Source organism: Nocardioides sp. Z30_9, assembly GCF_058215735.1.
Map to the genome: position 1 here is coordinate 950,730 of NZ_JBZAJF010000001.1, position 114,998 is coordinate 1,065,727.

The 114,998-nt window shown below is 68.0% G+C and carries 108 protein-coding genes, 3 tRNA genes and 1 pseudogene (2 of these 112 cut by a window edge); 50 read left to right on the top strand and 62 right to left on the bottom strand.

Features of this window, described 5'->3' with window-relative positions; genetic code table 11:
* Both AC4BGB_RS04715 and AC4BGB_RS04720 read right to left on the bottom strand, forming a co-directional pair.
* Window positions 1-344, bottom strand: the 5' portion of a protein-coding gene (locus AC4BGB_RS04715; protein WP_490546787.1) for a TetR family transcriptional regulator C-terminal domain-containing protein. Its footprint begins 88 nt before the window's first position; the window shows 344 of its 432 coding nt (coding positions 1-344); its start codon is at window positions 342-344; the stop codon falls past the left edge of the window.
* Window positions 345-374: 30 nt separating this feature from the next.
* A pseudogene (locus AC4BGB_RS04720) lies at window positions 375-533 on the bottom strand (TetR family transcriptional regulator); the annotation flags it as partial.
* Window positions 534-581: 48 nt separating this feature from the next.
* On the opposite strand from AC4BGB_RS04720, the gene AC4BGB_RS04725 reads away from it, so the two are divergent.
* Window positions 582-1,301: a GAP family protein gene (locus tag AC4BGB_RS04725; protein WP_490545175.1), complete on the top strand. Its 720-nt coding sequence runs from the start codon at window positions 582-584 to the stop codon at window positions 1,299-1,301.
* A gap of 735 nt (window positions 1,302-2,036) precedes the next feature.
* Complete coding sequence (locus tag AC4BGB_RS04730) at window positions 2,037-2,240, top strand: hypothetical protein (protein ID WP_490545177.1); 204 nt, start codon at window positions 2,037-2,039, stop codon at window positions 2,238-2,240.
* Between the two features lie 160 nt (window positions 2,241-2,400).
* Here AC4BGB_RS04730 and AC4BGB_RS04735 read toward each other — a convergent pair whose 3' ends face one another.
* From AC4BGB_RS04735 to AC4BGB_RS04760, 6 genes are all read right to left on the bottom strand, one after another.
* Window positions 2,401-2,604 carry a YdeI/OmpD-associated family protein gene (locus tag AC4BGB_RS04735; protein WP_490545179.1) on the bottom strand — a complete coding sequence of 68 codons (204 nt, stop codon included), beginning with the start codon at window positions 2,602-2,604 and terminating at the stop codon, window positions 2,401-2,403.
* Between the two features lie 707 nt (window positions 2,605-3,311).
* Window positions 3,312-4,076, bottom strand: a complete 765-nt coding sequence (locus AC4BGB_RS04740; protein WP_490545181.1) for an SAM-dependent methyltransferase — start codon at window positions 4,074-4,076, stop codon at window positions 3,312-3,314.
* A gap of 333 nt (window positions 4,077-4,409) precedes the next feature.
* Complete coding sequence (locus AC4BGB_RS04745; RefSeq protein WP_490545183.1) at window positions 4,410-4,901, bottom strand: cupin domain-containing protein; 492 nt, start codon at window positions 4,899-4,901, stop codon at window positions 4,410-4,412.
* Window positions 4,902-4,959: 58 nt separating this feature from the next.
* Window positions 4,960-6,345 carry an MFS transporter gene (locus AC4BGB_RS04750; RefSeq protein WP_490545185.1) on the bottom strand — a complete coding sequence of 462 codons (1,386 nt, stop codon included), beginning with the start codon at window positions 6,343-6,345 and terminating at the stop codon, window positions 4,960-4,962.
* Window positions 6,346-6,433: 88 nt separating this feature from the next.
* Window positions 6,434-6,922 (bottom strand): RrF2 family transcriptional regulator, encoded by a 489-nt coding sequence (locus tag AC4BGB_RS04755; RefSeq protein ID WP_490545187.1) that lies wholly within the window; start codon window positions 6,920-6,922, stop codon window positions 6,434-6,436.
* 456 nt (window positions 6,923-7,378) lie between these two features.
* Window positions 7,379-8,374 carry an IS481 family transposase gene (locus AC4BGB_RS04760; RefSeq protein ID WP_490545189.1) on the bottom strand — a complete coding sequence of 332 codons (996 nt, stop codon included), beginning with the start codon at window positions 8,372-8,374 and terminating at the stop codon, window positions 7,379-7,381.
* A gap of 420 nt (window positions 8,375-8,794) precedes the next feature.
* Here AC4BGB_RS04760 and AC4BGB_RS04765 point away from each other — a divergent pair, with 420 nt between their 5' ends.
* The 6 genes from AC4BGB_RS04765 (at window position 8,795) to AC4BGB_RS04790 (ending at window position 13,095) form a co-directional block, all read left to right on the top strand.
* Window positions 8,795-9,340, top strand: a complete 546-nt coding sequence (locus AC4BGB_RS04765) for a GNAT family N-acetyltransferase (RefSeq protein WP_490545191.1) — start codon at window positions 8,795-8,797, stop codon at window positions 9,338-9,340.
* A 341-nt stretch (window positions 9,341-9,681) separates the two neighbouring features.
* Complete coding sequence (locus tag AC4BGB_RS04770) at window positions 9,682-10,347, top strand: arsenate reductase/protein-tyrosine-phosphatase family protein (RefSeq protein WP_490545193.1); 666 nt, start codon at window positions 9,682-9,684, stop codon at window positions 10,345-10,347.
* A 24-nt stretch (window positions 10,348-10,371) separates the two neighbouring features.
* The gene (locus AC4BGB_RS04775) at window positions 10,372-11,079 is read left to right on the top strand and encodes an arsenate reductase ArsC (RefSeq protein ID WP_490545195.1); all 708 of its coding nucleotides are present in this window, start codon (window positions 10,372-10,374) and stop codon (window positions 11,077-11,079) included.
* A gap of 5 nt (window positions 11,080-11,084) precedes the next feature.
* Window positions 11,085-12,215 carry an ACR3 family arsenite efflux transporter gene (arsB, locus tag AC4BGB_RS04780; protein ID WP_490545197.1) on the top strand — a complete coding sequence of 377 codons (1,131 nt, stop codon included), beginning with the start codon at window positions 11,085-11,087 and terminating at the stop codon, window positions 12,213-12,215.
* On the top strand, window positions 12,212-12,664 hold the full coding sequence (locus AC4BGB_RS04785; protein WP_490545199.1) for an arsenate-mycothiol transferase ArsC: 453 nt from the start codon (window positions 12,212-12,214) through the stop codon (window positions 12,662-12,664). Before arsB ends, AC4BGB_RS04785 begins: the two co-directional genes overlap by 4 nt.
* 14 nt (window positions 12,665-12,678) lie before the next feature.
* Entirely contained in the window at window positions 12,679-13,095 is a 417-nt protein-coding gene (locus tag AC4BGB_RS04790; protein ID WP_490545200.1) for an arsenate-mycothiol transferase ArsC, read from the top strand.
* 43 nt (window positions 13,096-13,138) lie between these two features.
* On the opposite strand, the gene AC4BGB_RS04795 is transcribed toward AC4BGB_RS04790, so the two are convergent.
* Window positions 13,139-13,510: a MerR family transcriptional regulator gene (locus AC4BGB_RS04795; protein WP_490545201.1), complete on the bottom strand. Its 372-nt coding sequence runs from the start codon at window positions 13,508-13,510 to the stop codon at window positions 13,139-13,141.
* Window positions 13,511-13,748: 238 nt separating this feature from the next.
* On the opposite strand from AC4BGB_RS04795, the gene AC4BGB_RS04800 reads away from it, so the two are divergent.
* Complete coding sequence (locus AC4BGB_RS04800) at window positions 13,749-15,281, top strand: SulP family inorganic anion transporter (protein WP_490545203.1); 1,533 nt, start codon at window positions 13,749-13,751, stop codon at window positions 15,279-15,281.
* 92 nt (window positions 15,282-15,373) lie between these two features.
* A complete protein-coding gene (gene nhaA / locus AC4BGB_RS04805; protein WP_490545204.1) occupies window positions 15,374-16,723 on the top strand; it encodes a Na+/H+ antiporter NhaA in 1,350 nt (449 codons plus the stop codon).
* A 180-nt stretch (window positions 16,724-16,903) separates the two neighbouring features.
* On the opposite strand, the gene AC4BGB_RS04810 is transcribed toward nhaA, so the two are convergent.
* On the bottom strand, window positions 16,904-17,248 hold the full coding sequence (locus tag AC4BGB_RS04810; protein WP_490545206.1) for a hypothetical protein: 345 nt from the start codon (window positions 17,246-17,248) through the stop codon (window positions 16,904-16,906).
* A 114-nt stretch (window positions 17,249-17,362) separates the two neighbouring features.
* Window positions 17,363-20,908: a MobF family relaxase gene (gene mobF / locus AC4BGB_RS04815; RefSeq protein ID WP_490545208.1), complete on the bottom strand. Its 3,546-nt coding sequence runs from the start codon at window positions 20,906-20,908 to the stop codon at window positions 17,363-17,365.
* A 621-nt stretch (window positions 20,909-21,529) separates the two neighbouring features.
* Between mobF and AC4BGB_RS04820 the strand changes: the two genes are divergently transcribed.
* From AC4BGB_RS04820 to AC4BGB_RS04880, 13 genes are all read left to right on the top strand, one after another.
* Complete coding sequence (locus tag AC4BGB_RS04820) at window positions 21,530-21,868, top strand: hypothetical protein (protein WP_490545210.1); 339 nt, start codon at window positions 21,530-21,532, stop codon at window positions 21,866-21,868.
* On the top strand, window positions 21,853-22,809 hold the full coding sequence (locus AC4BGB_RS04825) for a hypothetical protein (protein WP_490545212.1): 957 nt from the start codon (window positions 21,853-21,855) through the stop codon (window positions 22,807-22,809). The genes AC4BGB_RS04820 and AC4BGB_RS04825 overlap by 16 nt, the downstream gene beginning before the upstream one ends.
* A 19-nt stretch (window positions 22,810-22,828) precedes the next feature.
* The gene (locus AC4BGB_RS04830) at window positions 22,829-23,503 is read left to right on the top strand and encodes an SAF domain-containing protein (protein WP_490545213.1); all 675 of its coding nucleotides are present in this window, start codon (window positions 22,829-22,831) and stop codon (window positions 23,501-23,503) included.
* 1 nt (window position 23,504) lies between these two features.
* Window positions 23,505-24,272 (top strand): CpaE/TadZ family protein, encoded by a 768-nt coding sequence (locus AC4BGB_RS04835; RefSeq protein WP_490545215.1) that lies wholly within the window; start codon window positions 23,505-23,507, stop codon window positions 24,270-24,272.
* Window positions 24,269-25,753: a TadA family conjugal transfer-associated ATPase gene (locus AC4BGB_RS04840; protein WP_490545216.1), complete on the top strand. Its 1,485-nt coding sequence runs from the start codon at window positions 24,269-24,271 to the stop codon at window positions 25,751-25,753. The genes AC4BGB_RS04835 and AC4BGB_RS04840 overlap by 4 nt, the downstream gene beginning before the upstream one ends.
* A 290-nt stretch (window positions 25,754-26,043) precedes the next feature.
* Window positions 26,044-26,610 carry a type II secretion system F family protein gene (locus tag AC4BGB_RS04845; protein WP_490545218.1) on the top strand — a complete coding sequence of 189 codons (567 nt, stop codon included), beginning with the start codon at window positions 26,044-26,046 and terminating at the stop codon, window positions 26,608-26,610.
* A gap of 185 nt (window positions 26,611-26,795) precedes the next feature.
* Window positions 26,796-27,512 carry a type II secretion system F family protein gene (locus AC4BGB_RS04850; RefSeq protein ID WP_490545220.1) on the top strand — a complete coding sequence of 239 codons (717 nt, stop codon included), beginning with the start codon at window positions 26,796-26,798 and terminating at the stop codon, window positions 27,510-27,512.
* Between the two features lie 44 nt (window positions 27,513-27,556).
* Window positions 27,557-27,739 (top strand): hypothetical protein, encoded by a 183-nt coding sequence (locus AC4BGB_RS04855; RefSeq protein ID WP_490545222.1) that lies wholly within the window; start codon window positions 27,557-27,559, stop codon window positions 27,737-27,739.
* Complete coding sequence (locus AC4BGB_RS04860; protein ID WP_490545224.1) at window positions 27,708-28,118, top strand: TadE family protein; 411 nt, start codon at window positions 27,708-27,710, stop codon at window positions 28,116-28,118. Before AC4BGB_RS04855 ends, AC4BGB_RS04860 begins: the two co-directional genes overlap by 32 nt.
* On the top strand, window positions 28,115-28,555 hold the full coding sequence (locus AC4BGB_RS04865; RefSeq protein ID WP_490545226.1) for a TadE/TadG family type IV pilus assembly protein: 441 nt from the start codon (window positions 28,115-28,117) through the stop codon (window positions 28,553-28,555). The genes AC4BGB_RS04860 and AC4BGB_RS04865 overlap by 4 nt, the downstream gene beginning before the upstream one ends.
* Window positions 28,552-28,977, top strand: a complete 426-nt coding sequence (locus AC4BGB_RS04870; protein ID WP_490545228.1) for a pilus assembly protein TadG-related protein — start codon at window positions 28,552-28,554, stop codon at window positions 28,975-28,977. Before AC4BGB_RS04865 ends, AC4BGB_RS04870 begins: the two co-directional genes overlap by 4 nt.
* 65 nt (window positions 28,978-29,042) lie before the next feature.
* Complete coding sequence (locus AC4BGB_RS04875; protein ID WP_490545230.1) at window positions 29,043-32,090, top strand: LysM peptidoglycan-binding domain-containing protein; 3,048 nt, start codon at window positions 29,043-29,045, stop codon at window positions 32,088-32,090.
* A gap of 128 nt (window positions 32,091-32,218) precedes the next feature.
* On the top strand, window positions 32,219-34,012 hold the full coding sequence (locus AC4BGB_RS04880; RefSeq protein ID WP_490545232.1) for a hypothetical protein: 1,794 nt from the start codon (window positions 32,219-32,221) through the stop codon (window positions 34,010-34,012).
* Window positions 34,013-34,680: 668 nt separating this feature from the next.
* Here the strand turns inward: AC4BGB_RS04880 and AC4BGB_RS04885 are convergent.
* The 5 genes from AC4BGB_RS04885 to AC4BGB_RS04905 form a co-directional block, all read right to left on the bottom strand.
* Window positions 34,681-34,962, bottom strand: coding sequence for a DUF4287 domain-containing protein (locus AC4BGB_RS04885; protein ID WP_490545234.1), 282 nt, complete (start codon window positions 34,960-34,962; stop codon window positions 34,681-34,683).
* A gap of 266 nt (window positions 34,963-35,228) precedes the next feature.
* Entirely contained in the window at window positions 35,229-35,843 is a 615-nt protein-coding gene (locus tag AC4BGB_RS04890) for a M23 family metallopeptidase (protein WP_490545236.1), read from the bottom strand.
* Window positions 35,844-36,126: 283 nt separating this feature from the next.
* Window positions 36,127-36,603, bottom strand: coding sequence for a VOC family protein (locus tag AC4BGB_RS04895; RefSeq protein WP_490545237.1), 477 nt, complete (start codon window positions 36,601-36,603; stop codon window positions 36,127-36,129).
* A 249-nt stretch (window positions 36,604-36,852) separates the two neighbouring features.
* Complete coding sequence (locus AC4BGB_RS04900) at window positions 36,853-37,479, bottom strand: 3'-5' exonuclease family protein (RefSeq protein WP_490545239.1); 627 nt, start codon at window positions 37,477-37,479, stop codon at window positions 36,853-36,855.
* Window positions 37,476-38,279, bottom strand: coding sequence for a hypothetical protein (locus AC4BGB_RS04905; protein ID WP_490545241.1), 804 nt, complete (start codon window positions 38,277-38,279; stop codon window positions 37,476-37,478). Before AC4BGB_RS04905 ends, AC4BGB_RS04900 begins: the two co-directional genes overlap by 4 nt.
* A 489-nt stretch (window positions 38,280-38,768) precedes the next feature.
* On the opposite strand from AC4BGB_RS04905, the gene AC4BGB_RS04910 reads away from it, so the two are divergent.
* The 11 genes from AC4BGB_RS04910 (at window position 38,769) to AC4BGB_RS04960 (ending at window position 48,190) form a co-directional block, all read left to right on the top strand.
* Window positions 38,769-39,686, top strand: coding sequence for a bifunctional DNA primase/polymerase (locus AC4BGB_RS04910; protein WP_490545243.1), 918 nt, complete (start codon window positions 38,769-38,771; stop codon window positions 39,684-39,686).
* On the top strand, window positions 39,683-40,057 hold the full coding sequence (locus AC4BGB_RS04915; RefSeq protein WP_490545245.1) for a hypothetical protein: 375 nt from the start codon (window positions 39,683-39,685) through the stop codon (window positions 40,055-40,057). Before AC4BGB_RS04910 ends, AC4BGB_RS04915 begins: the two co-directional genes overlap by 4 nt.
* Window positions 40,054-40,893: a serine/arginine repetitive matrix protein 2 gene (locus tag AC4BGB_RS04920; RefSeq protein WP_490545247.1), complete on the top strand. Its 840-nt coding sequence runs from the start codon at window positions 40,054-40,056 to the stop codon at window positions 40,891-40,893. Before AC4BGB_RS04915 ends, AC4BGB_RS04920 begins: the two co-directional genes overlap by 4 nt.
* Window positions 40,886-41,869, top strand: coding sequence for a ParB N-terminal domain-containing protein (locus tag AC4BGB_RS04925; RefSeq protein ID WP_490545249.1), 984 nt, complete (start codon window positions 40,886-40,888; stop codon window positions 41,867-41,869). The genes AC4BGB_RS04920 and AC4BGB_RS04925 overlap by 8 nt, the downstream gene beginning before the upstream one ends.
* A 33-nt stretch (window positions 41,870-41,902) precedes the next feature.
* Window positions 41,903-42,595, top strand: coding sequence for a hypothetical protein (locus AC4BGB_RS04930; protein WP_490545250.1), 693 nt, complete (start codon window positions 41,903-41,905; stop codon window positions 42,593-42,595).
* 8 nt (window positions 42,596-42,603) lie between these two features.
* On the top strand, window positions 42,604-44,205 hold the full coding sequence (locus AC4BGB_RS04935; RefSeq protein WP_490545252.1) for a M23 family metallopeptidase: 1,602 nt from the start codon (window positions 42,604-42,606) through the stop codon (window positions 44,203-44,205).
* A gap of 39 nt (window positions 44,206-44,244) precedes the next feature.
* Window positions 44,245-44,508, top strand: a complete 264-nt coding sequence (locus AC4BGB_RS04940; protein WP_490545254.1) for a DUF6112 family protein — start codon at window positions 44,245-44,247, stop codon at window positions 44,506-44,508.
* 102 nt (window positions 44,509-44,610) lie between these two features.
* Window positions 44,611-44,928: a DUF6112 family protein gene (locus AC4BGB_RS04945; protein ID WP_490545256.1), complete on the top strand. Its 318-nt coding sequence runs from the start codon at window positions 44,611-44,613 to the stop codon at window positions 44,926-44,928.
* Window positions 44,929-44,957: 29 nt separating this feature from the next.
* Window positions 44,958-46,253, top strand: a complete 1,296-nt coding sequence (locus tag AC4BGB_RS04950) for a TrbL/VirB6 family protein (RefSeq protein ID WP_490545258.1) — start codon at window positions 44,958-44,960, stop codon at window positions 46,251-46,253.
* A 2-nt stretch (window positions 46,254-46,255) separates the two neighbouring features.
* Window positions 46,256-47,725, top strand: a complete 1,470-nt coding sequence (locus AC4BGB_RS04955; protein WP_490545260.1) for an SCO6880 family protein — start codon at window positions 46,256-46,258, stop codon at window positions 47,723-47,725.
* A 60-nt stretch (window positions 47,726-47,785) separates the two neighbouring features.
* A complete protein-coding gene (locus tag AC4BGB_RS04960) occupies window positions 47,786-48,190 on the top strand; it encodes a hypothetical protein (protein WP_490545261.1) in 405 nt (134 codons plus the stop codon).
* On the opposite strand, the gene AC4BGB_RS04965 is transcribed toward AC4BGB_RS04960, so the two are convergent.
* Window positions 48,172-48,444 (bottom strand): hypothetical protein, encoded by a 273-nt coding sequence (locus AC4BGB_RS04965; protein WP_490545263.1) that lies wholly within the window; start codon window positions 48,442-48,444, stop codon window positions 48,172-48,174. The two genes, AC4BGB_RS04960 and AC4BGB_RS04965, sit on opposite strands and share 19 nt — an antisense overlap.
* Between AC4BGB_RS04965 and AC4BGB_RS04970 the strand changes: the two genes are divergently transcribed.
* The 8 genes from AC4BGB_RS04970 to AC4BGB_RS05005 all read left to right on the top strand — a co-directional run bounded on the left by AC4BGB_RS04970 (window position 48,433) and on the right by AC4BGB_RS05005 (window position 58,236).
* On the top strand, window positions 48,433-49,704 hold the full coding sequence (locus AC4BGB_RS04970) for an ATP-binding protein (protein ID WP_490545265.1): 1,272 nt from the start codon (window positions 48,433-48,435) through the stop codon (window positions 49,702-49,704). The genes AC4BGB_RS04965 and AC4BGB_RS04970 overlap by 12 nt on opposite strands.
* Before the next feature lie 6 nt (window positions 49,705-49,710).
* Complete coding sequence (locus AC4BGB_RS04975; protein ID WP_490545267.1) at window positions 49,711-50,766, top strand: ArdC-like ssDNA-binding domain-containing protein; 1,056 nt, start codon at window positions 49,711-49,713, stop codon at window positions 50,764-50,766.
* Window positions 50,763-51,281: a hypothetical protein gene (locus AC4BGB_RS04980; protein ID WP_490545269.1), complete on the top strand. Its 519-nt coding sequence runs from the start codon at window positions 50,763-50,765 to the stop codon at window positions 51,279-51,281. The genes AC4BGB_RS04975 and AC4BGB_RS04980 overlap by 4 nt, the downstream gene beginning before the upstream one ends.
* Window positions 51,278-53,041, top strand: coding sequence for a type IV secretory system conjugative DNA transfer family protein (locus AC4BGB_RS04985; protein WP_490545271.1), 1,764 nt, complete (start codon window positions 51,278-51,280; stop codon window positions 53,039-53,041). Before AC4BGB_RS04980 ends, AC4BGB_RS04985 begins: the two co-directional genes overlap by 4 nt.
* Before the next feature lie 441 nt (window positions 53,042-53,482).
* On the top strand, window positions 53,483-54,466 hold the full coding sequence (locus tag AC4BGB_RS04990) for an AAA family ATPase (RefSeq protein ID WP_490545275.1): 984 nt from the start codon (window positions 53,483-53,485) through the stop codon (window positions 54,464-54,466).
* A gap of 37 nt (window positions 54,467-54,503) precedes the next feature.
* Window positions 54,504-56,945 (top strand): S8 family peptidase, encoded by a 2,442-nt coding sequence (locus AC4BGB_RS04995; RefSeq protein ID WP_490545277.1) that lies wholly within the window; start codon window positions 54,504-54,506, stop codon window positions 56,943-56,945.
* Between the two features lie 352 nt (window positions 56,946-57,297).
* The gene (locus AC4BGB_RS05000; protein ID WP_490545279.1) at window positions 57,298-57,765 is read left to right on the top strand and encodes a hypothetical protein; all 468 of its coding nucleotides are present in this window, start codon (window positions 57,298-57,300) and stop codon (window positions 57,763-57,765) included.
* A 63-nt stretch (window positions 57,766-57,828) separates the two neighbouring features.
* Complete coding sequence (locus AC4BGB_RS05005; RefSeq protein WP_490545281.1) at window positions 57,829-58,236, top strand: hypothetical protein; 408 nt, start codon at window positions 57,829-57,831, stop codon at window positions 58,234-58,236.
* A 237-nt stretch (window positions 58,237-58,473) separates the two neighbouring features.
* On the opposite strand, the gene AC4BGB_RS05010 is transcribed toward AC4BGB_RS05005, so the two are convergent.
* The 3 genes from AC4BGB_RS05010 to AC4BGB_RS05020 are packed head-to-tail and all read right to left on the bottom strand — an operon-like array spanning window position 58,474 to window position 64,558.
* Window positions 58,474-61,602: a type I restriction endonuclease subunit R gene (locus AC4BGB_RS05010; protein ID WP_490545283.1), complete on the bottom strand. Its 3,129-nt coding sequence runs from the start codon at window positions 61,600-61,602 to the stop codon at window positions 58,474-58,476.
* Window positions 61,602-62,762, bottom strand: a complete 1,161-nt coding sequence (locus AC4BGB_RS05015; protein ID WP_490545285.1) for a restriction endonuclease subunit S — start codon at window positions 62,760-62,762, stop codon at window positions 61,602-61,604. Before AC4BGB_RS05015 ends, AC4BGB_RS05010 begins: the two co-directional genes overlap by 1 nt.
* Window positions 62,763-62,812: 50 nt before the next feature.
* Complete coding sequence (locus AC4BGB_RS05020; RefSeq protein ID WP_490545287.1) at window positions 62,813-64,558, bottom strand: type I restriction-modification system subunit M; 1,746 nt, start codon at window positions 64,556-64,558, stop codon at window positions 62,813-62,815.
* A 218-nt stretch (window positions 64,559-64,776) separates the two neighbouring features.
* Here AC4BGB_RS05020 and AC4BGB_RS05025 point away from each other — a divergent pair, with 218 nt between their 5' ends.
* From AC4BGB_RS05025 to AC4BGB_RS05040, 4 genes are all read left to right on the top strand, one after another.
* Entirely contained in the window at window positions 64,777-65,205 is a 429-nt protein-coding gene (locus AC4BGB_RS05025; protein WP_490545289.1) for a single-stranded DNA-binding protein, read from the top strand.
* Between the two features lie 12 nt (window positions 65,206-65,217).
* Window positions 65,218-65,796, top strand: coding sequence for a hypothetical protein (locus AC4BGB_RS05030; protein WP_490545291.1), 579 nt, complete (start codon window positions 65,218-65,220; stop codon window positions 65,794-65,796).
* Between the two features lie 126 nt (window positions 65,797-65,922).
* Window positions 65,923-66,219 (top strand): hypothetical protein, encoded by a 297-nt coding sequence (locus AC4BGB_RS05035; RefSeq protein ID WP_490545292.1) that lies wholly within the window; start codon window positions 65,923-65,925, stop codon window positions 66,217-66,219.
* On the top strand, window positions 66,219-67,535 hold the full coding sequence (locus AC4BGB_RS05040; RefSeq protein ID WP_490545294.1) for a hypothetical protein: 1,317 nt from the start codon (window positions 66,219-66,221) through the stop codon (window positions 67,533-67,535). Before AC4BGB_RS05035 ends, AC4BGB_RS05040 begins: the two co-directional genes overlap by 1 nt.
* A 71-nt stretch (window positions 67,536-67,606) precedes the next feature.
* Here AC4BGB_RS05040 and AC4BGB_RS05045 read toward each other — a convergent pair whose 3' ends face one another.
* From AC4BGB_RS05045 to AC4BGB_RS05125, 17 genes are all read right to left on the bottom strand, one after another.
* Window positions 67,607-68,890, bottom strand: coding sequence for a tyrosine-type recombinase/integrase (locus tag AC4BGB_RS05045; RefSeq protein WP_490545295.1), 1,284 nt, complete (start codon window positions 68,888-68,890; stop codon window positions 67,607-67,609).
* Complete coding sequence (locus tag AC4BGB_RS05050; protein WP_490545297.1) at window positions 68,887-69,231, bottom strand: helix-turn-helix transcriptional regulator; 345 nt, start codon at window positions 69,229-69,231, stop codon at window positions 68,887-68,889. Before AC4BGB_RS05050 ends, AC4BGB_RS05045 begins: the two co-directional genes overlap by 4 nt.
* 53 nt (window positions 69,232-69,284) lie before the next feature.
* Window positions 69,285-69,357: transfer RNA gene (locus AC4BGB_RS05055), tRNA-Ala, on the bottom strand.
* Between the two features lie 55 nt (window positions 69,358-69,412).
* Window positions 69,413-70,081: a histidine phosphatase family protein gene (locus tag AC4BGB_RS05060; protein ID WP_490545299.1), complete on the bottom strand. Its 669-nt coding sequence runs from the start codon at window positions 70,079-70,081 to the stop codon at window positions 69,413-69,415.
* Window positions 70,071-70,451, bottom strand: a complete 381-nt coding sequence (gene rsfS / locus AC4BGB_RS05065) for a ribosome silencing factor (protein ID WP_490545300.1) — start codon at window positions 70,449-70,451, stop codon at window positions 70,071-70,073. Before rsfS ends, AC4BGB_RS05060 begins: the two co-directional genes overlap by 11 nt.
* A complete protein-coding gene (gene nadD / locus AC4BGB_RS05070) occupies window positions 70,451-71,080 on the bottom strand; it encodes a nicotinate-nucleotide adenylyltransferase (RefSeq protein ID WP_490545302.1) in 630 nt (209 codons plus the stop codon). The genes rsfS and nadD overlap by 1 nt, the downstream gene beginning before the upstream one ends.
* Before the next feature lie 35 nt (window positions 71,081-71,115).
* Complete coding sequence (locus AC4BGB_RS05075) at window positions 71,116-71,259, bottom strand: hypothetical protein (RefSeq protein WP_490545303.1); 144 nt, start codon at window positions 71,257-71,259, stop codon at window positions 71,116-71,118.
* 118 nt (window positions 71,260-71,377) lie between these two features.
* Window positions 71,378-71,836, bottom strand: coding sequence for a hypothetical protein (locus AC4BGB_RS05080; RefSeq protein WP_490545305.1), 459 nt, complete (start codon window positions 71,834-71,836; stop codon window positions 71,378-71,380).
* A complete protein-coding gene (locus AC4BGB_RS05085; protein WP_490545308.1) occupies window positions 71,833-73,080 on the bottom strand; it encodes a glutamate-5-semialdehyde dehydrogenase in 1,248 nt (415 codons plus the stop codon). The genes AC4BGB_RS05080 and AC4BGB_RS05085 overlap by 4 nt, the downstream gene beginning before the upstream one ends.
* A gap of 33 nt (window positions 73,081-73,113) precedes the next feature.
* Window positions 73,114-73,431: a DUF8830 family protein gene (locus tag AC4BGB_RS05090; RefSeq protein ID WP_490545310.1), complete on the bottom strand. Its 318-nt coding sequence runs from the start codon at window positions 73,429-73,431 to the stop codon at window positions 73,114-73,116.
* A 94-nt stretch (window positions 73,432-73,525) separates the two neighbouring features.
* Window positions 73,526-74,635, bottom strand: coding sequence for a glutamate 5-kinase (gene proB / locus AC4BGB_RS05095; protein ID WP_490545313.1), 1,110 nt, complete (start codon window positions 74,633-74,635; stop codon window positions 73,526-73,528).
* Window positions 74,632-76,146, bottom strand: coding sequence for a GTPase ObgE (gene obgE, locus AC4BGB_RS05100; RefSeq protein ID WP_490545317.1), 1,515 nt, complete (start codon window positions 76,144-76,146; stop codon window positions 74,632-74,634). Before obgE ends, proB begins: the two co-directional genes overlap by 4 nt.
* Before the next feature lie 146 nt (window positions 76,147-76,292).
* A complete protein-coding gene (rpmA, locus tag AC4BGB_RS05105; protein WP_490545319.1) occupies window positions 76,293-76,550 on the bottom strand; it encodes a 50S ribosomal protein L27 in 258 nt (85 codons plus the stop codon).
* A 35-nt stretch (window positions 76,551-76,585) separates the two neighbouring features.
* The gene (rplU, locus tag AC4BGB_RS05110) at window positions 76,586-76,888 is read right to left on the bottom strand and encodes a 50S ribosomal protein L21 (protein ID WP_490545321.1); all 303 of its coding nucleotides are present in this window, start codon (window positions 76,886-76,888) and stop codon (window positions 76,586-76,588) included.
* Between the two features lie 224 nt (window positions 76,889-77,112).
* Window positions 77,113-80,637, bottom strand: a complete 3,525-nt coding sequence (locus AC4BGB_RS05115) for an Rne/Rng family ribonuclease (protein ID WP_490545323.1) — start codon at window positions 80,635-80,637, stop codon at window positions 77,113-77,115.
* A 200-nt stretch (window positions 80,638-80,837) separates the two neighbouring features.
* Entirely contained in the window at window positions 80,838-81,581 is a 744-nt protein-coding gene (locus tag AC4BGB_RS05120; RefSeq protein ID WP_490545325.1) for a TIGR03936 family radical SAM-associated protein, read from the bottom strand.
* Window positions 81,582-81,591: 10 nt separating this feature from the next.
* Window positions 81,592-82,764, bottom strand: a complete 1,173-nt coding sequence (locus AC4BGB_RS05125; protein ID WP_490545327.1) for a winged helix DNA-binding domain-containing protein — start codon at window positions 82,762-82,764, stop codon at window positions 81,592-81,594.
* Between the two features lie 77 nt (window positions 82,765-82,841).
* Here AC4BGB_RS05125 and AC4BGB_RS05130 point away from each other — a divergent pair, with 77 nt between their 5' ends.
* Window positions 82,842-84,053, top strand: coding sequence for an MFS transporter (locus tag AC4BGB_RS05130; RefSeq protein WP_490545329.1), 1,212 nt, complete (start codon window positions 82,842-82,844; stop codon window positions 84,051-84,053).
* A 9-nt stretch (window positions 84,054-84,062) separates the two neighbouring features.
* Here the strand turns inward: AC4BGB_RS05130 and AC4BGB_RS05135 are convergent, their stop codons facing one another.
* Together AC4BGB_RS05135 and AC4BGB_RS05140 are read right to left on the bottom strand one after the other, a co-directional pair.
* The gene (locus AC4BGB_RS05135) at window positions 84,063-85,142 is read right to left on the bottom strand and encodes a ScyD/ScyE family protein (RefSeq protein ID WP_490545331.1); all 1,080 of its coding nucleotides are present in this window, start codon (window positions 85,140-85,142) and stop codon (window positions 84,063-84,065) included.
* Window positions 85,143-85,340: 198 nt separating this feature from the next.
* A complete protein-coding gene (locus AC4BGB_RS05140) occupies window positions 85,341-87,278 on the bottom strand; it encodes a TIGR03960 family B12-binding radical SAM protein (RefSeq protein WP_490545332.1) in 1,938 nt (645 codons plus the stop codon).
* Between the two features lie 140 nt (window positions 87,279-87,418).
* On the opposite strand from AC4BGB_RS05140, the gene AC4BGB_RS05145 reads away from it, so the two are divergent.
* Together AC4BGB_RS05145 and AC4BGB_RS05150 are read left to right on the top strand one after the other, a co-directional pair.
* Entirely contained in the window at window positions 87,419-89,296 is a 1,878-nt protein-coding gene (locus AC4BGB_RS05145) for a sensor histidine kinase (protein ID WP_490545334.1), read from the top strand.
* Between the two features lie 218 nt (window positions 89,297-89,514).
* On the top strand, window positions 89,515-91,485 hold the full coding sequence (locus AC4BGB_RS05150; RefSeq protein ID WP_490545336.1) for a sensor histidine kinase: 1,971 nt from the start codon (window positions 89,515-89,517) through the stop codon (window positions 91,483-91,485).
* Window positions 91,486-91,536: 51 nt separating this feature from the next.
* Here AC4BGB_RS05150 and rodA read toward each other — a convergent pair whose 3' ends face one another.
* The 8 genes from rodA to AC4BGB_RS05190 form a co-directional block, all read right to left on the bottom strand.
* Window positions 91,537-92,709 carry a rod shape-determining protein RodA gene (gene rodA, locus AC4BGB_RS05155; protein ID WP_490545338.1) on the bottom strand — a complete coding sequence of 391 codons (1,173 nt, stop codon included), beginning with the start codon at window positions 92,707-92,709 and terminating at the stop codon, window positions 91,537-91,539.
* A complete protein-coding gene (gene mrdA / locus AC4BGB_RS05160) occupies window positions 92,706-94,844 on the bottom strand; it encodes a penicillin-binding protein 2 (protein WP_490545339.1) in 2,139 nt (712 codons plus the stop codon). Before mrdA ends, rodA begins: the two co-directional genes overlap by 4 nt.
* Window positions 94,841-95,359 carry a rod shape-determining protein MreD gene (mreD, locus tag AC4BGB_RS05165; RefSeq protein WP_490545341.1) on the bottom strand — a complete coding sequence of 173 codons (519 nt, stop codon included), beginning with the start codon at window positions 95,357-95,359 and terminating at the stop codon, window positions 94,841-94,843. Before mreD ends, mrdA begins: the two co-directional genes overlap by 4 nt.
* On the bottom strand, window positions 95,356-96,351 hold the full coding sequence (gene mreC, locus AC4BGB_RS05170; protein ID WP_490545343.1) for a rod shape-determining protein MreC: 996 nt from the start codon (window positions 96,349-96,351) through the stop codon (window positions 95,356-95,358). The genes mreD and mreC overlap by 4 nt, the downstream gene beginning before the upstream one ends.
* A gap of 3 nt (window positions 96,352-96,354) precedes the next feature.
* On the bottom strand, window positions 96,355-97,380 hold the full coding sequence (locus tag AC4BGB_RS05175; protein WP_490545345.1) for a rod shape-determining protein: 1,026 nt from the start codon (window positions 97,378-97,380) through the stop codon (window positions 96,355-96,357).
* A gap of 164 nt (window positions 97,381-97,544) precedes the next feature.
* Window positions 97,545-97,967, bottom strand: coding sequence for a nucleoside-diphosphate kinase (ndk, locus tag AC4BGB_RS05180; RefSeq protein ID WP_490545346.1), 423 nt, complete (start codon window positions 97,965-97,967; stop codon window positions 97,545-97,547).
* 10 nt (window positions 97,968-97,977) lie between these two features.
* The gene (locus AC4BGB_RS05185; RefSeq protein WP_490545348.1) at window positions 97,978-98,370 is read right to left on the bottom strand and encodes a DUF4233 domain-containing protein; all 393 of its coding nucleotides are present in this window, start codon (window positions 98,368-98,370) and stop codon (window positions 97,978-97,980) included.
* Window positions 98,370-99,800: a bifunctional folylpolyglutamate synthase/dihydrofolate synthase gene (locus AC4BGB_RS05190; protein ID WP_490545350.1), complete on the bottom strand. Its 1,431-nt coding sequence runs from the start codon at window positions 99,798-99,800 to the stop codon at window positions 98,370-98,372. Before AC4BGB_RS05190 ends, AC4BGB_RS05185 begins: the two co-directional genes overlap by 1 nt.
* Window positions 99,801-99,857: 57 nt before the next feature.
* Between AC4BGB_RS05190 and valS the strand changes: the two genes are divergently transcribed.
* Complete coding sequence (gene valS / locus AC4BGB_RS05195; protein WP_490545352.1) at window positions 99,858-102,476, top strand: valine--tRNA ligase; 2,619 nt, start codon at window positions 99,858-99,860, stop codon at window positions 102,474-102,476.
* A gap of 34 nt (window positions 102,477-102,510) precedes the next feature.
* Here the strand turns inward: valS and AC4BGB_RS05200 are convergent, their stop codons facing one another.
* The 15 genes from AC4BGB_RS05200 to metG form a co-directional block, all read right to left on the bottom strand.
* Entirely contained in the window at window positions 102,511-103,428 is a 918-nt protein-coding gene (locus tag AC4BGB_RS05200) for a hypothetical protein (protein ID WP_490545354.1), read from the bottom strand.
* 134 nt (window positions 103,429-103,562) lie between these two features.
* On the bottom strand, window positions 103,563-104,846 hold the full coding sequence (gene clpX / locus AC4BGB_RS05205; protein WP_490545356.1) for an ATP-dependent Clp protease ATP-binding subunit ClpX: 1,284 nt from the start codon (window positions 104,844-104,846) through the stop codon (window positions 103,563-103,565).
* Between the two features lie 141 nt (window positions 104,847-104,987).
* The gene (locus AC4BGB_RS05210; RefSeq protein WP_490545358.1) at window positions 104,988-105,605 is read right to left on the bottom strand and encodes an ATP-dependent Clp protease proteolytic subunit; all 618 of its coding nucleotides are present in this window, start codon (window positions 105,603-105,605) and stop codon (window positions 104,988-104,990) included.
* A 31-nt stretch (window positions 105,606-105,636) separates the two neighbouring features.
* Window positions 105,637-106,263: an ATP-dependent Clp protease proteolytic subunit gene (locus tag AC4BGB_RS05215; protein ID WP_490546788.1), complete on the bottom strand. Its 627-nt coding sequence runs from the start codon at window positions 106,261-106,263 to the stop codon at window positions 105,637-105,639.
* A gap of 102 nt (window positions 106,264-106,365) precedes the next feature.
* On the bottom strand, window positions 106,366-107,595 hold the full coding sequence (locus AC4BGB_RS05220; protein ID WP_490545360.1) for an alpha/beta fold hydrolase: 1,230 nt from the start codon (window positions 107,593-107,595) through the stop codon (window positions 106,366-106,368).
* A 54-nt stretch (window positions 107,596-107,649) separates the two neighbouring features.
* A complete protein-coding gene (gene tig / locus AC4BGB_RS05225; protein WP_490545362.1) occupies window positions 107,650-109,077 on the bottom strand; it encodes a trigger factor in 1,428 nt (475 codons plus the stop codon).
* Window positions 109,078-109,142: 65 nt separating this feature from the next.
* Window positions 109,143-109,215 (bottom strand) — tRNA-Pro (locus tag AC4BGB_RS05230).
* Between the two features lie 48 nt (window positions 109,216-109,263).
* Window positions 109,264-109,334: transfer RNA gene (locus AC4BGB_RS05235), tRNA-Gly, on the bottom strand.
* Between the two features lie 142 nt (window positions 109,335-109,476).
* Window positions 109,477-110,568, bottom strand: a complete 1,092-nt coding sequence (locus AC4BGB_RS05240; RefSeq protein ID WP_490545364.1) for a PP2C family protein-serine/threonine phosphatase — start codon at window positions 110,566-110,568, stop codon at window positions 109,477-109,479.
* A 120-nt stretch (window positions 110,569-110,688) separates the two neighbouring features.
* The gene (locus AC4BGB_RS05245; protein WP_490545367.1) at window positions 110,689-111,531 is read right to left on the bottom strand and encodes an Fpg/Nei family DNA glycosylase; all 843 of its coding nucleotides are present in this window, start codon (window positions 111,529-111,531) and stop codon (window positions 110,689-110,691) included.
* Window positions 111,524-112,021, bottom strand: coding sequence for a ribose-5-phosphate isomerase (locus AC4BGB_RS05250; protein WP_490545371.1), 498 nt, complete (start codon window positions 112,019-112,021; stop codon window positions 111,524-111,526). The genes AC4BGB_RS05245 and AC4BGB_RS05250 overlap by 8 nt, the downstream gene beginning before the upstream one ends.
* A gap of 27 nt (window positions 112,022-112,048) precedes the next feature.
* Window positions 112,049-112,768 carry a M50 family metallopeptidase gene (locus AC4BGB_RS05255; protein ID WP_490545373.1) on the bottom strand — a complete coding sequence of 240 codons (720 nt, stop codon included), beginning with the start codon at window positions 112,766-112,768 and terminating at the stop codon, window positions 112,049-112,051.
* A 7-nt stretch (window positions 112,769-112,775) separates the two neighbouring features.
* The gene (locus AC4BGB_RS05260; protein ID WP_490545375.1) at window positions 112,776-113,675 is read right to left on the bottom strand and encodes an alpha/beta hydrolase; all 900 of its coding nucleotides are present in this window, start codon (window positions 113,673-113,675) and stop codon (window positions 112,776-112,778) included.
* 3 nt (window positions 113,676-113,678) lie between these two features.
* The gene (locus tag AC4BGB_RS05265; RefSeq protein ID WP_490545378.1) at window positions 113,679-114,248 is read right to left on the bottom strand and encodes an LURP-one-related family protein; all 570 of its coding nucleotides are present in this window, start codon (window positions 114,246-114,248) and stop codon (window positions 113,679-113,681) included.
* Window positions 114,245-114,998, bottom strand: partial view of a methionine--tRNA ligase gene (gene metG / locus AC4BGB_RS05270; RefSeq protein WP_490545380.1) — the 3' portion only. The gene runs 1,055 nt beyond the window's last position; the window shows 754 of its 1,809 coding nt (coding positions 1,056-1,809); its start codon lies beyond the right edge, outside the window; its stop codon occupies window positions 114,245-114,247. The genes AC4BGB_RS05265 and metG overlap by 4 nt, the downstream gene beginning before the upstream one ends.

Genomic DNA, 114,998 nt, shown 5'->3' on the forward strand with positions numbered 1-114,998 from the left:
GCCTGAAGGGTGAGGCCGTCAACGAAGGTGTGGAGGAGATCTACCGCCTCTTCATCGGCGGGGTCCTCGAGCTCGTCGCTTGTCTGTTGCGGGATCGGTAGCCCTCTGGCGCTGGCCCAGGCTAGCCGACACACGTACCGCTCCCCGATCCATCCTGCGGCTTTCAGTTCGGCTAGCGCTGGGTCTCGGCGAGCCTGCGCCAAGCCCTCGAGCCATACGGTGCCCTCGATCCGTCGATTCGCATCCAACGGGAGCAACTCCTCAAGCAGGCTTCGCGTGAGGCTCCGTCCGCTTCGCCCACTGCTGAGATGATCTTGCAGCCGTTCTGAGACGCGCTGGGTCATCAACTCCACTGCGAAGCGGAGCAATCCAACCTGATCAGCGAAGTAGTGGCGAAGAGCCCCTGGCGATACGCCAGCCTCAGCGGCAACCGCGCGGACGGTTGCGCCATGCATTCCCTCACGGCCAACGACCTGCCACACGGCGGCGGCAAGTTCAGCGCGACGCGCTTCGCGGTCTACAACTTTAGGCACCCTCTCTTTTTAGCATGGGTGTATTGTCATCGGTGTTACAGTACAACTGTGTTGCTTAAGGTAGTTGAGATGAGCGTTCCAGACTCAGGTGTCTTCGTGGGTCTTGCGATGGCGGATAGCACAAGCGTTGGAACACTCGCCATTCCGATCTGGCTCCTGATCCGTGGCTCCCTCGAGGTGCGTCAAATCGTGCTGTATCTCGTGGTGATCGCCCTCTTCTATTGGACCGTGAGCCTCCTGCTGCTCGCACTCATGACACCGGTAGTCGCATGGGCCGAGAGCATCCGCCTGGACCGCTCGTGGGTGTGGGGTCAGCTCGCAGTCGGAGTGACGGTGCTCGCCCTGGGCGTGCGCATCGATCGGAGCGGTGGGAAAGCTCCGGAGCAGACATCTCGTTCGCGACGCTGGCGGGACCGAACTCTTCAACTCGAGGGGAATCGGGGAGTGGTCGGCCTGGCACTGGCGGCGGGAGTCTTGGAGGTTGCCACGATGCTGCCGCTGCTCGCGGCCTTGGGCATGGTCGAGAGGTCGGACCTCACACCGTTCGAGTCCGGACTGGCGGTTTCGGGCTACGTCGTAATCATGATGCTCCCCGCGTTCGTGCTCCTGGCGGTTCGTCTCGCGATCGGGGAGCGCGGATCGCGGCTTTTCACTTCCGCTGGTCGCTGGCTCGAACGGCATACCAACGCTCTGGCGGCCACCGTCCTAATCGCGGTCGGTGGCCTCGTCTCGGCCGACGCCGCAATACGTCTCGACCTCATCTCGTAGTTCCACACATCAGAAGGGTGTCACCTCATGAATAGTTTCTCGTTGTCGCCGAGAGCCATCCTCGGCTTCGTGTCTATCGCGGCGGGCGCTGTACTCGCGATCTTCTTCTGGGAGCTTCGGGTTTTCTGGTTCCAGGGAGGACCGCTCGGCATCGCACTGATAGGCCTCGGCGGACTCGATCTGTGGGATTCATCGCGGGGCAAGAGACGCGGGGCTCCTCGCGGCCTGCTACAGAAGGTGCGCGATGAACTCGTCGGACCGCCTCGCCGCGAGGCCCCACCGTCGGAGCCGACGGTAGGGACATCTGCGGAGCCTGAGCCCCCGGCCGGCGAGGAGCCGGGCCGCCGCCACTGATCGGCTGGTGAACCTTGGTACGGGAATGCACGTCTTCCCGGGCCATCGGTGACTCGTTCGCCGGCCGACTCCCACGACCGCGCACCCGCCGTACTCACGAGACGTTCACCTCCTCGCCTCTGAGGTTGATGTCGAGTTCGACCCAGTCGGGGGCGCCAGCGACCTAAGCCCCATCGTCGGCGCCATTGCGTTCGGCGCTCACGTCATCGCCGCCGTACCGCAGGCCAGCGCATCAGACGGCGCAATGCTTCGAGGTGGTCTTCAACCGCAGCGATTCGGATGGGTTCGACTGGCGTCCGGTGGACGCCCGACACGGCTGCGCAGCCGTGGAGATCCGGCTTCAACAGGCCTTCCTCCCGCACCTCGACCCCGGAGGCCTCCTTGGCCTTCTACCGCGACGGCCTCGGAATGGAGGTTCGCGAGGACGTCGGCGCGCGCCCGGTGCGCTGGATCACCCTCGCCGCCCCGGGCCAACACGGCGGTGAACTCGTGCTCGAGCCACCGGCGTCCGCACCGGGCGTCACCGACCAGGAGCGCCACAGGATCCGCGAGCTCATGACCAAGGGCGTGTACGCACAGATCTGACTGTCCACACCCGACCTGATCGCGGCCTTCGAAGTTTGGAGGCATGTCCGGCCGCGGAGGTCGTCCAGGAGCCGATGGAGCGGCCGTTCGGCGGACGTTCCTGCTCCTTCCTGGACCCCGCCGGGACCCTGGTCCGCATCGTCGAGGAGCTGAAGGCGTCCTACCGGAGACGCAGGTCGGCGACCGCCTTCGCGATGCGCGCGGCCCGCGTCTCCGGCTTCTTCGCCGCCTCGATCACGCGGACGTGCTGACGCTGCTGACTCACGGTGAGCCGTTCGAAGGCCGTCCGGGCTGCGAGGTCGCCGTCGAGGGCCGACGCGAAGTCCGCCGGCACATCGACGGTGACCGGCTCGACCTCCAACACGACTTCAACCTCGACCTCCTCAAAGGTGCCACGTAGTTCAGCACGTGCGGCCCCAGTGCGGCCCCGAAGCCCGGAATTGCGGCTCAACCGTCCGCTCCTGCCGGGAGCGGCCGTCTGATCATGCCGCGGAAGCGTGCTCCTCCGCTGGCGCCCGACTAGCGTTTGCCGAGTGTCTGGGAAGTCAGAGCGTCGGATCGCCTGGGCCGCTGTCGCGGAGTATCACGAGGCCAAGTTGGCCCGCTCATCGAGCGCATGGGCGACGCGATGGACCGTTACCGCGCAGGCGCGCTCGATGCCTTCGAGATGAACCAGGTGATCCTCCAGTAAAGCCGCGCTGCAAAGGACTTGTGGAAGTTCTGCAACATGGCCCACGCGGAGTTCACCGCAAGCCTGATTGCTGAGCACCCTCTGGCGGACTGGTGGGAGCGCGCGGCGCCACGTGAGCGGTAGGCGCTGCGTCGATCGCACCGCGGTCGCGCGAACTGCCGCTGGTGCAGGCAGTCAGCGCAGCGGCGAACTTCTGGCTAGGTGCCCGAGGCCAAGAACGCGGCCAGGATGTAGTTGGAGCGGTCGCGCCAAAGAGGGTCGTGCAAGTGATGTGGGACTGATGGCCCGCGTGGTGTGTTCGTAGCCTGCCTGGGCACTGTCTTTCGAACTCGCGCTATGTGGTCGCTCCCCATCTTGGAGCTTTTGGCGCTCGGCGTACGTCACCGTCGCTTCCTGGCTGTCGCCAGCACGAATCCGAGTTGTTCGCCTCGGTCCGCTTCAAGCATGTCCAGTACGGACCGATCGCTCGGGCCAAGGTCGGTCTGGCGCGCTAAGCGAGCCCGTTCCCATGTCAGCCAGTCATCGCGCCCGTGCACCTGCCACCTCGCCTCGACCTGCTCTAACGCCGCGGTGAGTTCCCAGTGCTTCTGCCACCATCCCGGTGAATGCCAAGCAGCAGCTTCAGCTCCCACGACGTCGGTTACGTAGGACGGCGGCGCAACCTCGTATGGATCATCACGAAGACCAGGCGTGGACATGGCCACCAGGCCCCCCGGCTTGACGTGCCTCAAAAGGCGAGGCAAGAAGTGGACGTCGGTTCCGAAGTACTCGAAGGCATCGACCGACACGACCGCGTCGAAGACCGCGTCACCCAAATCAAGCGTCCGAATGTCACCCTCGATGGTCGACACCTGGTCAGAGACGTTCGCCTCGACGAGGACTCCACGACGCTCGTCGCTAGCGACCCAGAGGTCCAGTGAAACCACAGAGCAGCCGTATTCACGAGCCAAGTACACCGAGGTGGCTCCTCGACCAGCTCCGAGATCGAGCACTGTGGCCGAAGCATCTACAGGGATGTCTCCGAGTAGGTCCTCCAGCTGCCACAGTGGGTGGGGCCCCATGTCCAACCCCAACACCCAGGTGGGGTCATACGCCGCCGATCGCGGGTACCGAGATGGCTTCATAACTAGGTCGAGATCATGCATGCGATTAGTATTCAGTTCCTTTCGCGGCGGTGCTTAGGCGGGGGTCTGCACCGTGGTCGAGCAGCCAGTCCGAGCTGATCTACGACATATAAGCACTTGTGCACGTAGTACTCGAAGTCAGCGTTCGAGACCGAGGGCCCCGGCGTTGCCGGGGCCTCTTTGGTATTCAGGTGGCGGTTGATGTCGATCCGCCCAGATCGAAATTTCTGCCTACTTCTAGAGATCCGGCTCGCGGAAAGGAAATCGTGCCGACCGTAGAAAAGAACGACGCCGTCAAGCCGGGTCGATACCTGACGGCATCGCTCGTCCCAAGGCACGGATTCCCGGCACGGCCTACCAGGGATGGACCGCCTGCCACGCGGGGCTCGCGACGTAGTGGTTGTCGTAGAGGTCGGAAGTGGCCTGCAGCTCCTCGAGCGTGACCTCTCCGCGGTAGAGACGCTCGAGCAGCCGGTAGTACTCGAACCGGTGCTGGCCCGGGGTGTAGACCGCGAGCATGTCGGCAGAGCCGCCGCTCGTAGGGGCGAACGCGTGCGCCGTGCCCGGAGTCAGGACGACCATGTCGCCCGACCCGAGCACCGACACCTTCTCCCCCACCAAGACGTCCAACGACCCGGCGATCACGAAGATCGTCTCCGTCGCGTGCAGGTGGCGGTGGGAGGGGGCGCCGGGCGACCCCGGTTCGAGTCGCGCGCGATTGACGGTGAGGGCGCCGCCCGTGTGGTCACCGTCAGCGAGCAGCGTCAGCCGGCTGAACTCGCCGTCCTGGACCTGCTCGGCCTCGGCGTCGCGGACGATCCAGGGCGTGGTGTCGATCGTGGTCATCTGTCTTCCTTCTTCTGGTGTGGGTCAGTGTTGGTTTGGTGCGCTTGCTGGGTCGCGATCAGCCGGCCACGAGCACGTCAATCGGCTCGGACGGCTGGGCCGCCTCTGGATCCCGCCGGAACGCCAACGCCAGGAGCGCCGTGCCGGCGATCATCGCGGCGGCGACCCACAGGGCCGCCTGGATGTCGGAGACGACTGTCGACGAGGATGCTCCGACGGGTGAGCTGCCCACAGCCACCAGCACGGCGAGGCCGACGGCACCACCGATCTGCTGGGTGGTGGACACGAGACCGGATCCGACGCCCTGGTCGCTGGCGGGAAGGTCCTGAGTCGCGGCGCTGAACATGATCGTGTAGCCAGCGCCCTGGCCCAGCCCGAGAACGACCAGACCGGGGACCAGCGAGAGATAGCTGCCCGCCGGCGACAGTGACGACGCCAGGACGACGGTCCCGAGACCGCCGACCACCAGGCTCGCAAGCAGCGCCGTCTTGGTGCCGAAGCGGGTGGCTGCCCGACCCGCGGTCTGGGCACCGGCCACGATCGCGACCATCGGCACCAGGAATGCGAGTCCGGTCTCGAGGGGGCTGAGCTCCTGAACCCGCTGGAAGAACAGGGTGAGGAAGTAGAGCAGGGAGCCGAACGACGCCATGTAGCCGAAGGTCACGAGCGAGCCCACCGACAGGTTGCGGTCGCAAAGAAGGCGTGCCGGGATCAGCGGGTCGGCACTGCGCCGTTCGATCAGGACGAACGCGGCCAGCAGACCGGCGCCGAGCACCACCGAGGTCAGCACCCGGCCGGACCAGCCTGACTCCGGACCGTCGACGACGGCGAGCACCAGCGCACTGACGCCGACGGTCACCATGGTCGAGGCGGCCAGCTTGAACCGGCGCGATCCGGGCGCGACCGGTGTGTGCGGGATCGCGAAGAGAGCGACCGCCGCCACCGCGACGGCGATCGGCACGATGACGAAGAAGACCGCTGCCCAACCCCATGACTGGGTGAGCACGCCGCCCAGCAGCGATCCGAGGATCATGCCGCTCCCGCCCGCGGTGCCCCAGACTGCAAATGCACGGTTGCGGTCGCGTCCGGCAGCGAAGCTCACGCTGACCAGGGTCAGCGTCGCGGGGAAGAGCATGGCTCCTCCGACGCCCTGGACCGCGCGGGCGCCGACCAGCAACTCCGGCGAGGCCGCGAGGCCACCGACCATCGAGGCGACCGCGTAGATCCCCAGCCCCAGGATGAAGATCCGCTTGGCGCCGAACAGGTCGCACGCCCTGCCACCGAGGAGCAGGAAGCCGCCGAAGGCGACCGCATAGGCGCTGACCACCCACTGCAGGCTGTGGTCGGAGAACCCGAGATCGTCGCCGATCTCTGGCAGCGCTACGTACACGATGTTGTAGTCGACGGAGATGACCAGCTGCGCCGTCGCCAGCAGAGCCAGCACGAGCTTCGGTCGAATCTGATTATTTTGACTAGAAAACATCCAGAATCCTTAAATGGACGAAGAGTCCGAGCCTCCAGGGAGAGGAAGCTCAGGCCTTGAGGTGGTCGAACCAGGCTCGGGTGGCTGCCGGCGTCTCGGGATACGCCGCCTCGACCTGCGCCTTGATGTCGGCGAGGGTCCGGCTGGCCAGCACCGTGCGCCAGGCGAGGTCCGCCTCGGTCATGGCGTGGGACACCAGGCAGCTGACCCGGTAGTCGGTTGCCGGGTCACCGTTCGGCCCGTCGCGCAGGATCTGGGCACACTCAAACACCTCACTCCGGCCCTCAATGGCCACCACGATGTCGAGCAGCGATATCTCCTCCAGCCTGCGCGCGAGCCGGAACCCTCCCCTCGGCCCGGAGAGCGAGGTCAGGATGGAAGCCCGGGCGAGCGCCTGCAGCTGCTTGTTGAGGTACGCCGGCGGCAGGTCGTAGAACGCCGCGAGGCGGGCCGCCGTCTGCGCCGGAGCGCCGGCCGGCAGCCAGCCGAGATTGAGGCACGAGTGCAGCGCCCATTCGACGCCTTGGTTCAGTTTCATATTCCAGATATTACATGTCTAGAATAGCGCGGTCAATCCGCCGTCCTCGTCTCGCCGGGTCGCGAGCGTCGCAAGGATCGGAAGCTGCGCAAGGCCGCAGCCCGGGCGAGGGGCTCCGAGGACCGCGAAGCTCGTCGTACCGAAGCGAACCGCAAGGCAGACGACCTGGCCCGCGAGAAGCGGTCGACCGCTGCTGCCCCGATCCGGCGAACCGGGTCCTGCGGCTCTTCGAACACCGGGGCGCTTCCGGGTCCCGCGGCACCAGGACACATCGGCCACCCTGGCCGGTGAATACCTGTTGGCTGTTCATGCTCCCTAGGTGGGGAGCATGCGCCGAACCGACCGAGTTGGTCGTGAGCGACCCGCCGGAACCGGCCCCAGCCGCACGAGGATCTCGTCGCTACCGCGCAGGAGGCGGCAAAGTGGAGGGTAAATGGAGGGGTGTCGAATCCACGACTAGCTGTGATGTCCAGGCAGGTTGTTGAGCCTGCTGATGGGGGTTCCGCCGATCGCTGAGTGGATCCGGTGGTGATTGTAGAAGTGCAGCCAGCCTGGGAGCGCTGCTCGGCGCTCGACTTCTGATGCGTAGAAGCGGGTGTAAGCCCAGCCCTCAGCGAGGGTGCGGTGGAAGCGTTCGCTCTTGCCGTTGGTCTGGGGCCGGTAGGGCCGGGTGCGTCTGTGACTGATCGCGAGGTCGGCGCAAGCATCGCGCCAGGCGAAGGACCGGTAGCAGCTGCCGTTGTCGGAAAGGACTCGCTCGACGATGACGCCCCGTTCTGCGAACCAGGCGACGGCTCGGCGCAGGACCGCGACAGCGGTCTCCGCTTTCTCGTCGGCACAGATCTCGACGTAGGCGACCCGGGAGTGGTCATCGATCACGGTGTGCAGGAACGCGGTCCCGATGTTGGGGTGGCGGGTGATGGTGTAGCCGGTGCGGTTGCGCGCCGTCGCGGTGCTGTTCCGGGAGCCTTGGACCCGGCCGAGGAACCGATGGCCGCCACCATCGGGGATGTTTCCGAACTTGGTGACATCGACATGGATCATTGCGCCGGGATGCGGATGCTCGTATCGGCGGATCGGCTCGCCGGTGACCCGGTCGATGCGCGAGAGCCGGTTCACCCCGGCTCGGACCAGAACCGCATGGACCGTCGAGGCCGGGACACCCAAGCGACCACCGATCTGTGCTGGCCCAAGTCGTTGGCGCCACCGCAGCTCGAGAATCTTCCGTCTCACCGGCGCCGGTGTCAGGTGCGGACAGCTCCGCGGGCGACTGGACCGGTCCGTCATCCCGGCCGGCCCTTCGGCTCGCAGCCGAGCCGCCCACTTGCGGGCAGTCACGGTCGAGACCATGAACATCTTGGCCGCATCAGCGGGCTTCCAGCCGTCCTCGACTATCAGCCGTGCGAGTCGTAGTCGAGCTTTCGGGGTCAGCGCAGCGTTAGCGTGGGACACGAAGGCCTCCTGTTGTTGGAGCGGTTCCTAGACAGCTCCACTCCACAACCGGAGGCCTTCGCCTTCCAGCAACTCAGGGCCGTGTCACGCAACAACGTCCCTGGACATCACAACTAGCCATGAATCTCGGCATCGTGAGCTGACCGAGCTCTGACTGCGAGGCGCGCATGGCGCCTACTGCTCCATTGGAGCTCACTCCCCCACTTGGATGAAGAGTTCACGTCCTCCTTCAGAACGCACTGACGCACCGACGCACCGACGCACCGACGCACCGACGATCGGACGTCGCTGTCAGAAGACTGAGACGGCCCCGAAGGCCAAGAACACGATGAAGGCACTAACTGGGTGTGTCCCTATTGGCGGGCCGCGAGCCGGATCCGACTACAGGACGTATCCGGCTCGCCTGGGACGATACCGCCCGTGAACGAACGAGTCGATTCAGTCGACGGCGAGGATCGCGGATCCGTGCCGCCCGCGGTGCGGGCCAGTCCTTGGCCTGTGCGGATGGGCACCTTGCTGTTCCGAGAGGCCACGGAGGCAGACATCGAGGTGTTGCAGTCCTTCCGCAATGACCCTGACGTCAACCGGTTCATGGTGCGCACCTTCGTCGATCCAGACGATCTCAAGCACGAATGGCTAGGGGTGCCCGACAGCGCGACGGACTATTCCTGTGTCGTGGAGCGACATAGACAGGTCGTGGCCATGGGGTTCCTCGACATTGTCGATGGCGCCGGTCAGCCGGGCCACCCCATGGGCACCGACGGTGTGATCGGCTACATCGTGAATCCCGAAGCCGCTGGTCAGGGTGTCGGCCGTGCCACTGCTCGTGCCCTGCTGCAGGCGGCCTTCGACGGGCTCGGCCTGCGCCGGGTGACCGCCGGTGCGAATCTCGACAACGTGGCGTCTGTGCGTGATTCGGGCCGACGGGGATCACGTAGGCCTCGGTCGCCTTGCAGCTTTCGCTAGGGAAGTGGTAGTGGGCGACGGTGACCAATCCAAGCCCGGTTTCAGGTTCGCAGAGAACCGTCGCGGTCTGGCATGGAGGCCGCTTCAAGGAGCCCGCCCAGGCCGAGCAGACCTCTACCTGGTCGCCCTGAAGTTCTGTCGGGCCCCCTCGTTCCTCGCGATGACCGGCTACGAGCAGGTGCGCCCGGTGGTCTTAGCACTGGCCGGCGACCTATGGACGCTGACCCTTGACTACGGCATATATCTCAACAATAGTTGCCTCAATGGATACTGAGTCATCTCCGAGATCACCGCTGGCTGTCGAGCGCAGGGCGCGAGTGCTTGCGGCGGTTGCCGATCCGGTGCGCCTGCAGGTCGTGGACGCCCTCGTGCTCGGTGACACCTCCCCCGGCGAACTCGGCACCCAACTGGGTCTCACCTCGAACCTCCTGGCCCACCACCTCGGCGTGCTCGAGCGCGAGGGACTCGTCGCACGGCACCGCTCGCAGGCCGACCGACGCCGCAGCTATGTGCGACTGGTCCCCGGCGCCCTCGACGACCTGCTGCCCGGACTTAGCGCAGGAGCCCCGACCAGCACACCGGCAGTGACGCGCGTGGTGTTTGTGTGCACCGCGAACTCCGCCCGCTCTGTGCTGGCGACGTCGCTGTGGTCGCAGAACAGCTCCCTCCCGGCGACCGGTGGCGGCACCCACCCGGCGTCCGCCATCGCCCCCGGGGCGGCCGCAGCAGCCAAGCGTCACCGGCTGCCGCTGACCCAGTCGACACCTCAGCTGCTGCCCGACCTCACCGAGGACGACTTCCTGGTCACCGTGTGCGACAACGCCTACGAGGACCTGGCCCACACCGGGGCGCTGGACGCGCCCGTTCACCGCCTGCACTGGTCGGTGCCCGACCCGGTGCCGGTCGGCGGCAAGGAGGCGTTCGAGAACGCCTACGCCGACCTCGAGGGGCGAGTCATCACCCTGGCCCGCCACCTCACCCCCGCACCTGGCCGCGAACCTGTCTAGCGCCACACACCACTGGAGAACTCCATGACCGACTCACCCACACCTCGCCTGGACCCGCGCCCCGAGCACGACATCACCCTCGACCAGAGGGTCGCCCTGCGCTCCGCAGCCGTACGACTGGCCGAGGAGTTCACCGGCACTTTCAACGCCGAGACCATCGAGAAGTTCCTGGCCTCCTCCTACGACCAGTTCGCCGGCCGGTCGACCATCGTGAACTTCCTCCCACTCCTCGCGGAGCGGTTCGCCCGGGAACGACTGCACGCCCTGTCCCGAGTCGAGGGACTGGCAGCCGACGGACGCGCCGCCGTGCTGTTCCTGTGCACCCACAACGCCGGCCGGTCCCAGATGGCCATGGGGTTCTTCACCCACCACGCAGGCGACGCCGGGATCGCCTGGTCCGGCGGCACCGAGCCCGGCATCGAGGTCAACCCGGCAGCAGTGGCCGCCATGGCCGAGCGCGGCATCGACATCTCCGGTGAGTACCCCAAACCATGGACCGACGAAGTGGTCCGCGCAGCCGACGCTGTCATCTCCATGGGCTGCGGAGACGCCTGCCCCATCTTCCCGGGCAAGCGCTACGAGGACTGGGACCTGCCCGACCCGGACGGCCTCGACGTCACCGACGTCCGCTCCATCCGCGACGACATCGAACGCCGCGTCCTGACGCTCCTGGACGAGCTCGACATCAAGCCCGCCCAGCACACCAACCATCACGCCACCGCAGGAGCCTGACACACGTGAGCGACACCGTGCACGAGACCCGCGACCCGAGCGCCCCCGATGGCGACGTCTTGGGTCAGCTCTCCACCCTGGACCGGTTCCTGCCCGTGTGGATCGGCGTGGCCATGGTCGCCGGCCTTGTCCTCGGACGATTCGTTCCAGGCCTGGACGACGCGCTCGCCGCCGTCGAGATCGGGTCGGTGTCGCTGCCCATCGCCATCGGCCTGCTGATCATGATGTACCCGGTGCTGGCCAAGGTCCGCTACAACGAGCTCGGCCACGTCACCCGCGACGGACGGATGCTCGGCACCTCGATCTTCCTGAACTGGGTGCTCGGGCCAGCGCTCATGTTCGCGCTCGCGTGGCTGCTGCTGCCCGACCTGCCGGAGTACCGCACCGGTCTGATCATCGTCGGTCTCGCCCGCTGCATCGCGATGGTCCTGATCTGGAACGACCTGGCCTGCGGGGACCGTGAGGCCGCCGCGATCCTGGTCGCGATCAACGCCGTCTTCCAGATCCTCGCCTTCGCGCTCCTCGGCTACTTCTACCTCCAGGTTCTCCCCGGCTGGCTCGGCCTCGGACAGACCCAGCTCGACGTCTCGATCTGGGGCATCGCCAAGTCCGTCCTGGTCTTCCTCGGCATCCCACTGCTGGCCGGATTCCTGTCCCGCACCTTCGGAGAGAGGGCCAAGGGCCGCGAGTGGTACGAGTCGACGTTCCTGCCGAAGATCGGCCCCGCCGCTCTGTACGGGCTGCTGTTCACCATCGTCATCCTGTTCGCGCTCCAGGGCGAGACGATCACCAACCAGCCCCTCGACGTCGCCCGCATCGCGCTGCCGCTGCTCGTCTACTTCGCGCTTATGTGGGGCGGCTCGATGCTGCTGACCAGAGCACTCGGGTTCGACTATCAGCGCGCCACGGCCGTCTCCTTCACCGCAGCAGGCAACAACTTCGAGCTCGCCATCGCCGTGGCCATCGGCGTCTTCGGCGTCACGTCCGGCCAGGCTCTCGCCGGAGTCGTCGGCCCCCTGATCGAGGTCCCGGCCCTGGTCGCCCTGGTCTACGTGAGCCTGTGGGCGCGCAAGTTCTACCGGGAGCGCTCCACCCCAACGGGCGCCACCACCAGCAGCACCGGAGGGACCCGATGAACCAAGGCACCGCCAGCACCACACCACAGGTCGTGTTCGCGTGTGTGCGCAACGGCGGACGCTCAGTCATCAGCCGCGTCCTCACCGAGCACTACGCCGAAGGCCGGGTCACCGCGCTGTCGGCCGGCACCCAACCAGGCGACCACATCCACACCGAGGTCGCCGCGGTCCTCGAGAAGCTCGGTCTCGACACGTCCAAGGAACAGCCCAAGCTGCTGACCCGCGAGACCATCGCTGCGAGCACCATGGCCATCACTCTCGGGTGCGGCGAAGAGTGCCCCTACGTCCCAGGCGTGAAGTACGTCGACTGGCCGGTCGCCGACCCCGGTGGCCAGGACGAGGGCACCGTGCGCGAGATCATCGCCGACCTCGACGACCGGGTGCGGACCCTCCTGGTCGACCTGGTCCCCGACATCGAGCTGCGGCCCTCCGTCCTCGACGAGAACTGAAGGCGAGGGCACTCATGAGCAACCGGCCCAGCGTCCTGTTCGTCTGCGTCAAGAACAGCGGCAAGTCCCAGATGGCCGCCGGCCTCATGCGCCAGCTCGCCGGCGAGCACGTGCACGTGGAGTCCGCCGGCACCCGGCCGGGCACGTCCCTCAACGACCTGTCCGTCAGCACGCTCGCCGAGGTCGGCATCGACATCAGCACCGAGGTTCCCAGAGGGATCACCCCAGAGCTGGTGCGTGCCTCCGATCTGGTCATCACCTTGGGTCGCGAAGCGCACGTCGACCCCGTCGAAGGAACCAGGGTTGAGAACTGGGACACCGACGAGCCCTCCGAGCGCGGCATCGTGGGCGTTGAGCGCATGCGTCTGCTGCGCGACGACATTTCCGCACGCGTACGCCGCCTGGTCGTCAGCTTGGGTGTCCCCACCTAGCGAAGCCGGCCGCGGCCATGCACTCCGAGCAGGTCAGGCCGTCTCAGCTCAGCTCGCGGCCGAGCACGTCGATGAACTCGTCTGCCATCGCCAGCTGGCGCACGAGCTTGCTCCTCCGCTCGCCGGCCTCATCGAGAACCTCCCTCAGCCTCTGGCTCGCCGCGCCCCTGTCGGTGGCGGAGCTGGCGGGGTCTCGTAGCGTCTCGATGTTGCCCATTGCCTCGCGCATCGCATCGAGAGTGAACCCGAGGGGCTTCATCCGGCGGATGAGCAGGATCTTCTCCACGTCGGCTTCTGTGTAGAGCCGGAAGCCGCCGACGGTCCGCCCCGATGGCTTCAGTAGGCCGACCTCGTCCCAGTGGTGCAGGCTGCGCAGCGACAGCTCGGTGCGTGCAGCAACCTCCCCGATTCGCATGGCCCGTCTCGCCGGCACGGCCTCCTCAGGAGCGCTCGCGGACGCCGTCCTACTGCTCACAGTGGTCCCCTCACTACTCATCGGTTTCAACCCTCACGTTACGTGAGGTTATGCTGTTCTCAGACTTCTCCACTGGCGACGATGCCAGCGCACGGCCACCCGCGCACCACCGCCTCTCATTTCTCCCCGCTCCGTCCTGCATGCGCGGTGCACAGCGGGCCACCCCGATCGGAGCCTCATGAGCACTCCCACCCCGCCGGCACCAGCCGAAACACCAGGCCCGCCCGGCACCCTGGAGCCGACCGTGCGCAACGCGTTGCGGTCCCCAAGGATGCTGCGCACCGAGGTCCTCGCTGGCCTCGTCGTCGCGCTCGCCCTCATCCCCGAGGCGATCTCGTTCTCCATCATCGCCGGCGTCGACCCGCGCGTGGGACTGTTCGCCTCGTTCACGATGGCGGTCTCGATCTCCTTCCTCGGCGGCCGGCCGGCGATGATCTCGGCCGCGACCGGCGCCATCGCCCTGGTCATCGCACCTGTCATGCGCGAGCACGGCTACGACTACTTCATCGCCACCGTCCTGCTCGCCGGCCTCATCCAGATCGTCCTCGGCGTCGCCGGCGTGGCCAGGCTGATGAGGTTCATCCCCCGCTCGGTCATGGTCGGGTTCGTCAATGCCCTCGCCATCCTGATCTTCATGGCCCAGATCCCGCACATGGTCGACGTGCCCTGGCTGGTCTACCCGATGATCGCCGTCGGCATCGCCGTCATGGTCGGCCTCCCCAAAGTCACCCAAGTCATCCCCGCACCCCTGGTCGCCATCGTTGCGCTCACCGCGTTCACCGTCCTGGCCGCACTGACGGTCCCCAACGTGGGCGACGAGGGCGAGCTCCCAGACAGCCTGCCCGCACTGTTCACCCCGGACGTGCCCCTGAACCTGGAGACGCTGAAGATCATCGCGCCGTACGCGCTGGCGATGGCGCTGGTCGGGCTGCTGGAGTCGCTGCTGACCGCGAAACTCGTCGACGACATCACCGACACACACTCAGAGAAGACCCGCGAGGCATGGGGCCAGGGCGCCGCCAACGTCATCACCGGGTTCTTCGGCGGCATGGGCGGCTGCGCCATGATCGGCCAGACCCTCATCAACGTGAAGGCCTCCGGCGCCCGGACGCGGATCTCCACGTTCCTCGCCGGGGTGTTCCTGCTCATCCTCGTCGTCGGGTTCGGCGACGTCGTCGCCATCATCCCGATGGCAGCGCTGGTCGCGGTGATGATCATGGTCGCCGTCGGCACTTTCGACTGGCACAGCATCCAGCCGGCCACCCTGCGCCGGATGCCGAAGTCGGAGACCACCGTGATGCTCTCCACCGTCGTGGTCACCGTGGCCACCCACAACCTCGCCATCGGCGTGGTCGTCGGCGTCCTGGTCGCCATGACCCTGTTCGCCCGCCGGGTCGCCCACCTCACCGAGACCCACCGCGAGGTCGTCGAGAACCCCGACGGCACCACCACTGCGGTGTACACCGTGACCGGAGAGCTGTTCTTCGCCTCCAGCAACGACCTCTACACCCAGTTCGAGTACGCCGCGGACCCCAACCGCGTCGTCATCGACCTCTCGCGGTCCCACATCTGGGACGCCTCCACGGTCGCCGCGCTGGACGCCATCACCACCAAGTACGAACGCAGGGGAACCAGCGTCGAGATCGTCGGTCTCGACGACAACAGCGCCGAGCGTCACGAGCGGCTCTCTGGAGAGCTCCCCTCCCACTGACCGAGTGACGGACACACGACTGGGTACGTCGCCGGTGGTGCGCCGGGAAGTCTGGTCGGCAACAAAGACCCCGACCCCGAAAGAAGACTCACGTGACCACCCCCCAGCCTGACCGCTCCGGCCCCGCGCCGATCAACCGGATCCTGTCCCGCGGTTCGTTCGCCGAGGCCACCCGGATCGCCGAGATCTTGCGCAAGGAGACCGTCGGCGGCGCCCTGCTGCTGGCTGGCACCCTGGTCGCGCTCGTGTGGATCAACTCCCCAGCCGGGGGCTCCTACAACGCGCTGCGCGACTTCACCCTCGGTCCCGCCTCCCTGCACCTGGACCTCTCCCTGGGCACATGGGCCGCAGACGGACTTCTGGCGATCTTCTTCTTCGTCGTGGGCCTCGAGCTCAAACGCGAGTTCGTCGCCGGCGACCTGCGCGACCCTGCCCGGGCAGCGCTACCCATCCTCGCCGCCCTCGGCGGCGTCGTGGTGCCCGCCGCGATCTACCTCCTGATCAACCTGAACACCGGCGGCAACGCCTTGAGCGGGTGGGCCATCCCAACCGCGACCGACATCGCGTTCGCACTGGCCGTCCTGGCGATCATCAGCACCCACCTGCCCACCGGGCTGAGGACCTTCCTGCTAACGCTCGCCGTGGTCGACGACCTGGTCGCGGTCACCATCATCGCCGTCTTCTACACCAGCGACCTCGCCCTGCTCCCCCTTGCCGGCGCCCTGATCCCGCTCGGGCTGTTCGCCCTGGCCGTCCAGCGCCGCATCCGGTCCTGGTGGCTGCTCATCCCCCTCGCAGCAGCCACCTGGGTGCTGGTTCACGAGTCCGGGGTCCACGCCACCGTCGCCGGAGTCCTGCTCGGGTTCACCGTACCCGTCATCCGCTCCGCAGCCGCCGGCGGACCCGAGGCCGGTCCAGGTTTGGCCGAGCACTTCGAGCACCGCATCCGCCCCATCTCCGCCGGCATCGCTGTACCCGTCTTCGCGTTCTTCGCCGCAGGCGTCGAAATCGGCGGCCTCACCGGCCTCACCGAATCCCTGACCGACCCCATCGCACTCGGCATCATCGCCGGCCTGGTGCTCGGCAAACCGATCGGGATCCTCGGCACCGCCTGGCTCACCGCCCGCTTCACCCACGCCAGCCTCGACGACGAACTCAGCTGGATCGACGTCCTCGGCGTCTCCCTGCTCGGCGGCATCGGCTTCACCGTCTCCCTGCTCATCGGCGACCTCGCCTTCGGCGCCGGATCCACCGCCGACGACCACGTCAAGGTCGGCATCCTCACCGGCTCCCTGGCAGCCGGCCTGCTTGCCGCGGTGCTCGTGAAGTCACGCGACCGCGACTACGAACGCATGGCCACAGCCGAAGCGCTCGACTCCGATGCCGACGGCATCCCAGACGTCTACCAGCAGCCAGGCCAACCGAGGCATACGGATACCTGAAGGGCAACCTTCTGCCAGTCGGCGCGCCGCAGTGGTGATCCTGCTCGGCGGAAGACAAACCTTCGGCTGGCGAGCCCGCCCGGGTGGGTCTGCTGCACGGATAGGTGACACCTGACCTGTCACCCGCCCATACAGCGGTCCCGACCGCGCGGTCATGGGCCCCTGGCGGCGTCGACGCTCTCAACAATCACGCTGAACAACTGGGGTCGGCCTCACCTGGCCCCGTCGCTTCCAAAGGTCACCCACACAGACAATCAGGCCCACTGCCGCCATCCACGCGAACTTCGTCGCATTCCAGAAGAACAAGATCACCAGCAGGTTGACCCAGCCCGGGCCTCCGTTCGCGACGATGGTGGCGCAGATGCTCATGGCGTACAGGTAGATGAACAGTGCTACCAGGGCAGCGGGCAGGGCCCACTTGAGCCCGCGGGGGCCGCGGAGCAGGTCGATGGCGATGTTGGTGGGCATGTAAGAACGCAGGTAGCCACGGATAGCTGTGCTGATATTCCAGATCAGAGTCAGCATGGCGTCTCCTTAAGTCGACTCACTCGACGAATACGCTCCACCTGACGAAGGCGCGCCTCCCCTGCCTCGGGTTGTGGCTAACTCCCCGAGGCAGCAGAGCTGTGAACTCGATCCCTACCGGGTCGCCAGTCCCCTCGCTTCCATGGCCAGGACAGGGGCTGACTGCGCCGTTGCCTCGTCAGCGATCGCCCGCGCACGTCGGACTGCCTGCTGGGCACGGACGGCGTCGAGTTTCTGGGCGGCGGTGCGCGGCCCTTCCTCGAACGCGGTGCGTGAGTCAATTAGGTAGCAGTCTCGATATGCAGCGACCGTCCTGACTTCATGGATCCACCGCGTTCGCAGATGTTGACTGGTAGGCGGTTTGCCGAGTCTCCTGAGCCACGGATCATCGTGCTCGATGGCTACCTCCGCCAGAGCCAGCGCCCGCGCTTCGATGAGGCACCCACGCTGCGCGAGTGCCGCGGCCATCTCCTGGCTCATTGGGCCGGCTGCCACCGGGAGCAGACCAGCTATCAGCTTGGCCTCGACTCGACCGGTGCCGCGCTTTGGTCGTCCCGTCTCATGACAAAGACGACTGATCAGCACCGCGCCGACATCCTCGGCGTCGTCCAAAGAGCGGCGCGCAACGAGCCTGGGCAACAGAGAGTCCACGTCGTAATGGTTGGCCTCCGCTCGGCGAAGCTCGGCGCTCAAGGGTCCGAACGAGTCAGAGGCGAGCACTTGCTCGAGCTGCTCCGCCGCCAAGCCGCAGGTCTCCAGGAGCCCGGTCCAGCGGTCGCGCTGTGCGACGGCGGCGATGGTCTCGTACTCGGCTGCGACTTGCGCGATCGATGACCAGCGGTCCTGCTCGGCTTGGATCATCTGGTGGGCCGACATTTCTGCGCCGGAGTGCTGGAGCACCCCGAAGAGGACCGTTTGCGCGTTCACCTCTTCCGGTTCGGGGGCGGCGTGGCTGTCGTCTGGTTTGTCGAGGGCAACGTAGGCAATGTTGGAGTCGCGCCCACGGGTCATCGAGACGTAGAAGTTCTCGCGTGTCGTGCTCCCCGAGGCGACGACGTGGGAGGTGTCGACGGTGATGCCCTGGGCGCGGTGAGCTGTGACGGCGTAGCCGAGATCGACGTGCTCGGCGACATAGGTCGCTGGAAGAGTGACCGCTCCCCCGTTGCCCGGACCCAGCGGTCCGGCGCGCACCGAGCCGTCCCGGTTAACCGCGACAACTCGCCATCGGTCGCCGTTGCGGACCCAGCTGCCACGCAAAGTGTGAAGCCGGCGGTCATTGCTGCGGGTGATGATGATGTCGCCCTCGGATGCCTTTGTGCCGTCAGCCAGGTGCACTTCCCGACCGGCAATCGTGTCGCCGTCGAGGAGTCGCTCGGCGCGAGCCCGATGGTTCAGCTCGATCACTGACTGGGTCGCTTCGGTAACGAGAACGCTCGCCCGTCCGTCGCGGATATCGGAGCGCCACGCGGCGTACGCGGCGTCGATCATTTCAGTGGTGCTCCCCTCCCTGACTCGTTCGTGCTGGATGTACTCACCGATCGCTTCCGGGCGGCCGAAGCGTAGGTCGAGGGAGGCGCTCTTCTCCCACTCGTTGGTGAAGCGGTGGATGTCGGTCAGCTCCGGGGTGTCAGAACGGGCGGAGGCCAGGAGCGCGAACGCGCCGCCCGCTTCGACGGACTGGAGTTGGGCCCAGTCGCCTACGAGCAGCACCTTCGCCCCAGCTCCGGCGGCCAAGGCAGTGAGTCGGTCAAGTGTCAGTGTCCCGGCGAGGGTCGCTTCGTCGATGATCACCAGTTGACCCGCGCGGAAGGTCGCCCGCCCGTGGTCGAACTCGTGGAGCCACTTGGCTGTGTTCTCGCATTCGATGCCGAGGTCGTCGGCGAGCACCTGGGCGGCGGCGGCACTCGGTGCGAGGCCCACAACGCTGCCCTCTCCATGTTCCCGTGCCCACGCGTGGTGCAGTGCGCGCATCGCTGTGGTCTTGCCTGCGCCTGCCGGGCCGACGAGGAGGTCGACCTGACGTCCGGACTCCGCGATCTGGACGAGGGTGGCGGCTTGCTCGCTGCTGAGGAGGCCCCCGCGCTCTTCCAGTCGAGCGACGCGATCGATGACCCGGTAGTCCACGACGGGGGCGCTGGTGTCCGCGGATCTTTGAAGAAGGCGATCCTCGGCCGCCAGGAGTTCCTCCGAGCTGAAGACCACTGAGTGACGCGGCCGGAAGACGGTAGTGCCGTCCACGCACTGGAAGACCTCGGGGCTGAACGCCAGTTCCGGCGGTGTCAGCCTGAGCGATCCTTCCTCGGCTGCCCTGACGATCATGCCAACGACCGCCTCGCGATCCTGAACGGTCGCAAATCGCCACCCCATCGTCTGCCGGCACGCTTCAGCCCACAGGTTCCAGTGCCGCCACGTCGCCCGCTTCTCGCTGACAGCTCCGACGACCGTCGATGCGACGGCGCCGACCACGTCGAGTGGGATGTCGTCGGCACGGAGCGTGGGGCGAGCAGCGCCCCTCGTGACCAGCCGCCGCGTCCACGAGGCCGCGTCCTTGCCAAGGATCTTGTCCGCGCGACCTCGCCACTCGGCAGTCAGGTCAGCCAGCGAACGGATCTGCTTCTCCGGCCGAGTCGTCAGCGTGGCCATGGCACGCAGACGGATCACCTCGGCAGCGGACGGGCGCCGCCCGCGCTGGTCGACGTACGCCGCGATCAAGCGGTCCGTCTCCCCATCGATCTCACGTGATCGGCTGGAGAACTCCTGGATGAGTCCCTCACTCACCGGGGCCAGCTCCCAGGCCGTGTTGTGGTTCTTGCCGCGGTTTCGCTGTTCCCACTCGATTCCGAAGGTTCGGGTGATGCGGTCGGCGAGGACAGCGTTGTAGTGCTCTGAGATCGCAACGACGGCGGCGTGCAGAGGTCGTCCATCCAGGCTTCGCCAATGCCCGTCCTTCACGGTGAGGACCTTGTTGGAAACCACAACGTGGGTGTGGAGCTGCGGGTCCCCCATCCTCGAATCCCAGTGGTCGAAGGCCGTCGCGATGATGCCGACGATGTCGGCTTGCGCGACGGCACCATCACCGGCATCGACACCGCGCCGCGTCGTTGCGACTTCGCGCTCGAGAAAGGCGACCACTTCGTTGACTGCCTGATGGTGGGCATCGAGGATGCCCGCCTGGGTGCCGGCGTCAGCGACGCCCCACAGCGCGGAGACCGACTTCGGGACGCTGAAGGTGAAGTCGTAGCCGGCCACAGCGTGCCTACTGCCGGCTAGGACTTCTTGGGCGTCGATCTGTGCGATCGCCGCGGCTCGCTGCTCGTCAGTCAGGTTGGCGCTCAGGTCCTTGATGCGCGAATCGATCCGGGCTCTGACGGGTGCGTACTCCGGGAAGGCACGGCCAAGCGGATCCCCCGAGACTGGGTCTCGACCTAATCCGAGCAGGAGCGCAAGTTGCTGCTCCGTGACGGGATCATTCCTCCTGATGGCTCCGGCTCCCACGGCATGCAGCCCAGAGCCCAGCCATCGGCCTGGTGGAGTCCCTGCCTCGGTGTAGTACCTCGTGAGCGGAGTCGACGGGCTGCGATGGCCATCACCGACAGCGACGCTCTTGAGCAGGTACTGGTAACCCTTCCCCGCCGACATCACGCGCATCGAGACCGTCACCGCAGCCCACCTCTCTGGCATGAAGGTGTTCCGTACTTACACAGCTCCACTTCCGGCGTGTTCATCCACAGGTGACACCCCACAGAGCCCTCCTCGATCTGCAAGAGGTGTAGGGCAGAGAAGGGATGAGAACTCGATCAGGACGGGCGGACGCCGGGAGGCCTCGAGCACCTACGACATGCAGGCGGCCAGTCGGCAATTGGGAGATGGAAGTGAAGGGTGAGCGACCTTGCGCTCGTGGTCACGCAGTGGCTCAATGAGATGCGACGCAGTCCAGCCGGTCCGTCGGCAGGGCGTCGTCTGCTTCTTTCACGAGGTAACTCGCGGATGAAGGAACGGACTCGGACCATGACGTACGCACGAGGGGCCAGGACACTAGCGACTGCGGTACTGCTGCTGGTCGCGGTCACGTCTTGCGCCGACGATCCCGCTGCGAGCAAGAGCCCGACTCCCAACTCACCGCCCCCGACCCGAACGACCTCAGCGCCGCCCTCTGAATCCCAGATGGTTTCAGCGACAGCGTCGTCACTTCTTCGCCAGTTCTACGCGGTCCGCAACAGATTGCGCCGAGATCCGAGGCAACCCCTGCGTCTCCTCGCGACCGTAGCGACCAGCACTGAATTGTCCGCCCAGACGAACCTCGTCAGAAAAGAGCGGAAGCAAGGGCTGCGTCAAACGGGCGAGTCCAAGGTCGCCCAGCTGGTCGTCCAGTCGGTCAACCTTGACAACTCGGACCCCGATGTCGGCAAGGTTCCAACTGTCCAGATCGACCTCTGCTTCGATGTCAGCGACGTCGATGTGATCGATGGCAATGGCAAGTCGGTGGTCGCCCCTGACCGACCCGACACCGGCTGGATCCGGTATTTGGTGGCCAACTACGAATGGGACTCCGATCCCGAAGGCGCCTGGCGCGTCGCATCAAGCCAGGATCTCGAGCGACCGCCATGCGCAGCCTCGTAACCCGCCTACTCGTCACCTCGCTCGCTGCGGCGGGACTCTTCGCCCATGCCCAGCTGCCCGCTTACGCGGCCCCCCAGTGCCAAGTCACTGATCCAGAGACCGGCGTCTGCCTGATCATGGTTGAGGTTCGCGACCGGGACGATCGCGACAAGCCTGATGCCGTAGCACCCAAGGAAACCGGAGCAGGCGCCTCTTGCTACTGGGACGGCTCAGATCAGGGAATCTCCAAGCCACCCCCAGGCCCAGTGCCGTGCACGAGTGGCGCTGGCTACTGGTCGAACAACTACGGCTGCTACATCGGTGCGGTCAATCCGCAGCCCCCGGCAGGCGATCCGAGCTGGCAGGGACATGAGCCCGGAGACGGCGCCGTCTACAACTGCTATCAACCCCAGACAGATCTGCTGATCGCGATCTGGTCCGCGGACACGCCACCCAACTCCGGCTCCGGACCGAGCCCACGCGAGGTAGCGCAGCTCGCGATCGACCAGATGGACCTGCAAGCGATCAACGTGGGCATCACACCCGAGCCGGGCAACGGCAGCATCGGCATTGTCGGGATGCCCGTGTGGATGTGGGCTGCTAACCCCGACAGCCACACCGTTGGGCCCATCACGGCGTCAGCCTCAGCTGGCGGGATCACTGCGACCGCAACCGCTCGCCTGGACAGGCTCACCTGGGACATGGGCGACGGCACATCGGTCACCTGTCACGGGGCTGGTACCCCGTACAAGGCGTCGTACGGCAACCAGAAGTCGCCCGACTGCGGGCACGTTTACCAGAACTCCAGCTCGAAGAGGTCCGGTGGCCAGTTCAGGGTCACGGCGACGTCGGACTGGGTGATCACGTGGCAGGGAGCAGGGCAGGCCGGGACGATCCGGTTGAACGGCTTGGCGCGTTCGGTCCAGATCTCGGTTGGAGAAGCGCAGGTGCTGGTGCAGTAGCAGCGGAGAGGCAGAGGGTATGAGTACTACAGCCACTCGAGACGACAGGACGCTCCATCAGGAGTCAGGTCCCGCCGCCAGCCAGCTAGCGCCTCCACCGAGGCTGCGGCGACGCCCTGCCCTGGTTGCGGGAGCCATCGCGGCCATCTGCATTGGAGCATTACTCGCCGCCTGGGCGTGGACAGCGACGACCAATACTCAAGAGGTTCTGGTCGCTCGCGACAGTATCGAACGTGGATCCGTCATCGAAGCCGGAGACCTCGCGCGGGTCAGGGTCAGTGCTGACCCTGCCTTGAAGCCGGTGCGAGCAGGTGAGTTCGATCGCGTTGTCGGTCAACGAGCCGCGCTCGACATCGCCGAGGGCGGGATGCTGACCACCGGCTCTCTCGCCCCGGCGGTGATTCCGGTGGAAGGAGAATCCGTGGTGGGGGTCGCCTTGACACCGGCTCAGGCTCCGGGCCTGGCGCTCCAAAGCGGTGACCATGTTCGGGTCGTTGTGACACCGGCCCAGGGCGAAGTGCTCCCCGCCGGTGCTCCTCTGGTCAATGACGCGGAGGTCCTGGGGGTCCGCGTGGACGACGAGTCCGGTCTGAATGTGGTCGACCTGCTGGTCCCGCGCGCTGACGCGGCTGTCCTGGCCACGAGGGTCGCGACGGGGAACATCGCCATCGTGTTGGACTCGCGGGAGCGCTGACATGGCTGTCATCGCGATCACCTCCGCCTCTGGATCACCCGGTGTCACGACAGCTGCGCTTGGGATGGCCCTGTTGTGGCCGCGCCCGGTCCTGCTCGTCGAGGCCGATCCCACCGGTGGCTCGGCATTGTTGGCCGGCTACTTCCGAGGGACCACGGAGTACGCCGCCGGCATGATCGAGCTGGCGCTGGCCCCAGCCGACATCGGCGATGCCCTGGCAGAGGTCGCCCGTCCTATTCCGGGGACTCAGGTTTCTTACGTGGCCGGAACGCGGTCGCACAGCCAAGCCGGTGCTCTCAGAGACCTGTGGCCCGCGTTGGCTGAAGCGCTCGCGGACCTGGAGTCGACAGGACAGGATGTGATCGTCGACGTCGGGAGACTTGGACTCGTCGGATCACCCGAACCGTTGCTCGACGCTGCGGATCTTGCGCTACTGGTTGGCCGGACGAACCTGCCGGCGCTCTCGGCCTTGCGCTCGTGGGCGGAGTCAATGCAGCGTCCCGCTTTGGACTGGCATCAGGCCGGCATGCTGCTGGTCGGTGAGGGGCAGCCCTATAGCGCTGGCGAGGTCTCGAGGGTCGTCAGCCTGCCCGTCATCGCCTCGGTGGCCGATGATCCGGAGTCTGCGGCGGTGTTCTCCCGAGGGGCCACACCGCATCGGAAGTTCAAGACAGGCGCTCTGACTCGGAGCCTCACCGCCGCGATCGCGGCTATTCACTCGACGATCGGGCGACGCCGCACCGAGCTTCTCGAAGGGGCCCAGTCATGACGACCGAGCGCAGTGACGACCTCGACGTGAGACTGGCCGGGCTACCTCTGTTCAAGCAGCCGCTACCAACCAATGGAACTGATCATGCGCCAGGTCACTTTCGCGCGCTCCCGCATCTGCCCACAGCTGCCGGCCACCGCGTCAGCAGCGAGGTCGACTGGGCGGTGGTCGCTGCAGTGCGTTCGCAAGCCTCCGAGCAGCTCAGTCAGGCCGTGGCAGCCGATCGGGGAAGGCTCGACAAGGCGGACCAGGAGGAGCTCGGCCGTGCCATCGTGCTGGACCTCATTGAGTCGACCGTTGCCGATCGGGTGAACGCCGGCGGCGGCACGCTCTCTGCGACCGAGCAGGACGGCCTGGCGCGGGCCGTGTTCGACTCCCTGTTTCGCCTGGGCAGGCTCCAGCCGCTCGTCGACGACGACCGGGTGGAGAACATCATCATCACCGGGCACGACAACGTCCTGCTCGAGCTCATCGACGGGTCGCTGGTCGAGGGACCCGAGGTGGCCGACTCCGACGAGGAGTTGATCGACTTCCTCGTCTTCCTGGCCTCACGTAGCGAGGTCAACGCGCGCAGCTTCTCCGAGGCGCAGCCGCGCCTTCACCTGCGTCTTGACGGAGGCTCTCGCCTCGCGGCGGCAGCGTGGGTGACTCCACGGCCGTCCGTCGTGATCCGGCGCCATCGGCTGATGGAGGTAACCCTCGATGACCTCCTCGCGCGGCAGATGCTCACGCCGGTGGCCGCCTCGTTCCTCGCTGCGGCGGTCCGAGCACGGAAGAGCATCGTCGTCTCTGGCAGCCAAGGTGCAGGTAAGACAACGCTCGTGCGGGCGTTGTGCGCTGAGATCGGCCCGCTGGAGGCGATCGGCACCTTCGAGACCGAGTACGAGCTGCACCTTCACGAGCTGCGTGACCGGCATCGAATCGTGCATCCGTGGGAGGCACGCCCCGGCTCTGGTGAACGCGGCGCGGACGGCCGACAAGCCGGCGAGTTCACCCTCGATGAGGCGCTGGTCGACTCCTTCCGGTTCAACCTCTCGCGCCAGATCGTCGGTGAGGTCCGCGGCAAGGAGATCTGGGCAATGATCAAGGCCATGGAGTCCGGCACTGGCTCCCTCTCCACGACACATGCTTCCGATGCTGTGGCGGCTCTGCAGAAGTTGGTCACCTGCGCGATGGAGGCCGGCCCGCACATCACCCACGCCCTGGCCACCAGCAAGCTCGCCTCGACAATCGACCTGATCGTGCACCTCGAGATGCGCGCCGTGAACGACGACGGCACCTTGACGCGTCAACGCCGGGTCGCCGAGATCATCGCGCTGGATCCCGGCGAGAGGGAGACGGGGTACGCCACCACCCACATTTTCGCGCCCGACCTCGACGGCACCGCCGTCCCGGCGGTGCTGCCTGATCAGTACCGGGCACTCGCTGCCCACGGCTTCGACCTGGCTGGGTATCTCGCGCAGCAGGAGGTGCGGTCGTGATCGTTCTTGTCCCCGCGCTGGGCGGCGCCTTCCTCGTCGGCGGCGTGCTGGCACTCATCGCGGGCTTGCGCCCCTCCCCCGCCCGTCCCCGTCGAAGGCGACCGCCGCTCCTGCGGTCAATGACCACGCGGACCAGGCTGCTCCTCTTCGCGGGCGCTACTGGCGGAGTCCTCACCTTGCTCCTTACCGGTTGGGTCCTTGCCCTGGTTGTCGTTCCGCTCGCCTTCGTCGGGCTGCCGATACTCCTGTCCTCAGGATCAGCCGCTGCCCGCATCGAGCGTCTCGAAGCGATGGAGGAATGGACCCGCTCACTGTCCGGCGTACTGACCGTGGGTGTGGGGTTGGAGCAAGCGCTCGTCGCGACCCTGCGTTCGACGCCGGGGGCCATCGCTCCGGAGGTGACTCGACTCGTCGCCCGTCTCCGCGCCCGCTGGGTCACTGAGGACGCGCTGCGGGCCTTCGCCGATGAGGTCGATGATGCGACCGGGGATCTCGTCGCAGCCAACCTGATCCTCGGCGCCCGACGTCGGGGAGCCGGCCTGGCGAGCGTGCTCGAAGGGCTCGCCGAGTCAGTAGCCGCCGACGTCCGCGCCAGGCGTGAGGTCGAAGCCGACCGCGCCAAGCCCCGCGCCACGGCCCGATGGGTGACGCTGATCAGCGTCGGCGTACTCGTGGTGCTCGCCATCTCAGGGACCTACGTGGAGCCGTACAAGAGCCCCCTGGGGCAGGTGATCCTGGTAGCGCTGCTCGCGGCGTACGTCGCGACCCTCGTCTGGATGAAGCACATGGCCATCGGCCGCGACCTCCCCCGGTTTCTCTCGACAGCCCCGCGCGCTGCCCAGGGCGGTGCCGCGTGACCACCGGACTTCAGCTCGCCCTAACCAGCGGAGCCTTGCTCGGGCTCGGACTGGTCCTGCTCGTTGCACGCCTCATGCCCGCCGAGCCCGACCTTGCCGAGTCGCTGCGCCGACTCACGCCCGCCCGGGGAGGCGCGAACGCCGTCGGCCCAGTGATGAACGCCCGAGGGAAGGAGCGAATCGGCGTGTGGGCCATCAGAGCACTGCCTCCGGCGCTGTGGGTGCGGACACCCACCCGCGAGCTGGCGCTGCTGCGCATCCCCCTCGCACGCTTCTACGGCGACAAGATCGTGTTCGCGTTCATGGGCCTACTGATCGCACCGCTGCTGGCGTACTTCTTCGACCTGATCGGTCTCGGACTTCCGGTGGCTGTGCCCGCCGCAGCCTCGCTGGGGCTGGCAGGGGTGATGTTCTTCCTGCCGAACTACAACGCGGTCGACGACGCCAAGAAGGCGCGGCTCGAGTTCTCTCGTGCGTTGGGTGCCTACATCGACCTGGTCGCGCTGGAACGCAACAACGGTTCTGGTGTGCGTCAAGCGATGGAGTCCGCAGCCGAGGTCGGCGACTCCTGGGTTTTCACCCGGCTCAGCGAGGAGCTCACCCGCTCGCGGTGGTCAGGCCAACCACCCTGGGACGCCCTGCACGCCCTTGCCGAAGAACTTGGCCTGTCTGAGCTGGACGACTTCGCCGACATCATGCGTCTGTCCGGAGAGGAGGGGGCCAGGGTCTACACCAACCTCCGAGCCCGGTCAGCAGCCATGCGGACAGCCATGCTCAACGACGAGATCGCGGAAGCAAACGCCGTCGGCGAACGCATGACCATCCCCGGCTCACTGCTGGGCGTCATCTTCATGGCACTGCTCGTCGCCCCGTCGCTGCTGCGGATGTTCAGCAACACCTGACAACCATTCCCCCACGGAAGGCCAACGAAGGAAGGAACAACACCATGAATCAAATACTCACGATGCTTGTCGCGGTCAGGATCGCAGTCCGGCTCCGCGGCCGCGACGAGCGCGGCTCCGTCACCACCGAGCATGTGCTCTGGGCGGTGGCGGTCATCGGCATCGTCGCCATCGTCGTGGCAGCGGTGAAGGCATATGTCACCAGTCAAGCCGGCAACATCAACTGACCGGCGGACCGATGAGCGCGGCTCGGCCTCGGTCGAGCTCGTGATCCTCCTGCCCGCCCTGTTCGCGGTGATGTTCCTCGGAATGCAGGCCGCGCTCTTCTATCACGCCCGCACCGTGGCGATCGCCGCCGCACAGGAGGGCGCGCGCGCCGCGGGAGCCGAGAACGGCCACAGCTCCGATGGCATCAGTGCGGCGCGACTGTTCATCTCTGAGGCCGGGGGCGACGACGTACTCGCTGGCACCACAACGACGGCCAACCGAACATCGACGACAGTCACGGTGACCGTCACGGGGCGCAGTCTCAGCGTCATCCCCGGCTGGGATCCGGTGATCAAACAGTCTGCGTCCCTGCCCGTAGAGAGACTCACCGCACCATGAGGAAGTGGCTACCTCACGTCCGCGACGACACAGGGTCGGCCGCCATCGAGGCCGCCGTCGGGTTGCCCACCTTCATGCTCTTCGTCGGACTCATCATTTTCGGCGGACGCACCGCCACCAGCCACCAGGCCGTCGAGTCTGCCGCGACGGATGCTGCCCGCTCTGCCTCGATCGCCCGCACGAGCCCCGAGGCACAGAAGGATGCCAAGAGCGCCGCGCAAGCCAGTCTCTCGAACCAGCAGATCCGCTGCCTGAGCATCAAGGTCAGCGTCGACACCTCGGAGTTCCGCAAGGGGGTTGGCGATCCTGGAGAGATCGCTGCAACCGTTCAGTGCCGCCTCGACCTGTCCGACCTGTCCGTTCCGGGCGTCCCAGGCAATCGCGTCATCGAGGCGACCATGACCAGCCCGCTCGACACCTGGAGGGAGCGGGGATGAACAACCGCGTCCGCGACGAGCAGGGATCGATCAGCATCTGGCTGGTCACCTCCAGCTTCGTGATGATGATGCTCGTCGGCCTGGCCGTCGACCTTGGTGGACAAGTGCACGCCAAGCAACGGGCCCACAACGTCGCGGCCCAGGCAGCCCGGGCCGGTGGCCAGCAAGTGCAAGCGGCGCCGGCCATCGAGGGTCACTTCCTCGCCGTCGACACAGTTGCCGCCAGGAGGGCAGCTGCGCAGTACCTCGCAGCTGCCCACGTGACCGGGACCGTGCGGATCACTGGTGGCGACACGATCACGGTCCACGTCACCGACACCTACAACCCTGAGTTCCTGAGTGTCATCGGCATCGATGACCTGCCAGTCACTGGCGAGGCCTCTGCGCGCCTGATCCGCAGCCTGGGAGGAACCGAGCGATGAGCCAACCCCAACGATTCAGGCAACGACTCCAGGGGCTTGGGGCCGCCCTCCTTCTACTCCTGGTTGTGATCGCCCTCCCCGCTGCGCTCGTCGCCATCGGCGCCACCCCGTGGGACACAAACCTCGACGACCTGGGAACCCTGCTGAGCAATCCCGACGACGGCACGCTCGCGCTTGTCATTTTCGCCGTCGTTGCCTGGGTCGCCTGGGCGGTCATCGCCGTGTCCGTCGTCCTCGAGGCCGTGGCTCAGCTATGGGGACTCGCCGCTCCGGCGATCCCTGGCCTTGCAGTCCCCCAGCGCGCCGCAGGCCACCTCGTCGCCGCAGCTGCGCTGCTCTTCGTCGCAGCACCGACCATCGCTCCGGCGTTTCCTGCACCGCCCGCCCACGCCGCGCTGGCTCCGCCCGTCCCGGACGCACCACCGCTGCAGGTCGCGCCGATCGCGCCCGTCCTCCCCTCGGCACCTTCGCCCGTCCCCGCAGCGGCACCCACAGAACGCCCTCTGGCCACCGACGACTACACGGTCAAACGAGGCGACAGCCTGTGGAAGATCGCCGATCAGCTCCTCGGCGACGGCGCACGTTACAAGGAGATCGTCGAGCTCAACCGCGAGGTACTCAAGGGGCGCCCGGACTTCATCCTGGCTGGGACCGTCCTCAAAGTTCCACAAGAAGTTGCCTTCATGGACGAGGACGGGCGGCCAGCTGAGGAGTACGCCGTGAGGCCGGGCGACACTCTTTCCGGCGTTGCCAAAGCCGAGCTGGGCGACCCGACCCGCTACCGCGAGATCTTCACCGCATCTCGCTCGACGGCCCAGCCGGACGGCGCGCGCCTGGTCGATCCGGACCTCATCCGGCCCGGCTGGAAGCTCACCATCCCGAGCACACATTCCGTCGACAACGACCCGGCCGAGCCCAAAGAGGCCGACAAGCCACCCCGTGCCGCCGGGCCCCCCGACGAACCAACCCTCACGCCGCCCCCATCGGAACCCGCTACCTCGGTCGCCCCTCCCTCCGTAGGCCCTGCCGAGAGCGCGGAAAGCGCCCCGGACGAGTCAATGCCGGGCTGGCTCATGCCGGGTCTCAGCGGCGCCGGCGCCGTCCTTGCCGGCGCCGTTCTGCTCGCCGTGCGAGCGCATCGTCGCACCCAACTCCGCTACAGACGACCTGGGCAGATCATCGCCCCGCCACCTCCTGAGCTGGTCAACGCGGAGAAGACCACGCTCGTGACAGGAGCTCCCCTCGTTGACCACATCGAGCAACTCGACCGTGTGCTCCGCCACCTCGCCGGGACACTGCTGGACAAGGGGCAATCGCTTCCCCTGCTGGCGAGAGCCACCCTCGAGCGCGGAACTCTCACGCTCCACCTCGCAGAAGCAGCCGAGCTCTTGTCTCCGTGGGAGGGCGAGGGACGGGTGTGGACAACGCGGCTTGAGGACTCGGCCCCGGACCCAAACGAGCTCCCGCCATACCCCCTGCTCGTGACGATTGGGCAGCACGACACCAACCGGCTGCACCTCCTCAACCTCGAGCACTTCCGCTCGATCACGCTCATGGGCGAGCCCGAGAAGGCAACGGCACTCGCTCGCCACATCGCGGCTGAACTCGCCCTCAACCCGTGGTCCACCCTCGTTGAGGTCGACGCCGTCGGTGTAGGTGAGGAACTGGCCGATCTGGACCCGGTGCGACTTCGACACCACGCACCAAACACATCAGCTCTCGAGCAACTCCTGGGAGACCTACGCCGTGCGGGGCAAGCAGGCCACGGGGACCCCGACCCTTTCCGGGTCGCGATCGTCATCTCAGCCGACGAGGCAGCCCAACTCACCGACGTCCTCATGTCATCGGGCTCTCGTATTGGTGCAGCAGTCGTCGCCCTCAGCGCATCGCCCGTCCCTGGCTCGACCGTGATCGACTTGACCAACGACGGGCACCTCCGCGTAGCCGACCTCAACCTCGATCTGGTGGCCGCTGGGCTAACAAGCGCCGAGGCAAGCGCCACCGCGGCCATCGTCGACCTCACCCGCGAGAGCCCCACCGTCGACATGCCGAGCTTCACCCAGGCCGCCGATGGATGGCGATCCCTCACCGATCAAGCCGGAGCGCTTCGCGAGGAACTGACCCGCATCCGCGCAGATGGGCCGGCAGGAGAAGACTCGCTGCTCCCGAAATCAGCGGATGAATACACGGGGGTGGCAGCTGCGACCAGCGAGGATGTCCAGACCCTGGCACCGGTCGTCCCCAAACAGATCCGCCGAACCGTCGAGGACGCCGATCCGATGCTGGACGACGACGTGGCCACATGGTTCAGCGAGGGGTGCCCGCTCCCCCGCTTGACCCTGCTCGGCCCGGTCACAGCCGGCGCGCACGGCACGCCCGTGCCAGCCGTCGCGAAGCGCAAGCCCTACTTCGTGGAGCTGCTTGCGTTCATCTCTCTGCAGCCCGAAGGCAGGACCGGCAACGCGGTCGCGGCCGCCTTCTCAATCGGCCCCTCCCGCGCCCGCACAGACCTCGGACACCTGCGAGCCTGGCTTGGAACCAACCCGCGGAGCGGGCGCCTGCACCTGCCACCGGCAGCGGCCTCGCGCACCTACGAGCAGACCGGCGTGAAGACCTACCAAGTCGAGGACGTACTCGTCGACGTCGACCTCTTCCGCCGCCTCCGCGCACGCGGCGAGGCACGAGGAGCGCAAGGCATCAGCTATCTGATCACGGCTCTCCAATTGGTCGGCGGGCTGCCCTTTGACAAGCTGCGAGAACGAGGCTGGAGCTGGCTGCTCGACGAAGACCGCCTCCACGAGACGATCGGTAACGCCATCGTCGACACAGCCCACATCGTGGTGACCGACGCGCTGGCCAAGGGCGATCTGGCGACGGCCCGCAACGCAGCGGAGATCGCGTGCCGTGCCGCGCCGTACGACGACATCTGCCGCCTCGACCTCGTCAAGGTGGCAGCCGCCGAGGGCCACGACGGCGAGGCGGCCCACCTGCTGACCGAAGACATTTTCAACCGAACTGACGACGGTTTGCCGCCGATCGACCTCCCCGAGAGGACGGACGAAATCGTAGTGAAGCAGGGGTGGAGCAAGCCCCGTCGCACCGGGCGTCCGTGAGGGCCCTTGGGCGGCTTCGGCACCAAACGGAGCCGTCCCGACATCGACGCGACACAACTCCCTTTGGTCCGCGACGATGGTCGCAGCCCATCAACATCCCGCTGGTGCAACTCAAAGGACGGCAAGGCGTGAGCGCAATCTCGTGGTCCACAACAGACCCAGACACGATCGAGCGGATCATCGCCGTCGGGCTGTGCCGACGCCACAAGCGAGCCCGGCGCATTAAGCCGTCCCAGGGCGACGGCGGTCTCGACGTACTCGTCCCGGTAGCTGGAGGAACCCAGCTACAGGTCGAGGACTACCAGGTCAAGAAGTTCGCCGACGAGATCGACGACTCACGAAAGCGCCAGATCAAGGACTCCCTCGAACGCGCAATCAGGACGCACAACGAGCAAACGTTCGGCTACGAGATCGCCAAGTGGCACCTGGCCCTGCCGATGGATCTCACGCGCGAGCAGGAGAAGTGGCTCTTTGACCTTGCCGGCGAGCTCGACTGCCCGTTCCCCGTCGAGGTGTTCGGACTGACCGAGGTCGAGGCGCTACTCCTCGATTCCCCCGACATTCGCGAGTACTACGTCGGGGACGGTATGGACCGGCTCCGAGACCTGTTCGCACAGATGAGTAACCTCAACGGGCTCACCGATCTGCGGAACCTGGCATCAGATCCGCTGGCCATCACCCCAGCCGACGTCTCGCGCGCACTCGTCGACCTCCACAGCAACCTGACCACGGCCGACCCGCACTTTGACTACGACTTCGAGGTCACCCGGGAGCATCCCGTGCTGACCTCAGTCCTCGGACGGATCGCCACTGTCGTGGGACGAGAGAACGCCGACGACCCGTACATCACGTGGCACGTCAGCACCAAGTACGACACTGCCCTCGAGGACCGCAGCATCCCGGGGGGCTACACCGTCTACCCCGACCGGATGACGCCTGAGCAACGCGTCGCATGGGAGCGGTGGCACATGTACGGCACACCAGTCGAGTTACACGGCGACGTCGTCGGCAACGTCCACGTCGACCTTCCCGGTGGCCTCGGCGGGTCACTGCCCGAAGGAGACCAGGTGCTGCGGATCGGCCCTGCCCTCGGCGATCTCGAGAGCGAACCCGTCGGCCAGGCACTGTGGGTCCTCGAGAACGAGGAGGGGACGTCGCTCGCGGAGCGGCTCTTCAAGTTCCGGCTCAAGGGCCGCGGGGTCGGAGGCGGAGAACACCGCCACGGTGTCGACGCCGACGGATACCTCTCCGCTGACCTCTACGCGCGGCCCGGCGAGGCCGCCGACCGCAATTTGCAGATTCAGCTCCACCTCGACATCGAGCGCTGGGTCAGCGCACCGGTGCAACGTGTAGGCCCTGCCATACGTTTCGCAGCGGCCTGGACGCAAGGCAACCTGCTTCGCCCTCAAGACGAGTTCAGCCTCAATATCAGCACCGAGGCGTTCCCGCTACGAGGCAAATCTCCCATTCCAATGGCGGTGGTCGAGGCCGTCGACGATCTCATCCGCATCAGCACCGCGACCAGACGCCCGATCGGGCTTCCCGCCAACATCATCGCACTGACCCAGCACAGGGGCGAGGCGCTCCGCCTCATCGCCGACACCGTCTCCGGTCTGGAACCACTGGTGGGCATCCCCGAACTGTTCGTCTTCCATGGGGACCACGAGGCAGCAGTTCAGGACCTCGCCGCCCACGCTGAGAACGGAACGCTGGTCGTCCCGTGGGAGATCCCGTTCGACCTGATCGGTGACGACTTCGTGTTCACCTTCGGTCTGGAGGTCATCGGGCCGATCGGGCTCGAGCCCGCGGAGCCAAGTCCGACGGCCACGGAGCGGGGTCTGAAGGCAGTCAGACTCATCCCGACCGAGACCACCCGCGGTCGGTTGCGTTGGACACCGAACCAGACGGTGGCCAACGGGTAGAGGGCGATGCCCGGTCGCCTGCGCGGTTGTCGGGTCCCCCGGCGGTGAGCCGAGAGATGAGCGGCCTCTTCCACCTTCGGCGAGGGCTGGGAATGGTCGCATTCGTCGGGGCGGGGATTGGGCGCCTCGGGGCTCACGTTCACACGCAGGCACCGCCACGGCGAAGGTGTCGGACTCTCCGCATGGGCGGACGCATCGACCTGTCCCAGAGGCGGTGGAAAGACGCAACAAGGTCGGAGTTGGGATGACCGCTTCAGCCACTACTCGTAGCGTGGGCCTCATGTCTACGACTCAGGAATCAGAACAGTCCTTGGTTGGCTGGTGCCACGCTTGCGGGACCGTCCAGCTGCAGGCTGAAATGCCTCAGGAAGCGTTCGAGTACACCGATGGTCCGGAGCCCTGCTGCGTTGAGTGCCTTGACGAGCCCTGGGGGATCGGCGTCTGGAACAAAGGAGCTCATGAGTTGGAGTGCCCATGGGTTGTGGCTGCGCGGAATCGTGTAGTCGAGTGGACGCCTGCCTACACGTGCGTCTGCGACGTGTGAGGGCGAGCAAGAGCGGCGCAATGACGCGCCCCGACGGCGCCGGGACGACATCGATTGTGAATGACGTCAATGCCCAGCATCAAGGTAGTTCCTAACGAGGGCGTCCGCCGGGCCGACGACTCCGTCAACGGCGGTCGACGCCGTCCAAACGCAACTGGGTGGAGGCATCGGAGTGGGTGGTGCCGCTGTTGACGTGCTTGTCACTGATCGTCGCCCCATTCTTGAGAACGCCAAACAGCGCCATCGCATGTCCCCGGCCGACGTCGTAGTCGTCCTTGAGCCACGCCGCGAAATCGCTCGCCTTGCTCTGCGGAGTGAACCCGCGCGCAGCGGCCTCCCTCAACAGCTCCTCGGGGGTCTTGCTGGTCTTCTTCTCGATAGCGTCGAGGTAAGCCTGGTAACTCATCGTGATTCCCTTTATTCGTGTGCCTTAGTTGTGTGCCATTGATGCTAGTCAAGCTGGCGCGGCACCGCTTCTCCAAACCGCTGCCGCCCCGTAGCCCAGTGGAAGCTCGCAGGTCGGCAGCGTCGAGTCCACTCGCTCTTGAACGTCGACCGGTTCATCAGATCCGCACACAGCCACCACACTTTTGGCCTCCAGGCCGTGGGGCGCTCGCGGCGCACTGACGCACGTTCTGGCGAGCGCGTCGACTTGGGCGCGGAGCGTTGCTGCTATCCCGCGTCGATTATTTGGCCGTTGCGGGGCAGGTGGTCACCGAAGGTGATGGGCCTCGCAGAGGCGTTCGCCACGTCCATTTGGTCCATGGCCTGAATGTGAACATGGGGTTCGGTGGTGTTGCCTGAGTTGCCGCAGCGCCCCAGGGTCTCGCCCACCCGAACGCTTTGACCACGTTGCACCTGGACGCTGCCGCGTTGCAGGTGGCACACCGCAACCACCGGGCCTTCGCGCGTTTCGATCATCACGTGGTTGCCGGCCAGCTCCACCCAACCCGCTGCCATCCTGCGGCGCTGAGTGATGGCATAACCCACGGACGGCAGGCCACGGAACGCCCTGTGATCGGGCGCCGTGTCATGCACGCGGACGACCACGCCCTGGACGGGCGCGAGGATGGGGCGCCCGAAGCCCGGAAACCGCTCTGCTGGCTCCGGGCGCAGAAGCGACTCCAGCGTGATTGGTGCCGTTCGCCCAGCCTCGCTGACCGGGACGAAGTCGATCGCGAAGGCCGTAGCCAACAGGGTGGTGCCATGACTGGGCACTCGATTCGCGGGGCTGTTCTGGGTCAGCCAGCGGCCCTCGAACGGGTATGCCAGGTCGACTGTCAGCAACTCTCGGCCCCCCAACTCTCCTCCATGACGACCCATTCTGCTCCTGCCGGGTACGACGCAGGTGGTCTGGAGTAGTAGTCGACTCGCGGTGGATGACGCATCCGCCGATCGGGTGGAACCCCCGACGATCCTCGCGAGCGACGGCCAGGCTCGATGGCTGGCGCGCGACATCAAGTCAGCGCGATGGGCCGCCCCGGTACCCCGGGACCGTGACACCGGGCGCGCTTGGTCGTCATGCCTCGAGAAGCAGTGGGCACGCGTCAGAGGCGAAGCACGATCACCCTTAGCCCTCAGGGGCCCGCGCGGTTCCGAACCACATGTCCGCTGCCGCTTGTAAGCCGTCATCGGGCGGATCAAGCAGCACACGGAAGAACTTCCAGGAGTACCCGTACGGGTCCTCGACCTCCACGTAACGCTCGCCCCAGGGAGCAGATTCAGGTCCCGCCGTGATCACGCATCCTGCGACCTCGCAGCGTCGGGCCATCTCATCGACGTCAGCCACCTCGACGCCGATGACGACGCCGAGACCCCGAGGGCCGGCCTTGGTGAGCCGCTCGCGCTCAGTTTCGGGGAACGGGATCCCCTCCAACGCGTCGACGAGCAGCTGCAACGGTCCCCGTCGCAGGATCGCCATCAGCACGAGACCGCTTGGATCCGGGACTGTCCCTGCCTGAACGAAGCCAAGCTCTTCGTACAAGGCTGCAGCGCCGGACACATCATGGACCCTTAGCGCCACGCGCACCGGAGGTTCGTCGCTCACCCACCGACCGTAGCGTGGTCGTCGTGACGCACGGTTGGTCTTCGACCGCTTGCGCTGGTGCGGCCAGTGTCCTCGTTGAACGGCAGCCAGGCGCAAACGAGAGCTCGAGGACGTGGATCAACAAGAGCGGCGAGGTCACCGTCCGCTGCGCAAATCCACGCCAGGCAGAGACCAGGAAGCACCTCCGCCATGCCGGGCGCCGCACGGTTGAACGACCCACACGGCGCACCACTACGCCTCGGCGTGGGCTCAGTAGTCGAAGACGTCTCCACAGCCGCGGATGTCCGTTTCGACGCGCACCGGGATGTACTCGAAGGTCTTGTCAACGATGTCTGCGACCCCACTCCCGCGGGCTTCCTCGGAGAGCGCGTGGAGGAGCGGAATCAGAAACTGAACATCACGCGCGGCGTACGCCTTCTGAGCCTCAGTCAGGTCGGTCCGCAGCCAGTCGGACTGTTGCTCGCCCTTGTCGATGTCCACTCCGAGGTACCGCGCCAATGCGGGCTTGAGGCTGTGCTCAGCCTTGTCCACGTCAGGGCGGACGACCTTCGAGAGGATCTTGGTGCAGGCCACGTTCCGGGCGACAACCTTCCACTGGAAACTCATGAACCGCAGGTCGAACGGTGCGTGGTGGAACACCTTGGTCACCTGACTCGATCCCAGAAGATCCCGAAGACGATCAGGCACGTGACCGTTGATTTGGACGATGAGAGTGCCGGCGCTCACGGCGTGCAGTTGGCAGGTGCCAATGCGGTCGAGCCTCCAGTCAAGCCCGCTGGTCTCGATGTCCCAGGCGACCAGCCCGTCCTTGCGGACAGCGCGCTCGAAATAATCCGGCACATCCCCAGCGACAATATCTACGGCGTAGTTGTTCACGGTGTCGCCCCTTCGACGAGAAGGTCCTGCTGCGCCACTTCGACGCTCTGCTCCCTGATCGCGGCCAGGTCCGCCACGAAGAATTCGTGGAACGTGCCGTCGTTGAACACCATCACCGGAATCTTCCCGCGTTCCCGACGGTTGGCGTACATCGAGATGATGACCTTCGAGTCGAACCTATAGCAGGTGTAGGTCGGGTCCCCGTCGCGGTAGTAGATCCGGATGTCTGCAGCCGCGCCCTTGGCCAACTTCGCCATCTCACGGGCGGTGTCGAGGATCTCTTCTCGCTCCTTCTCGGGCTGGCTTGAGTACCTCATGGCCAGGATGTTGAGCGTGGCGTCGTGATCCGGGTTCGGCAGATAGAGCTTCAGCTTCCGACTGCTGTCCGTCGCGAATGTCTGAAGCTCGGTCCAGTTGTTGGTGCGCCAGCTACGGCCGCGCGATATGAATATCTCGACCTCCTTACCAGAGCGCAGGAGGTCAGCCCACGGGACGTCCATCCACTCCATGGTTGCTCGGTTGAACCCCGCCGTTGTGAGGTCGGACGAAATCTTCACCTTCTCCAGGATTTCGTCCAACATGTCCCGACGACCACGGAGGTCCCAGAGCACCCCCAAGCCGCCGGTCGTCACCAATAGTCCGCCCAGCTGGTTGAGAGTCGCCTCTCGCACCGGTCGGGAATCGAACCAGTCAGCGTTCGATCCCCACAGACAGACGATGCCTGCGACGGCGACCAGCAGAGCCCATCCGGCAGTCTTGTAGGTGACCAGCTTCTCGATAAGCGATGGCTCGCTAGCCATGGTCAGCCCGTCATCCGTAACATGCCCGCCACCCTAGGGCCGAGAACCGACAACGCACTGGCCCCGAGGGGACCACAGCCTGGCGTGTCGGACCATCGCGCAGGCATAGCCCCGCCGAAACGACCGCACACGGCAAGGCTCGAAGGGGCGCCTTGGGCTCGATCGCCGTCGCGATGAGTGCCCGTCCGATGACCCGCGTCATTCTGGGTGTAATGGGCGCAGCCAAGCTTGCGTCCATGGACGAGGCCGACACCGCGATCGCAGCCCTGCTAGGGGAGCCGCTAGGTCCACCTCTACTGCACTGAGCGAGTAGGCGAGTCGCTCGCCGTCGCGATTTGCCTATCGCGGTTTGCGGGGCCTTGCAGACTTTCGAACTTTGGACGGGCGGCGTTGACCTGCGAGAACGCCCCCCGAGCCCTGCGCCCGGCCAAGGGCGGGCGCTCCAAGGACGGGCGTTTCTTGGTGCGCATGCTGCGGACAGTTGTGGCTATGGAGCACTCGCACTCACAGCAGGCCTCGGCAGATCGATGGAGTCCGCGGCTGCTGGATGACCTCACGACCGCACCGGATCTGTTCACTGCCGCCGGCTATCTCGTCCAAGGCGACATCCCCGTCTTCCCCTGCAGCCCGGCGGGCAAGCGGCCCCTCACGATCCACGGATTCAAGGAAGCCAGCACCAATCCCAAGGTCATCCGGACGTGGTGGAAGCGCTGGCCTGATGCCAACATCGGCGTCCCCACAGGCACGGCCTCAGGCGTCGACGTCGTCGATGTGGATCTTCACTCGACCGGGACCGGGTTCCCCGCCTTCGAGCAGGCCCGCCATGCCGGATTCGTCGATCGCTGGGCATGGCTCGTCGGAACGCCGTCCGGCGGCGTACACGCCTATTTCCTGCGAGATGCTGCTCCAGAGCAGCGCTCCTGGCAGGTCCCCAAAAGGCACATCGACTTCCGCGGCGATGGAGGTTACATCATCGTCCCGCCATCCCGGGTCGCCAATGACGACGGGGTAAGCCGGCCCTACCGGGAGATCGCGACCGCTGAGCATCACCAGCCCGGGCCCGTGGACGCCGTCGGACTGCGGAGGTTTCTCGATCCTTCTCACCCCCTGCGTCGACCAGCGGACGTTCCTGCAATCGGGTCTCGTCTGGACAAGCTCGCCGCGTGGGTTGCCGGTCGACCCGAGGGCGGGCGGAACGGGGGGCTGTATTGGGCGGCGTGCCGGATGGCGGAGGCGGGGCACGACTTCGGACTGGCCTCCTCGCTGCTCGGGGAAGCCGCCCACGCGGCCGGGCTCCCCGAGCGCGAAGCATTGACGACCATCCGGTCGGCGTACCGGATCTCTGCGCGGCCCGGACTGGTGGACCCGCCACGCCCTACGAACACGATTGAGGCGGTGGGACTGTGAACACGCCCGAGCCCTACGAGCGCGACCTCGACCGCGCCCTTCCCGAGACGTCGGCGGCGCCCGAGGCGGACAAGGCCATTGACTCTCTCGCGGTTCACCGTGACCCCTCGCTTCCCGAGACGACTGCCCACCTGGCTCCCGAGCACACGCGTCCGACGGTCGCCTGGGTCCGCCCGAGCGAACTGCCGACCCTGGTTGGTGTCCCGTGGATCCGCCGCGGCATCGACCTCCAGACCGAACTGACCCGCCGAGCACGACACACGCCCAGGACCGCCGCCACGAAGGCAGCACGGCGGATCTCGCGCACAGCAATCGCGCGCCCCGAGTCGGCATCACCGTCCGCTCCCCTGATCGAGGGGTTGGGAAGATGAGCACCCCTCCCCCATTCACCACGCCCGAGGGCTTGCGTCTACTACTCGTCCGCCTGCACTACTCCGGGCCGCGAGCATGGGAGAACGATTCGGAGGCCTCCGAGCTGGCTACGTTCGCCATGGAGAAGTACGGCGCGCTCGCTCACAAGCATGGACTCGAACCATCGGACGCAGCTGTGGCGGCCTTCGATGTCATGCGGACCCGGGCGGCCCGTGTTGCGCAGGACCCGTGGGCGGTCGTCACCCGTGCCGTGCAACTCAGCCTGATCTACGAGGCACGCGCCCAGGGTTTGCTCTGCTCACCCCACCAGGCCCGCCGAGCGGGACTGGCTCGGTGCCACGACGCGGAGCGATTCAGCGACCGGGAGACCGAGCTGGCCGACTATCACCCGTCGCTGCAGGTGCAGGACGACCTAGAGCAGATCGATCCCTCCAAGCCGCTCGACGAGGAGGATCCGACCAACGCCTACGTGGCGCTCGACGCCGCGGTTGCCTTGTTCGTGGAGCTTGGCTGGCCCGAGCGCGCCGCTCGGATCGGGCTGGAGTACATCTGCTCGAGGATCATCGGGAGTGGCGACCGGGTCGCCGCTTACGAGTCACTTCGGCGAGACCAGCACGCCAGAGCTCTGCTGGAGCTCGACCAGGAGTCCTGGCTTGACGTACTGCGTGCTGTGCTGGGCAACCCCAATCCCGATTACGTTGCCACGGCTGCTGGCCGTGGAGTTCTCCTGCGACTGCTCATCGGGCATCAAGTCGATGAGTTGGTCGGCGACGTCGATGTGGCCGACGCGATCGAGAAGGCGGCCTCCACCGCAGCTGGAGGCAGCCATGTCTGACAGTGGCCACATCGAACTGGAGCGTCAGGTCGATTCGCTCCGCATCGGCGTGCGCCATCGGACCGAACTGGGCGATCTGAAGCCCTTGATGGACTCCATCCAGCGACTGGGCCTGCTGCAACCGGTCACGATCGCCCCGGACGGCGTTCTCATCTGCGGACGGCGCCGACTCGAGGCCGTAAAGAGGTTGGGGTGGAACAGCCTGCGTGTCTGGGTGCGGACGGGCCTCTCGGACGACCTCAACCAGCTCCTCGCTCAGCAGGACGAGAACGTCACGCACAAGCCGCTCACCCCGCTGGAGGCGGCCGCTCTGTTCAGGGAGATGAAGGGGCTCCTCCAGGAAGATGCCGCCCGGCGTCAGCAGGCGACCCAGTTCGGGGGTAATATCGACATACGCGCAGGTCAGCCCGGTGGTGCTGAATCAGCACCACCGCAGCCGACTCCCGGGAAGACCCGGGTCCAGGCCGCGCGCTTGATCACCCAACGGGACTCTCACCAGCTGCTCGAACGGATCTCGGAGATCGAACGGGTAGCGGCAGACGCCAGCCAGTCGACCTACCTCCGCCACGTCGCCGAAGAGGAGCTGAAGGCCATCCGCAACGGAGGCGGTGTCGACCCGAGCTATCAGCGTCTCAGAGCAGCGGTGAGGATCGCGAAGCTGAGCACCCCACCAGCGGTCGGCGAGGACGTCGTTGCTCAGGCAGTCGAGACGCTCGCCCGGGCGAAGGATGACCACACTCGTCGGGTCAAGGAGAACCGGGCCAAGCGGGCTGCGGCTGCCGCCAACGCGAAACGTTCGGTGCGCTCCTTCGCCTTGATGTGGGCTGAGTTGGATGGATGGTCGAAGCATTACGACGCCGGTGCGATCGCCCGAGAGGTCAAGCCCGATGACTGGGCGCTCTTCTTGCGGGTTCTCGACGAGACCCAGGCCTTCGCTGAATCGGTCGGCCTTGCCCGGGAGCAGGCACACACCTAAGTCGCGTCAGCTTCCGACCAACAGGAAATACCCATGCGCTACGCCACCGCTTCTACGGCCGGCACTCGCTGGCGCCGCGTGGTCGTTGCCGTCGGATCAGCACTTCTGATCCTCGGAGGCGTGGCCTCGTACGCGCTGATAGAGGGCGGGCGTGACGTCGGCCGGTCTGGCTCTGCGACTGGACCGATCTCAGACCGGATCAAGACCGATTCCGAGGTGCTCGTGCCGGATCGATCGGCCCCTCTCCCCCTCTCTGTGCCCGAGTCCGACCCGGAGGCGTTTGTACGACGCGTGGCGCAGGCGCTCTTCGCCTGGGACACCGGCGCCATGATCGCGCCAACCGAGCTCATCGAACGACTGGTGGCAGTCGCCGACCCGACCGGAGAGTCGTCGGCCGGTCTTGTGGGTGACGTCGCGAACTACCTTCCGAGCAGGGAGGCGTGGGCAGAGCTGCGCCACTACGAGACCCGGCAGCGGATCGAGATCACGTCCACAGAGGCCCCCAGGCTCTGGCGCACCGCACTCCAACAGGCGGGCCCGGATGGGCTGCTGCCAGGCACCACGGCCTACACGGTCCACGGTGTTCGGCACCGTTCGGGCGTCTGGGAGGGTCAACCAGTCAGCACCGCACACGACGTGACCTTCACGGTCTTCATCGTGTGTGCACCGTCGTACCCCGAGTGCCACCTGCTCCGGTTGTCGGGACTCGACGAACCACTGGACTGACCCCGCCAATGCGCAAGGCAATCGTCCTCGGAGTGGTGCTCCTCGCCTTCGGCCCAGCAAGCTGCCTGCTCGCCTTGGGCGTGCTGCTGAACCCGGCCGCACAGGCATCGTGTCTCCCGCATGGTTCTGCCGACCTCGCAGTCGGCACCGTCCCAGACGAGCTCGTAGCGACCACGAGCGACGGAGTCCATGTTCGACTCGACCGGCGTCAGCTGACTCATGCGGCCACGATCGTTCGCAGTGGCGGCGACACCGACGGCGTGGGCCGCGAAGGAGTCAGCGTCGCTTTGATGGCCGCCCTGACGGAGTCCACCCTGAGGCAGCTCGCCAACACCAGCACCTTGCCAGGCTCAGCGTCGCTCCCCCACGACGGCGACGGCGCCGACCACGACAGTCTTGGGCTGTTCCAGATGCGGCCGAGCGCCGGTTGGGGAAGCGTCGGACAGCTGATGGATCCCACCTACCAGGCCCGGGCATTCTTCGGCGGCCCTTCGGGACCCAACCACGGTTCGCCGCGCGGACTCTTGGACATCCCCGGTTGGCGTTCCCTCCCGAAGGGCGCGGCGGCCCAAGCGGTGGAGGTGTCGGCCCACCCCGACCGCTACACCCGATGGGAACCAGTGGCGTCCGCGATCATCGGCGCTCTCACGCGCGCGGCCACCGAGACGTCGCGGGTGCCGGAGACCTCTCGAGTCACCTTCCCACTGCCTGCCAGCACTCGGGTCAAGACGAGCGGGTTTGGCATGCGCGTCCACCCGATCACCGGAGTCCGCAAGCTGCATACCGGAGTCGACTTCGCAGCCCCGAGCGGCACACACATCCTGGCCGCGGCAGATGGACGCGTCGCCTTCGCCGGACCTTCTTCCGGCTACGGGATCCTGATCCTGATCGAACACACCATCAATGGCCAACGGCTGACCTCCGGATATGCGCACATGCACGCCGAGGGCATGCGCGTCCGCGCCGGTGAAACCGTCACCGCCGGTCAGTACATCGCCGACGTGGGCATGGCGGGATACACCACCGGCCCCCACCTCCACTTCGAGATCCGTCCTGGCGGAGCCGACGCTTCCCCTGTCGACCCCGAGCCATGGCTCGGTTCGCACGGCGCGGCCGATCCCGGCGGCGAAGCTCCCGCCACCCCTGGTTGCCACGACGAGGTAGCCGCTGGTCCAGCAGCGTCGTACGCCGGGAGCCAGCCCAGTTACCTGGTCGACGACCCCACCACGGGCGGAAAGATCACCGAGCGCACCGCCCACGTTCTCTCCCGCCTCCGGGCGAGTTTCCGGTCAACAGCGTGGTCATGTTGGTCACCACGGGTAGGCACCAAGTCGGAACACCCCCTCGGTCGAGCGTGCGACGGCACCTTCGGCAACTCCATCGGCACTGCCGCGGCTGGGGACTCACTTGACCTGGGGTGGAAGGTCACCAACTGGCTCAAGGCGAACGCCCGGGCCCTCGGCGTCGAGTACCTGATCTGGCAGGGGCGCATTTGGTCGGTTGCCCGCAGCTCCGAGGGATGGCGCCCGTACGGCGGCGGCGGGATGCACGACCCCGACAACGTCACCGGGGGCCACTACGACCACCTGCACGTCACGGTCGCCGAGTAGCACCTGAGTCCCATGGACCCCGTCCCCACCCTCCTTCCTGTGGTCGGCCCCGACTTCGGCGCCGTCGGCGGCTCAAACCAGCTCCGTCAGATCGTCGGGGCTCTGCTCACCTACGGGCTCATCGTGGCCGTGCTCATGGTCGTGGTGTGCGCCGCGACCTGGGCCATCGCCTCCTCAAGTGGGAGTTGGCATGCCGCCAGCAAGGCCAAGACCGGGCTGGTCGCCGCGCTCTGCGGAGCGGTGCTGACCGGAGGTGCACTCGCCTGGGCGAACTGGCTGCTCGACGTCGGCGGGTCGCTGTAGCCACGGCCGCCGGCTTCGAGACACCTAGCGAACCACGAAGGACGAGTCCAGGGATTCGGTGAGCACCTGAGCCATAGGAACCCCATTCACTCAGGAGTAGCCGTGATCCAGCGTGGCGTACCGCATCCGTTCGTCCACCTGCTGCCGCAGGACATCAGCATCGACCCGAACTCCGACGGTCTGCCCGGGATCGGTCAGCTCCGCAGCATCGTCGGCGCCTCCATGACGGTAGGCCTCATTCTCGCCGTGCTCGCCCTGATCATCTCCGCGGTCGTGTGGGCGCTCGGTGCCAACTCGTCCAACCCGCATCTGGCGGGTCGGGGGAAGTTGGGTGTTCTGGTCGGGCTCGGTGCGGCGATTGTCACCGGCGCCTCGGTGGCGCTGGTCAACTTCTTCTGGAACGTCGGTCAGAGCGTCTGAGGACAACGTCCGACAGAGGAAGGTCCCCGATGGGCGACGTGTGCGATGTTCCGGTCATCTCCAGTGTCTGCGACACGGCCGGCGAGGCTGCTGGCAGCTTGGTCACCGCTCCGTTCGACTGGCTCGCGGAGGCGATGGGCAACGCGGCGGCATGGATGTTCGAGTCCGTGTGGACCGTGTTCGACTCGACCACGATGGTCGACGTCACCGGCCCCCAGTACACGAAGGTCTACAACATCCTCTTCGGTGTCGCCGCCTTCGTCATGCTCGGCTTCTTCCTGCTGCAGGTGATGGGAGGCATGGTCCGACGAGAGCCAGCGGCGTTGTCCCGAGCGGCCCTGGGACTGGCGAAGTCGATCCTCGGCTCCTTCGTCGCCTTGGCCCTGCTGGCGACTGCCCTGGAGGTCACCGACCAGCTGTGCATCGGCATCGTGCACGCCGCTGGGACCAACATGGATCAGATGGGCGACCGGATCGCCTTGCTTGCCGCCGGGATCGGTGGCCTCAACATCGCCGCACCGGGTGCGGGCGCGATCGTCACCATCTTCATCGCCGGCTTGGCGATCGGTGCCGCCGTGATCGTCTGGATCAGCTTGCTCATCCGCAAGGCGCTTCTGTTGGTGGCGATCGTGTTCGCTCCCGTGGCGCTGGCCGGGGCGAGCTGGGACCAGACCCGCGGTTGGGTGGGCAAGTGGGCACAGTTCGTGATCGCGCTGATCCTCTCCAAGGTCGTCCTGGTCGTGATGTTCCTTCTTGCCACGGCACAGGTCTCCGCGCCCATCGACAGCGATCTCCAGTCGGTCAGTGATCCGATCGCCGGTGTGGTGCTGATGCTGATGGCTGGGTTCGCGCCGTACCTGACCTACAAGGCGATCAGCTTCATGGGCTTCGACATGTACCACGCGATGTCAGCCGAGCAGGAGGCCAAGTCCGCGCTGAACCGTCCGTTGCCGATCCCGATGAGTCCACGGTCCGGCTCTGAGCCAAGCAAGGTTCTCGACGGTACCGGAGGCTCAGGGTCTGGCGGCGCCCCTCCCCCGGTCACTGCCCCTTCGGGGACGGGCGGAGGCGCCACGCCAGTGGCTTCCAGCGCGGGCGCTTCGGCGGGTGGGGGCGGCGGCGCCGCTGGTGCAGGCGGAGCCGTGGCCGCGGGTGCGCTGCTCGCCAAGGAGGCCGCCGATGCCGGCGTTCGCACCGGCCGCACCGTGGGCGCTGAAGCGTCACAGCAGAGCGATGCCGCCAACCATGCTCCGGCTGCGTCGGACACCCCGATGCCGCCGCATGTGGCCGACTCCGTTCCGGCTTCGAGCAACGGAAGGGGCTGACCATGGTGAGCGCCCAGGCGGGCGGTTCGCGCGACCACGAGCTGTCGGCGGTGAAGTTCTCCCGGCTCGCCCAGCGCGGGGTGCTCCTGGGTCTGGCCGGCTCGCAACTGGTGGTGGTCGGGACCGGCGCCATCGCGCTCGTCTTCGCGCTGTACTTCGGCGGTGGCATGTCGTTGGTGTACGTCGCGCCGCTGCTCCTGGTCAGCGCGGCACTGGCCTGGGTGAGCGTGGGCGGCAGGAAACTCGTCGCGTGGTTCCCGATCGTCGGGCACTGGATCTGGCGCGCAACTGGAGGTCAGCTCATGTTCCGTCGCCGGATCGTGAAACCTCGTCCCGCGGGCACCCTGTCCTTGCCTGGTGACGCCGCACGATTGCGGCAGTGGCTCGACCCCGAGAGCGGCGCGGTCATGGTGCACGACCCGCACCAGGCCACGCTGACCGCGATCGTGGGCGTCACGCACCCTGCATTCGTCCTGCTCGACCCCATCGAACAGCAGCGCCGCGTCTCGAGCTGGGGTCGCGTGCTCGCTACCGCCTGCCGCTCGGGTCGCATCGCCTCGGTGCAGGTGATGGAAAGAACGCTGCCCGACTCGGGCAAGGGGCTCGCTGAGTGGTGGTCACAGCATGGGCGGCACAACGGGTCGTGGACGTCGGTGACCTATGGCGAGCTGATCGACCGGGCTGGGCCCGCCGGCGAGCGTCACACCAGCACGGTCTCCATCGCGCTCGACATGAAGGCAGCGGGACGGGCGATCCGTGCAGCTGGTGGTGGCAACCGTGGTGCCGCCGCCGTACTGCGACAGGAGATGTCGACAATGACGGCAGCGTTACGGGCCGCCGACCTCGCGCCGTCGGGCTGGTTGGAACCCGGAGACCTTGCCGTCATCCTTCGATCGGCCTACGACCCCGTGGTGGCAGGTGCCCTGGAGCGGCACGGCGAGCTCGGCCGTGATCTCGCGACCGCCGGACCCGTCGCAGTGAGTGAGAACTGGTCCAGTGTGCGCAGCGACTCGGCGCACCACTGCGTGCTGTGGGTCAGCGAGTGGCCGCGCTCCCTCGTCTACCCCGGGTTCCTCGCGCCCGTCCTGCTCAGCTCCGGGGTACGCCGTACCTTCACCCTGCTCTACACGCCGATGCGCACTGACCAGGCCGCGCGCGACATCCGCCGAAAGAAGACCGAGTACATCTCCGATGCCGCCCAGCGCCAGCGCATCGGTCAGATCGAGGACGCCCAGCAGAGTGCCGAGTACAGCGACGTGCTTCAGCAGGAGGCGGACCTCACCGCCGGCCACGGCATCCTGCGCACCACCGGACTGATCGCTGTCAGCGCCCAGGACCCCGAGGAGCTCGAGCGAGCCGTCGCCGAGATCGAGCAAGCCGCTATCCAGGCCTCGTGCGAGACCCGGCGCCTGTGGGGGCAGCAGGCCCAAGCGTTCTCCGCCGCCGCACTGCCTCTGTGCCGGACAGTCTGAGCAGCGACGACGGTCGCCCACCTCCTCTACGACCCCGCAGTCGAGGAGCAGGAGGCTCCGATGCCCACATTCGAGGACCCGGCCGTTGACGCCGACGAAGTGCAGCAGGCGTTACGCGGACTGGCGCACGCCACTCGTTCCATCGACGATCCGCGCCAGATCTACCCTGTGCTCGGGTCGCTGACGGCGGCAGTCACCTCTCTCGGCCAGGTCCTCCACCAGATCGCTTCGGTCCACGATGGTCCAGCATCCAGAGCATGGTCTTCAGGTGACACTGGTGCAGGGCGGGCTGCGGCGTACCAGGTGTCATGGGAACTCCACCGCTCTGGCGAGGTCCTGCGGCAGGTCACTGAGTCGATCGGTCATGCGCACCAGGCTGAGGCGACGCTCGTCTACGACCGCCATCACGCCCAGGGCATGCGTGAAACGCCGCACCCCTCCCTCGATCACGGGCTCGGACTGTGACCGGCTTCCAGGAAGGCCGGCTGCACAGCGCAGTCCTCGTCGCGCCTCGCCGCGAACGGCACCGGGATCGCCGCCTCCGACGTGCTGCGGCCAACGCACTTCAGCGTGCCGACCGCGAAGGCCGAAAGAACACGGCCAAGGCGAAAACCGATCAGCTCCTGGCCGAGCGACGGTCGACGGTGGTTCTCCCCCGTGCCGGCGAGGCTGGTCCGGCCGCGCTCCGCACTCCGGGGCGCCTTCGCTTGCCGCGCCACCAGGACACCTCGGCGACCCTGGCGGGCGCCTACCCCTTCCTTGCCGAGGGTGGCCTCGGCAGTGATGGAGTCTTCGTCGGGCAGGACCTCTACAGCGGCAGCTCGTTCGTCTACGACCCGTGGGTTCTCTACTCCCGAGGTCTGATCACCGCACCCAACCTGGTGCTCGCAGGCATCGTCGGCGCCGGGAAGTCGGCACTGGCCAAGAGCCTCTACACCCGGTCAATCCCCTTCGGTCGACGTGTCTACGTCCCGGGCGATCCGAAGGGCGAGCACACCGCCGTTGCTGAGGCCGTCGGCGGCAGAGCCATCGCGCTTGGGCACGGCATGACCAACCGACTCAACCCGCTCGACCATGGGCACCGGCCTAGCGGGGTCGATGACGCTCAGTGGACGGCGCAAGTGACCGCGAGGCGTCGCGACCTGGTGGGCGCGCTGGCTGAGACGGTCCTTGCTCGACCTCTGACCCCACTGGAGCACACCGCTATCGATGTTGCCCTCGTGGACACGGTCCGCACTGCGGAGGTCCCGGTGCTGCCGATGGTGGTCGAACGGCTGCTCGCCCCCGACAAGTCGACTGACGATGGTCGCCTGGCCGAGGACGGGCGCCTGGTCGGTCACGCGCTGCGACGACTCGTCGCGGGCGACCTGGCCGGGCTCTTCGACGGGCCCAGCACCGTGCGGTTCGATCCGACACTGCCGATGATCTCCCTCGACCTGTCGAGGGTGACCGAGAACGCCACCCTCATTTCCGTCCTGATGACCTGTTCCTCCGCCTGGATGGAGTCAGCTCTCCTCGACCCGGCCGGCGGGCAACGGTGGGTGATCTACGACGAGGCGTGGCGGCTGATGTCGCATCCAGCTCTGCTGCGCCGGATGGATGCTCACTGGCGTCTCGCTCGGCACTACGGGATCGCGAACATGCTGATCTTCCACAAGCTCTCCGACCTCGACAACGTCGGCGACTCCGGATCCGCGATGCGCGCCCTCGCCTCATCACTGCTGGCCAACGCCCAAACTCGGGTGGTCTACCGCCAGGAGTCCGACCAGCTTGGCGCGACCGCGGCCGCCCTCGGTCTGACAGGGACCGAGCAGTCGTTGCTCCCCACCTTTGGCACCGGGCAGGGGTTGTGGCGGATCAAGCACCGCTCCTTCGTGGTGCAGCATCAGCTGCACCCGGCCGAGCTCGAGCTCTTCGACACCTCCGCCCGCGCGTCGGGCCGCGAGGCCCACCTCCCCAGCAAGCAACGAAGGGGGTGAGGTGCGGTGAGAGCACAGGGCCGGGATCTGGCCGCGCGAGAGGCGAAGCTCGAGGCGGTCCAGCAGCAGCTCACCGAGTCGGTCAGTGCCCTGGTGACGGGCGAGGACTGGAAGCGTGCCTTGGAGTTCGCAGCCAGGTTTCGCTCGCGGTCGTTCAACAACACCATGCTGATCTACGTCCAGCACCAGGCCGCCTACCAGCGCGGTCGCGTGCCCGATCCGGCTCCGACGTACGTGGCCGGGTTCAAGCAGTGGCTCAGCCTCAACCGTCACGTCCTGAAAGGCCAGGGTGGCTACGCCATCCTGGCGCCGGTCACCGCCCGGTTCGCCTCATCGACTCCGGACGATGCGAGCTCCTGGCATCGCCTCGGAAGTGGCGAGAGGCCCCGGCAGGGAGAGGTGGTCCGGTCGCGCCTCATCGGGCTCAGACCCGCCTATGTCTGGGACGTCTCCCAGACCGAAGGCGATCCCATCGCCGAGACGCCGCGAGCCTCGTTGCTGAAAGGGCAGGCGCCCGAGGGCCTGTGGGACGGGCTGGCCGACCAGATCGAGGCACACGGCTTCGGCCTGCGCCTGGTCTCCAACGCACATGCCATCGGCGGCGCGAACGGTCTGACCGACTACCTCACCCGGGAGGTCTCAGTGCGGATGGACATGGATGAGGCCGCCCAGGTGAAGACACTCGCCCACGAGTTGGGCCACGTGATGCTCCACGACCCGGACAGCGCCGACGCGGCCATGCACCGCGGCATCGCCGAAGTCGAAGCCGAATCGATTGCGCTGATGATCGGCGCTGCTCACGGGCTCGACACCACGTCGTACACCGTCCCGTATGTCGCGTCATGGGCGAGCAGCGTCCCGGGCAAGCCTTCGGTCGAGGTCGTGCAGGCGACCGCTGAACGAGTTCGCGGCGCAGCGCTCAGGGTGCTCGACAACCTCGGATCCCGGCAGGTGGGTGACGGAGACCCGCCGGGGCTCGACCGCCAGGCCCTGGTGAGGTCACACAAAGCACCTCTCGCGGAGAACGGTCCGAGCCGACAGGTGGAGGTGTTGCGACGATGAGCATGCTGCACACGTCCGCGCCGTACCGCCGCGATAACCGTGCCTCGCTTCGCGTCCCGGTCCTGATGCCGTTGGTGGAGGTCACCGTCGACGAGGACGGGTGTCTTGACATCAAGCTGGACCACGAGCCGTACACCGCTAACGACGCGCTGCACCGCGAAGACCTTCAACGAGTGCTTGAGGACATCGGCGCCGACCTTGCCGCGCCGGTGCGCGTGGAGGTCAAGGAGGCCGACGGTACGAGCTTCACCGACATCATCACCCCATCATTGGCGACGCCACGTCCAGTCGACCGGGTCCAGATTGCCAGATCGGAGATAGGCGAAGTGGCTGGCGACGGGTTCCTACCGAACGAAGACGTCGCAGTCGCAGTCGTCGTCGCCCACCAGGTTGCGAGCGCCGCCGGAGCTGCCCGGCTGCGGTTGCCACCAGCATTGCTCGCAGCGCACCCCGGACTCATCGTGCTCCTTGGGCAGACATCTGGCACCGTCATGGTCAGCGGAGGTTCGGCGTGAATCCACGCGGCCGCTCCGTCGACGATGGCCTCGTCAATATTGGCCTGATCCTCGTCAGTGCAGCAGGCTTGTTCGCAGCCGTACTCCGGCTTGCCGGAAGCGCCGCTGCCTGGCTCTCAGGAACCGCCCAACCCAGCGGCGGATGGGGAGTCGGCTTCACCGTCATTACGCAGCCCGCCGACCCCGCCGCAGCGCTCGGCTCGTCGGGACTTTCCCCCTGGATCTACTGGCTCGTCGTCACACTCATGATTGCGTCCCTGACCGCCAGCGCGCTGGTGCTGATGCGGCGCATCGGAACCATCAGCCACAAGACCTCGCGTGATCCGCGCCGGCTCGCAGGCATCGCGACAGCTCGGGACGTCCGAGCCGTCGGCTCCCAGAAGGCACTCATTTCTCGGGGGCGAACGCTGCGGCCGTCCCTGACGAAGCCGACAGCTTCAGACATCGGCTACCTGCTCGGGCGATCCCTTGGCCGAGAAGTCTGGGCCTCCGTCGAAGACTCGATCCTGCTGCTCGGCCCACCCAGATCAGGCAAGGGCCTGCACGTCGTGATCAACACGATCCTCGACGCTCCCGGAGCGGTCATCACCACAGCAACCCGGCCCGACAACATCGCTGCAACGCTCACCGCGCGGCAGAAGCTTGGACCAGTCGCGGTCTTTGACCCTCAACGTCTCGCCAACGGATTGCCCGCCGGGCTGCGGTGGTCCCCCGTACGCGGCTGCGAGGACCCGCTCACCGCGATGATCCGAGCCACCGGGCTCGCCTCAGCTACCGGCCTCTCGACCGGCGGAGTCGAGTCCGGGGGCTTCTGGGAGGGCAAGACCCGCACCGCCCTCCAGTCGCTGCTACACGCTGCAGCGCTCGACCAGCGCACCCCCAGCGACCTGTTCGCCTGGACCCTCTCACCTTCAGCGGCCGCCGACGCCGTTGCGATCCTGGCCAGCCACCCTGCCGCAGCGCCTGGCTGGTCGGACTCACTGGAGTCGATGATCCACTCCGACCCCCGGACCCGCGACTCCATCTGGATGGGCGTCTCCCTGGCACTCTCATGCCTGGCCGACCCTCGTGTTCTGGATGCGGTGTCACCGCGGCCCGGGGAGCACTTCGACCCGGTCGAGTTCCTCACCCACAACGGCACCCTCTACTTGCTGGCCACCGGCTCCGGCTCCGGAGCCTCATGGTCACTCGTCGCCGCGCTGATCGAGGATCTCGTCGAGACCGCCCGCCATCTCGCTGCAGCATCACCGGGCGCGCGCCTCGACCCACCACTACTCCTCGCACTCGACGAGATCGGCAACCTCTCCCCCCTCCCGTCACTGCCAATGCTCATGGCTGAAGGCGGCGGCACCGGCATCACCCCCATGCCGGTCCTCCAGTCCCTTTCGCAGGCCCGAGACAAGTGGGGCGACCACGCCGCCGGAGCCATCTGGGACGCCTCCATCGTCAAAGTCATCCTTGGCGGCACGTCCTCAGCACGCGACCTTCAGGATCTCTCAGCACTGATCGGCGAACGCGACGAGGAGACTGACACGGTCTCGGTCGGTGACTACGGCTCCCGGTCCCTGCAGCGCGCAACGCGCCGCGTTCCCGTCCTGCCACCCGAGGTCATCCGGACGCTGCCGTTCGGCACAGCGCTGGTGCTCCTGCGGAGCGCGCCCCCGCTGGTGACCGATCTGCGGCCGTGGACGGATCGCCGTGATGCCGACGACATCCGATCCCAGCGCGACGGGGTGGAGCTCCAGCTCAGACGGAAATAGGCGCGGTGTCCGGTCGGCCTTTGGGAGACATGGGCCGGCGGAGTCCCAAACCGGAAGCGCTGCACATCACCTAGATTGACGCGCGTGGCTGGCCCGTTGTGCGCGCCGGCACGCGACCAACTGGCTCAGAGATGCGGGTTTCAAGTCCCGCCCCAACTACAAAGCGCCTGGTCAGACCGGTGAAGGACAGCGAGGGGGTCAGCCGATTCGGCTGGCTCGCCAAGCGGCTCCCCGCTTTGGGATCATCCCGCGGGAACGGATTGGTCGTCTTTGAGACGTTCAGATGCTCGGCGCGTATGTGTCGGTGTCCCCGGCCACACTTGAGGCAAAGACTGCGGCACGCGGTGCGGCGGGGTGAAGTGGGCCTGACTAAGGTCGCAATACACTTCGGAGCTAGACCCTTAGGAGTGGCTAGGTCGAAGTACGACTGAGGAGGCGCGGATGGCACGAAGCGATCTACTCAAGCGTCTTTTCGCTGCGTACTCTCGATCGGATGATGCAGCGTTCCTGGAGGCTGCTGAGAGGATCATCGCTGACGAACAGCGGTTGGGCCACCGGCTGCTTGCGACGGACTTGGAACATGCACTGATGAGGGACGCAGGTCCAGCGACAGATGCCTCATTGTCCCTGCGGCCGGTGCCCAAGGGCCGCGACGAACGGCCCTTGCTGACACTCACCAAGCCACTGCACGAGATTGAAGACTTGGTCTTCGATGCAACAAACGGCGCCGTGGTGAACGAGGTCGTTGAAGAGAACCGAAGTCGCTCCTTGCTTGCTGGCTATCGGCTCTCGCCCCGGCGCCGGCTGCTGCTTGTCGGTGAGCCCGGCACGGGAAAATCTGCGACAGCCCATGCGATCGCATCGGAGTTGAGTCTGCCTGTGGCGACCGTCTCTCTTGCTGCATTGACCTCTTCGTACCTCGGCGAGACAGCCAGGAACGTAGAATCTGTCATCCGCTTCGCAGAGCGAACTCCTTGCGTGTTGGTATTCGATGAGTTCGATGCGATCGCGACTGAGCGGGCAGCTGGATCCGATCACGCTGAGATTCGCAGAGTTCTCGCAACAATTCTGCAGCTCATTGAGTCGGTGCAGGGTGAGTCGCTGGTGGTTGCTACTTCAAACCACCCGCAGATGCTCGACAGCGCGCTTTGGCGTCGATTCGACGAGGTCATCCACTTCCGTAACCTCGATAGTTCGAACACGGAGCGGCTACTTGAGATGCGGCTCCGCGGTGTGCCGCATCGCATTGGTTTGCGCGCGCTGGCTCAACGTCTAATCAACGTCGCACCCGCAGAGATCGAGCTCATCTGCTTGGACGCTCAGCGGCGATGGGTCCTCTCTGGGCGCAAGACTCTTACCAATGAGGATCTCCGCATGGCAATCGCAAGGCACGCCGTTCGAGGCGCCGCGCTTCGCGGCAAATGAGACGCTAGTTGCCTGCACGAAGGTCTAGCCTCGGGGGATGTCCGAACAGACAAGCTTGTTTGAACCGCGGTGGCACGGTCATTTGCGCCTCGCTGCGGCAACCGAGCCTGGGCCGAGGCAGCCAAGGTCCGCCGGATTCGGTGGATCGACAAAGTTTGGGGACCGCGGAGCGCATGGACGTGATATCAAAACACAAGTCAGTGCGATTAAGGCGAGTCATCGGCGGCGCTCCGGCAGCCTTGGCATCGACCCCGAGTTAGTCCTTGTCTTGGAGACCAACGGACCCCTAGACCCTTATAGAGTCGAAGCCGCGGGTCTGGTCTTACTTGAGATCCGCTCTGATGTCGCCCTAGTCGCATTCGCGGCCGATCCAGACATGACTGAGTTCCTCTCTCGCAACGATAGCTACTCCGCAGGCACGAGGGGCCTGACGGAGAAGGGAAATGTTAGGCGTGCTGCCTACGAGGACCTGTTCGACAAGATTGATGCGGTCCGAACCATTCGTGACGAAGACCTTATCGGTGGCGAACTCGCGGCGCTCGTCGCGCAAGGACGCGCAAACGGCGACCAGCGACTCGAGGTTCACTGTTGGTGTCCAGAAAGTCAGCCTGAGGCAGTTCGCCGAAATGATGAGGTCCAAGAGGCGATCAAAGCGGCAGGCGGGCGCGTAGTTGGTAAGTCCGTGCGGGCTATCGCCGGCTGGTCGGCGATCTGTTGCGATCTGCCCTTGAACGAGATCGGAGCAATTCTTGCGACTGATCGCGTTAGCTGGATCAACGTGATGCCCCGGCCCCTGTTGGGTGCCCCGCAACTTTTCGACGCAACGCCTGACTCGTTGCCGTTGGTGCTTGCGCCTCCGGCGACGGCGCCGATCGTCGCAGTCATTGACAGTGGCATTCGGTCGGCGCACCCACTGCTCGCCCCGGCCACCGTTGGGGTTGAAGTCGTGGGAGAAGGCCTTGCAGATGGCGGTGATGAGAGCGGACACGGCACGCTGGTTGCCAGCCTCGCCCTATACGGATCGCTTGAAGAACCGATTGCTCTGCGGGCGAACCTCACCCCTGCAGGCCGTCTTCTGAGTGTCAGGGTTCTCGATCGAGATGATCGGTTTGTCGACGACGTTGCTTGGCCCGACACGCTCTTGGCGGCGATGAACGTCGCAGTTGAGGCCGGTGCTCGTGTCGTCAACCTCTCAATCGGAGACAATCGCCGGCCGTATCGCGCATCGCGGCCTACTGCGGTCTCCGCTCTGGTGGATCAGTTTGTACGTGATCACCCCGAGGTGGTGGTTGTCACCTGCGTAGGCAACTTTTCGTTAGATGGCTACGAACCCGCGCGACTTGGATCCAATGAATACATTCAGGATCTCTTGGCATCCTCAATCGGCGGAATCTTGGATCCTGGCACCGCGGCACTCTCGATCACGGCCGGGGGCTTGGGCGCCGGAAGTTTGCAGGGTGTTGCAGTTAAGGCATCGGCCGAGAAGTTTCCTATCGGCGGCTCAAGATTGCCTAGCCCGTTCACGCGGGTCGGGCCGGGGCCGATGGGCGCGATCAAGCCGGAGGTTGCCGCGCCGTCGGGCAGCGCCCTGTTCGACAGCCTGCTTGGTCGCGCCGTCCGCGATGCATCGGTGGAAGTAGTTGGAGCCGGCGGAGCGCATCCTGATCAACTTCTAGCGAAGGACAGAGGAACCAGTTTCGCAGCGCCGCTTGTTGCCAATGCAGCGCTTCGAGTTCTTGGCCGCTACCCAGACTTGAACGGAAATAGCGTGCGCGCCCTGCTACTTGTTGGGTCAGAACCCTTGCCGCATATGTTCGAAGTAGACACTGCACCATCACGGACCAATCAAAGGCGACTGGTTGGCTACGGTCAGGTCTCCAGCGCTCGCTCAGAGGCGTCGGATGACCACCGTGCCGTCCTTCTCAGCGAAAACTCGATAACGGTTGATCAGGTTCATTTTTACAGCGTCCCTGTCCCAACTAGCTTTCGGGAATCGGGAGGACTGCGAGTGATCTCCTTGGCACTTGCGTTCGACCCACCTGTCCGGGTGACCAGGATGGATTACCTGGCGAACAAGATGGGGTTCCAGATTTTTCACGGGCCATCCGTTGCTCAAGTGCGAGCCGCTTATGTGAAGGCTGAATCTGACGAAGCGATGCAAGAGGATGTCGAGGCGCTACCGAAGGAACTCGAGAAGTATCGCCTCGATCTTCAGCCGGCCAACACTGAGCGAAGCCGAGGAACTAATCAACTGGGTCGGTACACACGATCGGTGAAGGTTGCCGATGGCACGCCTCACGAGTACGTCGTCGCAGTTCGAAACTTGAACCGTTGGGACGTTGAAGGAGTGTCCCAGAGCTACTCACTCGCGATCGCCCTTGAACGAGACGAGACGCATAACGAGTTGTACGCCGAACTTCGAGCTGAACTACAGCCGCTGGTCGAAGTCGAAATTGAGGCCGAACTTGAGATCGAGTAACCGGCGCCGGGTGGCGCGCTGATCGGCGTGCTGCGTCATTCCACCGCCTGTCGAACGCGATGGGTTAGCAGTCGGCGATGAGTAGAAGTGTTCGAAGACCTAAGTCGCCATTCACGAGTTCAGACGCTGAGCACCGTGACCGCTAACTGGGCGAGTCTGATCGAGCAAAGACGGCACAGGCACCTGGTGGCGCCGCGCGTACGACGTCCCCCCGCTGCGCACCTCGACGGGGGTTCCCACGCAGTAGGCCGACGTGAGCTCGCGGACCATGTCGCCCAGCTCCTCTCTCCTGGCGTCCATCTCCGCTCATGTCGCCTCGCTCTTGTCGGTGGCCGACGCTACGGTCCGTCCCATGACTGACGAGCCCATCCGCCTACGACTCGACGACCAGTGGCACGCGCGCGATCTACCGGTGCTTGCGACCGCGGCGCGGCTAGCCGGTCGTGATGTTGACCTGCCCATCGGGGCGCTAGTGCGCATCGAACTGGGCCTGTCAGAAGAGGAGATCTTGGAGGCCTTCCGCGCACTGCACGACGGTGGGTACCTCGAGGCGGTTGTCGGCGAGGCGTCGATGGGGGACCCAGGCGACGTGTTCGAGGTGCACCTCCGCGAGCGAGGTCGCCGCACCCTCGGCCTCTGGCCCTCCGAGGAGGGCGTGGACGCGCTGGTGGAAGCCCTGAAGCAGGCGGCGGACGCCACTTCCGACCCAGAAGAGAAGACCCTATTGCGTCGTGCCAGCGGGCAGATCGGCATGGTCTCCCGCGACATCATGGTCGACGTGGTGGCGGCTGTCGTCGCAAGACAATCCGGGCTCGGGTGAGGTCCAGAGATGACTGACCAACCCCAGCGCCTGCGCGACAGATGGAACAGCCGCGACTTCCCAGTGCTGCTCGAAGTCGCCCGTCGCCTAGACAGCGGCGAGCAGTACGTCGGAGCCGTCGACATTGCCAACGACCAGGACAACGACTTCACCCGTGACGACGTCGTGGCTGCCATGGACGCACTCGTGCCCGCGTTTCTCAACGGCAAGCCAGTGAACGCAATGGGCGGCCCCATCGACTTCTTCGCCAGCAGACTCACGGAGCGAGGACGCCGAGCAGTCGGTCTCTGGCCCGACGAAGACGCAGCCGCCGAAGCCCTGGTCGAGCTCCTGAACCAGGCCGCCGAGCAGACCACCGACGACGACGACGCGGGCGCCCTGCGGAAGGCCGGACGCCTCCTCCGCTCCGTCCCCAGTGCAGTGCTCGCTGACGTCACAGCCGCGCTTATCCGCCAGCAGACCGGACTCTGAGTCCACACCATGGACGCCGCCGCCTGGTCCAACACCATCGCGGGCGGAGACCCTCCCCCGCAATGCGAAGGCAGAGGTCAGCGGATCGTGCCGATGGCTGGGGACGGCGCGTCACTCAGCCCACCCACTGATTCACACCCCGTCTGCCCTACGGGCGACCGCCACGGATGGCGCCGCGACCCCGGCCAGGCTTGGGACTGACCGCTCTGTTGCGGTACCTCCCCGAGCCGACTTCGATCAGGCACCCACGGGCTCATCGATCGCCGCCTCGTAGAACGCATCGGCCAGGGCCAGGATGACGCCGTTGATCCCAGGGCCGTCGCTGAAGAAGTAGTCGGCCATGGTGTTGTGTGCGCCCTGGTTGTCCACCACCGCCTCGGTGACAGCTGCCTGGAAATCCTGGGACTCGAGGAACTGCTTCTTGGAGTTCACCCGCGTCTGCTTGATCAGGTCGGGGTAGGCCAGCAGCCGCTGGACGAGACCCTGGACGAACTCCCTCACTTGGGACTCGGTGAACGACTCGGCTCCGAAGAGGTCGTTCATCTTGTCGATGACGACCTGGAGGGCGACGTACTTCGGCTCCTTCTTGGTGCCGGTGCCTGCTCCACTGATGCCCTTGAGCTGACCGTCGCCGGTCAGGGAGATGTCGACCGCGGCGGCCTTGGTGTGCTTGATCCCGACCAGGACCACGTCGGACAGGTCGACCTCCGCGGCCCAGGAGGTCTCGTCTATGACGTGTTCGAGCAGGCGCAGGTAGATCGACAGCATCTCCAGGTAGGGGTCGCCGTAGTCGACGATCTGGCTCATGAAGTCATAGAGCCGCACGTAGGTGGAGATGTCCTTGCGGAACAGGTCCAGTGCGTTGAGGGTGACCTTGTCGTCCTCCTCGAGCGCCCGGGCGTATCGGCGTTTGAAGTCGTGCTGGGCCGGACTGATCGCCGCAGACAGAGCGTTGTGGCCCTTCCGGGTGACCCACAGCTCGGCGACCTTGCGGACCTCGTCCTCGGAGTAGATGCCGGCCTGGGCGAGCTTGGTCGCCAGATGAACCACGACGTAGGGGTCGGTCTCGGTCTCCAGGGTGGCGTTCTTGAAGTACGGCTCGAAGGCGTCCTTGATGTCCTCGGGCTTGTTGACGAAGTCGATCACGAACGTCTTGCGCTTGTGCTCGCCCGTGGCGGTGCGGTGCGTGCGGTTGAGCCGCGACAGCGTCTGCACCGCAGTCACGCCGGAGAGCTTCTTGTCGACGTACATCGCGGAGAGCAGCGGCTGGTCGAACCCAGTCTGGAACTTGTTGGCGACCAGCATCACCTTGTAGGTCTCGCCCTTGAACGCTGCCGCCAGATCCGCTCCGGCGCCGGGGTTCAGGTTGGCCTCGGTGAACTCGTCGTCCTTGCTCGGCGCCGGGCCCCAGTCCGCAGACCAGACCTCGTCCTCGGCCATCTGCACCGCGCCGGAGAAGGCGACCAGGGTCCGGTAGGTGTAGGCAGGATCCTCGGCGGCCCGTTTGGCGATATAGGCGTCGATCGCCTTCTTGTACTTCACCGCTGCCTTGCGTGAGTCGGTCACGACCATCGCCTTGGCCTTGCCCTCCAGCAGGTGGGCCACATTGGCGTGGAAGTGCTCGACGATGATCTGCACCTTCTGGCTGATGTTGGTCGGGTGCAGCCGCACCCACCGCATCAGGCCCTTGCGGGCCGCCCCCTCCTCGACCTCGCCCTCGCTGTTGGCGTGGCCAGCGATCTTCAGCGCAGTCTCATAGGCCTGATAGCCCTTCAGGACATCGAGGATGTAGCCCTCCTCGATCGCCTGCTTCATCGAGTACAGGTGGAACTCCCCCGGCTTGCCGTCTGGCCCCTTGCGCCCGAACAGCTCAAGGGTCTTGCTCTTCGGGGTCGCGGTGAACGCGAGATAGGAGATGTTGGGCGACTCCACCCGCTCGGTCATCTCCGCGGCCAAGATCGACTCGACGTCGACCACGCCACCATCCTCGATCTCCATAATCTCCTCAGCGGTCAGGACCTGCTTCAGCTTCGAGGAGATCTGCCCGGACTGCGAGGAGTGGGCCTCATCAGCGATGACAGCGAACTTCTTGCCCTTCAAGCCGGCGTCAGCCCGGATCTCCTCCAGCGCATACGGGAACGTCTGCACCGTCACCGCGATGATCAGCTCACCGTTCTTCAACGCGGTGGCCAGCAGGCTGGACTTCGACTTCGCGCCCGCCTTGCGGACGTCCTCGGGGCTGATAGTGGCCACGATCTTGCCGGTGCCGTCGATCTGACGGATCGCGTCCTGCAGCTGCCCGTCGAGCACCGTGCGATCCACCACCACGATCACGGAGTCGAAGACCTTCACGTTGTCCACGTGCAGCCGGGCCAGCCGGTGGGCGGTCCAGGCGATCGTGTTGGTCTTCCCCGATCCAGCCGAGTGCTCGATCAGGTATCGCTGACCGACCCCCTCCTCGACGACCGCGGTCACGATGTCGGTGACCGCCTCCCACTGGTGGAACCGGGGGAACAGCATGCTCGTCCGACGCACCGAGGCGCCCGTGGCGACGTTCCACTCCTCCTTGGTCTCCACGATCATCAGCCGGCCGATGATGGTGAGCCAGGCGTCCTTCTGCCACACCCGCTCCCACAAGTACGCCGTCGCCGACTGCCCGTCCGCGCCGGGCAGGTTGCCGGCCCCGGCATCGAACCCGGCGTTGAACGGCAGGAAGTGGGTCTTGTCCCCCTCCAGCCTGGTGCTCATCGCCGCCAGGTCGTTGGAGACCGCGAAGTGCACCAGCGCCCGGTGCCCGAACGACAGCAACGGCTCGGCGCGGCCGTTGGTCAGCGGGTTGCGGTCCCTGCGGTACTGCTGGATCGCCTCGTCCAGCGACTGACTGAAGTGCGTCTTCAGTTCCACCGTCGCCACCGGCAGCCCGTTGACGAAGAACACCAGGTCGATGCTGCGCTGGTCGGCGGTGGAGAAGTGCACCTGCCGCATCACCCGCACCCGCATCGCCGCGTAGTGGGCGTTCGTCGTCTCGTTCAGCGTCGTCTCGGGCCGGAACTGCGCCATCTTCAGCCGACCGCCACCGATGTACTGCACCCCGTTGCGCAGGATGTTCAACATGCCGCCACCGTGCTCCAGCGGCTTGTCCAGCGCCGCAGTCAGCACGTCGAGGAACTTCGCCTCAGAGCCGGCGGCCTTCAACGCCTTCTGGTACGCCGCCGACTGCGTCGCCTCCAGCCACTCGACCAGGTCCTCCGGAATGAGCGCGCGCTCGCGGTCATAGCCCGCGTCGTTCGCCGAGTACAGCCAGCCGTGTGCCTTGAGGTGCTCGCAGATCTCGGTCTCGAAGACGATCTCGTGGTGATCGGCCATCACGCCACCTCTCGTATGTCGATCTGACCCATTACCGCTGCCGTGATCAGCGCGGCGCGACGCTCCTTCGAGAGCTCGATGAACCGCTCCGTCTCCGAGATCAGCGCGTCAATCTTCGTGATTCGCTCGTCGAGGTAGCTCGCGATACGGCGCTGCTCCTCGAGCGGGACAAGCGGAATCGGTGTGCGCGCAAGGGTGCCGAGATTCAGACGACGGAACGTCGCGCCCATGATCTGGTAGTCCCAGTAGTCGGTGGTCTGACGTGAGAGCAATGCCCACACGACGAACTTCCTGTCAGCCACCTCCGGCACCAAGGCCACGCGCACCGTGTCTTGCGTCAGGTTGGCCCCCGTCAGATCATCAGAAACGACAGCGACCTTGCCGTACGCGGGACCTATCGAGACGACGAGGTCCCCGCCAGCCAAGACCGACCGGCGATACGCGCTCGCGATCTCCGGCGTTGTCGTTCGCAAAGTCGCCCTCACTGGAGAGGTTCCCTCGCCCGCGATATCGGAGGGACCGATGTAGGGAACACCATCTTCGACGGGCTCCCCTGCTTGCAGGATTCCGTACGTCATCGGACGCTGAGGATCAACGAGTCGCCGTAGGTGGATTCTTTCGTACCCTTCAAGTGCCTCTGCGACAGTCGCGACTCTCCGTTCGCGGAGCATGAGGATGAGCCGCTGCTGCTGTTCGATAAGCGCGTCGATGCGGTCGGTCTCGTGGTCGAGGTAGTCGGCGATGGCGCGCTGCTTCTCCGCCGAGGGCAGGGAGACCTCGATCGTCTTCATCTCGTCCCAGTACAGCCGCCACTGGGAGGGACGGATCCCGGTGGAGCGGAGCGCGTACTGGTCGATAAGCACACGTGAGCGGAGCAGCGAGTGCATGAAGCGCTGGTCGTATGCAGGGCCTGTAGGGCGCAGCACTTCGTAGTCGGGGCTAACGATGCCTCGGTGCTCAGATACAGCGAGTGATCCCTGCCATGCCTTCATCCGGTTAACGACAAGATCACCCGGCTGCACGAGCTGGTAGTTGCTGAGGTTCGCTGGAGTGCGGTTGAAGTTATCCGTCCTGCTGGCCTTCGGAATCACGCCGTGATCGCGGTACACGCTCAGAACCATCGCGTCCTGGTGACCCCGCTCGGAGACTGGCTGGAACATCCAACCGAGACGAGTTGTATTCCAGGCACCCGTCGCGACCGAGGCGCTATTCACTGCTCGACCTCTCGCAAGAGCTCGAGGATCTTGGCGACCTGCTTCTCGAGGTCAGCGTCGATCTCGGCCAGAGGTCGAGGTGCGACGTACTTGTAGAAGTGGCGGGTGAACGGGATCTCGTAGCCGGTCTTGGTCTTGGTCCAGTCGATCGAGGCATCCTCGACGTGGGGCTTCACCTCGGTGTCGAAGTAGGCGTCGATCACCTCGGTCATGCCGGCCGCACCAGCGGTGGAGCCGCCGTAGGTGAAGGGCACGTTCTCGGTGTCGCGCTTCTTCGAGTCGGACTTGGGCTTGCCCTTGCGGTCGACGACCTCGTTCCCAAATTCGTCGAGGAGCGGGCGCTCGACGGTGATGGTCCAGTAGCCGAACTCGTCGTTGGAGAGAACCTTCGAGAAGTCCGGGTCGGCGTCGGTGAACTCGGCGTAAAGGCGGACGACCTGAGCGCGGTCGACGTCGCTGATCTCGCGGCCCTTGGAGCCGAGGTTCTTGCGCATCTTGGTCCAGAACGAGGTGCCGTCGATGAGTTGGACCACGCCCTTTCGCTCGGGATGCTTGGAGTTGTCCAGGATCCAGATGTAGGTGGCGATGCCGGTGTTGAAGAACATGTTGGTCGGCAGCGCGACGATGGCTTCGACCAAGTCGTTCTCCAGCAGCCACTGGCGGATGTTGGAGGGCCCGGATCCGGCTCCCCCGTTGAACAGCGGCGATCCGTTCATGACGATCCCGACCCGGCCGCCGCCGTCCTCGGGTGCCCTCATCTTGTGGGCCAGGTGGAGCAGGAAGAGCATCTGCCCGTCCGAGGTCGCCGGGAGCCCCGGGGCAAACCGGCCGTAGGGACCGGCTTCGTCGCGTTCCTTGGTGATCGCCTTGGCGTACTGCTTCCAGTCCACCCCATAAGGCGGGTTGGACATGCAGAAGTCGAACTGGCGACCCTTGAACGCATCGTCGGTCAGCGTGTTGCCGAAGGCGATGCTGGTCGCGTTGTGGCCCTTGGCCAGCAGGTCCGACTTGCAGATCGCGTAGGACTGCGGGTTGTACTCCTGGCCGTAGAGGCTGAGCCGCGCATCAGGATTCTGTGCGAGCAGGTGCTCCTCGGCCAGGGAGAGCATGCCGCCTGTGCCGGCGGTGGGGTCGTAGAGTGTGCGGACGATGCCGGCGCCGGTCAGGTCGGCGTCCTTCTCGGCGAAGAGCAGGTCGACCAGCAGCTTGATCGCGTCGCGCGGCGTGTAGTGGTCACCGGAGGTCTCGTTCGCGGCCTCGTTGAACTTGCGGATGATGTATTCGAAGGCATCGCCCATGTCGGAATTCGACACCTCGTCCGGGTGCAGGTCGATGGCGGCGAATGCCTTGACGACCTCGCGCAGAAGACCCGACTTCTCCAGGGCGAGGATCTCCTTCTTGAACTCGAAGTACTCGAACACGTCGACGTCTGCGGAGAACCGGTCGACGTAGTCGGTGAGGTTGTCAGCCAGCCCGTCTGCGTCGGCGAGAAGGTTGGCGAAGGAGTAGTTCGAGGTGTTGTAGAACGGTCGCCCGGTGGCCTTGGTGACCTCGACCTTGAGTCGGTTGGGGTTCTCGTACTTCGCGGCCAACTCACGCACCGTTGCGCGGTCCGGCTCGAGGATGCAGTCGAGCCGTCGCAGGATCGTGAGGGGGAGGATCACGGTGCCGTACTGGTTGGGCCGGTAAGGGCCGCGGAGCTGGTCGGCGATCGACCAGATGAAGCTACCGAGCGTACTCACAGAGTTCCTCACGACAGACGATGGGCGATCGGGGCTCAGTCTGCCGCAAGATGTCCAGCTCCGGCCGGGCCTCGATGAACATGGCGCGGGCACTACACCGCAGTCGCGCGCTACGGACCTCTGTGACCCCGCGTCGAACGACATCGAAGGTCGCGGCTGCGCACCTCCCTGCTGAGAGCGACCCCGTTCGAGGCGTCGCGCGACGGCAGGAGTCAGTGATGACGATTCCCACCCAGATGAGCCTGCATGGTTTCGTCGCTTCACCACCCCAGCTCACGTTCACCGACAAGGGCACCGCCAGGTGCTACGCCCGCGTCGGTGTCGAGCACTTCCGCAAGGAGCCGGACGCCACCTTCACGCGCCTGGACCCGACGTACCACGACATGGTCCTGTTCGGCGCCAGCGCCGAGCGGGCCTATGCCCGGTTCAAGGTCGGTGACCAGTTCGTCGCGTCCGGCTACACCCACCAGTACGACGTGGACAAGAACGGCGCGACCGAGTCACGCGAGGAGTTCGTCGCCCGCCGCATCGGTCACGACCTGGCTCGCACGAAGTACGCCGTGGACCGCACAGCGCCACGGCAACCCGACGCCCCCGGCCAACAGGTCACCGCTGGCGCGCGGGCGCCGCGGGCCGTCAGCATCTGATCGAGCAGGTCGATGACCGACTTCGACATCGCCCAGCCTTCCTTGCTGGGGCTTGAACGCGAGGGCGACGAGCTCCCGGAATTCGGCGGTCCCTTTGCGTCCTACGGATCTTCCGACCGGGAGGACGCTCCGCTGCACCCGATCAACTGGAACCTGCTCTCCGGCGACGAGGCCGAGGGTCAGTGGCTCGATCTGAACGCCTGGGTGAACTGGCTGCGCGCGACCTACGGGCTGCCGCCGACCGTGATCCCGCCCCTCTGGCACCGACACGACGAACTCGTCTGGGAGCTCTCGGCCCTGCACGAGCACTGGCTGAACTCCTACGACCCCGATGCCTCACCCTCAGGTCCGCTCGCGTGGCATCGCGACTTCGCTGACGCCCGGAACCGGCTCCGGGAGTGGGTCTCCACGTCGGGAACACGACTCGACCGGGATCGGGCCACCAGGCAGACCGCGTGGCCAGGCGAACGGACGGTCCAGCCCAGCCGCGAGGTCCTGATCGAGGACCGCGACGCCGACTTCGTGCAGTTCGTCCTCAACGACGTCGCAGCAAGACGCCGCATCGAGGAGCGCGTCCGCGCGGCCACCTAGGTCCCAGACCTCTCACTCCCCCGAGATGCCCACAGCCACGTCTGTTCCCCAGGCCCGAACACGCCACTGGCGGTAGCGGTGACAGAGCCGAGCCGTTTAGTCCGCTCCGAGCGAAGGAGACAGTCCATGTTGCTCGCCCACGCGCTCACCCTCGCCGAGGCCCGCTCCCATCTCGCTGCGCTGGCCGATCTCGCGCAGACCTTCGACGCGTCCGTGGAGTACGAACGAGTCCTGCTCCAGCTCGACTGGATGCACGGCGACCACATCCCCGGTATCAGCGCTGTTGGCCTCGATGAGCGCGACGTCTTGTTCTGCGTTGCCGAGTCCGCGATCGAGGACCTCGTCGAGCACGGCGTCGATGCTCTCCAGGTCGAGCTGGTCCTGGACATGCTCCTCGCCGCGCGCGAGCAGGACGTCCCCTGATGTACGGCGAGAACTCCAGCGAACTGCGCGCCGAGCTCGCCGTGCTACTGCGTCAGCACAGGATCCAGCAACGCCTCGGCGGCCGAGGGCTCCACACGGTGCCCGAGTCCACCACCGTGGAGGAGCGCACGAACCTCGGTGAGCAGATCGCCCGCTACCGTCAGTCGGTCCTGACCTGGTGTCTCCAGGCCGTGTGTGCCGCCAGCCCGCGGATCGACCTCGAGAAGATCAGCCCTCTCAGGCGCACTCCAGCTCAGGAGCTGCGATTCCGGCTGGAAGCGGCTACCGGGGAGTCCGCCCCGGGTCTCCCGCACCTGGAGGAGCTCGCCAGTGAGCAGGCCTTCCCGATGCTCGAGACCTGGCGACGAGCGGCCCGGGCCGCGGCGCTGGGTGAGCACGACTTCGACGCCGGCCTCGCGTACGGCCGGCTCTCCGACGCGCAATGCAAGACCATCCTCAAGGACGCAGCCGAAGTCGCCCGCGCCGTCGTTGGCCTCGACCGCCGCTACGCCAACATCCCAGGCTGGCGCCCCGTCAAGGACCAGAGTCGACTCAGACGAGCGGCGGAGAACTGCACAGCCTTCGCACGCCACGACGAACCCGACTACACGGTCGACTTGCGTGGGTGGCGCCCCGCCCCCGCGACCATCGACGGGCCCGCCCGGCCCGGGATCACTGGCCTGCTAGACGCCGAGCACAACATGCTCGTCCACCTCGGCACGTTCCCCGACCCCCGCAGCCTCCGAGTCGTCCTCGACTCCCAGCGCATCGTCTCGCACACAGCAGCGCTGCTTGTTGCAGTAAGCGACCCCGATCATGCTGCCCAATGGCGCGCCCGGGAGGCGACCTACACCCGGCTGATCCACCAGACGCGCGACCTGGGCGGCAAGCTCGGCGACGGCAGACTGTCTGCCGGGCAAGCATCTGTTGCGGCATCTCGTGTCCGACGACTCCATGCCTCGGAGCTTGCCGACCCCGCTGCGGTGCGCCAACTGGATCAGCTCTTCGCCCGGGTCGATGAACGAATTGTGCAGATCCTCGACCGCGGCGCCAGCGAGCGCCTCTACTTCCTCCGTGTTCCGTTTCCTCGAATCGACGAGGCCGCCGTCCGACTCGTCAAACCAGCCCGGGCGCGGTACATCCCCATCACCTCCCCCGTCGGGCCCGGACTCCTCGACATCGCCCCTCTGGACCGTCGAACTGAACCACCCAAGCCGAGGCCACCCACGGGAGCGGCGCAGAGCCGGGCCGAGCTCGAAGCGGCCATCCTCCACCGACCCGACAGCCGCGGCGATAACGGCGCGATCGGCATGTGACCGTTCGAAGTGCTGCTCGCGATCGACCTGATGTGCGCGTACGACGGATCCTGGGCGCGATGGGCCCCCAGTCATGCCACATCGATCGACCCTGTGTCCTCACGCGGGTCGATCTCTTCGAGCAGTCGGTCCTCCTCGTCGGTCTCGGGCTGCGCGAGGAGGCCTGGATCGGGGGCCACCGGCCGGAGCGCGGTTTCGAGCAGGTGCGCGGGAGCGAAGTCGACCGTGCGATCGGGCTCGATGTAGTGACCTTCGGTGATCGATGTCGAGGCGTGGCCCAGGTGGGTGGCAGCCACGTCCACACCAAGCCCGCGAGCCAGGACGGTGGCGCCTGTGCGTCGGTACCACCGTGGCGTGATCCCGGAGTCGCCGAGCCCGGCGAGGATCAGGAACTCCCGGAACGTGCGCCGGACGTTGTGCGTGCTGAGCGGGCCACCGCTGCGGTTGGCGAAGATGGTGCGCTCACTGTTCTGTGGGCCAAGGTTCGCGATCCGACGGCGCAGCACCTGGGCTGCGAAGGTCGGCACCGGGACCTGCCGCACCGAGGAGTCCGTCTTGGGGTGGTTCTGGCGGGAGGTGCCGTGGCCCTGCCGGTACACAACTGTGCCTTGGACATGCGCGACCATCCCGCGCCGGCCTTCGGCTATGTCGCACGGCCTCAGCGCCAGCGCCTCCCCGGGTCGCATCGAGGTGCCGAGCAGGACCTCGATGAGGTCGCGGACCTGCCCATCGGGTCTGGGGCCGCTCAGGCCCGGGTCAGTGCGCCACGCAGCAGCCGCGACCCGGATTGCCTGGACCTGCTCGAGGGTCAGTGCCTGGATCTGGTTCTTCGGTCTCACCAGCTGCGAAGTGCCCTCCACCGGGTTGCGCCCCATGGCGTCATGGCGCAGGGCGAAGGTGAACAGCTGGTTCAACACGGTGCGCGAGTGCTTGGCCCGTGAGTGGGACACCGCTCGCTCGGCCTTCAGGAACCACTCCACCCGCCCGGTGGTGATCTCCCCGAGGGTGAAGTGCTCGAAGAACGGTCGCACGTGCAGCCGCAGGTCGTCTCGGTAGTTGTCCTTAGTGTTCTCGGCGATGTCGCGCAGCTCCAGATCACCGAGCCACAGCTCGACCAGGTCACCGAACGGGCTGGACAGGCTCAGCAGCCCCCCGTTGCCGTAGCCGGGCCTGCTGAGCAGCCGCTCCTTGAGCAGCGCTTGGGCCGCTCGCCGAGACCTCGCCGTCGCGGTGACTTTCCGGAGCCGGCCGTCAGTGTCGCGGAAGCGAGTGATTGCGCGGTACCGGCCACCAAGGTCGACGAGACCGACCTGCCCGAAGGTCCCCACGCTCGTGCGCGGCCGCCCGGCGCTCACCCTTGCCCCTGGGATGGGTGTCGTGCGCTGTCGGAGGCCTCCAGGCGCTCCAGCCACGCGTCCACCTCGGACTGGCGAAACCTCAGCTCGCGGCCCACCCTGAACCCACGCGGTCCACGACCCTTGCTGCGCAGGTCGTAGAGCGTCTGCACCGTGACCGAGAGATGCGCGGCCAGCTCACTGAGCGTGAGAACCGGTTCGATGGCGACGTGGGTGCTGGTGGAGGTGTCCATGACACCCAGGTGCACGAGGCCACCCGAGGCACCTCCAGAACCAACGATGGGGTTCCACGACGCCACGCTCAGCGACGAATAAGTGTCCAATAAATGTCCAAAGGCCATGCCTTCACCCTCCTGAGAGGACTCCGACATAGCCTTTGACCTGGTGTTTCGGGTGGAGCTGAGGGGATTCGAACCCCTGACCCCTTGCATGCCATGCAAGTGCGCTACCAGCTGCGCCACAGCCCCCCATTGCCCTCGTCCGGGCAACGTCGGGAATCTTATCCAACGTCCTCCGGTGACGCTAATCGGGGGGTGGCTGCGTCGCCGTCCGGTTGTAGGAGGAGAGCCGGAGCCGCCCGGGACCGGTCTCCGCCAACGTCGCCCAGGCGCAGTTCTGCATCGCCTCCATGCCGTCGGCTGCCGACAGCGACCAGCCCAGGATGCCGGCGATCGCCACCCGCAGCGAGGCGCCGTGGGTCACCACGATCGCGGTCTGCTCCTCCCCCAAGGAGTCCAGGACCTCCTCGAACGCAGGGAGCACCCGGGCCGCGAGCTCCTCGGGGGACTCCGCTCCGGGCACCTCGACGTGCGCGTGCACGTCCCACCACCCCTCGAACTGCACGCCGATGCGCTCCCCGAACTCGGCGAGGGTCAGCCCGGCTCGCTCGCCGAGGTCGTACTCCCGCCACCGCGGGTCCTCAACGGCGGTGAGGCCGGTCTGCTTCTCCAGGAAGGCCGCGGTCTCGCGGGCCCGCGTGAGGTCGCTGGAGACGAGCAGGGTCGGTTCGATGTCGGCCAGGGCGAGCGCCATCGCCTCGGCCTGCTGCCGCCCGGTGTCGTCGAGGCCGACGTCCAGGTGGCCCTGGGCACGCCCCTCGGCGTTCCAGGCGGTCTGCCCGTGCCGGACGAGGATCACCCGGCGTCCGCGCCCGCCCGGGTCGAGCACCGGCGGCGACGCGTCAGCGGCCACGGCCGGAGGTCACGTCCTTGGGCAGTGCGATCACCGGGCAGTCGCGCCAGAGCCGCTCGAGGGCGTAGAACTCGCGCTCCTCGGTGTGCTGCACGTGCACCACGATCTCGGCGTAGTCGATCAGCACCCAGCGGCCGTCACGCTCACCCTCGCGGCGTACCGGCTTCGCGCCGTGCTCGCGGAGCTTGTCCTCGATCTCGTCGACGATGGACCGGACCTGCCGCTCGTTGCCACCCGAGGCGATCAGGAACGCGTCGGTGATCACCAGCTGGTCGCTGACGTCGAAGGCGAGGATGTTCTCGGCCAGCTTGTCCGAGGCCGCACGTGCGGCCGCGTGCACCAGCTCGACGGCGCGCTCTGTTGCGGTCATCAGGTCTGCACCTTCATGGAGTAGAGGTCGTGCTTGGCGATGTACTGGACCACGCCGTCGGGCACGAGGTACCAGACGGGCTCGCCCTTCGCGCGACGCTCGCGGCACTCGGAGGAGGAGATCGCCAGCGCGGGGATCTCCAGGATCGTGACCCGGTCCGCAGGGATCCCGTGCAGCGTGCTCGGCAGCATCTCGTAGCCCGGGCGGGTACAGCCCACGAACCGGGCCAGGCCGAACAGCTCCTCGGCGTCACGCCAGGTGAAGATCTCGGCGAGTGCGTCCGCACCGGTGATGAAGTACAGATCCGAGCCGGGCAGCGCCTCGGTGAGGTCGCGCAGCGTGTCGATCGTGTACGTCGGGCCACCGCGGTCGATGTCGACGCGGGAGACGGTGAACCGCGGGTTGGAGGCGGTCGCGATGACCGTCATCAGGTAGCGGTGCTCGGCCGTGGAGACCTCGCGGTCCGACTTCTGCCAGGGCTCCCCCGTCGGGACGAAGACGACCTCGTCGAGGTCGAACCACGCCTGCACCTCGCTCGCGGCCACGAGGTGGCCGTGGTGGATCGGATCGAAGGTGCCACCCATCACGCCGACACGGCGACGTGGCGGCGCGGGTGCGGGCTCGTCCACGATCGGGTCCGGCGAGACGGAGGAGGTGGCGGCGCTCAGGAGTGCTCGCGTCCCTTGCCGAAGGCCAGCAGCGCGAAGAGCATGGCCAGCAGGACCAGCAGGGCGCCGATACCGATGGCGAACGGCGCCAGTCCGGCGCCTTCCTCGGCTTGCAGCGGCAGCAGTAGGAGATTCAGCATGGGCACAGCCTAACGGCACCGGCTCCCCGTGGCGCCTGCGGCATCGCAGAGGCCGAGGGGCTGCTCGCGGAGCCGCTTGCGCGCCCGCGGCGCCGGTTCGAGGACGGGGGCCGGAGCCTCAGTTGAAGATGAGTCCCACGCCCACCAACCAGGCCCAGAAGAACAGCGTCCGGCCGGCCAGGCCGGCGAAGAAGAAGACCACCACGTTCATCCGCAACGTGCCGGCCACCATCGCCATCGCGAAGAACGGCGGGAAGCCCACGGCCGCGGAGACGAACGTCAGCAGGCCGCTCATCGCCGGGCGGCCCTGGACGTAGCTGCGCCACTTGTTGAAGCTGGCCTGCCGCTTGGGGGTGTCCATCCGCTTCTTCAGCCAGGGGATGTCCAGGGCTCCGAGGGACAGGTAGTACCAGACCAGCTTGCCGATGTTCTGTCCCAGCGAGCCGACGAAGGCCAGCGCCAGCGCGGAACGCTCCGGGTTGTTCGCGTACATCACCGAGATGTACGCCTCCATGTTGAAGATCGGGATGACTGCGGAGACGGCGCCGAACCCGAAGGTGAGCCAGATCAACCTCACCGGACGTGGCCGTCGCCCGTGACGACGTACTTGCTCGACGTCATCTCGGGCAGGCCCATCGGCCCACGCGCGTGCAGCTTCTGGGTGGAGATGCCGATCTCGGCGCCGAACCCGAACTCGCCACCGTCGGTGAACCGGGTGGAGGCGTTCACCAGCACCGCAGCGGAGTCCACGGCCGCGACGAAGCGCTGCGCGCTGGACTGCGAGTCGGTGACGATCGCCTCGGAGTGGCCCGAGGAGTGCTCGCGGATGTGCGCGATCGCGGCATCGAGCGAGGGTACGACGGCAGCCGAGATCTCCAGCGCGAGGTACTCGGTGCCCCAGTCCTCCTCGGTGGCGGGCACCACGTCCGCCTCCTCGGCGAACACGTCGTCGCCGTGCACGGTGACTCCGGCGTCCTGGAGCGCGCGCACGATCCGCGGTACGAACTCGGCGGCCACGTCCGCGTGCACCAGCAGCGACTCCGCGGCGTTGCACACCGAGGTGCGCTGGGTCTTGGCGTTCAGCACGATCCGCTCGGCCATGTCGAGGTCGGCGGCGGAGTCGACGTACACGTGGCAGTTGCCGACGCCGGTCTCGATCACCGGAACGGTGGACTCCTCGACCACCGAGGCGATCAGTCCGGCGCCGCCTCGCGGGATCAGCACGTCGACCAGGCCACGGGCGCGCATCAGCTCCTTGACCGACTCGTGCCCCTCCCCCGGGACGACCTGGACCACGTCCGGGGACAGCCCCGACTCCTGTGCCGCACGCCGCAGGGTGTCCACGATCGCGGCGTTGGACCGTGCCGCGCTGGAGGAGCCGCGCAGGAGCACGGCGTTGCCGCTCTTGAGGCAGATGCCGGCGGCGTCCGCGGTGACGTTGGGGCGAGCCTCGTAGATGATCCCGACGACCCCGAACGGCACCCTGACCTGGCGCAGCTGGAGGCCGTTGGCGAGGGTGGAGCCGCGCAGCACCTCACCGACGGGGTCGGGCAGCGCGGCCACGTCGCGCAGCCCCTGGGCCATCGCTGCCAGGCGGTCGGGATCGAGGCGGAGCCGGTCGAGAAGGTGCTCGGGGGTGCCCGACGCAGCCGCCGCCTCGAGGTCGGCGGCGTTGGCGGCCAGCAGTCTCTCGGCGTCGTCGAGCAACGCCACTGCCATCGCCTCGAGGGCGGCGTCCTTGGTGGCGCGGGTCGCCAGCGCGAGGTCGTTGGCGGCTGCCCGGGCACGCGTGGCGACGGTGGTGAACGCGGAAGTGGGCATGGTGCAAGGATATCGAGCAGTGACCGGTACGGGTCAGGCGCGTCGCCCCAGGGCGCTGCGCTTCTCGCGAACGTCCTTCTCCACGATCTCCAGGCCGACGATCTCCCAGTCCGGGAGCCGGGCCGAGTCACGATGGTCGGTCCACAGCCGCATCGCCAGCGAGGCGACGTCGAGCATGGTCTCGCCCTCGTCCCAGAACTGGATCTCGACCGAGTGCCCCGTGGACTGCACGGAGTCGAGGAACTGGTGCTCGTCGCTGAGTCGCTGCATCGCGCTCCGGACCAGGAGCGGTTCTGCGGGCGCGCCGGCAAGCGTCAGCGTCACGTGCCAGTGGCGTACGGCCTTGATCACTCAGCTCCCCCGCGAACCTGCCGTGCAGCTGCCCGGCACCTCAAGTGTCCACCACCTGGACAGCGCGTGGAGGGAAACCGGGAATTCGGCGCGCTCACAGCACGATCAGGTCGTCGCGGTGGACGACCTCACGCTCGTACGCCGCACCGAGCTCGCGTGCGAGGTCACGGGTGGAGCGACCCAGCAGCCCGGGAAGCTCCTTGGCGTCGTAGTTGACCAGCCCGCGGGCCACCACCCGGCCGCGCTCGTCGACGAGGTCGATCGGATCACCGGCCACGAACCCGCCCGCGACCCCGGTGATGCCCGCCGGCAGGAGCGAGGCCCGCCGCTCGGTGAGCGCACGGACGGCTCCCTCGTCGAGGACCACCCGTCCCTTGGCCTCGGTGGCGTGCGCCAGCCAGAGCAGCCGGCTCGGGCGCCGGCGCCCGGTGGGATGGAAGAAGGTGCCGGTGGTCTCGCCGGCCACGGCCTCGCGGGCGTGCGCCATGTCGGTGAGCACCACGGGGATGTCGGCGCCGGTGGCGATCCGGGCGGCCTCGAGCTTGGTGTTCATCCCGCCGGTCCCGACTCCGGAGCCCGCACGACCCACCCGGACGCCCTCGAGCTCGCTCCAGTCGGTGACCTCGTCGATACGGCGGCTGGTGGCCAGGGACGGGGGCGCGTCGTAGAGCCCGTCGACGTCGGAGAGCAGCACCAGCAGGTCGGCGTGGACGAGGTGGGCGGTGAGCGCCGCGAGCCGGTCGTTGTCGCCGAACCGGATCTCGGAGGTGGCCACGGTGTCGTTCTCGTTCACGATCGGGACGACACCGAGCTCGAGCAGCTTGTCGAAGGTGCGCTGGGCGTTGCGGTAGTGGCTGCGCCGGGTCACGTCGTCCAGGGTGAGCAGCACCTGGCCGGTGACCTGGCCGTGACGGGCGAACTCCACGGTGTAGTGGTGGACCAGGAGTCCCTGCCCCACCGACGCGGCCGCCTGCTGGCGAGCCAGGTCGCGTGGGCGTCGTTTGAAGGCCAAGGGCGACAGGCCGGCCGCGATGGCTCCCGAGGACACCAGGACCAGGTCGGCCCCACGCTCACGGACGCCGATCAGGCTGTCCACCAGGTGGCGGACCCGGGCGACGTCGATCCCGCCGGCAGCGGTGGTCAACGAGGACGACCCGACCTTCACCACGACCCTGGCCGCACTGGTCACGCGCTCACGCGTCACGCGTGACCCTCTTCCTCGTCCTCGCTCTCGCTCGTCGAGGACTGGTCGAGGCGTCGGGCGACGTCGGCACGGACCTCGGACTCACCGCGCTCGGGCATCAGCTCGTCGATCGCGCGACGTCGTCCGGCCGCCGGCCGGTCCTCGCGCAGGCGCTGGTCCTCGCCGCGGCGCCCGAGCATCTGCGCTCCGGCGTCGACGCTGGGCTTGAAGTCGAAGACCACCGCGTTGGCCGGGTCACCGATGAGCACCGCGTCGCCCTCGGCCGCTCCGAGCGCGATCAGCTTGTCCTCCACGCCGAGGCGGTTGAGGCGGTCGGCCAGGAAGCCCACCGCCTCCTCGTTGCCGAAGTCGGTCTGGCGGATCCAGCGCTCGGGCTTCTCGCCGCGGACCCGCCAGCCGTCGGCGCCGTCCTCGGTCTTGACCGGCTTGACGGTGAACTCGGTGGCTCCGGTGACCGACTTGGGCCGGATCACGATCCGGGTAGTCTCCTTGACCGGCTCCTCGGCACGACGCGCTGCCACGACGCCGGCCATCGCGAACATCAGCTCGCGCAGGCCCTCGTGGCTCGACGCGCTCACCGCGAAGACCTGCCACCCCAGTGCGCGGACGTCGTCGGCGACCATCTCGGCCATGTCGCGACCGTCGGGGACGTCGACCTTGTTCAGCGCGACCAGGCGGGGACGGTCCTCGAGACCGCCGTACCGCTGGAGCTCCTGCTCGATGACCTGGACGTCGCCCAAGGGGTTTCGGCCCGGCTCCATCGTGGCCAGGTCGACCACGTGCACGATCGCGGCGCAGCGCTCGATGTGCCGCAGGAAGTCGTGTCCCAGGCCGCGGCCCTCGCTGGCGCCCTCGATCAGCCCGGGTACGTCGGCCACGGTGAACGTGGTGTCACCGGCCTTGACCACGCCCAGGTTGGGGACCAGCGTGGTGAACGGGTAGTCCGCGATCTTGGGACGGGCTCGAGACAGCGCGGCGATCAGGCTCGACTTGCCGGCGCTGGGGAACCCGACCAGGCCCACGTCCGCGACGACCTTGAGCTCGAACCGGACGACGAGCTCCTGGCCCGGCTCCCCGAGCAGGGCGAACCCGGGTGCCTTGCGCTTGGCCGAGGCGAGCGCGGCGTTGCCCAGTCCGCCGCGACCACCCTCGGCGATCACCATCTCGGTGCCGGGCCCGACCAGGTCGGCCAGGACGGTACCGGACTCGTCGGTGACCACGGTGCCGTCGGGGACGGGCAGGACCAGGTCCTCGCCGTGGTGGCCGTTGCGGTGCCCGCCGGCGCCGTGACCGCCGTGCTGGGCGACGCGCTTGGCGCTGTGGTGGTAGTCGATCAGCGTGGTGACGTCGGGGTCGACCCGCAGGATCACCGAGCCGCCCGGCCCGCCGTTCCCGCCGTCGGGACCACCCAGCGGCTTGAACTTCTCCCGGTGGACGGAGGCCACTCCGTTTCCTCCGCGCCCCGCGACGATGTGCAGCGTCACGCGGTCGATGAACGTCGGCACTGCCATCGTCGGCTCCTCTCGATACAGGTGGATCAGGGGTCGGTGAAAAGACACAAGGACGCTCCCGATGGTCTCAGGAACGCCCTCGTGGGTGGATCGGTGTCGCGGTGCTCGTCGCGAGGTGAGCGCTCAGCGCCCTCCCCGCGCGAGCGTCACTCCCCTGCGGGGGCGATGTTCACGACGCGGCGGCCGCGCTTGGTGCCGAACTCGACAGCACCCGCGACCAGCGCGAACAGCGTGTCGTCGCCGCCGCGGCCGACGCCGGAGCCGGGGTGGAAGTGCGTGCCGCGCTGGCGCACGATGATCTCGCCGGCGTTGACGAGCTGACCGCCGTAGCGCTTGACACCGAGACGCTGGGAGTTGGAGTCGCGACCGTTCTTGGTCGACGCTGCACCCTTTTTGTGAGCCATGTGTTCTGTCCTTTAGCTGATGGGCGATGCGGGAGTCAGACGCTGATGTCGGTGACCTTGACCTGGGTGTACTTCTGGCGGTGCCCCTGGCGCTTCTTGTAGCCGGTCTTGTTCTTGAACTTCTGGATCACGATCTTGGGACCCTTGGCGGCGCCGAGGACCTCGACGGTCACGCCGGCCTTGTCCAGCCCGGTGGCGGTGACCTGGTCCCCGTCCACGACCATGACCACGGGAAGCGTCAGCGACTCGCCCACACCGGTGTCGATCTTGTCGATCTCGATGACATCGCCCACAGCAACCTTCTGCTGCTTGCTGCCAGCGCGCACAACTGCGTACACGGCGTTCTCACTTTCCTCGGGTCTTCAACGTCTGGAAAAAATCCTGGTCTGCCTCCGCGCACGAGCCACCCGGGTCTAGCCGGGGGCGCGATCCGCGCAGAGGGTTGGGGTGCGCACGAGCACACCGAGGGTCAACATTACGGGCTCGCTGGCCGCACGGTCAAAACGGGCCCGCCAGATCGGCTGGTCCACGCTCTCTCCCCGCGGTTGGCGGCTCGATCACCTCAGCGTTTGCGCGATCCCTTGCGCTTGATCGGCACGTGCGAGAGCGAGATCCCGGTGCCGGACTCCCCCTCGTCGCCCTCGTGCTCGCCGTTCTCCGCCTCGCCCTGGTGTCCATCGTCACCCTGGTGACCCTGGTCACTGCCGGCGTGCGGCGCCGCCGGAGCCGGCTCCTGACCGGCACCGGGCCCGGGGGTGGTCTCACCCACGGGGCTGGGCGGGCCGGCGGGACGACGTGCCGTACGACGGCGCGTGCTCGTCACCACCCGGACCGCGGGCGTCGGTGCTGTCTCGGCAGCCGGTTCGGCAGCCTCCTCGGCGACCGGCTCCGCCACCTTGTCAGCGGCCTTCTCGACGACCGGCTCGGTCACCTTCTCGGGGGCCGGCTCGGTCACGTTCTCGGCGACCGGCTCGGTCACCTTCTCAGGTGCCGCGGGCGTCGCCGGTGCCTGCTTCTCGCGCTTCTGGGGCTGCTCCACGGCGGGGGCGGCGTGCGAGTCGGCGTCCGTGTCGACCTTGGCGTCCGTGTCGACCTTGGCGGGCGCTACCGGGGCGTCCGCGGAGGACCCGTCGGCAGTGCTCGACGCTGGGCTCGGCTCTGGGCTCGACTCCGGGCCCGACTCCGTCTTCTCCGGGGGCCGCGACCGCGCGAGGTCCGCGGGCGTCGGGGTGACGGGGATGGCGGGGGTGCCGCCACCGTTCTCACTGCCCTTGCCCGAGCCGTTGCCGGACCCGTTGCCACCGGCCCCGCTGTTCCCACCCGAGCCGGAGTCGCCGCGTCCGCGGTTGCGGCCACCTCGGCCACGCCCACGACCACGCTCGTCGTCGTCGGCGCGCGGGCCGGAGGCGACCGGGTGGTCGTGCAGCACCAGGCCGCGGCCCTTGCAGTGCTCGCACTCGGTGCTGAACGCCTCGACCAGGCCGGTACCGATCCGCTTGCGCGTCATCTGCACGAGCCCCAGCGAGGTCACCTCGGCCACCTGGTGCCGGGTCCGGTCACGACCCAGGCACTCGACCAGCCGGCGCAGGACCAGGTCACGGTTGGACTCCAGGACCATGTCGATGAAGTCGATGACGATGATGCCGCCGATGTCGCGCAGCCGGAGCTGGCGGACCATCTCCTCGGCTGCCTCGAGGTTGTTCTTGGTGACCGTCTCCTCGAGGTTCCCGCCCGAACCGGTGAACTTGCCGGTGTTCACGTCGACGACCGTCATCGCCTCGGTGCGGTCGATCACCAGCGAACCGCCGGAGGGCAGCCAGACCTTGCGGTCCAGGCCCTTGGCGATCTGCTCGTCGACCCGGTAGGCCGAGAACAGGTCGGACTGCTTCTCCGAGGCGTCCGCCGGCGGCTCGAAGCGCTCGAGCCGGTCCTGCAGGTCCGGGGCCACGTGCGAGACGTAGTTGCTGACCAGGTCCCAGGCGTCGTCGCCCTGGACGACCAGCTTGGTGAAGTCCTCGGTGAACAGGTCGCGGACGACCTTGAGGGTGAGGTCGGGCTCGCCGTACAGCAGCTGCGGCGACTTCCCGGCCTTGACCTTCTCCTCGATGTCGGCCCAGCGAGCGGTGAGCCGCTCCACGTCGAGGGTGAGCTCCTCCTCCGAGGCGCCCTCCGCGGCGGTGCGGACGATGACGCCCGCGCTGTTGGGCACGATCTCCTTGAGCAGCGACTTGAGCCGGTTGCGCTCGGTGTCGGGGAGCTTGCGGGAGATCCCGGAGGTGTTGCCGTCCGGGACGTAGACCAGGAAGCGGCCGGGAAGGCTGACCTGGCCGGTGAGCCGGGCGCCCTTGTGCCCGACCGGGTCCTTGCTGACCTGGACGAGGATCGTCTGCCCGGAGGAGAGCACCGACTCGATCTTGCGCTGCTGGCCGTCCTTGTGACCGACCGCCGACCAGTTGACCTCGCCGGCGTAGAGCACCGCGTTGCGGCCCTGGCCGATGTCGACGAACGCCGCCTCCATCGAGGGCAGCACGTTCTGCACGCGGCCGAGGTAGACGTTGCCGATCAGCGAGGTCTGCGACTCGCGGGCGACGTAGTGCTCGACGAGCACCTTGTCCTCGAGCACGCCGATCTGGGTCAGGTCGTCCTTCTGCCGGATCACCATCACCCGGTCCACGGCCTCGCGCCGGGCGAGGAACTCGGCCTCGCTGACGATCGGGGCACGTCGGCGCCCGGCCTCGCGGCCCTCGCGGCGGCGCTGCTTCTTGGCCTCGAGACGGGTGGAGCCGCCGATGCTGGTGATCTCGTCCTCGGGGTTGCGCTGCTTGCGCGCCCTCGGGGAAGTGTTCTCGGTGTCCTCCGAGCCGTCCCCGTCCTCGCCGGTACGGCGGCGACGACGACGACGACGCGAGCCGTTGCCCGACTCGGAGTCGGAGTCCGAGTCCGAGTCCCCGGCGTCGCCGGAGGAGTCGGAGGAGTCGGAGTCGGAGTCGTCGGACTGGTCCTCGCCGTTCTCGGCGTTGTCCCCGTCGGACGGCTTGCGACGGCGACGGCCGCCACGGCGGCGACGACGACGTGCGCCGCCCTCGCCGTCACCCGAGTCGTCGTCGCGCTCGTCCTGGTCGTCCTGGCCCGACTCGCCGTTCTGGTCGGACTTGCCCTTCTGGTCACCCTGGTCGGCCTGGTCGCCCTCGTCGGACTGGTCCCTCTGGTCGCCCTGGCTCTCGGCGCCCTCGGCGCTCGCAGCGCCCTGTCCGGCCCGGCCTCGGTTGCCGCCCTGGCCGCGGCCGCGGCCGCGGCCACGTCCCCGGCCCTGACCCTCGTCGGAGTCCTTGGCCGACTCATCACCGGTCGACTCGGCCGCGGTCGCGGCCGGGTCGACGGTGTCGGTGTCGTCGGCGGACTGCGCGCCGGTCTCGTCCTCGGTGGTCCCGGGACTGGTCTCCTCGGCGGTGGTCTCCTGCGCAGGGCGCGCGGCGGAGACCTTCCGGGTGGTGCGCTTGCGGGCCGGCGCGGTCGTGGGCTCCGGAGCCTTGAACAGCACCGGGGCCACCGCGGGGGCAGCCTGGTTCGTCTCGGCCGCGTCGGAGCTGGTGTCCTGGTCGGCTGCCGCAGCGACCGGGGCGTCCGTCGTCTCGGGCGCGCCCTCGTCCACCGGTGCGGATCGCTTGGCGGCCGCCCGCTTCCGCGGGGCCGCAGCCTTCTTCTTCGGCTTCTCGGCCGGCGCCTCGATCGGCGCGTCCACCGCCACGTCGGCGGTCTCGTCGGCCGCACCGGTGTCGGCCTGCTCCGGGGTGTCCTGCGCGACGGCCTTGGCGGGCTTCTTGGCGGCCGCCTTCTTCGCGGTCGCCTTCTTTGCCGGCGCCCTCGTGGTCCGCTTGGCAGCGGCCTTCTTCGCCGGGGCCTCCGGCTGCGTCTCGGCAGGAGCCTCCGGCTGCGTCTCGGCCGGGGTCTCCCCCTGGCCGCCGGAGTCGGCGGTGCCGGTCACCTCGGGCGTGTCGTGCGCCTCAGCGGCCGGACCGGGGTCCTGGACCGGCATCCCGGCTGGTGCCGATTCGCCGGAGGGGGTGGTGTTCTCGTTGTCGAGCACTGGTGAGCTCCTCGTGCACGTTGCTGTGGGCTCCCACCCTGGCAACGGTGCTGGTCGGGGGTACGCCGCGACGAGCTTCTCGCTGCGGTGTACTCCAAAGCCTTCGGTCGGCGGCGACCCCTCCGCGCCATCGCGTCGCTGGGCTGCCCTGAGCCACCAACCGCGGTCGCAGGGCCGTCACGTCTGTGAAGCTGTCACCTTCACTGACCAGCCGCGTCGCGGTCGGGTGTCAATGGATCACCCACCGTGCCGTCCTCATGATCGACCGGCCCCTGCGCCAACCGCTGCTGGAGGGCCGCGGTGACACGAAGACCGGACGTCTCACGAAGAGCGGCGAGAACGTCGTCGGGTCTCACGGACGGCGAGCCGTGACGCAAGACCACGTCGAGTATCGCACACGACCGCTCTGCCGAGACCTCATCTGAGACCGACAGCGACAGGATCGCCTCGCGCGCGTCGAAGCTGCGCAGGCCTTTCTTGGTCATCCGCTCCACGATCACCTCGTCGGTGGCCAGCAGCGCCTCGACCGCTGCACGCGCCTCCTCCACGGGCGTGTCGAGCAGCGAGAGCCGCCACCAGGAGCCCTCGAGGAGGTCCGCCAGCGAGCCCCCGGCACTGGGCACGACCTCGAGCACGTCGAGCCCGTCGGGCAGCGCCTCGTCGATGTCGGCGTGGGCCCGGGCCGGGTCGACCACCTCGGCGAGCGCGATCTCGACGTACTCGGCCTCGCTGGCCGAGCCCATCGGCGCCGCACCCATGTAGGAGATGCGCGGGTGCGGGTTGAAGCCCGACGAGTACGCCATCGGCACCCGGGCACGGAAGACGGCACGCTCGAAGGCGCGGCTGAAGTCGCGGTGGCTGGTGAAGCGCAGGCGTCCGCGCTTGGCGTAGTGGATCCTCAGCCGCTGCACCGGAGGGGCCTGTTGCTCTGGCTGTTCACGCACACGCAGAACCCTACGTGGCCGCCGCGGACCTCATCAGCGCGGACGGGTAGACGGTGCCGACGCGCTGGCCCTCCAGCCACCGGGTCAGCCGCTCCGCCTCCGCTTCGAGGGCGCGCACGCCCTCGGAGCCGACGTCGTGGGGCAGCAGGACGGAGACCACCCCGTCGGGGTCCTGCACCCAGCAGCCGACGATGCGGCCGTTCCACCAGGCGGTCGTGCCCGCGTTGCCGTTCGTGTCGAAGAGGTGCTCCACGTCGGCGTCGTCGAGGTAGAAGCCACGCCGCCTCCACCCCATCGTCGTCGGGTCCAGCACCGGCAGCAGGGCCGCCCACGGCTCCTGCGGCGCGACGTCGTCCAGGTCGTCGGGCAGCAGGTAGCCCACCCCCTCGACGAGCGAGACCTCCACGGCGCCGAGGTCGGCGAGCGCCCGGCGTACGGCGCCCTTGGTCGCACCCAGCCACCAGACCAGGTCCGCCTCGGTCCCGGGCCCGAACGTGCGCAGCCAGCGCTCGACCAGGACGCGATACCCCGCCGCCGGGTCCAGGCGCTGCGGCGGCTCGCCCAGCCACTGCTCGGTGAGCGACCAGCGCGGCCGGTTGACGTTCCAGCCTGCCTCGTTGACTCCTCGCAGGATCCGGCCGCTGGCGGCGACCGCGCCCAGCAGCCTCGGGGCGATCGGGAAGTGACCGCCGTACTTCTTGCCGGGGCTCGTCTCCAGCCGCAGCGAGAGGGGTGGCAGGCGCTCACGCAGCTCGGCGGTCGTGGCCGGTCCGTGCTCCGCGAGGCAGGTGAGCACCTCCTCGATCCGTAGCGCCACCCAGGCAGCGCCATCGGGTGCGATGTCGTTCTGCTCCACCTCCTTGGCCAGCCGGGCGAGGATCTGGGAGCAAACCCGGTCGGCGGCACTCCCCCAGACCGCAGGCAGCAGGGCACGGGGGAAGGCGAACAGGGTGCGCCGCATCCCGAGCTGCTTGACCACCGTGCGGTCCTCGTAGAGGGCACGGTCGATGTCGGCCCGGGTCGTCTCGGCCCGGGCGAAGGCGGAGAGGTAGACGCTGGCCGGCTCGGTGGCATGCAGGCAGGTCATCTGCTCCACCGCCTGCTCGACCGAGGTGGCCCGTCGGGCGAGGCCGTGCCGGGTCCCCAGCCGGGCGCGCCGCTGGTCGTCGGTGACTTCGAGCATGGGGCCGATCCTGCCAGTCGCCCCGCCCGGGCGAGGCCCGTGCGCCCGGCGAGGGAGCGCTGGGGCACGATGACGACGTGAGCCTCACCTCTCGCGGCAAGGCGCAGTCGGCGCTCGTGGTCATCGGCGTCGTCGCCCTCGCGTTCAACCTGCGCCCAGCGGCGGTCAGCGTGGGGCCGATCCTCGGCGAGATCAGCGCCGGCCTGCGGATGTCGGCGACCCAGACCGGGTTGCTCACCTCGTTGCCGGTCCTCGCCTTCGCGATCTTCGGTGCACTGGCTCCCCGCGGCGCCAGGCTGATCGGGGTGCACCGGCTCACCCTGGTGGCGCTGCTGTGCCTCGTCGGCGGCCTGCTCGGCCGGGCCACGGTGTCCTCGCCGTGGCCGTTCCTGGCCCTCTCGCTGCTCGCCCTGGCCGGGATGGCCGCGGCCAACGTGCTGCTGCCGTCCCTGGTCAAGCTGCACTTCCCCCACCGGATCGGGCTGTTCACCTCGATCTACTCGACCGCGCTCGCGATCGGCCTCACCGCCGCCTCCGTGCTCACGGTCCCGGCCAGCGAGGCCGGGGACGGCTGGCGCACGGGGCTGCTGGTGTGGTCGCTGACCGCCGCGATCGCCGTACTCCCCTGGCTCGCGCTGATCGCCCACGACCGCAAGCCGGAGGAGGTCCCCAGCCGGATCGGGCTCCTGGACGTGGCCAGGACGCGCCTGGGCTGGCTGATGGCGATCTTCTTCGGCCTGCAGTCACTGCAGGCCTACTCGATCTTCGGCTGGTTCGCGGAGCTCTACCGCGACGCCGGCTTCTCGGCCCACGACGCGGGACTGCTGCTCGGCGTGATCACCGGGGTGAGCATCCCGCTGTCGTTCATCATCCCGACGCTGGTGGCCCGTTCCTACAACCAGACCGCGCTCATCTGCGCGGTGATGGTCTGCTTCCCGGTCGGCTACCTGGGCCTGGTATTCGCACCGCACGCCGGAGCGGTGCTGTGGGCGGTTCTCGTGGGGGTCGGCACCACCACGTTCCCGTTGATCCTCACCCTGATCGGCCTGCGGGCACGAACGCCCGGCGGCACGGCGGCGCTCTCGGGCTTCACCCAGGCTGCCGGCTACCTGATCGCCGCCGCGGGGCCCTTGGCCGTCGGGGTGCTGCACGACGCCTCCGGCGGCTGGACCGTGCCGCTGATCGTGCTGCTGGCGCTCAACATCCCCCAGCTGGGGGTGGCCCTGGCCGTGTCGCGTCCGGCGTACGTCGAGGACGAGCTCGACGCAGCCGGACGCGACCGCGTGTGAGTCAGCCGGTCAGCGCGGAAGCCGGACGACCTTGCCCGGTGCCGACGGGCCCGATCCCATGGCGCCGATGTAGAGGTGCTTGCGCGTGGCCTCCACCGAGACGGCCCCGGGAACGGTGTACCTGGTGAAGCGGCCGCCCTTGCCCAGCTTGGTGACCTTGCCGCTGAACAGCTCGGTCACGTAGAAGCGCCCACGGACCGAGGCGAGGTTGGTCGCCCCCAGGAACCCGGTCGCCATCTTGGTGACCGAGCCGCCCTTGATCCGGTAGAGCGATCCCCGAGCGCCGAGTGCCGGGCTCTCCGGACCACCGGGCAGGGTGGTCACCCACAGCGCCTTGCCGACCCGCTCCACGTCGGTGGGGACCGACTCGAACGCGTAGGTCACCCCGGCACAAGCGGGCGCACCGAGGGCGCCGGCCTGGGCAGCCGTGAGGGTGATCGGCTGCGGCGGCAGCACCGCGATCGTGGAGATGCGTCCCTTGGCCCCCACCCGCAGGATGGCGTTGCCACCGGACTCGGCCACGGCGAACGCGCCGCCGGGCAGCGCCGCCAGCTGGTAGGGGTGCGCGTCCTTGATGCCGGTGTACGTCGCCGGCCCACCGCTCAGGGACTCGACCTGGGTCCGGCACGCGGCACTGGCAGCGCCCCGGACCCCGTAGGTCACGGACTTGTCGGGGTTCACGTTCAGCTCGTAGCGGCCGACCTCTGCCACGACGGGAGCCTTGCCACGACGGAACAGGCTCACGCGCGCCGTGGGCGTCGCCGGGCCACCGCCGCCGTGCGCGACGGCCATCACCTTGCGGTTCTTCGAGAACTCCACCCCCGAGACGTTGGGCACGTTGCGCACCGGCTTGGGACCTCGCTTGGTGACCTTCATGATCTTGCCGGCCATGCCGTCGGCGTAGAACACCGTCTTCCCGCGGCGGGCGATCTGGAACGGGGCTCCCACGCCGGAGGCCAGGACCCGCTGGCCGGGGGCGTTGTCAGCAGGACGTGCGGCCGGGGTGGCCACCGCCATGGTGCCGGCGGTCGCTGCGAGAGCGCTTCCGGCGGCAGTGAGGATGAACAGGGTTCGGTTGAGCGTGTGCACGAGCAGACTCCCTATCGAGGCGCCGGACCGGCGGACGCACGGCCCGATTGACGGCCAGGGGGGAAACGCCGGTGGAGCAGACGCTACTGATAACGGACTCGCCCGGACTCTACGAACCGTATTGTCCGGTTTCCGGTCTATCCCGCACAGAATCGACCCTTGACGCGGAGGGGTCGCCTGCGAGAACGGGAGCTGCGCTCAGACCACGCTGAGCGGCAGCAGGGTCTGCCCCGTGGGCCCGATCTGGATGTCGGTGCCCATCTCAGGACACACGCCACAGTCGTAGCAGGGCGTCCACCGGCAGTCCTCGACGTCGACGGAGTCCGGGTCGAGCGCGTCCTCCCAGTCCTGCCACAGCCAGTCCTTGTCGAGACCCGAGTCGAGGTGGTCCCACGGGAGCACCTCACCGTAGGTCCGCTCACGGGTGGTGAACCAGTCGAGGTCCACGCCGGTGCCGGCCAGCCCGGTCTGGGCCGCCGAGATCCAGCGGTCGTAGGAGAAGTGCTCGCTCCAGCCGTCGAAGCGGGCACCGTCACGCCACACCTGCTCCACGACCCGGCCCACGCGCCGGTCGCCGCGGGAGAGCAGTCCCTCGATGATCCCGGGCTTGCCGTCGTGGTAGCGGAACCCGATGGCCCGGGCGTACTTCTTGTCCGCGCGGACCAGCTCGCGCAGCTTGCGCAGCCGGTCGTCGGTGGTCTCCACGTCGAGCTGCGAGGCCCACTGGAAGGGCGTGTGCGGCTTGGGCACGAACCCGCCGATCGAGACCGTGCACCGGATGTCGTTGTGCCCGGCGACCCTGCGGCCCTCGGCGATCACCCGCTTCGCCAGGTCCGCGATGGCCAGGACGTCCTCGTCGGTCTCGGTGGGCAGGCCGCACATGAAGTACAGCTTCACCTGCCGCCAGCCGTGGGAGTACGCCGCGGAGACCGTGCGGATCAGGTCGTCCTCGGTGACCATCTTGTTGATCACCTTGCGCATCCGCTCCGATCCGCCCTCGGGCGCGAACGTCAGCCCGGAGCGGCGCCCGTTGCGGGAGAACTCGTTGGCCAGGGTGATGTTGAACGCGTCCACGCGCGTGCTCGGCAGCGACAGGGAGACGTTGGTGCCCTCGTAGCGGTCGGCCAGCCCCTTGGCCACCTCCCCGATCTCGGAGTGGTCCGCGCTGGAGAGCGACAGCAGGCCGACCTCCTCGAAGCCGGACTTGCGGACGCCGTTCTCCACCATCTCCGCGATCGTGGTGATCGAGCGCTCGCGGACGGGGCGGGTGATCATCCCCGCCTGGCAGAACCGGCAGCCACGGGTGCAGCCGCGGAAGATCTCGACACTGAACCGCTCGTGCACCGTCTCGGCCAGGGGCACCAGGGGGTTGCGCGGGTAGGGCCAGGAATCGAGGTCCATCAAGGTGTGCTTGCGCACGCGGTCGGGTACGCCGGGCCGGTTGGGCCGGGTCCCGAGCAGGGACCCGTCGTCGGCGTAGCTCACGTCGTAGAACTTCGGGACGTAGACACCGCCGCTGGCAGCCAGGCGGAGCAGGACCCCGTCGCGGCCGCCCGGACGCCCCTCGGCCTTCCACTCCCGGAAGACCTCGGTGATCGCGAGGACGATCTCCTCGCCGTCCCCGAGCACGACGGCGTCGAGGAAGTCCGCGACCGGCTCGGGGTTGAACGCCGAGTGACCACCGGCGAGCACGACCGGGTCGTCCTCGGTGCGGTCGACCGCGTGCAGCGGGATACCGGCTAGGTCGAGCGCGGTGAGCATATTGGTGTAGCCGAGCTCGGTGGAGAACGAGATCCCGAACAGGTCGAAGCCGCGCACCGGGCGGTGGCCGTCGACGGTGAACTGCGGGATGCCCTGCTCGCGCATCACCGCCTCCATGTCGGGCCACACCGAGTAGGTGCGCTCCGCGAGCACGCCCTCGGCCTCGTTGAGGACCTCGTAGAGGATCTGGACGCCCTGGTTGGGCAGTCCGACCTCGTAGGCGTCGGGGTACATCAGGGCCCAGCGGACGTCGGTCTCGGCCCAGGACTTCGAGACCGAGTTCAGCTCGCCACCGACGTACTGGATCGGCTTCTGCACCCGAGCCAGGTGCGGCTCGAGGGTGGCGAAGACAGATTCACCAGGTGGGACGGGCATGGTTGAACCTTCCACTTGAGGGGGAGGTAACAAGACTACGTCCCGACCGGTGTACCTTCCCAACCCAAAGCCGAAGGGGGAACCGGGTGGCTGACCATGCCCTTGCCTGGCGTCCTTCGAGACGCCTCTCGGTACGGGCGATGTGGTCACTGTGGCTGGTGTGCCTGGTGCTCACTCCTGGGTCGCTCGTACTGCAGCAACTACCCGCGCTGCAGGTCGCCTCGATCACCTCGATCCACGCCGCTGGGCTGATCACGTTCCTGTGGCTGGCGCTCGCCTGGCTCTGGCCCGTCCGGGTCCAGCGCAACCAGATGCTGGGCCTCACCGTGGGGCTGGCCCTGCTGGTCCACCTGTGGACGGGTGTCGCCCTCGAGGGCGACGGCCTGATCTCGGCACGGGTGGCGGTCGCCACCGTGGCGCAGGCCGGCGCCACGCTGGCGTTCTACCGGTGGCGCATCGGCGACGACAACCTCACCCCGCACCGCCCCAGCGACATCGTCGACCTGCTCCTCGCGAGCGCCGTGGGCGCCGTGGTGGTCATCCCCCTCGGCCCGACCCCCGAGGTCTGGCTGAACAGCTCCGCCTTCGACCTGTTCTGGTGGACGGCGCTGAGCACGGCGTACGTCTTCGTCGGCAGTGCCTGCGTGATGCTCCTGATCCAGCGCCGCCCACGGACCGAGGCGATTCCCACCCGGCTGATGGACGTCTACCTGCAGCTGGTGGTCACCGCCCTGTGCATCGGCGCGGTGTTCACCTTCGACCAGTACCCGCTGACCTGGATCGTGATGCTGCCGGCCATCTGGGCCGGGCTGAGCCTGGGGCCGTGGACCTCAGCGGCGTACAGCCTCACCGGTGCCTCCGCGGTGGTGATCGCCCAGGCGATCCCGGCGGCAAAGGACACCTACGGCACCTCCGACCTGCCCAACGTGCTCCTGCTCGACAGCCTGATGGCCGCCTTCGTGTTCGTGGTGCTGCTCCTCTCGCTGGTGCGCGACCAGCGTGCCCACCTCGCCGGCGAGGTGGTGCGCCGTCGCCAGGAGGCGCTCGACCAGGCCGGCCTGCTCGGGACCGTGTTCGAGTCCATCAACGAGGCCCTGGTCCTGATGGACACCCACGGCGTCGTGCAGCTGCACAACTCGGCCGCCCTGCAGATCCTCGGGCGCGAGAAGCTCACCGCGGAGCCCGGCCGCTGGCTGGACCGCAAGGAGGCCGACCCGGCGTTCACCTACTCCTTCCACCGTGACGGCTCCGAGGACGGCGTGCGCATCCTCGCCGTACAGCTGGCCCCGGTGCAGTACGCCGGGTCCGACAGCGTGGTCGCGATCGTCCGGGACGTCACCACCGAGCAGCAGCGCATCGAGGAGCTGGCCAGCTTCGCCGCCGTCGCGGCGCACGACCTGAAGAGCCCGCTCGCCGCGGTCACCGGCTGGATGGAGGTGGCCGAGGACGCGCTCGACGGCGACCCGGAGCTGGCCCTGCAAGCACTGCAGCGCGGCCGTCACGCCACCGACCGGATGTCTCGCGAGATCGAGGACTGGCTGACCTACAACGTCGCCCGCGAAGGGGTCGTGCAGCCTGAGTCGATCCCGCTCCAGCCCTGCGTGGACTCGATCGCCGCCACGTTCCCGGGGGTCGACTTCGTCGTACGGACCCCGCACACCGTGCTGGTGGACCCGACCCTGCTGCGGCACCTGCTGGCGAACCTGATCGGGAACGCGGTGAAGTACACCGCTCCGGGGGAACGACCCGCGGTCACCGTGCGCAGCTTCGCCGGCGGCGACGACCAGAACTGCGTCCGGCTCTACGTCGTCGATGCCGGCATCGGGATCCCCGAGGGCGAGGAGGTCGCGGTCTTCGAGCCCTTCCGGCGCGCGTCGAGCGTGGTCGGCACCTACGAGGGCTCCGGACTCGGGCTCGCCCTGTGCAAGCGCATCGTGCGCCGGCACGGTGGCCAGATCAGCGCGGCCCGCAACGAGGGGCCGGGCACCACGATCACGGTCACGCTCCCCCGTGGCTGACCACGCCCGTCCGAGCCGGGGCGGATCCGATGCGACCGGTGCTGGTCCAGGGACTGGTCCAGGGACGCCGAGTCGATCGATCCCCTGATCCTTGATAACCGGACGAGGGCACCGACTGGCAGCCTAGACTGAGTCCGGACAGAAAAGGGCAAATGGTACGCGACGACCTGGAAGATCCTGTGGAGCGTCCGCACACTGGTGCGCACGCACACTCGGCCATGTCGTTTCGCCAAGCCGCTCCCTACTTCGGGTTCGCGTTCGCGTGCTACTGCGTGGCCCCGTTCCTGGGCCTGGACAGCCGCGACGTCGACCCCCGGATCGCCGAGGTGTGGCCCCCGGGGGGCGTCGGCTTCGTGCTGCTGAGCACCATCTGGTTCGCAGGCAGAGGGGTGGTCGTCGCGACGCTCACCGCCATGTTCGCCATCTTCGCGAGCACGGCTGCCGCGATGGGCTACTCCCCGCCGATGGCGGTCTGGCTCGCGTTGACCGGTGTCGGCCAGCCACTGCTGATGACCTGGTGGTACCGCCGCCGCCTCAGCCACCCCGGGTGGGCGCCCGAGAACCCCGGCGAGGTCGCAGCCCTGCTCTACGCCTCGGTCGGCACCTCGCTGCTGCTCGGGCTGCTGGGCGGCTTCCCGCTCCTCTCCCCCACCGAGCTGCCCTCGGAGGTGCTGCTGTGGTGGGTGCTGCGCAACACCGTGTTCTGCTTCGTGGGCGGCGTCACGTTCATGGTGATGTTCTACGGCCGGCGCTCCACGATCCTCCCGGCCAGCTCGGTGCTGAACCGGGTCGCGCTCGCGGTCACCTCGGTGGTGTGCGTCTACGGCACCTACTACGACCCGTCGCTGCCGCTGTCCTGGCTGCTGATCGTCCCGAGCGTCTGGGGCGGCCTCACCCTCACGGTCCGAGGCACGGGCTACCTCGCCATCACCGTGGCGCTGCTCTCCGCGGTGATGACCTACCTCCCCCAGAACGCCCGGTTCGGGTACGACGGCGTACTGCCCGCCTCCTCGATCGTCGACCTGCTGATCATCGCCAGCACCGGCTTCCTGCTGCTGCTGACCCTGATGCGTGAGCAGCGCGGCATCCTGATCGACCAGCTCGACCGCAACGGCAAGGAGTCGGAGAAGCAGCGGCAGGTCCTCGAGACGGTGTTCAACTCCATGACCGACGGCGTGATCATCGTCGGGGACTCCAAGGTCTCGATGTTCAACCAGGCTGCCCGCCAGCTCCTGGGCCGGCCCCTGCCGGCCCAGACCCCCGAGTCGTGGACCGGCACGTTCGGCCTCAGCAGCCCCGACGGCGGACCGCTCGACGACGCCATCCTGACCAGGCACCTGTTCGAGAACCACCGGGCCCAGGGCCAGTCCAGGCCGGTCGAGGTGCGGGTGGGGACCGACGCCGCCCCCCGGATCCTGGAGGTGACCGCGCAGCCACTCGGGCAGGCACCGGATCGTTCCAGCATCCTGCTGCTGCACGAGGTCACCGCCCAGCGGGCCCGCCTGCGCGAGCTGAGCAACTTCGCCGGCATGGTCGCCCATGACCTGCGCGGCCCGCTGACGGTCCTCGACGGGTGGCTCGAGGTCGTCCAGGACGGCGGGACCGAGGAGGACCAGCGCGACGTCGTCGACAACGCGGTCGCCAAGGCGCGGGACGCGAGCAGGCGGATGCGCCAGGTGATCGAGGACTGGCTGAACTACACCGTCGTGCAGAACGGCCAGCTGCGTCCCGAGGCGGTCAAGCTGGAGGACGTCACCACCGAGGTGATCGCAAGCAGGCGGGCGCACTGGGTGGAGGCCGACGAACCGCGCTTCGTGGTCGCCCTGTCCCACCAGGTCGCGGCCGACCCCGGGCTGCTGCGCCAACTCCTGGACAACCTCGTCGGCAACGCCATCAAGTACACGCCGGCCGACCGGGCCCCGTGGATCGAGATCAGCTCCGCCCCCGACGACGAGTCCGGCTGGATCAGGGTCAACATCGTCGACCGCGGGATCGGCATCCCGGAGGGCCAGGAGGAGAACATCTTCCAGGAGTTCCACCGCGGCGCGGTCGAGGGGCGTTCGGCGGGCACCGGGCTGGGCCTGGCCCTGACCCGGCGCATCGTCGAGCTGCACGGCGGCGAGATCTCGGCCAGCACCGAGGCCGACGGCGGTGCGAGGTTCAGCTTCACCCTGCCCGAGGCCCAGTGATCGGGAGCCCAGTGATCCAGAGCCCAGTGATCCCCCACTGACCCGAGGCGGCTAGCGCGGCCTGGACCCCGCGCTGCCGCGCATCGCGATGTTGAGCAGCAGCCCGACCGCCATCATCGAGGCGAACATCGAGGATCCTCCGTAGGAGACCAGCGGCAACGGCACCCCGGTGACGGGCATGATCCCCAGGCACATCCCGACGTTCTGGAAGGTCTGGAAGGCGAACCAGCAGGCGATCCCGGCGGCGGCGACCCGGCCGAACATGTCGTCGGCGTGCATCGAGATGTGCAGCGCGCGCCACAGCAGCACCGCGAACAGCAGGATCAGGGCCCCGGCGCCGATCAGGCCGAGCTCCTCCCCCGCGACGGTGAAGATGAAGTCGGTGTGCTGCTCGGGCACGAACCGGGACCGGGTCTGGGACCCCTCGAAGAGGCCCTGGCCGAACAGGCCGCCGTTGCCGATGGCGATGCGCGCCTGGGTGGTGTTGTAGCCGGCCCCGCGGGGGTCGAGCCCGGGATCGGTGAACGCCATGAACCGGTTGATCTGGTACTGCTTGAGCAGGCCCAGCGAGATCGCGAGCACGGCGACGGCCACGCCCGCGGTGAACAGCGAGACCAGCCAGCGGCGCGGCACGCCCGCGACCGCGAGCACCCCGAAGACCGTGGCCGTGAGCACCAGCATCGTGCCGAGGTCCGGCTGCAGGATGATCAGCACGGCGGGGATGCCGGCGATCGTGCCCAGCAGGGCGATGTCGACCGACCCGATCTGGCGGCTGCGGGAGTTCTCGGTGCGCTCGGCGATCACCATCGCCATCGCGATCACCACCGCGAGCTTGGCGAACTCCGCGGGCTGGATGGACAGTCCCCCGATCATCAGCCAGGAGCGCGACCCGTTGATCGTCGTACCCATCGCGAGGACGAGCAGCAGGCCGATGATCGAGCCGACGTAGACCAACGGGGTGACGATGCGCACCCATCGGTGGTCGGTGGCCATCACCGCGGCCGCGAGCACGAGGCCGATCATCAGGTTGACCAGGTGCTTGTGCAGGTAGGCCGTGGGGTCCCCGCCGGTCAGCGACTCGTTGTTGGCGGTCGCCGACCACACCAACAGGGTCCCGATCGCCACGATCGCGGCTGCCGCCCCGACCAGGATCCAGTCCAGGCGGGGTACGACGACGCGGCTGCGGCTGACGGTGGTGCGGCCCGGTGGCAGGAGAGTGGTCACTGTCCCCCCTTCGGCGAGGGCGGCAGGATCGAGCCGTCCTGGGCGAAGGTCGGCAGCTCACGCGGGCTCGTGGTCCCCGGGATCGCTGCCTTGGACGGCTTCACGGCGGTGCCCTTGACGCCGTACAGGTGCTCCCAGATCTTGCGGATCGCCGGGCCCGACGTGCCCGAACCGGTGCCGCCCTGGCTGACCATCATCACCACGACGTAGTCCTCGGTGTAGGAGGCCACCCAGGAGGTGGACTGCTTGCCGTAGACCTCGGCCGAACCGGTCTTGGCCCGCACCTTGACCTTGTCCAGCGGGAACTCGGTCAGGCGCCAGGCCATGGTGCCGGTCGTCGAGACGCCCTTGAGCGCGTCGTCGATGAACTTGAGGTACTCCTTCTTGACCGGGACCTTCGCCTGGACCTTGGGCGGGAACGCCTTGATCAGCTTGCCCTCCGGGCTGACGATGGCCTTGGCCACGCGGGGCTCGTAGAGCGTGCCGCCGTTGGCGATCGCCCCGTAGGCGCGGGCGAGCTGGAGCGGGGTCACCACGGTGTCGCCCTGGCCGATCGCGAAGTTGACCGCGTCACCGGCCCGGTAGGCGAACCCCTCGAGGCAGAACTCGCGCGCGAACCGGTGCAGGAAGTCGTTGCCGTCCTCCTTGCCGACCTTGCAGTAGTACTTCTTCATCGACTCCCAGTAGGCGAGCTTCCACTTCCGGTCGGCGATGCGGCCGCTGGCCTCCCCCGGTACGTCGATCCCGGTGACCTTCCCGAAGCCGAACTTCTTCGCCATCGCGACCAGGGGGTCCTTGGCGTCGACGTCGGCGACGTCGGTGCCGTACTTGCGCCAGTAGTCGTAGCCGATCCGGTAGAAGAACGTGTTGCAGGACACCTCGAGGGCCTTGGCGAACCCGATCGAGCCGTAGGCGCCGGACTCGTAGTTCTTGAACACCCGGTTGCCGACCTGGAAGCCCGAGGAGCACGCCAGGGTGGAGCTCTTGGAGTAGCCGTTCTCCAGCGCACCGGCGGTCATCATCGGCTTCCACGTGGACCCGGGCGCGAACTGTCCCTGGGTGGCGCGCGAGAGCAACGGGGTGCCGGTCGACTCCGAGTAGAGCCGCTCGAGCTCCTTGCTGCTGATGCCGCCCGCCCAGACCTCCGGGTCGTAGGTGGGCTGGCTGGCCATCGCGACCACGCGGCCGGTCTTCGCGTCGAGCACGACCGCGGCGCCGCTGTCCGCGGCGTACTTGCGGCCGGTGACGGTGTCGGTGGTGGCCCGGGCGGTCTTGATCGTCTCGTTGAGCTGCTTCTCCACGAACGACTGCACCTTGGAGTCGATCGAGGTGACCAGCGTGTTTCCGGGGGTGGAGTCGGTCTCGCCGGAGTCGCCGAGCACGCGGCCCATCGAGTCCACAGCGACCTTCTTGTAGCCGGGCTCACCACGCAGCCACGTGTCGTAGGCCTTCTCCACGCCCGCCCGGCCGACCACCGAGGCACCGTTGACCGAGGTGTCGTCGTCCTTGCCGGCCTCGTCGAGCTCGCCCTCGGTGATCGGGCTGAGGTAGCCGAGGAGGTGGGCGGCGTTCACGCCGTACGGCGCGGGGTAGGCGCGCACGCTCTCCTGCTGGGCGAGCACCCCGGGGTAGTCCTCGGACTTCTCGAGCACCTTGACCGCGATCTTCTGCGGGACGTCGCGCGCCACCGGCACCGGTTGGTACGGCGAGCCGTTCCAGCAGGTCCCGCGCTTGGAGTCGGGCTGGCCGCACAGCAGCATCCGGGCCTCGATGGCGTCGACCTCGACCCCGACGACCCCGGCGAGCTTGTCCAGCGTCTGCGCGCGCACGTCCTCGGGCAGCTTGCCGAGCAGGGTGCGGTCGACGCTGACCACCCAGCTGCTGCGGTTGGCGACGAGCGGACGGCCCATGGCGTCGACGATCAGGCCACGCGCGGGCTGCACCACCACGTCGCGCACCGACTGCTGGGCGGCCTGCACGCGGTAGGCGTCGCCGGTGAGCACCTGCATGTACCACAGCCGCGCGAACAGCGTCAGGAACAGCGAGAGCACCAGCGCCTGGACGACGAAGAGCCGCAACCGGCTCTTCTGCGAGGCGTTGGGACGGATCCGCGCAGCGGCCATCAGACGAGTCATCCTCGGTACGCCAGCTCGGCGGTCCGGGAGCGCTCGAAGAGCGCCATCAGCCCAGGGAGCAGGAGCGGGGCCACCACGATGTCCCAGAGCAGCGCGATCCCGATCACCTGGAGCATCTCCGAGACGGGCAGGGCGTGGTCGCCGAGGACGACCCCGCTGAGCGCGAAGACCGACGTGGCGACGAACGAGCACACCGCGACCGTGGCCAGGGCCGCGAGCGGGCTGCGCTGGGCGTCGGCGCGCACGCGGCCGGCCAGGATCGCCGCCAGCACGAGTGCGAGCGCCCAGCGGCCGGCGACGTGGTCGGCCGGCGGGGCGAGGTCGAGCAGCAGGCCCGCGACGAGCCCGACGGTGGCGCCGAACTGCGGGCCGCGCGCGACCGTGGCCGCGACCACGACCACGAGCGCCAGGTTGGGCACCACCCCGTTGACCGAGAACAGGCTGAACACGGCCACCTGGAGGATGACCGCCAGCACGACGACTCCGCCGACGAGACCGGCGCGGGCGAGGCTCATCGGTCGTCCTCGCTCTTGCCGGCTTCCGCGGTGCCGCCGTTGATCACGAGGCGGTCACCCTTGGTGGCACGGGGTACGACGACCCCGACCACGTCGAGGGCGGTGAAGTTCACGAACGGGTCGATCACGGCGTGCTTGGCCAGCTCGCGCGGCGTGGAGTACACCGACTCGACCTTGCCGATCGGGATCCCAGCGACGTAGGGAACGCCGTTCTGGCTCCCCCAGGTCACCACCACATCGCCCTTGGCCGGGGAGACCGAGTTGTCCACCAGGTCCAGGTCGAGGCGGCCGCGGTTGCCCGTGACCCCCCGGCCCCGCAGGAAGCCGATCTCCATGTTGGACCCGAGCCGGCCACCGACCACGGAGTCGGTGTCGAGGACGAGCAGCACGACGGCGGTGCGCCGGGTGGCGCTGATCACGCGGCCGACGAGCCCGTCGTTGTTGAGCACGGTCATGTCCGGGCGGATGCCCGAGGACGTCCCGGCGTCGATCGTGACCGTGCGGGAGAACGACTGCATCGGGCCCATCCCCACCACCCGGGCGGCGACGAGGGCGTAGCCGGTCTCGTTGGCGGTCGCGGTGAGCCCGTCGAGCTCGCGCAGCCGGTTGCGGTCCAGCGGTGCCTGCTCGACCTCGGAGCGCAGCTGGGAGTTCTGGGCCGAGAGGCGGGCCACGTCGGCGCGCAGGTCGTGGTTGGAGCTGAAGTAGGCCAGCGTGTCCCGCACCGGACGTGCGACGGTCGCGGCAGTGGCCTCGATCGGACCGATCACGTTGCCCACCGCCGTACGCGCCGGGTCGAGCGGCGAGCCGTCGTCGCTGGCGGCATCCACGGTGATCACGGTCAGCGAGGTGGCGACGAGCAGCCCGACGACCAGGCGCGAGGATCCACCGCGCTGGCGGCCGAAGCCGGTCCGGACGTCGTCGTTGACCGCGCGCCCGAGTGCGGGCCCGCGGACGTTGCCCGTCCTTGGGCGAAGACGCTTCCTGTCCACCCGTTACCGCCTGTGGTCCGAGACGAGCACCTGCTGCAGCGCCTCGAACTCCTCGACGCACTTGCCGGCGCCGAGGGCCACCGAGGTGAGCGGGTGGCTGGCGATGTGCACCGGCATCCCGGTCTCGTGACGGATGCGTTCGTCGAGGCCCATCAGGAGGGCGCCTCCGCCGGTGAGGACGATCCCGCGGTCCATGATGTCGCCGGCCAGCTCGGGGGGCGTCTGGTCGAGGGTGGTGCGCACCGCGTCGACGATGGCGTGCAGCTGCTCCTCGAGCGCCTTGCGGATCTCGGGGCTGCCGACGGTGACGGTGCGTGGGAGGCCGGAGACCATGTCGCGCCCGCGGACCTCGGCCTGACGCTCCTGCGGCAGCGGGAAGGCGGAGCCGAGGGTCATCTTGATCTCCTCGGCGGTGCGCTCCCCCAGCATCAGGGAGTGCTCCTTCTTCATCCAGGTCACGATCGCGTGGTCGAGCTCGTTGCCCGCCGTACGCACCGAGAGCGTGGTGACCAGACCGCCCAGGGAGATGACCGCCACGCCGGTGGTGCCACCGCCGACGTCGACGACCATGTTGCCGGTGGCCTCGTGCACCGGGAGCCCGGCACCGATGGCAGCCGCCATCGGCTCCTCGATGATGTAGACCCGGCGGGCGCCGGCCTGGTAGCCGGCCTCCTTGACTGCGCGCTGCTCAACGGCGGTGACGCCGCTGGGCACGCAGATGATCATCCGGGGCTTGGTGAAGTAGCGGCGCTTGTGCACCTGCTGGATGAAGTAGCGCAGCATCTCCTCGGTCGCGTCCAGGTCGGCGATCACGCCGTCCTTCAGCGGCCGGATCGCGGTGATCCCGTCCGGCGTACGGCCGATCATCCGCTTGGCCTCGTGGCCCACGGCGAGGATCTCGTGGGTCTGGCTGTTCATCGCCACCACGGAGGGCTCGTCGACCAGGACGCCCTTGCCCCGCACGTAGACGAGCGTGTTCGCCGTACCGAGGTCGACCGCCATGTCGCGGCCGATCAGACTGTTGGCCATCGGTTCCGCCTCGAAGCTGCAGTGGTGGGGAAGCGGTGTGGCACGACACGCGCCCCACCGTCATCGAAGCCTAAGAGGCGACCCGACGACTTCTCGGGACGACACGCGGCCCCACGGTGTGAGCTTGTCGCCCGAGCGGCGGTCAGGCGGTCAGGGGCAGGCGGTCAGGCGAGCTCGGGGAACCACAGGGCGATCTCGCGGGCTGCGGACTCGGGGCTGTCCGAGCCGTGCACGAGGTTCTCCCGGTTGGACAGCGACAGGTCGCCGCGGATCGTGCCCGGGGCGGCCTTGCGACCGTCGGTGGCCCCGTTGAGGGCGCGCACTACCTCGATCGCCTGCTCGCCCTCGAGGACCGCCGCGACGAGCGGACCGCTCGTCACGAAGTCGCGCAGCGGGGGGTAGAAGTCCTTCTCCACGTGCTCGGCGTAGTGCGCGTCGGCCTGGGCCGCGTCGATGTGCCGCTGCTCCATCGCGACGATGCCCAGGCCCTTGGCCTCGTACCGGGACAGGACCTGGCCCACCAGCCCTCGGCGTACGGTGTCGGGCTTGAGCAGGACCAGGGTGCGCAGTGCTGTGCCGTCGGTCATACCCACCAGCCTAGTGCGGGTGGTCAGCCGGATCGGCCTGGGCCTGCCCGGCCGCCTTCCCGGGGTAGTTCCCGGTGCGCTCCCACTCCGCCCGCTCGGCCTCGATCTTGCGGCCGAGGAAGTACGCCGTGGCCCACAGCGCGAGGAAGACCGCGCCGAGGAAGAACATCGTCGGGACCGCGAAGCCGAGGGCGATCGCAGCCACCTGGATGACCCACCCCAGCCAGTAGGCCCAGGCGAAGCGCAGGGTCCCGGCCGCCACGACGCAGGCGAGGGTGAGACCGAGGCCCACCCACAGCGCCAGCGCGGTGGAGACGCCGGCCACCGAGATCAGCACCGGCGTGGCCAGGCCGAACGCGATCGCCTCCAGCGCGAGGATCGCGGCGCAGAGTCGTCGCTGCATCAGCCCTGGTCCTGTTCCCGGCTGCGGCTGCCGTCGGGGTTGCGCCGCGAGCGCAGCATGCTGCGTGCCTCGCCGACCGTGACCACGGATCCCGTGACCAGCACCCCACCGGAGCCGATCGCGTCGCCGAAGGCACCGCCTGCCTCGGCCAGTGCCGCGGCCTGGTCCAGGGCGTCGGCCAGCGAGGGGGTCTCGCTGACCCGGTCCTGCCCGAAGATCCCCAGCGCCGCCTCGGCCAGCTCGGAGGCCGGCATCGAGCGCGAGGTGGAGTTTTGGGTGCACACGATGTGGGACAGCACCGGCTCGAGCTCGGAGAGCAGGCCCTCGTAGTCCTTGTCGGCCATCACCGCGACCACGCCGATCAGCGGCGAGAACTGGAACGAGTCCTCGATGGCCGCGACCAGCGCCGTCGCACCGTGCGGGTTGTGCGCCGCGTCGAGCACGATCGTGGGCGAGCGGCGGATCACCTCCAGGCGACCGGGAGAGGTCACCTCGGCGAACGCCTCCAGCACCAGGCCGGCCTCCAGCACCTCGTCACCGAGCAGCGCCTCGACCGCGGCGAGCGCCAGTACGGCGTTCTGTGCCTGGTGGGCGCCGTAGAGCGGGAGGAACACCTCCTCGTAGGCACCGCGCAGCCCCTGCAGGCCGAGCACCTGACCGCCGACGGCGGGCACCCTGCTCGTCACCCCGAAGTCGAGGCCCTCACGCAGGAGCGTGGCGCCCACCTCGGTGCACTGCTCCACGATCACCTGGGCGACCTCCTCGGACTGCACGGCCGAGACCACCACGGTGCCGGGCTTGATGATCCCGACCTTCTCCCGCGCGACCGTGGCCGGCGTCGAGCCGAGGTAGCTCGCGTGGTCGACCGCGATCGGCGTGAGCACGGCGACCTTGGCGTCCATCACGTTGGTGGCGTCCCAGGTGCCGCCCATCCCGACCTCGACGACGGCCGCGTCGACGGGGGCGTCGGCGAAGGCGGCGTACGCCATGGCGACGATGGTCTCGAAGAAGGACAGCGGGTGGTCGTGGTCGGCGTCGACGAGGTGGGTGTACGGCGCCACGTCGTTGAACGCGCGGACGAAGTCCTCCTCGCTGATCGGCTCGCCGTCGAGGCTGATCCGCTCGGTCATCGACTCCAGGTGGGGGCTGGTGAACCTCCCGACCCGGAGCCCGGCCGTCGCGATCAGGGTCTCGATCATCCGGGCGGTGGAGGTCTTGCCGTTGGTGCCGGTGATGTGGACCACCGGGTAGGTGCGCTGGGGGTCGCCGAGCAGCTCCATGAAGTCCGAGATGCGGTCCAGGGTCGGGTCGAGCCGGCTCTCGGGCCAACGGCTCAGCAAGGCATCGGCGACCTCGTCGTAGGACTCGGCGAGACGTGCTTCGGGGGCCGCATCAGGAGCGGAGGCATCGGGGAAGGGGGTGGTGTCCATCGAGTGGAAGTCTAGGTCGTGACGAGTGGGGACCTGCATCTCCGTAGGATTCGCATCATGACTGACTCCCCCGAGAACACCGCACCCCGCGAGACGGCCGCCGCTGCCGTCGTACCGGACCGCGCCGCGCTCGAGGGCCTGGAGGCCAAGTGGTCCGCGCAGTGGAAGGCCGACGACACCTACGCCTTCGACCGGACCCGCCCGCGCAGCGAGGTCTACTCGATCGACACTCCCCCGCCGACCGTCTCCGGGTCGCTGCACGTGGGCCACGTCTTCTCCTACACCCACACCGACCTGGTCGCGCGCTTCCAGCGGATGCAGGGCAAGTCGGTGTTCTACCCGATGGGCTGGGACGACAACGGCCTGCCCACCGAGCGCCGGGTGCAGAACTACTACGGGGTGCGTTGCGACCCCTCGCTGCCCTACGACGCCGACTTCACCCCGCCCGCGAAGCCGGACCCCAAGCGCCAGGTGCCGATCAGCCGGCCCAACTTCATCGAGCTGTGCGAGCAGCTCGTCGAGCAGGACGAGCAGGTCTTCGAGGACCTGTGGCGCACCCTGGGGCTCTCGGTCGACTGGAGCCAGCACTACACGACGATCGGCCCCAAGGCGCAGAAGGTCAGCCAGCGTGCGTTCCTGCGCAACTTCGCCCGGGGCGAGGCCTACCTCCAGGAGGCGCCGACCCTGTGGGACGTCACCTTCCAGACCGCGGTGGCCCAGGCGGAGCTCGAGGCGCGCGAGTACGCCGGGCACTACCACCGGGTCGCCTTCCACGCCGGTGACGAGCCGGTCTACATCGAGACCACCCGTCCTGAGCTGATCCCGTCGGTCGTCGCGCTGGTCGCCCACCCCGACGACGAGCGCTACCAGCCACTGTTCGGCACCACCGTGACCTCGCCGGTCTTCGGCGTGGAGATCCCGGTGCTGGCGCACCCGCTGGCCGAGCCCGACAAGGGTGCCGGCATCGCGATGTCCTGCACCTTCGGCGACCTGACCGACGTCACCTGGTGGCGCGAGCTGCAGCTGCCGGTGCGGACGCTGATCGGCCGCGACGGCCGCCTCTCCCGCGACACCCCCGAGTGGCTCTCCAGCCCGGCCGCCGCTGCGGCGTACGAGGAGCTCAAGGGCAAGACCGCCTTCGGCGCCCGGGAGGCGATGGTCGCCCTGCTGCGAGAGAGCGGCGACCTCGACGGCGAGCCGAAGCCGACCCAGCGGATGGCGAACTTCTACGAGAAGGGCGACAAGCCGCTCGAGATCGTCGCGACCCGCCAGTGGTACATCACCAACGGCGGCCGGGACCCGCAGCTGCGCACGGAGATGCTCGAGCGCGGCGCCGAGGTCCAGTGGGTGCCGCCGCACATGAAGCACCGCTTCGACAACTGGGTCGGCGGCCTGAACGGCGACTGGCTGGTCTCGCGCCAGCGGTTCTTCGGGATCCCGTTCCCGGTCTGGTACACCCTCGACGACGCCGGTGAGCCCGACTACCAGCACCCGCTGCTCCCGAGCGAGGACCAGCTCCCGATCGACCCCTCGACCCAGGCGCCGTCGGGCTACTCCGAGGACCAGCGCGGCAAGCCGGGCGGGTTCATGGGCGACCCCGACGTGATGGACACCTGGGCCACCTCCTCGCTGACCCCGCACATCGCCGGCGGCTGGGAGGAGGACCCCGACCTCTTCGAGCGCGTCTTCCCGATGGACCTGTGCACCAACGCGCACGACATCATCCGCACCTGGCTGTTCTCGCGCATCGTCCGGGCGCACTTCGAGAACCACACCGCCCCCTGGTCGCACGCGGTGATCTCGGGCTTCATCGTCGACCCCGACCGCAAGAAGATGTCCAAGTCCAAGGGCAACGTCGTCGTGCCCAACGAGGTCCTCGACAAGTACGGCGCCGACGCCGTGCGCTGGCGGGCCGCAATGGCGCGACCGGGCCTGGACTCCCCCTTCGACGAGACCCAGATGAAGGTCGGTCGCCGGCTGGCGATGAAGGTGCTCAACGTGTCCAAGTTCGTCCTCGGCAGCGTCGGCGCCACCACCGTCGACCCCGCCCTGGTCACCGAGCCCGTGGACCGGGCGCTGCTGGGCAAGCTGGCCCGCACCGTCACCGCGGCCACCCGGGCGTTCGCGGACTACGACTACACCACCGCGCTGGAGGAGACCGAGAAGTTCTTCTGGGACTTCTGCGACGACTACGTCGAGCTGGTCAAGGAGCGCGCCTACGGCGACGGGGACGCCGAGGACCCGGTCACCGGCTCGGCTAAGGCCGCCCTCGCCACCGCGCTGCACGTCCAGCTGCGGCTCTTCGCCCCGTTCCTGCCCTACGCCACCGAAGAGGTGTGGTCGTGGTGGCAGCAGGGCTCGGTGCACACCTCGGCGTGGCCCACCGCCGAGGAGCTCGGCGAGACCGCCGGCTACGACGCCGCGGTGCTGGACGCGGTGGCCGCCGTGCTGGCCGGCGTCCGCGGTGCGAAGTCGACGGCCAAGGTGGGCATGCGCACCCCGGTCGAGCACGCCACCGTGACCGGGCCCGCTGCGGCGCTGGAGGCGATCCGGAGCGCGGAGAGCGACCTGCGTGCCGTGGGCTCGATCACCGGGGACCTGCAGCTGGTGGCCTCCGAGGACGGTCCCGAGATCCGCGTCGAGGCCGTGCTGGGGGAACCGCCGCCCAAGCGGTGACGTCCGAGGGGCCGGGAGGCTCCTCGGCCGGGGGTCAGCGACCGCGGCGCTGGTGCAGGCCGTGCTGGTGACGGTCGTGCTGGCCCCGGGACCCCGTGTGCCGGCCGTCGTGCCGCCTGTGGTCGAGCCTGCCCGGGCTGGTGGCCTTGGGCCCGCGCTTCCAGGTGTGCTTGCCGCTGTGCTTCCAGGCCCGCTTCTCGGTGCGCTTCTCAGCCCGCTTCTCGGCCCGCTTCTCGGCCCGCTTCTCAGGGCCGGACTCACCGTGACCGTGGCGGCCGAACGCCTTCCCCGGGAACCCCGGCCGTGGCGCCTTGTGGGTGCGCCGGTCACGGTCGCTGCGATCCCTGCGGTCGCTGTGGTCGGGACCGCGAGTGGTCTTGCCACGCTCACCAAACCAGTGCGGACGGTTCCGGCCCTCGCCGCGCCCCGGCTTGTCCTTGCTCGGACCCTCGTCCCGCACGGTCGGAACCGGCCGCGGGTCCGGGCCCTGTCCCTGCTGCTGGCCCGGCCTCTGGCCCGGCTGCTGGGCGGGTGCGGGGACGGCCGCCGGCGGTGCCGGGGCGAGCGGAGCGGCGGCAGGCGCACCCGTGGAGGGTTCGGGCACGTGCACCGAGGCTCGGCGGGGTCGATCGGTGCCGCTGCCGTCCCGGCCCTGTGCGCGGGCGCCCGGCTCGGTCGAGGGGCCCTCGGAGCCGGGGGCCGCCCCCGAGAGCTCGGGAGCAGGGTCGACGGTGCGGGCCCGGTCCGCGGCCGGGGCACGTTCCACCGGCGCCCTGTCCAGGGCCTGGCGCAGCACCATGTCCGGCGCCACCGCGGCGACCACTCCTCGCGGGGCACCTGCCTCGACCAGGACCTCGAACATCTGGGTGCGCAGGCCCTGGACCATGATCAGGCCGGCCGCGACGAGCACGACCAGGAAGGCCACCAACGGCCGGCGCTGCTCAGAGCTCATTCCTAGGATCCCCCCGGATGCCACGCGTCGGGCATTCGCCACCACGCTCGTCGAGGATACGACGAAATGGCCTAAACGGGCACTGTACGGGCAAGAAGCACGCCCCGGTCCCCCCGAAAGGGGACCCTGTCAGCTCAGGCGGACTTCTTCTTGCGGGGCTCGGCCTCGCGCGGGACCAGCGTCGGGTTCACGTTGTCCGAGACGGCCTCACCGGTCACCACGACCTTGCCGATGTCCTCGCGGGAGGGCACGTCGTACATCACGTTGAGGAGCACCTCCTCGATGATCGCGCGCAGGCCACGGGCACCGGTGCCGCGCTCCATCGCCTTGTCGGCGATCGCCTCGACCGCGTCGTCGGTGAACTCGAGCTCGACGCCGTCGATCTCGAAGAGCTTCTGGTACTGCTTGATCAGCGCGTTGCGGGGCTCGGTGAGGATCTGCACCAGGGCAGCCTGGTCGAGCTTGTTCACGCTGGCGATCAGGGGCAGCCGGCCGATGAACTCCGGGATCAGGCCGAACTTGACCAGGTCCTCGGGGCGGACCTGGGCGAACATCGCGTCGGACTCGGTCTCGTTGGAGCTGCGCATCTCGGCGGTGAAGCCCAGGGTCTTCTTGCCCACCCGCTGCTCGACGATGTGCTCGAGCCCGGCGAAGGCCCCACCCACCACGAACAGGATGTTCGTGGTGTCGATCTGGATGAACTCCTGGTGGGGGTGCTTGCGACCACCCTGGGGCGGCACCGAGGCCGTGGTGCCCTCCAGGATCTTCAGCAGGGCCTGCTGCACGCCCTCGCCGGAGACGTCGCGCGTGATCGACGGGTTCTCGGCCTTGCGGGCCACCTTGTCGATCTCGTCGATGTAGATGATCCCGGTCTCGGCCTTCTTCACGTCGTAGTCGGCCGCCTGGATCAGCTTGAGCAGGATGTTCTCCACGTCCTCGCCGACGTAGCCGGCCTCGGTGAGGGCGGTGGCATCGGCGATCGCGAACGGCACGTTGAGCATCCGGGCCAGCGTCTGCGCCAGGTAGGTCTTGCCGCAGCCGGTGGGACCGATGACCAGGATGTTGGACTTGGCCACCTCGACCGCGTCTTCCTTGGACTGCTTGGCCGGGTTGACCGCGACGCCGGACTGCACCCGCTTGTAGTGGTTGTAGACCGCCACCGCGAGCGACTTCTTGGCGTTCTCCTGGCCGATCACGTAGGAGTTGAGGAACTCGAAGATCTCACGCGGCTTCGGCAGCTCCTCGAGACCGACCTCGGCCGTCTCGTTGAGCTCCTCCTCGATGATCTCGTTGCACAGGTCGATGCACTCGTCGCAGATGTAGACGCCTGGACCGGCGATCAACTTCTTGACCTGCTTCTGGCTCTTTCCGCAGAAGGAGCACTTCAGGAGGTCCCCGCCGTCACCGATCCGTGCCATCCAACCTCATCCTCTCGATCGGGCCGGAGCCCGCCTTCATGTCTCGCCCGACCACGTTTCTCGCCCGACAACGTCCAGACAAGGCGTCCCATGACCGTACTCCGAGATCGTGCTCCTCGGTGGAGGACACGACTGTTGAAACTAGCGACCGGCCCCGAGTGCCGCCACGGCCTTGCGCGATTCCAGGATGGAGTCGATCAGGCCGTACTCGAGAGCAGCGTCGGAGGTGAGGATCTTGTCGCGCTCGATGTCGAGATTGACCTCCTCCGGAGTCTTGCCGGAGTGCTGGGCGATCAGCTTCTCGAGCAGCTCACGCATCCGCAGGATCTCGTTGGCCTGGATCTCGATGTCCGAGGACTGGCCGTAGGTGCCCTCGGTGTAGGGCTGGTGGATGAGGATCCGGCTGTTCGGCAGCGCCAGGCGCTTGCCCGGGGCACCGGCCGCCAGCAGGACGGCGGCCGCCGAGGCGGCCTGGCCCAGGCACACGGTCTGCACGTCGGGCTGGATGAACTGCATCGTGTCGTAGATCGCGGTCATCGCGGTGAACGAGCCACCGGGGCTGTTGATGTAGATCTGGATGTCGCGCGAGGGGTCCATCGACTCCAGGCACAGCAGCTGGGCCATCACCGCGTTGGCGATGTCGTCGCTGATCGGGGTCCCGAGGAAGATGATCCGGTCCTCGAAGAGCTTGGCGTAGGGGTCGATCCGGCGAACTCCGTAGGAGGTCCGCTCTTCCCACTGTGGGATGTAGTAGTTCATCAATGCTCTCGATTCTGGTGGCAGCGGAGGGTCACTTGGAGCGGGCGGGACGGCCCTCGTCGACCGCGTCCCGTGCGCTGGTGATCACGTGGTCGATGAAGCCGTAGTCCTTCGCCTGCGCGGCGGTGAACCACCGGTCGCGGTCGGCGTCGGTCTCGACCTGCTCCAGCGGCTGGCCCGTGTGCTTGCTGATCAGCTCGAAGAGCACCTTCTTGATGTGCAGCGACTGCTGCGCCTGGATCTTGATGTCGGACGCGGAACCGCCCATGCCGCCCGAGGGCTGGTGCATCATGATCCGCGCGTGCGGGAGGGCGTAGCGCTTGCCCTTCTCGCCGGCGCACAGCAGGAACTGGCCCATGGAGGCCGCGAGGCCCATGCCGACGGTGGCCACGTCGTTGGGGATGTAGTTCATCGTGTCGTAGATCGCCATCCCGGCATCGACCGAGCCACCGGGGCTGTTGATGTGCAGGAAGATGTCGGCCTCGGGGTCCTCGGCGCTCAGCAGCAGGAGCTGGGCGCAGATCGCGTTGGCGTTCTGGTCGCGCACCTCCGAACCGAGGAAGACGATGCGCTCTCGCAGGAGACGCTGGTAGATGTGGTCGTCGAGGCCGTAGGACCCTCCCCCGCCGTCCATCCGCGGAGTGGTCAGGCCGTGCATGGAGTTCTCAGTCACGGGACCGACCCTAGACGCCCCCGGGGACATTTCCACGGGCAAATCCCGTTGTTCGCCCACAGCAGACTCATCGGGGCTCGTCGGGGCTCACCGGGCGGGGCTCTCGTCCTTGGTCGGGGCGTCGGAGCGGTCCAGCAGCCACGCCCGGACCGCGGCGTAGACGTCGTCGTGGTTGAGCAGGTCGAAGTGGTCGGCCAGGGGCACGTGCAGGGTCTCGGCCCCCGGGAACATCTCCTCGCCGTTGCGGCGCATCCCCAGTGCGGAGGAGTAGGGCACCAGGTAGTCCCCGATGGTGTGCGCGGTGACCGAGCGTGGGGATCTGGTCAAGGTGGCCGCCACCAGCCGGTAACGAGCGTTCGGGAGGTTCTGGACGTCCTCCGCCAGGCCGTGCCGCAGGTCCAGGATGCCGGTCGAGCGGTACTCCAGGATGCGCCCGAACGGGGCCGCCTCCGGGACGCGCCCGATCACGCCGACCCCCTTGTTCACGACGCGCTCCAGCGGCGCGCCGAGGTGCGGGGTCCCCAGGCACACCACGTCGGTGACCAGGTCGGTCCAGGGCAGGTCGCTGTCGGTGGTGACGGCACAGGCCGCGCGCAGGATCAGCCCGCCCATGGAGTGACCCACGAGCGCGATCCGGCGTACGTCGGTGGGCCAGGCGGCGACGAGGCGGTCGAGCAGGGCCGCCATCGCCACGCCGTTCTCCGCGATCGGGAGGCCGGTGTTCACCCGGAGGAACACCGGGGTCCACCCCTCCTCGGCGATCCGCGTGCCGTAGCTGCGCCGGTCGGGGGTCTCACGGCGCGCCTCGGTCCGGGGCCGGGCCGCCCGGTTCCAGTAGGCCTCGTTCTCGCTGAGGCCGTGCACGAAGACCACGAGCTCCTCGCTCGCGTCCGGGTACGCCGCAGCGAGCCCGGGCCGGTCCAGCACGACGTCGCGGCCCTCGACACGGACCCCCATGTCGAAGCTGAACCGGGAGCCCTCGTCGCGCAGCCGGTCACCGATCAGCCCGTTCACCGCTGCCCGGACGAACCGGCCCTTCGAGGTCGCCTCGAGCTCGGGGGCGAGACCGGCCTCGCCCGCGACACTGAGTCCCTTCGCGGAGAGCTTCAGGCTGGCGCTGATGCTGCCGTAGACGAGCCCGGCGACACCGTCGTGGATCCGACGGGTCACGGTCGGGCCGCCCACGAGCTCTGCGACGCCGTGGACGCGCTTGGCCACGGCGCCGTGGACGTCTCGGACGGTGCCCAGGATCAGGTCTTCGGCGACCTCCGTGGCCAGAGCCGCTGCGTCGAGCACGTTGGCGTCATTCGTCGTCACAGTGCACAAGTGTTCACTGAAACTCGCGAATGGGCCACCGCGACCCGCCGGGAATCAGTCCTTGGACGTCTCCGCGGCCTCGGGAGCGGCCTCGGTCTCGGTCTCGCCCGCGTCCTGCGCCGCGTCCTCGGCTGCCTGCTCGGCCTCGGGGTCACCCAGGCTGCCGTCGGGCCGGAGGTTCTTCAGGTCCACCACGTTGCCCGACTCGTCGGTGACGGTCGCGCCCTCGACGATCCGCGCCAGGGCCTTGCCGCGCACGACCTCGGAGACCATCTCGGGGATGTGGTTGTGCTCGACCATGTGCTTGATGAACTCGTCCGGGTTCTGGCCCGACTGCTGCGAGCGACGGAACAGGTGCTGGGACAGCTCGTCCTGCTCGACACCGATCTCCTCGGTGCGCGCGATCTCGTCGAGCAGGAACTGCGAGGCCATCGCGTCGCGGACCCGCTTCTCGAGCTCGGCCTCGAACTCGTCGATGGTCTGCTTCTCGCTCTCGAGGTAGGCGTCCATCGTCATGCCGATCTGGGCCAGCTGCTGGTCGATCTCCTGGCGGCGACCGGCGAGCTCCTCGGCGACGACACCCTCGGGGAGGGGGATCTCAGCGGAGTCGAGCAGCTGCTCGAGGACGGCGTCACGGGCGGCAGCAGCCTGCTCGAGGCGCTTGCCGCGCTCGAGCCGGGCCGCGACGTCCGCACGCAGCTCCTCGATGGTGTCGAACTCCGAGGCGGTCTGGGCGAAGTCGTCGTCGAGCTCGGGCAGCTCCTGCTCCTTGACCGCACCGAGCGTGACGGAGACCTCCACGTCCTGGCCGGACAGGTCCCCACCGAGCAGCTGCGAGGTGAAGGTGGCCTGCTCGCCGGCGCTGAGGCCGCGGAGCGCGTCGTCGATGCCCTCGAGCATGTCGCCGGAGCCGACCTTGTAGGAGTACCCGGCGACCTCGCCGCCCTCGACGTCCTCGCCGTCACGGGTGGCCTTGAGGTCGATGGTGACCAGGTCGCCGTCCTGCGCCGGGCGGTCCACGTCCTGCAGGGTGGCGAACCGCTCGCGGAGCGCGTCGAGCTGCTCGGCGACGTCCTCGTCGGTGACCTTGAGGTCGTCGACCTGCACGCTGAGCGCGTCATAGGCAGGCACGTCGATGCTGGGGCGTACGTCGACCTCGGCGGTGAACTCGAGCAGCGTGTTGTCCTCGAGCTTGGTGACGTCGATCTCCGGCTGCGCGAGCGGCTGGAGGTCGTTCTCCTGGAGCGCCTGGACGTAGAGCTTCGGCAGGGCGTCGTTGATCGCCTCGTCGAGGACGGCGCCGCGGCCGACCTGGCGGTCGATGACCGGCGGCGGAACCTTGCCCTTGCGGAAGCCGGGGATGTTGATCTGCTTGGCAATGGCCTGGTACGCCGCGTCGAGGCTCGGCTTGAGCTCCTCGAAGGGCACCTCGACGGTGATCTTGGCCCGGGTGGGGCTCAACGTCTCGACGGCGCTCTTCACAGGGTGTCTCCTTGGTATCGGGGGTTCGGGGCTGTTGTGGTGGTCGTTCACGAGCGAATGCGGAGTCGGGGCGACAGGACTCGAACCTGCGGTCTCCTGCTCCCAAAGCAGGCGCGCTAGCCACTACGCTACGCCCCGCCAGAAGGCCCTCCGAGCGTGTCTCCACGCGTCTCGAAGGCTCCTGAGAGCGGATGACGGGAATCGAACCCGCGTAGTCAGTTTGGAAGACTGAGGCTCTACCATTGAGCTACATCCGCGAACGCCCCCTCGCGAGGGCGGGCTCCATCGTGCCACAGCGGGTCTCCACTGCACGAACCGGCCGCCCACTCGGTCGCCCCGTGGGTCGCCCCGTGGGTCGCCCCGTTGGTCGGTCGCTTGGTCGCCCCGTCGGTCGCAGGGTCAGCGGCGGTGCACCAGAACCAGCGCCCGGTCGTCGTCGGTCTGCTCCATGGAGTCGACCAGCATCTGCGCGCCGCCCTCGAAGCCGCCCTGGAACAGCCGCTCCCCCAGCCCGGCCAGCTTGTCCATCCCCAGGGAGATGTCGCGCCGGGCCGTCTCGACGAGTCCGTCGGTGAACAGCAGCATCGCGTCCCCGCTCGCCAGGGTGCCGCGGACGCACTCGAACTCCGCATCCTCGATCAGTCCCAGGATCGGTCCGTCGGAGCTGACCACGTTCCACCGCCCTGACCCCGCGTGCAGCCACATGCCCGGCGGGTGCCCGGCCTTGCGCAGCTCGAAGTCACCGTTCACCAGGTCGACGTGCAGGTGGATCGCGGTCGCGAACCCCTCGTCCCAGTCCTGGCCGCTCAGGTAGTGGTTGGCCGCGGTGAGGAACTGGTCCCCGGGCACGGCGGAGACGATGCCGTTGAACGCGCCCGAGAGGAACAGGGCCTGGGAGCCGGCCTCGACCCCCTTCCCCGAGACATCGACCACCACGAGGTCCAGCAGGTCCCCATCGGAGCGGCGGGCCACGATGAAGTCACCCGCGAACGAGGTGCCCCCCGCCGACTTGACGACCGACTCCACGAGCCAGGAATCGGGCAGCTCCGGCAAGTTGCCCTGCTTGGAGATCCGGTCGCGGAGGTCGACGAAGATCGCCTCGCTGCGCGGCGCGGAGACCCCGAGCCGGCCGCTGCGGAAGGAGGCAAGCATGATCAGCAACGCGATCACGAACGTGACCGCCGCCCGGGCGATCGCGCGCAGGCTCACCACGGGCTGGTCCACGAGGAGCACGCAGAAGCACGCGCACACGAACACCACGAACCACGGCAGCGTCCGGGGGCCGAGCCACAGGCTTCCGATGAACATCGGCAGCAGGAGCACCGTGGAGGGGGCGACCTCCGGTGACAGCAGGCCGACCAGCGTGCACGCGACCGTGAGCAGGACCAGGAACACGAGCGCCGGCCGGTCGGAGACCGACATCTCGCGCCGGACCCGCAACGACAGTCCGCTCCAGGGACGCTCGTGCCGGGTGGGCGAACCGGTCAACATGGTTCCCTCCCTCGGCCGAGTCGGACGGTGTCGACGGGTCCTCCTCGAACGCCCGGCACCGGACCCCTCAGTATGTCGGTCCTTCGTAACGTTTTGAGCGATTTGCCGAGATCGGTCATCTCAGCGCTGGGCCCGGGAGCGGAACACGGGCTGGCAACGCGGGCACCAGAACGAGTTCCGTCCGGCCAGCGTCTGGGTGCGCACAGCCGTGCCGCACACCAGGCACGGTGCCCCGGTGCGCCGGTAGACGTAGACCTCGCCACCGTGGTCGTCCACGCGTGCGGGCCGGCCCATCGCCTCGGGGGTGTGCTCCGGACGCACGGTGTCGATCCGGCCGGTCTCCACGCCGAGCTGCATCAGCTCCACGAGGTCGTCCCAGATCGCACGGAACTGGCTCACCCGCAGGGTGTTGCCCGGTCGCAGCGGATGGATCCGGTTCCGGAAGAGCACCTCCGCGCGGTAGACGTTCCCGATGCCCGCGAGCACGGATTGGTCCATCAGCAGGTCCCCGATCGGCCGCTGGCTCCTGCTGATCCGCGCCCAGGCCGCCATCGGGTCCGCGTCGGCCCGCAACGGGTCGGCGCCGAGCGCGGCGATCACCGACTCCTGCTTCTCCTTGCCGATCAGGTCGCACAGGATGGCGCCCCGCAGGTCGGCGTACGTCGTGTCGTTCTGCAGGCGCAGCCGGACCTGGCCGACCGGAGCGGGCACCGGGGCCCCCGCCTGGACAGGGTGCAGCTCGAACTTGCCGATCAGCCCGAGGTGGACGTGGATGTAGCGCTCACCGGGGAACTCCACGAACAGGTGCTTGCCCGCGGAGTCGGCGCCGAGCACCGGCTGTCCGTCGAGGACGGCAGCGTCGGCGGCGAACCGTCCCTGGGGGCTGCTCACCCGGGCCGGACGGCCGGCGAACGCGGCCGAGAGGTCGTTCGCGAGGCGCCGGAGGGTGTGCCCCTCAGGCATCGGGCCCGAGGCCGACGGCGGAGTCCGGCAGCGGGGGCAGCACCCCGCTCGACTCGTACTCCGCGAGCATGGCGATACGCCGGGAGTGCCGTTCCTCGCCGGTGAACGCGGTGGTCAGGAAGATCCCGATGAACCGCGTCATCTCCTCCAGCGTGTGCATCCGGCCGCCGACCGAGATGACGTTGGCGTCGTTGTGCTCCCGCGCCAGGGAGGCGGTCTCGTCGCTCCAGGCGAGGGCCGCGCGGACTCCACGGACCTTGTTGGCCGCGATCTGCTCGCCGTTGCCCGAGCCGCCGATCACCACGCCGAGGCTGCCCTCGTCGGCCACCACGGCCTCCGCGGCACGCAGGCAGAACACCGGGTAGTCGTCGAGGGCGTCGTAGACGAACGGCCCGTGGTCCACGGGCTCGTGGCCCTGCTCGCGCAGCCAGTCGACCAGGTGGTCCTTCAGCTCGAGGCCGGCGTGGTCAGAACCCAGGTGGACGCGCATGGTGCGATTCTGGCAGACCCCTCCCGCTCACCTGGAGGCGGCGAGCAGCCAGCTCCCCCCGACGACGAGCGCCGCCACGTTCACCAGCCAGAACACCGCCTCCCAGACGATGCCGGGGACTCTCGTCAGCCTGGCCAGCACGTCGGCATCCGAGGTGCGGGCACCGCCGCCGCGACGGTGGGCGTGCAGCTCCAGCACGGCGCGGGGCGCTGCCAGGAGCACGAACCAGGTCCCGACGTGGGCGAGGACGACCTGCACGGGCGGGCTCCCCCACCAGGACAGCGCGAACACGCCGAGGCCGACCACGAGCACCGCGTAGAGGCCGTAGAAGTTGCGGATCTGGAGCAGGAGCAGGGCGAGGAGCACCAGTGCCAGCCAGAGCATCCCGACGGCGTGCCCCTCCTTGAGCAGGTACGCCGCCCCCAACCCCATCAACCCCGGGCCCACGTAGCCCGCAGCACTGGTGAGCACCATCCCGAGACCGGTCGGCCGGCCGCTCGACAGGGTCAGCCCCGAGGTGTCGGAGTGCAGCCGGATGCCGGAGAGCCGGCGCCCGGTGAGCAGCGCCACCACTCCGTGCGCCCCCTCGTGGGCGATGGTGACCAGGTGCCGGGCACGAGGCCAGAGCGGTGGCGTCATCAGCAGCATCGCCAGGACGGCGGTCGCCACCACCACGCCCAGCGACGGGGGCGGCTGGGTCCCGAACGCGCTCTCGCGGACCCGCTCGAGGACCTCGCCGAGGCTCACCGCCCGGTCAGCGGTCCAGGACCAGCTGGACGAAGCCGGCGACCTGGCGGTTGAGGGGCTCGGCAGGGTCGTAGACGTCGGGGTGACGCCAGAAGCCGTGCACCTGTCCGAGGTAGCGCGTCGCGGTGACCTCGACCCCGGCCTCGGCCAGCAGCTGGGCGAGGTGCTCGCCCTCGTCGCGGAGGGGGTCCTGCCCGGCGGTGACCACCAGGGTGGGCGGCAGCGTCGCGAACCGGTCCTGCCCGGCGAGGTCGGCCCCGAGCGGGGCGAGGTCGGGATGCGCGAGGTCCTCGGGCGAGGCGGCGTACTGCTGCCAGTACCACGCGCCCTCGCGCGGGTCGAAGCCGTCGGCCGCCGTCGTGTAGGACTCGAACGAGGCGGTCGGGTCCAGGAACGGGTAGATCAGCACCAGCCCTGCCGCGATCCCCGGGTTGCGCAGCGCGGCGACGAGGGCGAGGTTGGCGCCCGCGCTGTCACCGTGCAGGAACACCGGACCCTCGAGGCCCCGGGTCCGGCGCTCGCGGACCAGCCAGGCCAGGACGGTGTCCACGTCTTCGGGAGCGGCCGGGAACCGGTGCTCGGGGGGAAGCCGGTAGTCCACGCTGAGCACCGCGATCCCGCAGCGGTTCGCCACCCGGCGTGCAGCAGCGTCGTGGACCTCGACGTCGTGGAACACGAACCCCCCGCCGTGCAGGTGGACCAGCAGCCCGGGTCGCGCGCCCTCGGGGCGGTAGAGCCGGCACGGCACCCCGTCCGCGTCGAGGTCGGTCACCTCGGCCACCTCCTCGCGCGGGGCAGCGGCGGCCTCCTCGCGCGCCGCGCGGCGTGCCTCGTCGATGTCGGTCTCCCAGACCAACGGTTCGCCGGCGGCCTCCTCGACGGCCTTCCTCGCCTGCGGGTAGAGCACGGCTCAGCGGGCCATCAGCGCGTCGAGGCCCACGGCCATCGAGGCCGCGAGGCGGAAGTCGAGACGGGGGTCGGGGACGGTGACGGTGTAGCGGTCGCGCAGCGACATCTGGCGCTCCGAGGTCATCACCACCGCACCGGTGCCCTGGTCGACGAAGTCGAAGTGGAAGGAGAACGGAAAGTCCACGAACCGGCGCAGCAGGGCGACCACCTGGTTGCGCTCCCGTCCGGTGGCCTCCAGCCCCGGTCCACTGAGGTGGAAGGTGGAGCGGAGCAGGCTCTGCCCGAAGTCCTTGCGGAACATCCCCAACGGCGCCCCGTCGGCGTCACGGACGTCGTAGCCCGCGTTCAGGTCCATCACCTGGCGAGCCTGGAAGGAGAACACCGGCTGGGTGCGCTGGTCGTCACGGAAGAACGTGACCTGCTCCTTGAACGCCATCCGCTTCTGCTGCGCCACGGCCATCAGCCGGCCTACGGAGCCGTCGGGGTTGGCCTCGTTGATCTCGTAGCGGTTGACCATCATCGTCAGCTTCTGCTTGACGTAGAACTTCGGCAGGTACATCTGAGCCGTCATCGGCCGTCCTCTCCGGTGCTGAGTCGAGCGAGCTCCTCGTCGACGATTACGGGGTCGAGCTTGGTGAACACCGGGGTGGGCTTCTCGATCGGGGTTCCGGGCACGAGCACGCGGCGCTCCCAGCGGCGTACCGAGGTGTAGTCGCCGGTGAGGATCGGGTAGCCCGCTCCCCCGTCCAGGTCCTCCGCCTCGACCAGCTGCGGCATCGGCTGCACGTCCCCGTCTCCGCCGAGGGCCTGGTCGACGGCGTTCGCGGAGAACGGCAGGAACGGGGAGAGGATCGTGTTCAGGTCGGCGACGCACTGGGCCACCACGTTGAGGATGGTGCCGAGACGCTCGCGCTCGTCGTCGCCCTTGAGCTTCCACGGCGCGGAGTCCGAGACGTACTTGTTCACCTCCGAGACCACCCGCATGGCCTCGTTGATCGCCGCCTTCTGGCGGTGCCGGGCGATCAGGTCGCCGACCGTGTCGAAGGTGGACCCCACCAGGTCCAGCAGCGCCTGGTCGGTCTCCTCGAGCGGCCCGGCGGCCGGGATCTCGCCGAAGCTCTTGGCGATCATGTTCGCGGTGCGGTTGACCAGGTTGCCCCAGCCGGCGACGAGCTCGTCGTTGGTGCGGCGTACGAACTCGGACCAGGTGAAGTCGGAGTCCTGGTTCTCCGGGCCGGCGGCGGCGACGAAGTAGCGGAACGCGTCCGGCTGGTAGCGGCTGAGCAGGTCGCGGACGTAGATCACGACGCGCTGCGAGGAG

Bases quoted from the DNA above. Each gene is read 5' to 3' on its own strand.
- AC4BGB_RS04740 (WP_490545181.1), bottom strand. From the start codon at position 4,076: ATGCATGATCTCGACCTAGTTATGAAGCCATCTCGGTACCCGCGATCG.
- AC4BGB_RS04745 (WP_490545183.1), bottom strand. From the start codon at position 4,901: ATGACCACGATCGACACCACGCCCTGGATCGTCCGCGACGCCGAGGCC.
- AC4BGB_RS04755 (WP_490545187.1), bottom strand. From the start codon at position 6,922: ATGAAACTGAACCAAGGCGTCGAATGGGCGCTGCACTCGTGCCTCAAT.
- AC4BGB_RS04775 (WP_490545195.1), top strand. From the start codon at position 10,372: ATGACCGACTCACCCACACCTCGCCTGGACCCGCGCCCCGAGCACGAC.
- AC4BGB_RS04785 (WP_490545199.1), top strand. From the start codon at position 12,212: ATGAACCAAGGCACCGCCAGCACCACACCACAGGTCGTGTTCGCGTGT.
- AC4BGB_RS04790 (WP_490545200.1), top strand. From the start codon at position 12,679: ATGAGCAACCGGCCCAGCGTCCTGTTCGTCTGCGTCAAGAACAGCGGC.
- AC4BGB_RS04795 (WP_490545201.1), bottom strand. From the start codon at position 13,510: ATGCGAATCGGGGAGGTTGCTGCACGCACCGAGCTGTCGCTGCGCAGC.
- AC4BGB_RS04800 (WP_490545203.1), top strand. From the start codon at position 13,749: ATGAGCACTCCCACCCCGCCGGCACCAGCCGAAACACCAGGCCCGCCC.
- AC4BGB_RS04810 (WP_490545206.1), bottom strand. From the start codon at position 17,248: ATGCTGACTCTGATCTGGAATATCAGCACAGCTATCCGTGGCTACCTG.
- AC4BGB_RS04825 (WP_490545212.1), top strand. From the start codon at position 21,853: ATGCGCAGCCTCGTAACCCGCCTACTCGTCACCTCGCTCGCTGCGGCG.
- AC4BGB_RS04830 (WP_490545213.1), top strand. From the start codon at position 22,829: ATGAGTACTACAGCCACTCGAGACGACAGGACGCTCCATCAGGAGTCA.
- AC4BGB_RS04835 (WP_490545215.1), top strand. From the start codon at position 23,505: ATGGCTGTCATCGCGATCACCTCCGCCTCTGGATCACCCGGTGTCACG.
- AC4BGB_RS04840 (WP_490545216.1), top strand. From the start codon at position 24,269: ATGACGACCGAGCGCAGTGACGACCTCGACGTGAGACTGGCCGGGCTA.
- AC4BGB_RS04845 (WP_490545218.1), top strand. From the start codon at position 26,044: ATGGAGGAATGGACCCGCTCACTGTCCGGCGTACTGACCGTGGGTGTG.
- AC4BGB_RS04855 (WP_490545222.1), top strand. From the start codon at position 27,557: ATGAATCAAATACTCACGATGCTTGTCGCGGTCAGGATCGCAGTCCGG.
- AC4BGB_RS04860 (WP_490545224.1), top strand. From the start codon at position 27,708: ATGTCACCAGTCAAGCCGGCAACATCAACTGACCGGCGGACCGATGAG.
- AC4BGB_RS04865 (WP_490545226.1), top strand. From the start codon at position 28,115: ATGAGGAAGTGGCTACCTCACGTCCGCGACGACACAGGGTCGGCCGCC.
- AC4BGB_RS04870 (WP_490545228.1), top strand. From the start codon at position 28,552: ATGAACAACCGCGTCCGCGACGAGCAGGGATCGATCAGCATCTGGCTG.
- AC4BGB_RS04885 (WP_490545234.1), bottom strand. From the start codon at position 34,962: ATGAGTTACCAGGCTTACCTCGACGCTATCGAGAAGAAGACCAGCAAG.
- AC4BGB_RS04905 (WP_490545241.1), bottom strand. From the start codon at position 38,279: ATGGCTAGCGAGCCATCGCTTATCGAGAAGCTGGTCACCTACAAGACT.
- AC4BGB_RS04910 (WP_490545243.1), top strand. From the start codon at position 38,769: ATGGAGCACTCGCACTCACAGCAGGCCTCGGCAGATCGATGGAGTCCG.
- AC4BGB_RS04920 (WP_490545247.1), top strand. From the start codon at position 40,054: ATGAGCACCCCTCCCCCATTCACCACGCCCGAGGGCTTGCGTCTACTA.
- AC4BGB_RS04925 (WP_490545249.1), top strand. From the start codon at position 40,886: ATGTCTGACAGTGGCCACATCGAACTGGAGCGTCAGGTCGATTCGCTC.
- AC4BGB_RS04930 (WP_490545250.1), top strand. From the start codon at position 41,903: ATGCGCTACGCCACCGCTTCTACGGCCGGCACTCGCTGGCGCCGCGTG.
- AC4BGB_RS04935 (WP_490545252.1), top strand. From the start codon at position 42,604: ATGCGCAAGGCAATCGTCCTCGGAGTGGTGCTCCTCGCCTTCGGCCCA.
- AC4BGB_RS04950 (WP_490545258.1), top strand. From the start codon at position 44,958: ATGGGCGACGTGTGCGATGTTCCGGTCATCTCCAGTGTCTGCGACACG.
- AC4BGB_RS04955 (WP_490545260.1), top strand. From the start codon at position 46,256: ATGGTGAGCGCCCAGGCGGGCGGTTCGCGCGACCACGAGCTGTCGGCG.
- AC4BGB_RS04960 (WP_490545261.1), top strand. From the start codon at position 47,786: ATGCCCACATTCGAGGACCCGGCCGTTGACGCCGACGAAGTGCAGCAG.
- AC4BGB_RS04980 (WP_490545269.1), top strand. From the start codon at position 50,763: ATGAGCATGCTGCACACGTCCGCGCCGTACCGCCGCGATAACCGTGCC.
- AC4BGB_RS04990 (WP_490545275.1), top strand. From the start codon at position 53,483: ATGGCACGAAGCGATCTACTCAAGCGTCTTTTCGCTGCGTACTCTCGA.
- AC4BGB_RS04995 (WP_490545277.1), top strand. From the start codon at position 54,504: ATGTCCGAACAGACAAGCTTGTTTGAACCGCGGTGGCACGGTCATTTG.
- AC4BGB_RS05000 (WP_490545279.1), top strand. From the start codon at position 57,298: ATGACTGACGAGCCCATCCGCCTACGACTCGACGACCAGTGGCACGCG.
- AC4BGB_RS05010 (WP_490545283.1), bottom strand. From the start codon at position 61,602: ATGGCCGATCACCACGAGATCGTCTTCGAGACCGAGATCTGCGAGCAC.
- AC4BGB_RS05015 (WP_490545285.1), bottom strand. From the start codon at position 62,762: ATGTTCCAGCCAGTCTCCGAGCGGGGTCACCAGGACGCGATGGTTCTG.
- AC4BGB_RS05025 (WP_490545289.1), top strand. From the start codon at position 64,777: ATGACGATTCCCACCCAGATGAGCCTGCATGGTTTCGTCGCTTCACCA.
- AC4BGB_RS05030 (WP_490545291.1), top strand. From the start codon at position 65,218: ATGACCGACTTCGACATCGCCCAGCCTTCCTTGCTGGGGCTTGAACGC.
- AC4BGB_RS05035 (WP_490545292.1), top strand. From the start codon at position 65,923: ATGTTGCTCGCCCACGCGCTCACCCTCGCCGAGGCCCGCTCCCATCTC.
- AC4BGB_RS05040 (WP_490545294.1), top strand. From the start codon at position 66,219: ATGTACGGCGAGAACTCCAGCGAACTGCGCGCCGAGCTCGCCGTGCTA.
- AC4BGB_RS05050 (WP_490545297.1), bottom strand. From the start codon at position 69,231: ATGGCCTTTGGACATTTATTGGACACTTATTCGTCGCTGAGCGTGGCG.
- rsfS (WP_490545300.1), bottom strand. From the start codon at position 70,451: ATGACCGCAACAGAGCGCGCCGTCGAGCTGGTGCACGCGGCCGCACGT.
- AC4BGB_RS05075 (WP_490545303.1), bottom strand. From the start codon at position 71,259: ATGCTGAATCTCCTACTGCTGCCGCTGCAAGCCGAGGAAGGCGCCGGA.
- AC4BGB_RS05085 (WP_490545308.1), bottom strand. From the start codon at position 73,080: ATGCCCACTTCCGCGTTCACCACCGTCGCCACGCGTGCCCGGGCAGCC.
- obgE (WP_490545317.1), bottom strand. From the start codon at position 76,146: ATGGCAGTGCCGACGTTCATCGACCGCGTGACGCTGCACATCGTCGCG.
- rpmA (WP_490545319.1), bottom strand. From the start codon at position 76,550: ATGGCTCACAAAAAGGGTGCAGCGTCGACCAAGAACGGTCGCGACTCC.
- AC4BGB_RS05125 (WP_490545327.1), bottom strand. From the start codon at position 82,764: ATGCTCGAAGTCACCGACGACCAGCGGCGCGCCCGGCTGGGGACCCGG.
- AC4BGB_RS05140 (WP_490545332.1), bottom strand. From the start codon at position 87,278: ATGCCCGTCCCACCTGGTGAATCTGTCTTCGCCACCCTCGAGCCGCAC.
- AC4BGB_RS05145 (WP_490545334.1), top strand. From the start codon at position 87,419: ATGTGGTCACTGTGGCTGGTGTGCCTGGTGCTCACTCCTGGGTCGCTC.
- AC4BGB_RS05150 (WP_490545336.1), top strand. From the start codon at position 89,515: ATGTCGTTTCGCCAAGCCGCTCCCTACTTCGGGTTCGCGTTCGCGTGC.
- mrdA (WP_490545339.1), bottom strand. From the start codon at position 94,844: ATGACTCGTCTGATGGCCGCTGCGCGGATCCGTCCCAACGCCTCGCAG.
- mreD (WP_490545341.1), bottom strand. From the start codon at position 95,359: ATGAGCCTCGCCCGCGCCGGTCTCGTCGGCGGAGTCGTCGTGCTGGCG.
- AC4BGB_RS05175 (WP_490545345.1), bottom strand. From the start codon at position 97,380: ATGGCCAACAGTCTGATCGGCCGCGACATGGCGGTCGACCTCGGTACG.
- ndk (WP_490545346.1), bottom strand. From the start codon at position 97,967: ATGACCGACGGCACAGCACTGCGCACCCTGGTCCTGCTCAAGCCCGAC.
- AC4BGB_RS05185 (WP_490545348.1), bottom strand. From the start codon at position 98,370: ATGCAGCGACGACTCTGCGCCGCGATCCTCGCGCTGGAGGCGATCGCG.
- AC4BGB_RS05190 (WP_490545350.1), bottom strand. From the start codon at position 99,800: ATGGACACCACCCCCTTCCCCGATGCCTCCGCTCCTGATGCGGCCCCC.
- valS (WP_490545352.1), top strand. From the start codon at position 99,858: ATGACTGACTCCCCCGAGAACACCGCACCCCGCGAGACGGCCGCCGCT.
- AC4BGB_RS05200 (WP_490545354.1), bottom strand. From the start codon at position 103,428: ATGAGCTCTGAGCAGCGCCGGCCGTTGGTGGCCTTCCTGGTCGTGCTC.
- clpX (WP_490545356.1), bottom strand. From the start codon at position 104,846: ATGGCACGGATCGGTGACGGCGGGGACCTCCTGAAGTGCTCCTTCTGC.
- AC4BGB_RS05210 (WP_490545358.1), bottom strand. From the start codon at position 105,605: ATGAACTACTACATCCCACAGTGGGAAGAGCGGACCTCCTACGGAGTT.
- AC4BGB_RS05215 (WP_490546788.1), bottom strand. From the start codon at position 106,263: ATGCACGGCCTGACCACTCCGCGGATGGACGGCGGGGGAGGGTCCTAC.
- AC4BGB_RS05240 (WP_490545364.1), bottom strand. From the start codon at position 110,568: ATGTTGACCGGTTCGCCCACCCGGCACGAGCGTCCCTGGAGCGGACTG.
- AC4BGB_RS05245 (WP_490545367.1), bottom strand. From the start codon at position 111,531: ATGCCTGAGGGGCACACCCTCCGGCGCCTCGCGAACGACCTCTCGGCC.
- AC4BGB_RS05250 (WP_490545371.1), bottom strand. From the start codon at position 112,021: ATGCGCGTCCACCTGGGTTCTGACCACGCCGGCCTCGAGCTGAAGGAC.
- AC4BGB_RS05265 (WP_490545378.1), bottom strand. From the start codon at position 114,248: ATGACGGCTCAGATGTACCTGCCGAAGTTCTACGTCAAGCAGAAGCTG.